This is a genomic window from Pyruvatibacter mobilis (assembly GCF_012848855.1).
Classification (GTDB): Bacteria; Pseudomonadota; Alphaproteobacteria; order CGMCC-115125; family CGMCC-115125; genus Pyruvatibacter; species Pyruvatibacter mobilis.
This window is the reverse complement of sequence record NZ_CP051630.1, coordinates 2789178-2903287: the sequence shown is the minus strand read 5'-3', so window position 1 is coordinate 2903287 and position 114110 is coordinate 2789178. Positions and strand designations below refer to the sequence as shown.

109 protein-coding genes and 1 pseudogene (2 of these 110 cut by a window edge) are annotated in these 114110 nt (G+C 64.3%); 78 read left to right on the top strand and 32 right to left on the bottom strand.

All coding sequences use genetic code 11. The features are described 5' to 3' along the window. The 3 genes from hslU to HG718_RS13455 all read right to left on the bottom strand — a co-directional run. Nucleotides 1–98: the 5' end (the start) of an ATP-dependent protease ATPase subunit HslU gene (hslU, locus tag HG718_RS13465; RefSeq protein ID WP_027840381.1), read on the bottom strand. 1213 nt of this gene lie to the left of the window's left edge; only the first 98 of its 1311 coding nucleotides appear in the window; the start codon lies at nt 96–98; the stop codon falls past the left edge of the window. 57 nt (nt 99–155) lie between these two features. Further along, nucleotides 156–713 (bottom strand): ATP-dependent protease subunit HslV, encoded by a 558-nt coding sequence (gene hslV, locus HG718_RS13460; RefSeq protein WP_027840380.1) that lies wholly within the window; start codon nt 711–713, stop codon nt 156–158. Nucleotides 714–875: 162 nt separating this feature from the next. Further along, entirely contained in the window at nt 876–1379 is a 504-nt protein-coding gene (locus tag HG718_RS13455; RefSeq protein ID WP_036263862.1) for a pyridoxamine 5'-phosphate oxidase family protein, read from the bottom strand. 177 nt (nt 1380–1556) lie between these two features. Between HG718_RS13455 and hisB the strand changes: the two genes are divergently transcribed. From hisB to hisA, 3 genes are read left to right on the top strand one after another with little or no spacing between them, the layout of a single operon-like run. After that, nucleotides 1557–2168: an imidazoleglycerol-phosphate dehydratase HisB gene (gene hisB / locus HG718_RS13450; protein ID WP_160587129.1), complete on the top strand. Its 612-nt coding sequence runs from the start codon at nt 1557–1559 to the stop codon at nt 2166–2168. A gap of 24 nt (nt 2169–2192) precedes the next feature. Next, nucleotides 2193–2846 carry an imidazole glycerol phosphate synthase subunit HisH gene (gene hisH / locus HG718_RS13445; protein WP_160587128.1) on the top strand — a complete coding sequence of 218 codons (654 nt, stop codon included), beginning with the start codon at nt 2193–2195 and terminating at the stop codon, nt 2844–2846. Nucleotides 2847–2851: 5 nt separating this feature from the next. Beyond that, nucleotides 2852–3598, top strand: a complete 747-nt coding sequence (gene hisA, locus HG718_RS13440) for a 1-(5-phosphoribosyl)-5-[(5-phosphoribosylamino)methylideneamino]imidazole-4-carboxamide isomerase (RefSeq protein ID WP_160587127.1) — start codon at nt 2852–2854, stop codon at nt 3596–3598. Between the two features lie 101 nt (nt 3599–3699). Here the strand turns inward: hisA and HG718_RS13435 are convergent, their stop codons facing one another. Beyond that, complete coding sequence (locus HG718_RS13435; RefSeq protein ID WP_160587126.1) at nt 3700–4440, bottom strand: DUF3800 domain-containing protein; 741 nt, start codon at nt 4438–4440, stop codon at nt 3700–3702. Between the two features lie 31 nt (nt 4441–4471). Here HG718_RS13435 and hisF point away from each other — a divergent pair, with 31 nt between their 5' ends. From hisF to HG718_RS13415, 4 genes are all read left to right on the top strand, one after another. Continuing rightward, on the top strand, nt 4472–5245 hold the full coding sequence (hisF, locus tag HG718_RS13430; RefSeq protein WP_160587125.1) for an imidazole glycerol phosphate synthase subunit HisF: 774 nt from the start codon (nt 4472–4474) through the stop codon (nt 5243–5245). A 95-nt stretch (nt 5246–5340) separates the two neighbouring features. Continuing rightward, nucleotides 5341–7005: a CYTH and CHAD domain-containing protein gene (locus HG718_RS13425; RefSeq protein WP_160587124.1), complete on the top strand. Its 1665-nt coding sequence runs from the start codon at nt 5341–5343 to the stop codon at nt 7003–7005. Nucleotides 7006–7090: 85 nt separating this feature from the next. Next, the gene (locus tag HG718_RS13420; protein WP_160587123.1) at nt 7091–7435 is read left to right on the top strand and encodes a phosphoribosyl-ATP diphosphatase; all 345 of its coding nucleotides are present in this window, start codon (nt 7091–7093) and stop codon (nt 7433–7435) included. A gap of 45 nt (nt 7436–7480) precedes the next feature. Continuing rightward, nucleotides 7481–7858 (top strand): histidine triad nucleotide-binding protein, encoded by a 378-nt coding sequence (locus HG718_RS13415; RefSeq protein ID WP_160587122.1) that lies wholly within the window; start codon nt 7481–7483, stop codon nt 7856–7858. Between the two features lie 188 nt (nt 7859–8046). Here the strand turns inward: HG718_RS13415 and HG718_RS13410 are convergent, their stop codons facing one another. Beyond that, entirely contained in the window at nt 8047–9039 is a 993-nt protein-coding gene (locus tag HG718_RS13410; protein ID WP_160587121.1) for an adenosine kinase, read from the bottom strand. A gap of 179 nt (nt 9040–9218) precedes the next feature. Here HG718_RS13410 and HG718_RS13405 point away from each other — a divergent pair, with 179 nt between their 5' ends. Continuing rightward, a complete protein-coding gene (locus HG718_RS13405) occupies nt 9219–9908 on the top strand; it encodes an EI24 domain-containing protein (protein WP_160587120.1) in 690 nt (229 codons plus the stop codon). 19 nt (nt 9909–9927) lie between these two features. Further along, the gene (locus tag HG718_RS13400; protein ID WP_160587119.1) at nt 9928–10344 is read left to right on the top strand and encodes a hypothetical protein; all 417 of its coding nucleotides are present in this window, start codon (nt 9928–9930) and stop codon (nt 10342–10344) included. Between the two features lie 26 nt (nt 10345–10370). Here HG718_RS13400 and nth read toward each other — a convergent pair whose 3' ends face one another. Further along, nucleotides 10371–11099 carry an endonuclease III gene (nth, locus tag HG718_RS13395; RefSeq protein ID WP_244617634.1) on the bottom strand — a complete coding sequence of 243 codons (729 nt, stop codon included), beginning with the start codon at nt 11097–11099 and terminating at the stop codon, nt 10371–10373. Nucleotides 11100–11237: 138 nt separating this feature from the next. Here nth and HG718_RS13390 point away from each other — a divergent pair, with 138 nt between their 5' ends. Then, a complete protein-coding gene (locus HG718_RS13390) occupies nt 11238–11741 on the top strand; it encodes a DUF2244 domain-containing protein (RefSeq protein ID WP_160587118.1) in 504 nt (167 codons plus the stop codon). 3 nt (nt 11742–11744) lie between these two features. Here HG718_RS13390 and HG718_RS13385 read toward each other — a convergent pair whose 3' ends face one another. Further along, nucleotides 11745–12377, bottom strand: coding sequence for a 2,3-bisphosphoglycerate-dependent phosphoglycerate mutase (locus HG718_RS13385; RefSeq protein WP_160587117.1), 633 nt, complete (start codon nt 12375–12377; stop codon nt 11745–11747). 30 nt (nt 12378–12407) lie between these two features. After that, nucleotides 12408–13223: a 4-hydroxy-tetrahydrodipicolinate reductase gene (gene dapB / locus HG718_RS13380; RefSeq protein ID WP_160587116.1), complete on the bottom strand. Its 816-nt coding sequence runs from the start codon at nt 13221–13223 to the stop codon at nt 12408–12410. Between the two features lie 239 nt (nt 13224–13462). Between dapB and HG718_RS13375 the strand changes: the two genes are divergently transcribed. Then, nucleotides 13463–14563 carry a sensor histidine kinase gene (locus tag HG718_RS13375; RefSeq protein ID WP_160587115.1) on the top strand — a complete coding sequence of 367 codons (1101 nt, stop codon included), beginning with the start codon at nt 13463–13465 and terminating at the stop codon, nt 14561–14563. Here HG718_RS13375 and dnaJ read toward each other — a convergent pair. Next, on the bottom strand, nt 14560–15720 hold the full coding sequence (gene dnaJ / locus HG718_RS13370; protein ID WP_160587114.1) for a molecular chaperone DnaJ: 1161 nt from the start codon (nt 15718–15720) through the stop codon (nt 14560–14562). The genes HG718_RS13375 and dnaJ overlap by 4 nt on opposite strands. A gap of 119 nt (nt 15721–15839) precedes the next feature. Then, nucleotides 15840–17771 carry a molecular chaperone DnaK gene (gene dnaK, locus HG718_RS13365; protein ID WP_027840368.1) on the bottom strand — a complete coding sequence of 644 codons (1932 nt, stop codon included), beginning with the start codon at nt 17769–17771 and terminating at the stop codon, nt 15840–15842. Between the two features lie 253 nt (nt 17772–18024). Here dnaK and HG718_RS13360 point away from each other — a divergent pair, with 253 nt between their 5' ends. Further along, nucleotides 18025–18744, top strand: a complete 720-nt coding sequence (locus HG718_RS13360; RefSeq protein WP_160587113.1) for an alpha-ketoglutarate-dependent dioxygenase AlkB — start codon at nt 18025–18027, stop codon at nt 18742–18744. Here the strand turns inward: HG718_RS13360 and HG718_RS13355 are convergent. Next, nucleotides 18728–20812, bottom strand: a complete 2085-nt coding sequence (locus HG718_RS13355) for a hypothetical protein (RefSeq protein WP_160587112.1) — start codon at nt 20810–20812, stop codon at nt 18728–18730. The genes HG718_RS13360 and HG718_RS13355 overlap by 17 nt on opposite strands. Before the next feature lie 148 nt (nt 20813–20960). Between HG718_RS13355 and HG718_RS13350 the strand changes: the two genes are divergently transcribed. Continuing rightward, nucleotides 20961–22175, top strand: coding sequence for a DUF3047 domain-containing protein (locus HG718_RS13350; RefSeq protein ID WP_160587111.1), 1215 nt, complete (start codon nt 20961–20963; stop codon nt 22173–22175). A 105-nt stretch (nt 22176–22280) separates the two neighbouring features. Here the strand turns inward: HG718_RS13350 and grpE are convergent. Both grpE and hrcA read right to left on the bottom strand, forming a co-directional pair. After that, nucleotides 22281–22952, bottom strand: a pseudogene (grpE, locus tag HG718_RS13345) (nucleotide exchange factor GrpE); the annotation flags it as partial. A gap of 169 nt (nt 22953–23121) precedes the next feature. Next, nucleotides 23122–24210 carry a heat-inducible transcriptional repressor HrcA gene (gene hrcA, locus HG718_RS13340; protein ID WP_160587109.1) on the bottom strand — a complete coding sequence of 363 codons (1089 nt, stop codon included), beginning with the start codon at nt 24208–24210 and terminating at the stop codon, nt 23122–23124. A gap of 314 nt (nt 24211–24524) precedes the next feature. Here hrcA and rph point away from each other — a divergent pair, with 314 nt between their 5' ends. The 3 genes from rph to hemW are packed head-to-tail and all read left to right on the top strand — an operon-like array spanning nt 24525 to nt 27062. After that, nucleotides 24525–25244 (top strand): ribonuclease PH, encoded by a 720-nt coding sequence (gene rph / locus HG718_RS13335; RefSeq protein WP_160587108.1) that lies wholly within the window; start codon nt 24525–24527, stop codon nt 25242–25244. Continuing rightward, nucleotides 25241–25879 carry an RdgB/HAM1 family non-canonical purine NTP pyrophosphatase gene (rdgB, locus tag HG718_RS13330; protein WP_160587107.1) on the top strand — a complete coding sequence of 213 codons (639 nt, stop codon included), beginning with the start codon at nt 25241–25243 and terminating at the stop codon, nt 25877–25879. The genes rph and rdgB overlap by 4 nt, the downstream gene beginning before the upstream one ends. 7 nt (nt 25880–25886) lie before the next feature. After that, nucleotides 25887–27062 (top strand): radical SAM family heme chaperone HemW, encoded by a 1176-nt coding sequence (gene hemW, locus HG718_RS13325; RefSeq protein WP_160587106.1) that lies wholly within the window; start codon nt 25887–25889, stop codon nt 27060–27062. A 32-nt stretch (nt 27063–27094) separates the two neighbouring features. Here the strand turns inward: hemW and HG718_RS13320 are convergent, their stop codons facing one another. Next, nucleotides 27095–28360, bottom strand: coding sequence for a penicillin-binding protein activator (locus HG718_RS13320; protein WP_160587105.1), 1266 nt, complete (start codon nt 28358–28360; stop codon nt 27095–27097). 173 nt (nt 28361–28533) lie between these two features. Between HG718_RS13320 and rsmI the strand changes: the two genes are divergently transcribed. The 8 genes from rsmI (at nt 28534) to olsB (ending at nt 39093) form a co-directional block, all read left to right on the top strand. After that, a complete protein-coding gene (rsmI, locus tag HG718_RS13315; RefSeq protein WP_160587104.1) occupies nt 28534–29505 on the top strand; it encodes a 16S rRNA (cytidine(1402)-2'-O)-methyltransferase in 972 nt (323 codons plus the stop codon). After that, nucleotides 29505–29918 carry a YraN family protein gene (locus tag HG718_RS13310; RefSeq protein ID WP_160587103.1) on the top strand — a complete coding sequence of 138 codons (414 nt, stop codon included), beginning with the start codon at nt 29505–29507 and terminating at the stop codon, nt 29916–29918. The genes rsmI and HG718_RS13310 overlap by 1 nt, the downstream gene beginning before the upstream one ends. A gap of 420 nt (nt 29919–30338) precedes the next feature. Beyond that, a complete protein-coding gene (locus tag HG718_RS13305) occupies nt 30339–31277 on the top strand; it encodes a BON domain-containing protein (protein WP_160587102.1) in 939 nt (312 codons plus the stop codon). Between the two features lie 71 nt (nt 31278–31348). After that, entirely contained in the window at nt 31349–32263 is a 915-nt protein-coding gene (locus HG718_RS13300) for a SirB1 family protein (RefSeq protein ID WP_160587101.1), read from the top strand. Nucleotides 32264–32412: 149 nt separating this feature from the next. Further along, entirely contained in the window at nt 32413–33357 is a 945-nt protein-coding gene (gene gshB / locus HG718_RS13295) for a glutathione synthase (RefSeq protein WP_160587100.1), read from the top strand. Between the two features lie 310 nt (nt 33358–33667). After that, on the top strand, nt 33668–35203 hold the full coding sequence (locus tag HG718_RS13290) for a YifB family Mg chelatase-like AAA ATPase (RefSeq protein ID WP_160587099.1): 1536 nt from the start codon (nt 33668–33670) through the stop codon (nt 35201–35203). A 201-nt stretch (nt 35204–35404) separates the two neighbouring features. Next, complete coding sequence (locus HG718_RS13285) at nt 35405–37564, top strand: PAS domain-containing hybrid sensor histidine kinase/response regulator (RefSeq protein WP_160587098.1); 2160 nt, start codon at nt 35405–35407, stop codon at nt 37562–37564. Between the two features lie 347 nt (nt 37565–37911). Continuing rightward, nucleotides 37912–39093 (top strand): l-ornithine N(alpha)-acyltransferase, encoded by a 1182-nt coding sequence (gene olsB, locus HG718_RS13280; RefSeq protein ID WP_244617633.1) that lies wholly within the window; start codon nt 37912–37914, stop codon nt 39091–39093. 63 nt (nt 39094–39156) lie between these two features. Here olsB and HG718_RS13275 read toward each other — a convergent pair whose 3' ends face one another. After that, nucleotides 39157–41451 carry an NADP-dependent malic enzyme gene (locus HG718_RS13275; protein ID WP_027844813.1) on the bottom strand — a complete coding sequence of 765 codons (2295 nt, stop codon included), beginning with the start codon at nt 41449–41451 and terminating at the stop codon, nt 39157–39159. Between the two features lie 303 nt (nt 41452–41754). Here HG718_RS13275 and mutS point away from each other — a divergent pair, with 303 nt between their 5' ends. Then, on the top strand, nt 41755–44559 hold the full coding sequence (mutS, locus tag HG718_RS13270) for a DNA mismatch repair protein MutS (protein WP_244617632.1): 2805 nt from the start codon (nt 41755–41757) through the stop codon (nt 44557–44559). 159 nt (nt 44560–44718) lie between these two features. Here mutS and HG718_RS13265 read toward each other — a convergent pair whose 3' ends face one another. Then, nucleotides 44719–45207, bottom strand: a complete 489-nt coding sequence (locus HG718_RS13265; RefSeq protein ID WP_160587097.1) for a hypothetical protein — start codon at nt 45205–45207, stop codon at nt 44719–44721. 134 nt (nt 45208–45341) lie between these two features. Here HG718_RS13265 and HG718_RS13260 point away from each other — a divergent pair, with 134 nt between their 5' ends. The 4 genes from HG718_RS13260 (at nt 45342) to murJ (ending at nt 50550) form a co-directional block, all read left to right on the top strand. Further along, nucleotides 45342–48326: a [protein-PII] uridylyltransferase gene (locus HG718_RS13260; RefSeq protein ID WP_170080212.1), complete on the top strand. Its 2985-nt coding sequence runs from the start codon at nt 45342–45344 to the stop codon at nt 48324–48326. Nucleotides 48327–48377: 51 nt separating this feature from the next. Beyond that, the gene (locus HG718_RS13255; protein ID WP_160587096.1) at nt 48378–48653 is read left to right on the top strand and encodes a BrnT family toxin; all 276 of its coding nucleotides are present in this window, start codon (nt 48378–48380) and stop codon (nt 48651–48653) included. After that, nucleotides 48631–48924: a BrnA antitoxin family protein gene (locus HG718_RS13250; RefSeq protein ID WP_160587095.1), complete on the top strand. Its 294-nt coding sequence runs from the start codon at nt 48631–48633 to the stop codon at nt 48922–48924. The genes HG718_RS13255 and HG718_RS13250 overlap by 23 nt, the downstream gene beginning before the upstream one ends. 66 nt (nt 48925–48990) lie before the next feature. Next, nucleotides 48991–50550, top strand: coding sequence for a murein biosynthesis integral membrane protein MurJ (gene murJ, locus HG718_RS13245; RefSeq protein ID WP_160587094.1), 1560 nt, complete (start codon nt 48991–48993; stop codon nt 50548–50550). A gap of 1 nt (nt 50551) precedes the next feature. On the opposite strand, the gene HG718_RS13240 is transcribed toward murJ, so the two are convergent. Next, nucleotides 50552–50926, bottom strand: coding sequence for a type VI secretion system-associated protein TagO (locus tag HG718_RS13240; protein WP_244617653.1), 375 nt, complete (start codon nt 50924–50926; stop codon nt 50552–50554). Nucleotides 50927–51173: 247 nt separating this feature from the next. Here HG718_RS13240 and trpS point away from each other — a divergent pair, with 247 nt between their 5' ends. The 32 genes from trpS to HG718_RS13080 all read left to right on the top strand — a co-directional run bounded on the left by trpS (nt 51174) and on the right by HG718_RS13080 (nt 82275). After that, nucleotides 51174–52304: a tryptophan--tRNA ligase gene (gene trpS / locus HG718_RS13235; RefSeq protein ID WP_205345640.1), complete on the top strand. Its 1131-nt coding sequence runs from the start codon at nt 51174–51176 to the stop codon at nt 52302–52304. A gap of 130 nt (nt 52305–52434) precedes the next feature. Further along, nucleotides 52435–53469 carry a DUF2333 family protein gene (locus tag HG718_RS13230; RefSeq protein ID WP_160587092.1) on the top strand — a complete coding sequence of 345 codons (1035 nt, stop codon included), beginning with the start codon at nt 52435–52437 and terminating at the stop codon, nt 53467–53469. A 53-nt stretch (nt 53470–53522) separates the two neighbouring features. Continuing rightward, nucleotides 53523–54071 carry a universal stress protein gene (locus HG718_RS13225; protein ID WP_308936420.1) on the top strand — a complete coding sequence of 183 codons (549 nt, stop codon included), beginning with the start codon at nt 53523–53525 and terminating at the stop codon, nt 54069–54071. Nucleotides 54072–54216: 145 nt separating this feature from the next. Continuing rightward, nucleotides 54217–54774 (top strand): NifU family protein, encoded by a 558-nt coding sequence (locus HG718_RS13220; RefSeq protein ID WP_160587091.1) that lies wholly within the window; start codon nt 54217–54219, stop codon nt 54772–54774. Between the two features lie 13 nt (nt 54775–54787). Further along, nucleotides 54788–55321 (top strand): dihydrofolate reductase family protein, encoded by a 534-nt coding sequence (locus HG718_RS13215; RefSeq protein WP_160587090.1) that lies wholly within the window; start codon nt 54788–54790, stop codon nt 55319–55321. 69 nt (nt 55322–55390) lie between these two features. After that, nucleotides 55391–55984, top strand: coding sequence for a malonic semialdehyde reductase (locus HG718_RS13210; RefSeq protein ID WP_160587089.1), 594 nt, complete (start codon nt 55391–55393; stop codon nt 55982–55984). Nucleotides 55985–56023: 39 nt separating this feature from the next. Further along, nucleotides 56024–56761, top strand: a complete 738-nt coding sequence (gene tsaB, locus HG718_RS13205) for a tRNA (adenosine(37)-N6)-threonylcarbamoyltransferase complex dimerization subunit type 1 TsaB (RefSeq protein WP_160587088.1) — start codon at nt 56024–56026, stop codon at nt 56759–56761. Beyond that, the gene (rimI, locus tag HG718_RS13200) at nt 56754–57284 is read left to right on the top strand and encodes a ribosomal protein S18-alanine N-acetyltransferase (RefSeq protein ID WP_205345639.1); all 531 of its coding nucleotides are present in this window, start codon (nt 56754–56756) and stop codon (nt 57282–57284) included. Before tsaB ends, rimI begins: the two co-directional genes overlap by 8 nt. A gap of 127 nt (nt 57285–57411) precedes the next feature. Then, nucleotides 57412–57846 carry a Fur family transcriptional regulator gene (locus tag HG718_RS13195; protein ID WP_027838278.1) on the top strand — a complete coding sequence of 145 codons (435 nt, stop codon included), beginning with the start codon at nt 57412–57414 and terminating at the stop codon, nt 57844–57846. 28 nt (nt 57847–57874) lie between these two features. Continuing rightward, nucleotides 57875–58693, top strand: coding sequence for a lyso-ornithine lipid O-acyltransferase (gene olsA / locus HG718_RS13190; RefSeq protein WP_160587087.1), 819 nt, complete (start codon nt 57875–57877; stop codon nt 58691–58693). A gap of 218 nt (nt 58694–58911) precedes the next feature. Further along, nucleotides 58912–60342, top strand: a complete 1431-nt coding sequence (gene miaB, locus HG718_RS13185; RefSeq protein ID WP_280179157.1) for a tRNA (N6-isopentenyl adenosine(37)-C2)-methylthiotransferase MiaB — start codon at nt 58912–58914, stop codon at nt 60340–60342. A 112-nt stretch (nt 60343–60454) separates the two neighbouring features. Next, nucleotides 60455–61486 carry a PhoH family protein gene (locus HG718_RS13180; RefSeq protein ID WP_244624808.1) on the top strand — a complete coding sequence of 344 codons (1032 nt, stop codon included), beginning with the start codon at nt 60455–60457 and terminating at the stop codon, nt 61484–61486. Between the two features lie 12 nt (nt 61487–61498). Further along, nucleotides 61499–62023: an rRNA maturation RNase YbeY gene (gene ybeY / locus HG718_RS13175; protein ID WP_160587085.1), complete on the top strand. Its 525-nt coding sequence runs from the start codon at nt 61499–61501 to the stop codon at nt 62021–62023. A gap of 109 nt (nt 62024–62132) precedes the next feature. Further along, nucleotides 62133–63182 (top strand): hemolysin family protein, encoded by a 1050-nt coding sequence (locus tag HG718_RS13170; protein WP_160587084.1) that lies wholly within the window; start codon nt 62133–62135, stop codon nt 63180–63182. 30 nt (nt 63183–63212) lie between these two features. Next, nucleotides 63213–64862 (top strand): apolipoprotein N-acyltransferase, encoded by a 1650-nt coding sequence (lnt, locus tag HG718_RS13165; RefSeq protein WP_160587083.1) that lies wholly within the window; start codon nt 63213–63215, stop codon nt 64860–64862. A 155-nt stretch (nt 64863–65017) separates the two neighbouring features. Then, the gene (locus HG718_RS13160) at nt 65018–65443 is read left to right on the top strand and encodes a helix-turn-helix domain-containing protein (RefSeq protein WP_036261786.1); all 426 of its coding nucleotides are present in this window, start codon (nt 65018–65020) and stop codon (nt 65441–65443) included. A gap of 197 nt (nt 65444–65640) precedes the next feature. Beyond that, entirely contained in the window at nt 65641–66915 is a 1275-nt protein-coding gene (gene metK, locus HG718_RS13155) for a methionine adenosyltransferase (RefSeq protein WP_192928085.1), read from the top strand. 20 nt (nt 66916–66935) lie between these two features. Then, complete coding sequence (trmB, locus tag HG718_RS13150; RefSeq protein WP_160587082.1) at nt 66936–67658, top strand: tRNA (guanosine(46)-N7)-methyltransferase TrmB; 723 nt, start codon at nt 66936–66938, stop codon at nt 67656–67658. A 129-nt stretch (nt 67659–67787) separates the two neighbouring features. Then, nucleotides 67788–68288, top strand: coding sequence for a hypothetical protein (locus HG718_RS13145; RefSeq protein ID WP_160587081.1), 501 nt, complete (start codon nt 67788–67790; stop codon nt 68286–68288). Nucleotides 68289–68320: 32 nt separating this feature from the next. Continuing rightward, nucleotides 68321–69229, top strand: a complete 909-nt coding sequence (locus HG718_RS13140; RefSeq protein WP_160587080.1) for a LysR family transcriptional regulator — start codon at nt 68321–68323, stop codon at nt 69227–69229. Nucleotides 69230–69368: 139 nt separating this feature from the next. Continuing rightward, nucleotides 69369–69980, top strand: coding sequence for a ribosome maturation factor RimP (gene rimP, locus HG718_RS13135; protein WP_036261789.1), 612 nt, complete (start codon nt 69369–69371; stop codon nt 69978–69980). A gap of 7 nt (nt 69981–69987) precedes the next feature. After that, entirely contained in the window at nt 69988–71655 is a 1668-nt protein-coding gene (nusA, locus tag HG718_RS13130; protein ID WP_160587078.1) for a transcription termination factor NusA, read from the top strand. Next, entirely contained in the window at nt 71652–72371 is a 720-nt protein-coding gene (locus HG718_RS13125) for an RNA-binding protein (protein ID WP_160587077.1), read from the top strand. Before nusA ends, HG718_RS13125 begins: the two co-directional genes overlap by 4 nt. Before the next feature lie 121 nt (nt 72372–72492). After that, nucleotides 72493–75180, top strand: coding sequence for a translation initiation factor IF-2 (gene infB, locus HG718_RS13120; protein WP_160587076.1), 2688 nt, complete (start codon nt 72493–72495; stop codon nt 75178–75180). Between the two features lie 43 nt (nt 75181–75223). Next, nucleotides 75224–75664, top strand: coding sequence for a 30S ribosome-binding factor RbfA (gene rbfA / locus HG718_RS13115; RefSeq protein WP_160587075.1), 441 nt, complete (start codon nt 75224–75226; stop codon nt 75662–75664). A gap of 4 nt (nt 75665–75668) precedes the next feature. Next, nucleotides 75669–76640, top strand: a complete 972-nt coding sequence (gene truB / locus HG718_RS13110) for a tRNA pseudouridine(55) synthase TruB (protein ID WP_160587074.1) — start codon at nt 75669–75671, stop codon at nt 76638–76640. A 28-nt stretch (nt 76641–76668) separates the two neighbouring features. Continuing rightward, nucleotides 76669–76938, top strand: a complete 270-nt coding sequence (gene rpsO, locus HG718_RS13105) for a 30S ribosomal protein S15 (protein WP_160587073.1) — start codon at nt 76669–76671, stop codon at nt 76936–76938. Between the two features lie 198 nt (nt 76939–77136). Next, nucleotides 77137–79266, top strand: coding sequence for a polyribonucleotide nucleotidyltransferase (pnp, locus tag HG718_RS13100; protein WP_160587072.1), 2130 nt, complete (start codon nt 77137–77139; stop codon nt 79264–79266). Between the two features lie 115 nt (nt 79267–79381). Further along, entirely contained in the window at nt 79382–79636 is a 255-nt protein-coding gene (locus HG718_RS13095) for a hypothetical protein (protein ID WP_160587071.1), read from the top strand. A 34-nt stretch (nt 79637–79670) separates the two neighbouring features. Next, nucleotides 79671–80303, top strand: a complete 633-nt coding sequence (locus HG718_RS13090; protein ID WP_244617631.1) for a DUF4893 domain-containing protein — start codon at nt 79671–79673, stop codon at nt 80301–80303. A gap of 77 nt (nt 80304–80380) precedes the next feature. After that, nucleotides 80381–80833, top strand: a complete 453-nt coding sequence (locus tag HG718_RS13085; RefSeq protein ID WP_160587070.1) for a MarR family winged helix-turn-helix transcriptional regulator — start codon at nt 80381–80383, stop codon at nt 80831–80833. Between the two features lie 41 nt (nt 80834–80874). Then, entirely contained in the window at nt 80875–82275 is a 1401-nt protein-coding gene (locus HG718_RS13080) for a 4Fe-4S binding protein (protein WP_160587069.1), read from the top strand. A gap of 6 nt (nt 82276–82281) precedes the next feature. On the opposite strand, the gene fabI is transcribed toward HG718_RS13080, so the two are convergent. From fabI to fabA, 3 genes are read right to left on the bottom strand one after another with little or no spacing between them, the layout of a single operon-like run. Further along, the gene (gene fabI / locus HG718_RS13075) at nt 82282–83205 is read right to left on the bottom strand and encodes an enoyl-ACP reductase FabI (RefSeq protein ID WP_244617630.1); all 924 of its coding nucleotides are present in this window, start codon (nt 83203–83205) and stop codon (nt 82282–82284) included. Between the two features lie 42 nt (nt 83206–83247). Next, on the bottom strand, nt 83248–84465 hold the full coding sequence (gene fabB, locus HG718_RS13070; RefSeq protein WP_027838295.1) for a beta-ketoacyl-ACP synthase I: 1218 nt from the start codon (nt 84463–84465) through the stop codon (nt 83248–83250). Between the two features lie 51 nt (nt 84466–84516). After that, on the bottom strand, nt 84517–85029 hold the full coding sequence (fabA, locus tag HG718_RS13065) for a bifunctional 3-hydroxydecanoyl-ACP dehydratase/trans-2-decenoyl-ACP isomerase (RefSeq protein WP_027838296.1): 513 nt from the start codon (nt 85027–85029) through the stop codon (nt 84517–84519). A 165-nt stretch (nt 85030–85194) separates the two neighbouring features. On the opposite strand from fabA, the gene HG718_RS13060 reads away from it, so the two are divergent. The 6 genes from HG718_RS13060 (at nt 85195) to HG718_RS13035 (ending at nt 89721) form a co-directional block, all read left to right on the top strand. Then, complete coding sequence (locus HG718_RS13060; protein ID WP_160587068.1) at nt 85195–85830, top strand: glutathione S-transferase family protein; 636 nt, start codon at nt 85195–85197, stop codon at nt 85828–85830. Continuing rightward, nucleotides 85830–86297, top strand: coding sequence for an NUDIX domain-containing protein (locus HG718_RS13055; RefSeq protein WP_160587067.1), 468 nt, complete (start codon nt 85830–85832; stop codon nt 86295–86297). The genes HG718_RS13060 and HG718_RS13055 overlap by 1 nt, the downstream gene beginning before the upstream one ends. 91 nt (nt 86298–86388) lie before the next feature. Then, nucleotides 86389–86850 carry an iron response transcriptional regulator IrrA gene (gene irrA / locus HG718_RS13050; RefSeq protein ID WP_027838298.1) on the top strand — a complete coding sequence of 154 codons (462 nt, stop codon included), beginning with the start codon at nt 86389–86391 and terminating at the stop codon, nt 86848–86850. 333 nt (nt 86851–87183) lie between these two features. Further along, nucleotides 87184–87603, top strand: a complete 420-nt coding sequence (locus HG718_RS13045; RefSeq protein ID WP_160587066.1) for a rubrerythrin family protein — start codon at nt 87184–87186, stop codon at nt 87601–87603. 109 nt (nt 87604–87712) lie between these two features. After that, nucleotides 87713–89068, top strand: a complete 1356-nt coding sequence (locus HG718_RS13040; protein ID WP_160587065.1) for a (Fe-S)-binding protein — start codon at nt 87713–87715, stop codon at nt 89066–89068. Nucleotides 89069–89121: 53 nt separating this feature from the next. After that, nucleotides 89122–89721 (top strand): DUF3501 family protein, encoded by a 600-nt coding sequence (locus tag HG718_RS13035; protein WP_308936419.1) that lies wholly within the window; start codon nt 89122–89124, stop codon nt 89719–89721. A gap of 48 nt (nt 89722–89769) precedes the next feature. On the opposite strand, the gene HG718_RS13030 is transcribed toward HG718_RS13035, so the two are convergent. Beyond that, nucleotides 89770–90444 (bottom strand): SH3 domain-containing protein, encoded by a 675-nt coding sequence (locus HG718_RS13030; RefSeq protein ID WP_160587064.1) that lies wholly within the window; start codon nt 90442–90444, stop codon nt 89770–89772. A gap of 350 nt (nt 90445–90794) precedes the next feature. Here HG718_RS13030 and HG718_RS13025 point away from each other — a divergent pair, with 350 nt between their 5' ends. After that, nucleotides 90795–91721, top strand: coding sequence for a 2-hydroxyacid dehydrogenase (locus HG718_RS13025; protein ID WP_205345651.1), 927 nt, complete (start codon nt 90795–90797; stop codon nt 91719–91721). Between the two features lie 4 nt (nt 91722–91725). Here HG718_RS13025 and HG718_RS13020 read toward each other — a convergent pair whose 3' ends face one another. From HG718_RS13020 to ubiE, 8 genes are all read right to left on the bottom strand, one after another. Continuing rightward, nucleotides 91726–92340, bottom strand: coding sequence for a PAS domain-containing protein (locus tag HG718_RS13020; protein WP_160587062.1), 615 nt, complete (start codon nt 92338–92340; stop codon nt 91726–91728). 150 nt (nt 92341–92490) lie between these two features. Beyond that, nucleotides 92491–93249, bottom strand: a complete 759-nt coding sequence (locus HG718_RS13015) for a HesA/MoeB/ThiF family protein (protein ID WP_160587061.1) — start codon at nt 93247–93249, stop codon at nt 92491–92493. Between the two features lie 12 nt (nt 93250–93261). Continuing rightward, nucleotides 93262–94209, bottom strand: a complete 948-nt coding sequence (gene cysK, locus HG718_RS13010; RefSeq protein WP_160587060.1) for a cysteine synthase A — start codon at nt 94207–94209, stop codon at nt 93262–93264. Nucleotides 94210–94274: 65 nt separating this feature from the next. Then, nucleotides 94275–94856, bottom strand: coding sequence for an RrF2 family transcriptional regulator (locus tag HG718_RS15590; protein ID WP_205345638.1), 582 nt, complete (start codon nt 94854–94856; stop codon nt 94275–94277). A 4-nt stretch (nt 94857–94860) separates the two neighbouring features. After that, on the bottom strand, nt 94861–95349 hold the full coding sequence (gene dut, locus HG718_RS13000) for a dUTP diphosphatase (RefSeq protein WP_160587059.1): 489 nt from the start codon (nt 95347–95349) through the stop codon (nt 94861–94863). Nucleotides 95350–95395: 46 nt separating this feature from the next. Continuing rightward, nucleotides 95396–96604 (bottom strand): bifunctional phosphopantothenoylcysteine decarboxylase/phosphopantothenate--cysteine ligase CoaBC, encoded by a 1209-nt coding sequence (coaBC, locus tag HG718_RS12995; protein ID WP_160587058.1) that lies wholly within the window; start codon nt 96602–96604, stop codon nt 95396–95398. A gap of 102 nt (nt 96605–96706) precedes the next feature. After that, nucleotides 96707–98311, bottom strand: coding sequence for a 2-polyprenylphenol 6-hydroxylase (gene ubiB, locus HG718_RS12990; RefSeq protein WP_160587057.1), 1605 nt, complete (start codon nt 98309–98311; stop codon nt 96707–96709). Between the two features lie 34 nt (nt 98312–98345). Then, nucleotides 98346–99152 (bottom strand): bifunctional demethylmenaquinone methyltransferase/2-methoxy-6-polyprenyl-1,4-benzoquinol methylase UbiE, encoded by an 807-nt coding sequence (gene ubiE / locus HG718_RS12985; protein ID WP_160587250.1) that lies wholly within the window; start codon nt 99150–99152, stop codon nt 98346–98348. A gap of 91 nt (nt 99153–99243) precedes the next feature. Here ubiE and mutM point away from each other — a divergent pair, with 91 nt between their 5' ends. Beyond that, the gene (mutM, locus tag HG718_RS12980; protein WP_160587056.1) at nt 99244–100143 is read left to right on the top strand and encodes a bifunctional DNA-formamidopyrimidine glycosylase/DNA-(apurinic or apyrimidinic site) lyase; all 900 of its coding nucleotides are present in this window, start codon (nt 99244–99246) and stop codon (nt 100141–100143) included. A gap of 56 nt (nt 100144–100199) precedes the next feature. Continuing rightward, a complete protein-coding gene (locus HG718_RS12975; protein WP_160587055.1) occupies nt 100200–100973 on the top strand; it encodes an enoyl-CoA hydratase in 774 nt (257 codons plus the stop codon). 14 nt (nt 100974–100987) lie between these two features. Here HG718_RS12975 and HG718_RS12970 read toward each other — a convergent pair whose 3' ends face one another. Beyond that, nucleotides 100988–101731, bottom strand: a complete 744-nt coding sequence (locus HG718_RS12970; RefSeq protein ID WP_160587054.1) for a flavodoxin family protein — start codon at nt 101729–101731, stop codon at nt 100988–100990. 337 nt (nt 101732–102068) lie between these two features. Here HG718_RS12970 and rpsT point away from each other — a divergent pair, with 337 nt between their 5' ends. From rpsT to dnaA, 3 genes are all read left to right on the top strand, one after another. Next, a complete protein-coding gene (gene rpsT, locus HG718_RS12965) occupies nt 102069–102338 on the top strand; it encodes a 30S ribosomal protein S20 (protein WP_027838315.1) in 270 nt (89 codons plus the stop codon). Nucleotides 102339–103067: 729 nt separating this feature from the next. Next, nucleotides 103068–103502: a rhodanese-like domain-containing protein gene (locus HG718_RS12960; RefSeq protein WP_160587053.1), complete on the top strand. Its 435-nt coding sequence runs from the start codon at nt 103068–103070 to the stop codon at nt 103500–103502. A 117-nt stretch (nt 103503–103619) separates the two neighbouring features. After that, complete coding sequence (gene dnaA, locus HG718_RS12955; protein ID WP_244617628.1) at nt 103620–105272, top strand: chromosomal replication initiator protein DnaA; 1653 nt, start codon at nt 103620–103622, stop codon at nt 105270–105272. A gap of 99 nt (nt 105273–105371) precedes the next feature. Here the strand turns inward: dnaA and HG718_RS12950 are convergent, their stop codons facing one another. Then, on the bottom strand, nt 105372–105890 hold the full coding sequence (locus HG718_RS12950) for a glyoxalase superfamily protein (protein ID WP_244617627.1): 519 nt from the start codon (nt 105888–105890) through the stop codon (nt 105372–105374). A 592-nt stretch (nt 105891–106482) separates the two neighbouring features. On the opposite strand from HG718_RS12950, the gene dnaN reads away from it, so the two are divergent. The 4 genes from dnaN (at nt 106483) to gyrB (ending at nt 112078) form a co-directional block, all read left to right on the top strand. Further along, entirely contained in the window at nt 106483–107589 is a 1107-nt protein-coding gene (dnaN, locus tag HG718_RS12945) for a DNA polymerase III subunit beta (RefSeq protein WP_027838319.1), read from the top strand. Nucleotides 107590–107721: 132 nt separating this feature from the next. After that, the gene (recF, locus tag HG718_RS12940; protein WP_160587247.1) at nt 107722–108915 is read left to right on the top strand and encodes a DNA replication/repair protein RecF; all 1194 of its coding nucleotides are present in this window, start codon (nt 107722–107724) and stop codon (nt 108913–108915) included. Between the two features lie 83 nt (nt 108916–108998). Continuing rightward, on the top strand, nt 108999–109583 hold the full coding sequence (locus tag HG718_RS12935; protein WP_160587246.1) for an ATP-dependent Clp protease proteolytic subunit: 585 nt from the start codon (nt 108999–109001) through the stop codon (nt 109581–109583). A 50-nt stretch (nt 109584–109633) separates the two neighbouring features. Further along, complete coding sequence (gene gyrB / locus HG718_RS12930) at nt 109634–112078, top strand: DNA topoisomerase (ATP-hydrolyzing) subunit B (protein ID WP_205345637.1); 2445 nt, start codon at nt 109634–109636, stop codon at nt 112076–112078. Here gyrB and HG718_RS12925 read toward each other — a convergent pair. Next, entirely contained in the window at nt 112075–112671 is a 597-nt protein-coding gene (locus tag HG718_RS12925; RefSeq protein ID WP_160587051.1) for a hypothetical protein, read from the bottom strand. The genes gyrB and HG718_RS12925 overlap by 4 nt on opposite strands. Before the next feature lie 123 nt (nt 112672–112794). On the opposite strand from HG718_RS12925, the gene HG718_RS12920 reads away from it, so the two are divergent. After that, nucleotides 112795–114110 carry the 5' portion of a transglycosylase domain-containing protein gene (locus HG718_RS12920; protein WP_160587050.1) on the top strand. 1174 nt of this gene lie beyond the right edge of the window, so 1316 of the gene's 2490 nt are visible here — the first part of the coding sequence; it begins with the start codon at nt 112795–112797; its stop codon lies beyond the right edge, outside the window.

Sequence of the window (114110 nt, the reverse complement as noted above, 5' to 3'; positions counted from 1 at the left end):
TTGCGCAGCGCAATTGCCACGGCGCGCTTGGCGTCCTTCTGGCCGACAATATGCCGGTCGAGTTCAGCAACGATCTGGCGGGGAGACAGGGTGGTCATGGATTACTCGGGTCTGATGTGAGGAAGCTGGGACGGTGAAACGGTGAGGCGGGGCCCTCAGGCCTGGGCGTCAAGCACTTCGACAACAATATTGTCATTTGTATAGACGCAGATATCCGAGGCAATCTTCATCGCCTTGCGGGCGATCTCTTCGGCGTCGAGATCTGTTTCCGAAAGCCCCCGCGCGGCGGCGAGCGCGTAATTGCCGCCTGAGCCGATGCCGGCAATGCCATTTTCCGGCTCCAGCACATCGCCATTGCCGGTGAGGATGAAGCTCTCGGATTTGTCGGCCACCAGCATCATCGCTTCCAGCTTGCGCAGATAGCGGTCCGTCCGCCAGTCCTTGGCAAGCTCCACGCAGGCGCGTGCGAGCTGGCCGGGATATTGCTCAAGCTTGGCTTCCAGCCGCTCGAACAGGGTGAAGGCGTCGGCCGTCGCCCCGGCAAACCCCGAGATGACGGTGCCGCCCGCCAGCCGCCGCACCTTGCGCGCGGTGGCCTTGATCACCGTATCGCCCATCGAGACCTGCCCGTCGCCCGCGATCACCACCTTGCCGCCCTTGCGGACCGTGACGATGGTGGTGGCGTGCCAGTTGGGAAAGTCGGAAGAAGCCATGGGGGCGAAGGATCCTGTGCGTGCGGGTCCGGTGTGACGGACAGATGAAATCTGGCGCAACAGGTGGCCCGCCGCGTCGCCGGGGTCAAGGCCGGGCCACACAATGCCGCGAAATCACCCTATTCCTGCCGCCGCCCAAAACGGAGAGAGGTGCCCCAAAGCTCAGTCAGTCGGCAGGCCCGCCGCCTCAAGCCGTTCTTCCAGCCGCTTCATGCGCTCAAGCACCGGTGCCACGGCCCGGTCCACATCCGCCTGGGTGAACCGCTGGGAGATATGCGCGTTGCAATTGGTCTCCCAATACTCCACGTCGATGATGATCGCCCGTTCGACAACCGCATCATAATTGGGGTCCGCCACCGAGCGGATCACATCCGGGTCCGTCACGATGCCGGCCCGCCCGCGGATCTTCACCCGGCGCTGGGCTGGATAATCCATCAGGAACAGGAACACATTGTCGTTCTCGCCGAGATTGCCGACCGTGATGTAGCGCATGTTGCCGAGGAAATCGGCAAAGCCCAGTGTCTTCGGCCCCAGCACCTTCAGAAAGCCCGCCGGTCCGCCGCGATGCTGCACATAGGGCTGGCCCTTGGCATTCGCCGTCGCCATGTAGAAATGCGTCTGCCGGGCGATGAACTGGGCAACCGGTTCTGTGATCTCTGCGGGCATGGGTGCCTCGGAAACAAAGCGCCGCCCATGCAGGCGGCCTTAAGGAAAAGCTGTCATGAAACAGCGCATATGGCACCTTGTGCGCGAAGCTGCTAGACCGCGCGGGCACACAATGACTTGAAACGCCTCCCCGGCGAAGGCAGGACGGGCCGCAGGGCCCCAATGGACGTCACACGAATGAGCAACGATCGCGATAGCCGCACGGCAATTGTCGAGCGCAAGACCAAGGAGACAGAAGTCTTCGTCTCCCTCGATCTCGACGGCACCGGTGAATATGACGTGGATACCGGCATCGGTTTCCTCGACCACATGCTCGAGCAGCTGTCCCGCCATTCGCTGATCGACCTCAAGGTGCGTGCCGAAGGCGATCTGCATATCGACTTCCACCACACGACCGAGGACAGCGGCATCGTCATCGGCGAGGCCGTGCTGCAGGCGCTCGGCGACCTCAAGGGCATCACCCGCTATGGCAACGCGATCATCCCCATGGATGAGACCTGCACGCGGGTGACGCTGGATGTCTCGCAGCGGCCTTATCTGATCTGGAAGGTGAACTTCACCAAGCCGAAGCTGGGCGACATGGACACCGAGCTGTTCAAGGAATGGTTCCAGGCCTTCGCCCAGGCCGCCGGCATCACGCTGCATATCGAAAACATGTATGGCGAGAACAACCACCACATCGTGGAAAGCTGCTTCAAGGGCCTCGCCCGCGCTTTGCGCCAGGCGATCGAGATCGACCCGCGCAAGGCCGACGCCATTCCGTCCACCAAGGGCGTGCTCGGCAGCTAGCCACGAAACCAGGACAAGTCAGACGTGACCGTCGCCATCATTGATTACGGCTCCGGCAATCTGCGCTCGGCGGAGAAATCCTTCGAGCGCGCCGCCCGCGAGACCGGCGCCGACACCACGATCCGCGTCACCAGCGATCCGGATGTGGTGGCGAGCGCCGACCGCATCGTGCTGCCCGGCGTCGGCGCCTTCGGCGATTGCCGCCGTGGGCTCTATGCGGCCGACGGCATGGTCGACGCCCTGCGCGAGGCAGTCGAAAAGCGCGCCGTTCCCTTTTTCGGGATCTGCGTCGGCATGCAGCTGATGGCCACCCGCGGGCTGGAGCATGGCAGCCATGAGGGGCTCGGCTGGATCCCCGGTGACGTCGCCGAGATCACCCCCGATGACCCCGGCCTCAAGATCCCGCATATGGGCTGGAACGCGCTGGAACCGGTGGATGTGGCGGGCCAGCCGCACCCGGTGTTTGACGGGCTCGAACATGGCGAGCACGCCTATTTCGTGCATTCCTATGCCATCACCCCGATCGATCCCGGCCACGTGCTGGCGAAGGTGCATTATGGCGGCGAGATCATCGCTGCCATCGGACGTGACAACATGGTTGGCACACAGTTCCACCCGGAAAAAAGCCAGCTTGTCGGCCTGCGCCTGATCGCAAACTTCCTTAACTGGACGCCTTAACACTTATGATCCTCTTTCCCGCCATCGACCTCAAGGACGGCCAGTGCGTGCGCCTCGTGCAGGGCGACATGGACCGCGCCACGGTTTTCTCCGATACCCCTGCCGAACAGGCCAAGGTTTTCGAAAACCAGGGCTTTGAATGGCTGCATCTGGTCGACCTCAACGGCGCCTTCGAGGGCAAGCCGGTCAATGGCGACGCGGTGGAAGCGATCCTCAAGACCGTGTCGCTGCCGGCCCAGCTTGGCGGCGGCATCCGGTCCATGCAGCAGATCGAAGCCTGGCTCGACAAGGGCATCGCCCGCGTCATTCTCGGCACGGCAGCCCTGCGCGACCCGCAGCTGGTGATCGAGGCCTGCAAGACCTGGCCCGGCAAGATCGCCGTCGGCGTCGACGCCAAGGACGGCTATGTGGCGGTGGAAGGCTGGGCGGAAGTCTCCGACATTCAGGCCCTCGACCTTGCCAAGCGCTTCGAGGATGCAGGCGTTGCCGCCCTCATCTACACCGACATCTCGCGCGACGGTGCCATGCGGGGCATGAATGTCGCCGGCACGGCAGAGCTTGCAAACTCAGTTGGCATTCCGGTCATCGCGTCGGGCGGCGTCACGAATCTCGACGATCTCCACGCGCTGAAGGCCGCCAACGCGCCGGGCATCATCGGCGTCATCTCCGGCCGTGCCATCTATGACGGCCGCCTCGACCCCGCCGAGGCGCTGGCTGTCCTGAAGGGCAATGATTTTGTTCTTGACTCATAAGCCTGTTGATGATCTCCGGAGAATCGACTATTTTAGTTGTATGGATTGGGGTTATTTCCCGGTCGGCGTGGGGTCTCAGCACTTGAGCTGGGGCCCTTCGTTTATGGAAAGTGCTTCAGGCCCCACCCCATAATTTTCCCACTTTCAGATGCCCTAATTCTCGGTTTGATGATCTCAAACGCTCTATTGGGTTGTTTGGGGCGGATAGCATTGAGGCCAATCGGGCGGGCGACCAGATCTGCCATCTGAAGCCCGGTTGAGTTTGCCTTTTTATCAACGAAGCAAATCTCAAGATTGCCCCAAGCTTTATCTGTTCTTGATTTGGTATCGCAAATTCTTCGGAATTCAAGCTCAAGGTCGGCATCCTCTCTGCGACCTCTTCTCTCAAATATTATATGAGCTTGCTTCCCTGATTCGCCTCTTTCCTGGAGAAATCGAACGAGACGCTCCATGCAAAACAGCAATGCAAGTTCATAAGGGTTGGCAGGGGATGAGTAGTTCTTTTTGAGATGGTCTTTTCTAATAACAGATGAGATAATAGTCATTTGGGTTTCGCCAAATATTTTGTTCAGTTCTTCCAAAAATTGATCTCTCACAATTTGCGGCTTTAAAAAATTGAATGGCGGTTTTTGCTTTCGAATCTCATGTTCATGCAAAATTATTGAATCGTGACCAAACCAACGAAACTTAAAAGCCTGCAGTTTTGGTGCAATTTCGTGTGCATAGTTGTTTTTCTCAAAAATGCAGAATGCCAAAACAAAAACAGGATAGTTTGGATCGATTGACTTCAGTCCATGATCCCCACTCTCATCGACATAGATGATATATTCCCCGAAGTTCATCGCCTGCTACCTCCTGCAACTGGAGCATACCATGAGCCTCAAGGCACGCGTCATTCCCTGCCTGGACGTGAAGGACGGCCGCGTTGTGAAGGGCGTCAATTTCGTTGATCTGCGCGATGCGGGCGACCCGGTAGAGGCCGCCACCGCCTATGACGCGGCGGGCGCCGACGAACTGTGCTTCCTCGACATCACGGCCAGCCACGAAAAGCGCGGCACGCTCATTGATGTGGTGCGCCGCACGGCGGAGCGCTGCTTCATGCCGCTGACCGTCGGCGGCGGTGTGCGCACGGTGGAAGATGTGCGCCAGCTGCTGCTGGCCGGTGCCGACAAGGTGGCGATCAACACCGCCGCCGTCACCAACCCGGATTTCGTGCGCGAGGCGTCTGAGAAATTCGGCGCCCAGTGCATCGTCGTCGCCATCGACGCCAAGCGCGTGTCGAAGGACGGCGAGCCCGCCAAATGGGAGATCTTCACCCATGGCGGCCGCACCGAAACGGGCATCGACGCGATCGAATTTGCGAAGAAGGTTGTCGATCTGGGGGCCGGTGAACTGCTCATCACCTCCATGGACCGCGACGGCACGCGCGCGGGGTTCGATACGGACCTGACCCGCACCATTGCGGACGCGGTCCGTGTGCCGGTGATTGCCTCTGGCGGCGTCGGCACGCTGGACCACTTGGTGGACGGCGTCCGCGACGGGCACGCCACCGCTGTGCTGGCGGCGTCGATCTTCCATTTCGGCGATCACACCATCGGTGAAGCCAAGGCGCATATGGCCGCCAACGGGGTCGATGTGCGGCCCTGACCGGCGACGGCATGCCCAGGCACACCTTCCCTCCCGTCACGGAGTGCGGGTAAGCTGAGGCCATGCCAACGGCCTCTCAGAAAACGACATCTAGATTGTCAACAAAGCCGGCGCCGCGGGAGCTCGAACTCAAGCTCTCGGTCACGCCAGAAACGCTGGCGCGCATCCGCAAGGGCGGGGCGCTGGCGCGTCTGGCCTCGCTCACACCTTTGGGCCGCGCCACCACAAAGAGGCTGCACTCCGTCTACTGGGACACGTCTGCCCATGACCTTGCGGCTGAGGGTCTCGGCCTGCGCATCCGGGATGCAGGCGGCACCCTGATCCAGACCCTCAAGACAGAAGATGAAGGCGCGGGGCTGGCCTCGGACCGGGCGGAAGACGAAACCGTGATTTCCGATGCCCCGCGCGGCACATCGCCCGCAGGCTGGACGCCTGATCTGCGCCTCATCGCCGACAAGGCCCTGCGCCGCCGCGCCCGCAAGGCGATCGGCAAGCAGCCATTGCAGCCGCTCTTCGAGAGCGTGGTGCAGCGCACGGAGCGTCTCTACGCGACCCCGGACGGGGACCGCTTCGCGGTGGTGTTCGATGATGGCCATGTGGCGCTGGTGGCAGACCGGACGGTCCGCGAGGTCCTGTGCGAGATCGAACTGGAGCTTGTGGCGGGTGCGCCTGCCGCCCTTATCCGCACAGCCCGGACACTGGCGCAGCGCTATCCGCTGTCGCTCGGCACCCGCTCCAAGGCCGCCCGCGGTTACGCACTTTCGGCCATACGGAATGGCGGCGCGGTGCCGGTCACACCGGCCGAGGCGATTGAAAAAGCCGGTAGCTCAGCCGTGCTACCCGGTATGACCCTGGCCCAAGCCTATGCCCTCACCCTCACGCGCTGTGCCGGGCAGATCGCAGGCAACATAGACGCGGTGGTGGACCACCGCTTTCCCGAGGGAATCCACCAGATGCGCGTGGCCATGCGGCGGCTGAGAGCGGCCCATGCCGCCTTTCACAAGGCCATATCCGTGTCCGGAGCCCGTGAGCACATCGCCCGGGTCAAAACCCTGTTCTCCCTGCTGGGTGAGGCGCGGGATCTGGATATTTTCTGTACCGAAACATTACCGGCCATGGTTTCCGCGAGCGCCGAGGCCGGTCCGGGCGCAGCCCCTGACGTGACCCCCCTCGCCGCGGCGGCGGAAGAGCTGCGGGCGGAGGTCTGGACGCGGGTCCTGGCAGCAATCAAGGCCCCGGCCTTCACCGAAGTACTGCTGCAGGCCGGTGACCTGGCTGCCCAGGCGGAATCCAATGGCGGTGTGACAGGGGATGGCCGTCCCGGTGACGCGGGTATGCCCCTTGCCGACTTCGCCCGCGCCCGCCTCGACAAGCAATGGGACAGGGCGGTGATCGCCCACCACGTCCTGACCGGTCTGAGCAATGAAGCACGTCATGACCTGCGCAAGGACCTGAAGGGCCTGCGCTATGAAGCAGAGTTCTTCGCCCCGCTCTGGCCCGCGTCCGGCGTCAAGCCGTTCATGAAGCAGCTTAAGGGCCTGCAGGACGAGTTCGGCGCCATAAACGACGCGGTCACGGCCTTCCACATGGCGGACATGGCGGCGGCCCGCATCGGCGGAGACAGCGCGGCCCGGGCGGCGGGCTATGTGGGTGGCTGGTACGGCGCGCGGGCCGAGGCGGCCTTTGCCCATGTCTGCGCCCTCTGGCCCGCCTTTGAAGCGTCCAGCCCTTTCTGGCACGCCCCACCGCTTGACGCCTAGGCGCTGCAGCCCCTAGCGGCCTTCGCTGAATATCTGCTACGCCACCGGGATCCAAATCCGCAGATCGAGCCGAGACGTTCCGTTTATGAGCAGCCAGACCGAAAATCCGGGCCCCGAAGTCCTTGCCCGCCTCGCAGCCTCCATTGTCGCGCGCAGGGGGACCGACCCGTCCGAGAGCTACACGGCCAAGCTGCTTGGCAAGGGAGTGGAGAAATGCGCCCAGAAGCTGGGTGAGGAAGCGGTGGAAACCGCCATTTCGGCAGCCTCGCGCGACAAGGCCGGCGTCGTCTCCGAAAGCGCCGACGTGCTCTATCACTTGCTGGTCCTGTGGGCGGCCATGGATGTGGACCCGTCGGACGTCTATGGCGAACTGGCCCGCCGCGAGGGCGTGTCAGGCATCGCCGAAAAAGCGTCGCGCAAACAATCCTGACTGTGAGTGCCGGACATTGTGTGACGGCCGGATATGGAGGCCGAAATGGCTGATCCTTACGACCACGAAAACATCTTCGCAAAGATCCTGCGCGGCGAGATCCCCGCAAGGAAGGTTTATGAGGACGCGCACGCCCTCGCCTTCCACGACATCAACCCGCAGGCACCGGTGCATGTCCTGGTGATCCCCAAGGGGCCCTATGTGAGTCTGGATGATTTTTTGGCCGAGGCGCCGGATGAGCTGGTCACGGGCTTTTTCCGTGCTGTGGGCAAAGTCACCCGCGAGTTGGGACTCGCCGAAAGCGAAGGCGGCACAGGCTTCCGGGCGCTGGCCAATGCGGGCGGGGATGCCGGGCAGGAGGTGCCGCACCTGCATGTGCATCTGTTCGGCGGCAAGCCACTCGGCCCGATGCTCGCCGGCTGAGCTGTGGCAACGGCTGTTCAGCCTCCGAATCTGTCCAGGGACTCGCTCTTGGCGAAGCCGCGCCCGGCTCGCGGATTCACTGAGTAGAGAATTCCGGTACCGGAACAATATAGGATTCGCTGACAGCAATGAAAAAGGCCGGCGGCGGATTCACCGCGCCGGCCTTTCTTTCCCTGGGATGATGGGACCTAGAGACCCTTAGACGCCACCAGCTGCCCGAGATTTACTTCCGGACGCGGTCCCATATGCGAGATCACTTCGGACGCACAGATGGAGCCGAGGCGGCCGCACTCGACCGGCCCGCGGCCGGTCGCCCAGCCATACAGGAAGCCCGCGGCGAACTGGTCGCCCGCGCCGGTGGTGTCCACAAGGGCGGTCGGCGTCTCCGCATCCACCACATGCACCTTGCCGTCGACCACCACGACCGACCCGGCTTCCGACCGCGTCAGCGCGGCCACCTTGGTGTCGCCGCGCACGGCCTGCAGCGCCTCGTCGAAGGTCTCGGTCTGGTAGAGCGACATGATCTCCGCCTCGTTGGCGAAGAGAATGTCCACATCCCCGCGCACCAGCTTCAGGAACTCGTCCCGGTAGCGGTCGACGCAGAACGAGTCAGACAGGGTCAGCGCCACCATGCGGTTGGCGTCGTGGGCAATGGCGGCAGCCTTGAGAAACGCCTCCTTGGCGGCGGGCGGATCCCACAGATAGCCCTCGAGATAGGTGATCGCCGAGCGGGAGATGATCTCCTCGTCCACGTCCGCGGCGGTCAGGTCCTGGGCCGCGCCCAGATAGGTGCTCATGGAGCGCTGGGCGTCCGGGCTGACAACAATCAGGCAGCGCGCGGTAGCCGGCCCGCGGTCCGCGGGCGCGGTCTCGAAGACAACGCCGAGCGAGCGGATGTCATGGGTGAAGGCGGTGCCGAGCTGGTCGTTGCGCACCTTGCCGATGAAGGCCGCCTTGCCGCCAAGCGAGGCGATGCCCGCAATGGTATTGGCGGCGGATCCGCCGGAGACCTGCACCGTCTGGCCCAGGGCGTCATACAGGGTCTGTGCCCGGTCCTCGTCGATCAGCGTCATGCCGCCTTTTTCGATGCCATGGGCGATGAGGAAAGTGTCGTCCGCATGGGCCAGCACATCGACAATTGCGTTGCCAAGTCCGGCCACGTGAAATTCAGGCGCGCTCATCAGGTGTCTTTCCGCTTGGGTCTGTCGAAGGGGCGGGCTGCGGGGTCGATTGCCCGGCGTCCGGGTCCCGCCCTCGGGATGGATCCCCATCACTAAAGCACCGGCTTCAAAAGTCCAGTTTCACGCCCGGAATGCGGGCCTTTTACCTGCCGCAAATCTGCGGCACTCTCCCCGCCATCATGATTGGCGCATTCACCAAGACCCTCTCCCAGATCTTCTCCGGCCCGTTCCGCTCCATCCTGTGGCGGTCCCTGGGCATGACCCTGCTGCTGCTGGTCACCATCGGCGCGGCCGGCCTTTGGGGCACACAGTTCATCCCCGATGTCGGCATCGGCTGGGCCGATACAATCATCGATATTCTGGTCGATGCCGCGGTGGTGGTCGGGCTGATCTTTCTGGTGGTCCCCGTCACCGCCATCTTCATCCCCCTGTTTCAGGACGAGGTGGCCGAGGCGGTGGAAGACAGGCACTTCCCCGCGCGCAAGGGGCCGCGCGAGCAGGGCGTGCTCGAGGGTATCGGCCTGGGCCTCAGGGCGCTGGTGATCCTTCTGGCTGTCAACCTGGCAGCCCTGCCGCTGGTCTTCCTGCTGCCGGGCTTCGGCTTCGTGATTTTTCTGGTGGTCAACGGCTTCCTGCTCGGGCGCGAATTCTTCGAGGCTGCTGCCGTCCGTCATTTCGCCCCCGGCGACATCAAGGCCCTGCGTCAGCGCCATTCCGGCCGCATCTTCCTCGCGGGCCTCGTGGTCGCCGGCGTCTTGGCCATCCCCTTCATCAATATCCTGGTGCCGCTGTTCGGCACAGCCTTCATGGTCCACATTCTGCACGGCATCATGCAGCGCGACGACAAGAGGGCGATGACCCGTGGCTGAGCCAACCCGGACACAACAGATGCGCCGTTCCGGCACCCGTATTCTGGGACCGTCCTTGACCATCGCGCTTGCAGCTCTCGGCCTTGCCGCCTGCGCCCAACCGGGCCAAGGGCCAGCCTCGGCACCGGTTGCCCAGCTGACGGCACCCGCTCCCAAGCAGACCGCCATTCTCCGCCCGGCACCCAGTCCGGAAAGCCTCGTGGGCAAGTCGCCGGCGGCGATCGAACGCGCGCTCGGCACCCCCGCCTTTGAAGGCCGGGATGGGGATGCGCGCATCTGGCGGTACTCTGCGGAGACGTGCAGCCTGCTTGTCATTTTTTATGAGGACGAGGCAGGCGAGCCGAAATCGGCCTATCTGGACGCCCGCAAACCCCAAGGCGGTGAAGCCCAGATGGGGGCGTGCCTGTCAGACGTGGTGAACACCCCGCCCGCCTGAGCCACAGGTCATGCGGTCATTTGGCCCTACGCCTTCGAAGCGGTTTTCGCTTTCGATTTTGCCCTGGCCTTCGGCTTTGCTTTTGCTTTCGATTTCGTCTTTGGCGCGGGCGCAGCCTCGGCGGTGGTCTTTGCCTTGAACTTGCACAGATCCGAGACGAAGCAACGGGGGCAATCAGGCTTGCGCGCCTTGCAGATATAGCGACCGTGCAGGATCAGCCAGTGATGGGCGTCGCGCATATAGGGCTTGGGAATGCGCTTCAGCAGCTTCAGTTCCACCTCGAGCGGCGTCTTGCCCGGTGCCAGCCCCAGCCGGTTCGACAGGCGGAAGATATGCGTATCCACCGCCATCGTTTCCTCGCCAAAGGCCACGTTGAGCACCACATTGGCCGTCTTGCGCCCGACACCCGGTAACGCCTCCAGCGCCTCCCGGTCGCGGGGGATCTCCCCGCCATGCTTCTCCAACAGGATGCGCGACAGGGCGATCACGTTCTTCGCCTTGTTGCGGTAAAGGCCGATGGTCTTGATGTAGTCGCGAACCTTTTCTTCCCCCAGCGCCACAATCTTGGCCGGGGTGTCAGCCACCGCGAAGAGCGGCCCCGTGGCCTTGTTCACGCCCACATCGGTGGCCTGCGCCGACAGCACGACGGCGACCAGCAACGTATAGGGGCTGGAAAATTCAAGCTCGGTCTGGGGGCTCGGGCTCTTTTCCTGGAAACGGCGAAAGAGCTCTTCACGCTCGGCGAGGGTCATCATGGGGCGGGACTTTAGCGAAGCCCCGCCACCCTGCCACCCGAAAAGTGCGGTGCAATCTCCAAGGACCCGCCACCTCGTAAAAAGGTGCGACCGCGCGGCCCTTTGCCTCCCCGCCCCTGCAGCACTAGCTTTAGGCCCATGAGCCACGAGCTGCCCGAAACGCTGTATCTGGACGCCGTCCTGCATCCGCACAGATCCCTGCCGCCGAAAGGCTTCCTGGCGGTGATGCTGGGCGTAGGCGCGGTCAGCTTCTGCGCGGGCCTCGCCTTTCTGCTGATGGGGGCATGGCCCGTCTTCGGGTTTTTCGGCCTGGATGTGGCCCTGATTTACTGGGCGTTCCGCATGAACTACCGCGCCGGCCGGATGATCGAGCATGTGCGGCTGACCGATCAGGTCCTCGACATCCGCCGTGTCCACCCGTCCGGGAAGGTGGAAAGCTGGCAGCTCGAGCCGACCTGGGCCCAGGCACGCATGGTGACGACGGCGCGCGGGCGCAGCCTGCGGCTCCGGTCACGGGAGCGCTGGGTGGAACTCGGCCGCTTCATGACGGAAGACGAGCGGGAGAGCTTTGCCACCGCTTTCGCCGCCGCCCAGCACCGCCGGCGTGACGGCATGGTGGCGGCGGCGAAGCTGGGCGGCTGAGCCTCAGGAGTAGTCGCGCTCGACCAGCACCTTCTTGGAGATGACATTTCCATTGTCATCAAGCTCATAGGCGATGGGCACGCCGGTCGCGATGTTCACTTCCACGATCTCGTCCGGCCCCAGCTTGTCGAGCTGCATCACGAGCGCCCGCAGGGAATTGCCGTGGGCAGCCACAAGCACGCGCTTGCCGGCAAGCACCTTCGGCAGGATCTCGGCCTCGAAATAAGGCAGCACCCGCTCGGCGGTCATCTTCAGGCTTTCGCCGCCCGGCGGCGGCACGTCGAAGGACCGGCGCCAGATATGCACCTGTTCCTCGCCCCACTTCTCGCGCGCGTCGTCCTTGTTGAGGCCCGCAAGGTCGCCATAGTCGCGCTCATTGAGCGCCTCGTTTTCGACAACCGGAATACCGCTCTGGCCGAGGGCGTCCAGCGCCAGACGATTGGTCTCCTGCGCCCGCTTGAGCGCGGAGGTGAACGCCATGTCGAATTCAAGCCCTGCGGCCTTCATCAGCTCACCGGCTTCGCGGGCCTCGGTGCGGCCCTGCTCGGTCAGCTCGACATCGCGCCAGCCGGTGAAAAGGTTCTTCTTGTTCCATTCGCTCTGGCCATGACGGACCAGAACCAGCGTGTGAGCCACGGTTGCGTCTCCTGATCTTGAAGAGAAAAACTAGAAATCCGAAAGGCCGAGCACGTCGAGCATCGAGAAGCTGCCCGGGCCCTTGCCCTGTCCCCATTGCGCGGCCTTCACGGCCCCGCGTGCGAAAATCGACCGGTCCTCGGCGATGTGCGACAGCACGATGCGCTCTTTCTCGGCAGCGAAGATCGCTGAGTGTTCGCCCACCACCGACCCGCCGCGCAGGGCGGCAAAACCGATATCCCCCCGCTTGCGGGCACCGGTCTGGCCGTCGCGGCCGCGGTCGGCCACGTCATCCAGCAACACACCGCGGCCCTGCGCGGCGGCATCGCCCAGCATCAGGGCCGTGCCCGAGGGTGCGTCCACCTTGTGGCGGTGGTGCATTTCAACGATCTCGATATCCCAATCCGCGTCGAGCGCCTGTGCGACCCGCCGGGTGAGGGCGGTAAGCAGGTTGACGCCAAGCGACATGTTGCCTGCGCGCACAAGCGTCGCGTGGCGGGCGGCGGCTTCAAGCCGCGCTTCGTGATCGGACGTAAAACCGGTGGTGCCGATCACGTGCACGATGCGGGCCTGGGCAGCCAGGTCGGCAAACTCGACGGTGGCCGCCGGCGCCGTGAAATCAAGCACCGCATCGACCGCAGCAAAAACATCCAGCGCCTGGTCCGTCACCTGAACATCCAGCCGGCCGACCCCGGCAAGCTCGCCCGCATCCTTGCCAAGCGCCTCATGGCCTGCGCGCTCAATGGCGCCGGCAACAACGCAGCCATCCGTGGCGGTGATCGCCTCGATGAGGGCCTGGCCCATGCGGCCGGCGGCGCCGGTCACGGCAATGCGAAGGGCTTCCATTGGATCTGTCCATGAATGGGCGGCCAGCGGCACCCGGAGGGGTCAGGGTGCACTGGCCTGTCTGTCGGAGCGAGGCGTTGTAACAGGCCCGGACCGCGACCGCAAAACCTGCCGCGTGCCGCAGGCGCTGCGCCGTGCGGCACCTGAGACGGCTTTGGTTCGATGCTTAATGGTTTATTTGGCCGCGCTCTCTAAGACAGACCCTGAACAGACACATCAAGTCTCTTGGGGGACCGTGCGTGGCGCAGAGCGGAGACGAGGAAAAGCGGGACGACTTCGCGACCCCCGGCGCGCGCGCCTATGCCGACGCCGCCCTTGCGCTTGCCATCGGCATACTGGGCTTCATCGTCTCCGCCTTTCTCAACCTCGAGCATCGCTGGCACGAATTCGTCGGCCACGAGGATGTGGGCATGCACCTGGAAGAGCTGCCTATCGCCATGTTCGTGGCGGGGCTCGGCTTTGCCTGGTTTGCCTGGCGCCGCTGGATCGAATCTGAGGCAGCGGCACGGGAAAGCCGCCGGGCCAACAAGGAGCTGCAGAGCCAGCTTCAGCGCAACCGGCAGATGATCACCGAATTGCAGGAGGCCCGCTGCCGGGCCGAGGACCTGGACCGTGCCAAGACGCGGTTTCTTGCCCATATGAGCCATGAGCTGCGCACGCCGCTCAACGCCATCATCGGCTTCTCCGAGCTGATGCAGCTTGAAACCTACGGGCCGCTGGGTGACCGGCACTATGATGATTACACCGCCAGCATCCACCAGTCCGGCCAGCATCTGCTGGAACTCATCAACGATCTGCTGGACCTGACCCGTATCGAGTCGGGCGATCTCACGCCCCATTACACCGAAGAGGTGATGGGCGACATCGGTCAGGCCGCCTGCCGCATGCTTCAGGACCGCGCCGGGGCCGCCGGGGTGCATCTCATCTATCAGCCGGGAAGTGCTGCGGACACGGACGTGCAGATCGACAGCCGGATGATCCGCCAGGTGCTGATCAACCTCATTGCCAATTCCATCCGCCACACACCCAGCGGCGGCGTGGTGGATGTCACGACCTTTGAAGGTGACCACGGCTGTGCGGGATATGTCGTCGCGGATACGGGCGAGGGGATGGACGCAGCGGCCCTGCGCCGGGTGCAGTCAGGCTTCGCTGAGGTAAAAAGCGCGCTCCAGCGCGACCACAACGGGGCCGGCATCGGCCTGCCGCTGTCGCGGGCCATCATGGAAGCCCATGGCGGCAGCCTGGACATCGCGAGCCGTCCCGGCGAAGGCACGCGGGTGACCGTGACCCTGCCGCCGGAGCGGGTGATCACGGCCTCCGCCGCGGCGTTCATGACCTAGGCGCTGTTGGCGCCGTTGAGGAAATCCTTCACCCGGGCGAAGAAGCCTGTTGATTCAGGGCTGGTCTCGTCGGTGCATTCGCCGTGGAACTCCTCCAGCAGCTTGCGCTGTTTCTTGGTCAGGTTCATCGGCGTTTCCACCGTCACCTGGATGTAAAGATCGCCGTGCTGTGACGAGCGCAGCACCGGCATGCCCTTGCCTTTGAGGCGGAACTGTTTGCCGCTCTGGGTGCCTTCGGGAACCTTTACCTTTACCCGCGCCCCCTTGAGCGACGGCACCTCGATCTCACCGCCGAGCGCTGCCGTCGGCATGGAGATCGGCACGCGGCAGAACAGGTCCGCCCCGTCGCGCTGGAAGAACGGGTGCGGCTTGATCGACAGGAAGATGTAAAGGTCACCCGCGGGCCCGCCGCGCGCGCCTGCTTCGCCTTCACCGGCCAGCCGGATTCGCGTGCCGTCCTCGACGCCGGACGGGATGTTGACCTGGAGCGTCCGCTCCTTTTCCACCCGGCCAGCACCGTGACAATCCGGACACGGATCCTGGATCACCTCGCCGCGGCCGCCGCATGTGGGGCAGGTGCGCTCGACGGTGAAAAAGCCCTGGCTCGCCCGCACCTTGCCCGTGCCATGACACATGCCGCAGGTGGTGGGCTGGGTGCCCGGCTTGGCGCCGGAGCCCGAGCAGGTTTCGCAGGTGACGGCTGTCGGCACACGGATCTGCGCCGTCTTGCCCTCATAGGCTTCGTTGAGGCTGATCTCCATGTTGTAGCGGAGATCAGCACCGCGGGTGCGGCCGCCGCCGCGCCTGCCACCGCCCCGGGGGCCGCCCTGGCCGCCCATGAACTCGCCGAACAGATCATCGAAGATATCCGACATGGAGGACGCAAAGTCTTGCCCGAAGCCGGGACCGCCCGGCCCGCCGGGGCTGCCGTTCTCGAATGCCTGGTGGCCGAACCGGTCATAGGCAGAGCGCGTCTGCGGGTCCTTCAGGGCGTCATAGGCTTCGTTCAGCTCCTTGAACTTGGCCTCGGCCTCCGGGTCGCCCTGGTTCTGGTCCGGGTGAAACTTCTTGGCAAGCTTGCGATAGGCGGACTTCAGCTCCGCGTCATCGGCAGAGCGCGGCACGCCCAGAACTTCGTAGTAATCGCGCTTAGACATTTTTGGATTTCCGCGTGATTTTCCGGATACGGAACACGTGGCCGTCCCTACAAACAGGCCCGGTGCGGCAAGTCATGCTGCACCGGGCCGCTGCTCGTCTGTAAGGGCCGGCCGGCGCGTTACGCCGTGCCGTCCTTCTTGTCGTCATCGACCTCGGTGAAGTCGGCGTCCACCACGTCGTCACCGTCAGCTGCGCGGTCTTCGGCTGCGGCGTCAGCCGCGGCATCCGCATTGGCCTGCTCGGCCTGGCTGGCAGCGTACATGGCTTCGCCCAGCTTCATGCTGGCCTGGGCGAGCTCTTCCGACTTGGCCTTGATGGCCTCCGGGTCGTCGCCTTCCAGCGCGGTCTTGAGGTCGGCGATGGCGGTTTCGATCGCGGCCTTGGTCTCCGCGTCCACCTTGTCGCCGTTCTCTTCCAGCGCCTTTTCGGTCGAGTGCACCAGAGCCTCGGCCCCGTTGCGGGCCTCCACAAGCTCGCGGCGCTTCTTGTCTTCCTCGGCGTGGCTTTCGGCGTCCTTCACCATCTGGTCGATATCGGCATCCGACAGGCCGGACGAGGCCTGGATGCGGATCGCCTGTTCCTTGCCGGTGGCCTTGTCCTTGGCCGACACATTGACGATGCCGTTGGCGTCGATGTCGAAGGCGACCTCGATCTGCGGCACGCCGCGCGGCGCCGGCGGAATGCCCACCAGGTCGAACTGGCCGAGGATCTTGTTGTCGGCCGCCATCTCGCGCTCACCCTGGAACACGCGGATCGTCACCGCGTTCTGATTGTCCTCGGCGGTCGAGAAGGTCTGTGCCTTTTTGGTCGGGATCGTCGTGTTGCGGTCGATCAGGCGGGTGAACACGCCACCCAGCGTCTCGATGCCCAGCGACAGCGGCGTCACGTCGAGCAGCAGCACGTCCTTGACGTCGCCCTGCAGCACGCCGGCCTGAATGGCAGCACCCATGGCCACCACTTCGTCCGGGTTCACGCCCTTATGCGGCTCCTTGCCGAAGAATTTCTGCACGGTCTCCTGGATCTTCGGCATGCGCGTCATGCCGCCGACCAGAACCACCTCGCTGATGTCCGACGCGGACAGGCCCGCATCCGCCAGCGCCTTCTTGCACGGCTCGATCGTCCGCTGCACGAGCTTGTCCACCAGCTGTTCCAGCTTGGCGCGGGTCAGCTTCATGGTCAGGTGCTTCGGGCCGGACTGATCGGCGGTGATGAACGGCAGGTTGACTTCGGTCTGCGTCGCCGAGGAGAGCTCGATCTTCGCCTTTTCGGCGGCTTCCTTCAGGCGCTGCAGGGCCAGCTTGTCATTCTTGAGGTCAATGCCGTTGTCCTTCTTGAATTCCTCGGCGAGGAAATCAACCAGGATCATGTCGAAGTCTTCACCACCCAGGAAGGTGTCACCATTGGTGGACTTCACCTCAAAGACGCCGTCGCCGATCTCGAGGATCGACACGTCGAACGTACCGCCGCCAAGGTCATAGACGGCAATCGTCTGACCGTCGGCCTTGTCCAGGCCATAGGCGAGCGCTGCCGCAGTCGGCTCGTTGATGATGCGCAGCACTTCGAGGCCAGCGATCTTGCCCGCGTCCTTGGTGGCCTGACGCTGGGCGTCGTCGAAATAGGCCGGCACGGTGATCACCGCCTGCTCGACCGTCTCGCCGAGATAGCTCTCGGCGGTTTCCTTCATCTTCTGCAGGATGAAGGCAGAGATCTGCTGCGGCGAATATTTCTCGCCTCGCGCTTCCACCCAGGCTGCGCCGTTCTCGGCCTCGACGATGGAATAGGGCACCATGCCCTTGTCCTTCTGCACCGTCGGGTCAGAGATGCGGCGGCCGATGAGGCGCTTGATCGCAAACAGGGTGTTTTCGGGGTTGGTGACCGCCTGGCGCTTGGCCGGCTGACCGGTCAGGCGTTCGCCGTCCTCGGTAAATGCCACCATGGACGGCGTCGTGCGCGCGCCCTCGGAATTCTCGATGACTTTCGGGTTGGACCCGTCCATGACCGCGATACACGAGTTGGTCGTGCCAAGGTCAATGCCAATGACTTTCGCCATTTAATGCGTCTCCACGTTTCTATAGGCGGACCAGGATGAACCGGCCTTGAAGCCCAAGCACCGGGTCGCATCCTTCAGTTGCGGGCACCTATACGCGCTTTGTGACCAAAGCGTTAGGCCCCGATTGGTCCCCTCGTGATGAACCAGGGTTTGGCGTGTCCATAAGGACCCGCCGGATACGCGAGTTATATATGTAGGGCGGTACCGCACCGCAACACTGCGGCAGCGGATTTTCCATAATTTAAGTGTGCTAATGACCCGCGAAACCGGCGCCAATTCCCCGACATCCAGTGACCCGACGTCCAGAGACCCGGAATCAGGGAACGCTGCTTCGGGGCCTGCCCCCGTCACGGCCACGACGGTCGACATCGCGCCCGGTGTGACCCTGCTGCCGCAGCGCCTGCCGGCGGAGGCCCAACAGGCACTGCTGGCGGACATACGCCGGATCGCCGACGAAGCCCCCCTCTATACGCCCACCATGCCACGCACCGGCAAGGAATGGACCGTGCGGATGACCAATTGCGGGCCCCTGGGCTGGGTGTCGGACAGGGACGGCTACCGCTATGAGACAACCCACCCGGTCACGGGCAGGCCCTGGCCGCAGATCCCCGAAACCCTGCTCGCCCTGTGGGACGAGGTCACGGCCTATCCCGCCCCGCCGGAGTGCTGCCTGGTGAATTACTACGCGGACAAGGCCCGCATGGGCCTGCACCGGGATGAGGACGAGGAGGCCCGCGACGCCCCCGTCCTCTCGGTCTCCCTCGGCGACACGGCGACGTTCCGCCTGGGCGGCCTTGAGCGCTGCGACAGGACCAAGAGCTTTCGCCTCCATTCCGGCGACGTGCTGCTGCTGGGTGGTGACAACCGCCTTGCCTATCACGGCATCGACCGCATCCTGCCGGGCACCTCGACCCTGCTGAGAGATGGCGGAAGGCTGAACCTGACCCTGAGGCGGGTCAATCCTGCCGGATGAGCCCGGCCAGACCGGCAACGAGCAGGGATGCAAATCCCCAGCCTAGAATGATGTGAAGGATGTGAAGAAACCGCACTGTGCCACCAGTGAGCCAAGCCGGACCTTTCGAAAACTCGCCGATATTGCCCGCTGGTTGCCAGAAAGGTTCCTGGTAGAGATCAATTAGAGGTAGGGCGACATCAAAAGAGTAAGCGAGGCTGTGAAACTCGGGATAGCCGTCCGGCAACTTTGGGTCATCGGCGTTGTAAGCCTTGCTCATCAGCACAATTGGCTGGCTTGGGACCATGATCCGATTGGCATGGGCCAATTCATATAGTGGCCACCCCAGAAGGACGAGCCCGAGAAACCAGACCACCGGCAGTCCGCGCCGGAATCCAAAGGATGTCGTTAGTCCGAGTATCAGATGCCAGAGCCACCGTCCAAAGAGTCGGGTTGCGGGCCAGTTACGACGTATACGGATCAAGCTATTGAGAGAGGCCCTTGGGTTGGAAGAGAGAAAGGTTTGCCAGAGTTCTGTTACAAGATCGAACGTCCTCAGTTCTGCGAGCCGTTTTTCCTGCAACTTGCGCTGCTTGTCGATCAGAATGCGGCTCGCATCGATCGGGTGACCCATTGCCCTCAGCACCGAGGCACATTGCTCAAAAGGTTGTGGCCGAAGGTCATAACGTCCGCCAGAGTTGGGCCGTTGCCCTAGGTGTTCCGGCACCTGTTGGCCAATCCAGTGCTTGCGAAAGCCGTATTCGCAATTTGCGAACCGTCGATACACAAGACCATCAAGCCTGAGTGATTTGCCGTTCGGCCAGCCGTCTCTTTGGTCAGCAAGTTCATGGACATGAGCGCCGGTAAGATCGACGCAACCATCTTCTCCAGAAAATCGGTTAGATCGTGCGATGAACGGTCCGGATAAGTGGGTGTCTGAAAGGTCAAGCCATTTGCCTTTTGTCGTGGTGAGATTGGCACCAACTAATCCAAATTGGCCTGCGATGGTGGCGCCCTGCAGTCGGACCGCGTTCCGCCCCTCTGCCTCAAAGCATGTGCCGTCAGGCGCGTGGGCGAGAAAGACATCTCCCTTGACAGTCAGCCCGTCGGCAGTGAGCCCGCCTTCCGCATTTTGCCCGCCGAGTCGGGCACCCTGCAAGGTAAGCTGCCTTTCAATAGTGGCCCCCGGCAGACGGACCGCTTCTCGTCCCTCTGCCTCAAAGCGCACACCGTCAGATGAGGTATTGAGAAAGACACTTCCCTTAACGATCAGCCGATCGGCAATAAGTCCGACCTGGGCCATTGGCCCGCCAAGCCGCGCGCCCTGGCATTCAAGACTACCGTCGATGGTGGCTCCGACCAGACATACTGCTTCTCGCCCCTCTGCCTCAAAGCGCGTGCCGTCAGACGAGGTCTTGAGAAAGACATCCCCCCCGACGGCCAGTCTGGCGGCATTGAGCGCCCGATCCGCATTAGGTCTGCCAATGCGCGCGCTCTGTAAATCAAGAACGCCACCAATGCTAGCCCCCAGCAGACGAATTGCCTCCCATCCGTCTGCTTCAAAACGGCGGCCCACAGGCGAAGTGGTAAGTAAGACACTTCCTTTGACGGTCAGCCCGTCCGCGCGCAAACCGTGGAGGGCACTGGGGGCGCCGAGCCGCGTTCCATACATCATCAACGACCCGTCTATGCAGGCGTCTACCAAATTTACGCCGGTCGCAATGGTGCAAGTATCAAGGCTTAAATCCCCGTGGATACGCGCGCTGTCCGCATACAGCTCATGGATTTCACAGTCCGTCAGCTCAATCGGTGCAACCAGGGCCATGAGGGCAATATCAAGCCCGCCGGGCAGGGCAATACCCACGGCGCGCAGCCCCCGTGGGTGGGGACAGATCGGCGCTGCGCCTGAAAGGCATAAATCGCCCCGCAGCAGGGTCGCGATGACGGCGCCGTCCACCGACCTGGCCGCGTCCCGCGCCTGCCCGGTGAGGCCTTCCCCGTCAGCCCAATGCTCAAAAGAGAAAATCTCCCCTTCCCGGGTACAGCGGACGAGTTCTTTTTCGCAGTCGGTGAGGTTTCCAAGGGGCATGGGACGATTCGCGGTAGAAGGGCGCAAGGTTGAGCGCCAATCCTGTCCGAATTCGCATAAAAAGCCGAGTCGGGCTCGCCACATAAGTGCAAAGGGCCAGACTGTCCGTTAGCCTCGGTCCCAAATGTGATTTTCATGGGAGGCCTCAATGGGCATCGCGCATGAGCTGGCGGTGGCGTTAAAACGTTGGCGCTATGTGCAACAGCACGGCAAGGCGGCACCGCCTCTATCCGCGGATGATTTCCGGGCAGGCGCGCAGTCGTTGATCGATGCAGCGGCAGCGCATATCGCGGAGGCCGCGTTCATCGACCTGCCGCCCAGCCGCATGCCCTGGACCTCGACAGACATGGTGCTGGCGGACGGCGACGAGGTGACGCTTCTGTCCGTTGGCCGCCTGTGGCTGAGCCGCGGGCTTGATATCTGGGTGGGGCCGCAATTCCAGGTCTGGGGCCGGATCGGCGAAACGGGCGAGGTGTTCAACGGCACCCGCGAGACGATGACCGTGACGGCGCACGGCACGGATGCGACCGGCGGCAGGCTGTATCTCGGCGGGCAGTTCCCCGGCCAGTTCTCCGACAGGCAGGGAAGGATGATGCCGGACCTCAACGCCTATGCAGGCGCGGACGGCGACTTCACCGTGCTGGCAATCCGCTGGCGCAAGGATGCAGCCTCAGGGCTGGCCGCCATGGCCGCCGCCGGTGACGTCAATGGACTGGTGGCTTTGGAGCGTGACAGGCTGGAAAATCCGGATGTGCCGCCCGAAGGCTGGAAGCCCCTGTGGTTCCTCGGACAGAATAATATCTATACGGAGCAGTTTGGCACGTCTGGTGCGAGTGATGGGACTGGTGTGGCCGGTGCGGCTGGCGGGGAAGGCCATGCCTGCATCCACTGCCACACGGATCAGAATGTCGGCATTCTGCAGAAGGAAACGCCCTTTGCGCTGACGCCCGACACGGAAATCAGCTGGGACTGGAAAGTGGATGCCATCCCCTCCGCCCTGCCGGAGGATACGGCGGCCAGCCACGACTACATCTCGATTGCGGTGGAGTTCGAGAACGGCCGCGACATCACCTATTACTGGAGCCGTGAACTGCCGGTGGGCACCGCCTATTGGTGCCCGCTGCCCACCTGGAAGGACCGCGAGTTCCATGTGGTGATCCGTTCAGGCGAGCAGGATCTGAAGACCTGGCTATCCGAGCGCCGCAATCTGCACGCGGATTATGCTCGCTATATGGGCGAGCCGCCGGAACGCATCGTCCGCGTCTGGTTCATCGCCAACAGCCTGTTCCAGCGCATCCCCGGCACAGCCGACTTCCGCAACATAACGCTTGCGAATGCCGGGGAGCGTCTTCAGGTGCTGTAGGGCTCAGGCCTTGGTGTCGATGGTGGCGCCGGGATTGGGCTTGCCACCGTCGCTTGCACCGCCACCCGAGCTGTCGCCCGTGCCGCCTTCGGTGCCGCCGGCTTCGCCATTTGCCTCGGAAGCGGATGCGGCGTCAGCAGCGGGCGCTGCGGCGGCGGCCGGGCCGCCCTTGGAGACGCCGACCATGGCCGGGCGCAGCAGGCGGTCGCCGATGATGTAGCCGGTGGCGACCACTTCCATCACCGTGCCGGAGGGCTTGGAGGGGTCCGGCACCTCGAACATGGCCTGGTGCAGATTGGGGTCGAATTTTTCCCCATGCGGGTTGATCGGCTTCACCCCGTGGCGCTCCATCACCGAGAGGAATTCCCGCTCGGTCATTTCAACGCCCTCGATGAGATTGCGGACAGGCTCGGGTACGCCCTGGCGGTCCTCGTCCGACAGGGTGTCGATGGCGCGGCGCATGTTGTCGCCCACCGAGAGGATGTCGCGGGCAAAGCTCGTCATGGCGTATTTGCCCGCATCCTGCTTGTCGCGTTCAGCGCGCTTGCGGGTGTTCTCCGCATCCGCCACCGCGCGCAGCAGACGGTCCTTGAGGTCGGCCACTTCGGCTTCCAGCTCGGCAATGCGGGCCTCGGGGCCTGTGGCCGCGTCGGTGACCTCTCCCGCATCGGCGCCATCGGCCGGTGCGTCCCAGGGAGTGCCCTCGGCAGCAGCGTCCTGCGCGGCACCCTCGTCAGCGGGGGTTTCGGGCTGGGCCTGGTCTTTCGGATCACTCATTTGAACATCACCATGCAAAAGATCGGGAAGGGGCGGAGGCAGCCTGCCTGATGGCGGCGCCTCCGGTCTGCGCCGCTTGTACGCCAGCGGCAGGCGGCTGTGAACCATTTAGGCAGCCCTGTTCCGCACGCAACCCGTGCGCCGGGAGGCAGCGGACGGACATGTTGCGTTAGCTGACGAGCTGGGTCACCAGCCGGGCCGTGTAATCCACCATGGGTATGACGCGGGCATAATTGAGGCGCGTGGGGCCGACAACGCCAAGGACGCCGACAATCTGGTTGTCCGCATTGGTGTAGGGCGAGACGATGACCGAGGAGCCCGACAGCGAGAACAACTTGGTTTCCGAGCCGATGAAGATGCGCACGCCGTCGGCGTTCTCTGCCAGCGACAGCAGCTCCAGCAGTTCCTGCTTGGTTTCAAGGTCGTCGAACAGCCGCCGCACCCGTTCAAGGTCCTCCAGCGCCTGCACATCCTCCAGCAGATTGCCGCGCCCGCGCACGATCAGCGACCGGCCGGCAGCTCCGCTCCCGGTCCCGGCGGAGGTCTTCCCCTGCCCGGTCCCCGACCACACCGCAAGGCCTGCCTCGACGATCTGCGTGGTGAGTTCATCAAGCTCCGCCTTGCGGGCGGCGATTTCCTCGCGCACCTGGCGCTGCGCGTCGCTGAAGCTTTTTCCCTTGAGGCGCGCATTGAGGTAGTTGGCGGCGATGGTCAGCGAGGAGACCGGCATGTCCGGCGGCGTGTCGATGATGCGGTTTTCCACCATGCCGTCCTCAAAGACGACGACGGCCAGCGTCCGCCCCGGCGACACCGGCACGAATTCAAGCTGCTTCAGCCGTGCCTCGCGCTTCGGTGCCACCACGAGGCCTGCGCAATGGGACAGGCCGGAGAGCGTCTGCGACACATGGGCGAGCGCGTCGTCCACCGGCTGGTTGGAGCCCGACAGCTGCGCCTCGATGCCCGCCCGCTCTTCCTCGGTGAGATCGCCCACCTGCAGCAGCGCGTCGACGAACAGCCGCAGGCCGGCTTCCGTCGGCATGCGCCCGGCGGAGGTGTGCGGCGAGGTCAGCAGGCCCAGCTCCTCCAGATCCGCCATCACATTGCGGATCGAGGCCGGCGACAGGGAGACCGTCGCCGCTTTGGACAGGGTCCGCGACCCCACCGGGTCGCCGGTCTCAAGATAGGTTTCCACCAGCTGCCGGAACACGTCCCGAGACCGCTGGTTCAGTTCCAGCAATGTGTTGGGGCCATCAGCCATGCGTGGTGCCGTCTCCGAAACGAAAACCGGTTGCCCGCAGCCGGAAGGGCCCGGGCGGGGCGGAAAGGCGGCGCGGTTTCGCGCCATGCGGGAATCTAGGAACGCCCGGCGCTCCCGTCAATTTGGCCGGCGCGAGAGCAGCCCGGGAGACCGGGGACAGATCATCTCTTGCAGGCGCTGGCGCACGCGGATAGGAAGTCAGCCGAACCCCGACACAGGCGGCGATATATATCGGGATATATTTCCGACACGAGACATATATCCGAAATATATGTTGCGCCGCACATAAGCGTCCCAACCGAATTGGAGTGTCCATGCGCCCGTCCGGCCGCCGTCCCGATCAGATGCGTTCCGTTTCCTTCGAACCCGGCTTTTCCAAGCACGCCGAAGGCTCCTGCCTGGTCCGGTTCGGCGACACCCATGTGCTGGTGACCGCCAGCCTCGAGGAGCGCGTGCCGCCCTTCCTGCGCAATTCCGGCCGCGGCTGGGTGACCGCCGAATACGGCATGCTGCCGCGCGCCACCGGCGACCGCATGCGCCGCGAGGCGTCCGCCGGCAAGCAGTCCGGCCGCACCCAGGAAATCCAGCGCCTCATCGGCCGCTCCCTGCGGGCGGTGGTGGATCTCGGCGCCATGGGCGAGCGCCAGGTCTCCGTCGACTGCGACGTGATCCAGGCCGATGGCGGCACCCGCACCGCCTCGATCACCGGCGCCTGGGTGGCGCTGCACCAGTGCTTCTCCTGGATGAAGGAGCGCGACATGATCAAGGAGATCCCCCTGCGCGACCACGTCGCCGCGATCTCCTGCGGCATCTATAACGGCACCCCGGTTGCCGATCTCGACTATGCCGAGGATTCCACCGCCGGCACCGACGCCAATTTCGTCATGACCGGCTCCGGCGGCATCGTCGAAATCCAGGGCACCGCCGAAGGCGACCCCTTCTCCGAGCAGGAATTCAACGACCTGATGGGGCTCGCCAAGGCGTCGATCCGTGATCTCGTGACCATGCAGAAGCAGGCGGCGGGCCTGTCGTGAGCAGCCACCGCCGCTTCACCGGGCCGAAAATCATCGTGGCCAGCCACAATGAGGGCAAGGTGCGCGAGATACGTGACCTCCTGGCACCCTTCGGGGTCGAAACCGTCTCCGCTGCGGAGCTTGACCTGCCCGAGCCGGAGGAGACCGGCACCACCTTCCGCGCCAATGCGGAGCTGAAGGCGCTGGCCGCTGCCACCGCTGCGGGCCTGCCCGCCCTGTCGGACGATTCAGGCCTCGCCGTGGACGGCCTCGATGGCGCACCGGGCATCTACTCCGCCAGATGGGCCGAGACCGGTGAGGGCCGCGATTTCGCCGCCGCCATGCAGCGGGTGGAAAAGGACCTCTGCGCCGTCAATGGCGGGCCCAATGGCAACCGGGCTGCCAAATTTGTCTGCGCCCTGACCCTGGCCTGGCCCGACAGCCATGTGGAAACCTTCCAGGGCGAAGTCACCGGCACCCTGGTCTGGCCCGGCCGCGGCACGCAGGGCTTCGGTTATGATCCGATCTTCGAGCCGGACGGCCACCGGCTGACCTTCGGCGAAATGGACCCGGCTGCAAAACATGCCATCTCCCACCGCGCAGACGCCTTTGCCCAGCTCATCGAGGCCTGCTTCGGCGACCCCGCAGCATCCTGACGCCCCCATGAGTTCCCCCGCGGGCACCCGCGCGGGCGCGCCCAACAGCCGCCCCTTCGGCATCTATGTGCACTGGCCCTTCTGCCAGGCCAAATGCCCCTATTGCGATTTCAACAGCCATGTGCGGCCGCAGGTGAATCAGGCCCGCCACGCCGCAGCGCTGGTGCGCGAGCTTGAAACCATGGCTGCCCGCATGCCGGGCGAAACCGTCACCAGCATCTTCTTCGGCGGCGGCACCCCGTCGCTGATGCAGGGCGCAACCGTCGACGCCTTGCTCAACGCCATCGCCCGTCTCTGGCCTGTGGCCGCAGATGCCGAGATCACGCTGGAAGCCAACCCCACCAGCGTCGAGGCCGACCGTTTCCGCGCCTACCGCAACGCAGGTGTCAATCGCGTCTCCCTTGGTGTCCAGGCGCTCGATGATCGAAGCCTCAAGGCCCTCGGCCGCCTGCACTCCGCCGATGAAGCCCTGCGCGCCGTCACCCTGGCGCGCGACACCTTCCCGCGCGTGTCCTTCGATCTCATCTATGCCCGCCCGCAGCAGACGGTCGAGGCCTGGGACGCAGAACTCACCCGCGCGCTCGCCTTCGGCCCGGATCATCTGTCGCTCTATCAGCTCACCATCGAGGAGGGCACACCCTTCGCAGCGCTTCACGCGGCAGGCAGATTGTCAGTCCCCGACGAGGACACGGGCGCAGCCCTCTATGAAACCACCCAGGCCCTGTGCGAGGCAGCGGGCCTGCCCGCCTATGAAGTGTCGAACCACGCCCGCCCCGGCGAGGAGAGCCGGCACAATCTCGTCTACTGGCAGGGAGACGCCTATGTGGGCATCGGCCCCGGCGCCCATGGCCGGCTGCTGACACCGTCAGGCTGGCAGGCCACCAGCACCCTGACCGATCCCGCAGCCTGGCTTCAGGCCGTAGAGGCCACAGGCCATGGCCTGGTTGTGGATGAGTATGTGGATAACTGCGACCGGGCGGTCGAAATGCTGCTGATGGGCCTCCGTCTCCGCGAAGGAATCCAGCTTTCCCGGCTTTCCGCGCCCTTTGGCGATCTTGTTGACAACCAGGCTGTCGAAAAGTGCATCGCCAATGATCTCTTGGTGATGCATGGGGATAAGCTACAGGTCACCCAAGCGGGCCGCCCTGTGCTCAACGCCCTGCTGCGCGAAATCCTGCTCTAGGGTCAGGCCCGCCAGGGCCTGTGCGGATCGTCCTAGAACACCGCCCCGCCGGTGAGCGACTGCGGGGCCGGGCTCACCACCACGAAGCCGCCCGGGCGCACTTCCTTCACTGTCAGCGCCCGTTCGTTGAGGCCCTGCGGGGTGAAGCGGAACACGCCGTCAATGCCGGCAAAGCCGTCTTCGGCGGTCAGCTCCGCCACCGTGTAGCGCTGGCCGGGCGTGCCGCTGGACAACGCGATTGCCAGGCTCATGGCGTCATAGGCAAGGCTCGCAATCCGGTGCGGTTTGGTGCCGAACACCTGCTCGAACCGTCCCTGGAAAGAGGTCCGCGCCTCGGTCGGCGGCGCAGCAAACCAGCCACCCACAAGAGACGGCTCCCGCAGCACCGACGGGTCGTCCCACAGCCCGGTGCCGATGAACTTCACCTCGCGCGGGTCCACATCGTAATAGGGCAGGAGCGGCGCCAGCGCCTGCAGCTCGGTGCCACCCGCTGGCAGCAGCACGATGTCGTAATTCTCTTTCTGCTTCGCCAGCCGTTCCGCCGGAGCCAGCATGCCGTCGGTCGAGCCCGCATAGGTCTCGGTCGCCGTCAGCTGCGCGCCGCGCGCGGTGATCGCCTGGCTCAGCTGGGTGCGCACCCGCTGGCCATATTCGTTCTGCGGCAGCAGCGCGGCAAAGCGCTGATGACCCTCCAGCACGGCGAAGTCGACGATCCGCTCGATGTCGTCTTCCGGCAGGAAGCTCAGCAGATAGACACCGCCGCCGGCCACGTTGCGGTCAGTGGAAAAGGCGATCACCGGCACCTGCGCCTGCTGCGCGGGAATGGAGACCGCTGCCACGGAGGACGCAAACAGCGGCCCCAGAATGATGTCCGCCCCCTCGGCAATGGCCTCCCGCGCGGCGGTCGCGGCGGTGGCCGGGTTGCCGGCCGTGTCCTTCGGCATCAGCAGGATGTTGGGATCATCGAATTCAAACAGCGCCAGCTGCGCGGCATCCATCATCGCCTTGCCCACCGGCGCGGCCTGACCGCTCATCGGCACAAGGATCGCCACCCGCACCGGCTCGGCCACCGACAGGTGGCGCGGCTTCAGAAAGCCCGTGGTGTCCCGCGCCGGGCCGTCCTGCGGCGGTGGTGTCACTTTCACCTGCGGCGGCGGGGTCTGTGTCGGCGGCGTCTTGTCCGCGCCGTCAGTGGTGGAGCAGGCGGCCAGCATCAGGCCCGTCATCAGCGCCGCAGCACCCAGCTTCAGATGCCGCCCCATGCGCGAGCTAGTCGCCGCCGTCGATACCGCCGTCATGTTCCGTGACCTCTCCAAACTGTCGCTCTCCCGTCTCAGTCTCCAGGCCGGGGCCGGTGGCCTCAACCCGGAGCTGCCGCATCGCACGGGAGATGGAAAGCAAAGCTATATCGCCCCCGCCCGCCTGAGAACAGGTGTGTTGCGCCCTGCCCCTGCATCCCCTATTGGGCAGTATGGCATCCGCACAACAGCATCCCCAGGCATCGGGCGAAAACAAGGCGTCAGGCAGCCGCCTGCGCTCGCCCCTGGGCCCGGGTCTGCACATTGCCGCAACACCCATCGGCAACGCGCAGGATGTCAGCCTGCGCCTGCTCGACGCCTTTGCGTCGGCTGATCTCGTGCTCTGCGAAGACACCCGAGAGACTGGCAAGCTGCTTGCGATCCACGGCCTGTCCGCCCGGCTCGAGAGCTATCACGAGCACAATGCTGAGCGCATGCGCCCGCGCGTGCTGGCGCGGCTGGCGGACGGCGCGGCCATTCTCCTCGTCAGCGATGCGGGCACGCCGCTTGTGTCCGACCCGGGCTACAAGCTGGTGCGCGACGTGATTGCCGAAGGCCATGCGGTGACGGCCCTGCCCGGCCCTTCCTCTGTCCTCGCCGCGTTGTGCATCGCAGGCCTGCCGACAGACCGCTTTTTCTTCCAGGGCTTCCTGCCCCCAAAATCCGGCGCGCGCGACAAGGCCATCGCCGCCCTTGCCGAAATTCCCGCAACCCTCGTCATCCTCGAGACCGCCAAGCGCCTGCCGCAAACCCTGCGCGCGCTTGCCTCCGGCCTCGGCGCGCGGGAGGCCGCTGTCACCCGCGAACTCACCAAGAAGTTCGAGGAAGCCCGCCGCGGCCCCCTGCCTGACCTCGCCGCCCATTACGAAGCCGAAGGCCCGCCACGCGGTGAAATCGTGCTGGTGGTCGGCCCGGCAACAGCCGGCGGTGACACGGACGAAGACGCCGATGCCCTGCTGGACAGGGCACTGACCGAAGCCATGCGCCACGACAGCGCCAGCCGTGCCGCCGCCGAAGTGGCACGCACCCTGGGCATCCCCCGCAAGCGCGCCTATGCCCGGGCGCTGGAGCTGGCCGACGCAGGCCCCTCCGCCAGCGAGGAGCGCGGCAGCGAAGAGTCCGCCAGCGAGGAGCGCGGCAACTGATGGCGTCCCCGGCCCCGCGTCGCGGCAACGGCCCCGCCAAAGGGTCCGGGACCAGGGCCGGAAAACGGGCAGCCGAGCGGCGCGGCCGCCATGCGGAAACTGCAGCCGCCTTTCTGCTCAGGGCCAAGGGCTATCGCATTCTCGCCCGCCGCCTGCGCACGCCGTCAGGCGAGATCGACATCCTGGCGCGTAAAGGCAATTTGCTTGTCATCGTTGAGGTCAAGGCCCGCGCCCGCCGGGAGGATGCGGGCATTGCCCTGACGCCGCGCCAGCAGCAGCGCCTCACTGCCGCGGCGTCCTGGCTGCCGCGCTGGCGGCCCGGCCTTGCCGGGTGCGACATGAGGTTTGACCTCATCGCCGTCAGCCCGTGGCGCTGGCCCCGGCACACACCCAACGCATGGATGGCCATGTAACGTTTCGTCACCGGCTTGATGGTCCGGCGGTGGGCGACCCCGCCCATTCCCCCTCGGCCCGGCGCGCCGTTTGTGGTATGAAATGCCTGTCCTCGGCGAATCACTTGCATGAAGCTGCAAGCGCAAAGCGCCAGCCCCTCAATGAACCGGAAACCGGTCGCGTGGGGTCTCCGGGACAGCGCCGCAGAAGCAGCGCGCACGGCCTGCACAGCAGGCCATGGATGCCACGAAGGCGTTCAACAGGGACAAGTCGAACCGGGCAAACCGCTACCCGCATGGGTCTCCGGCAGGAGACGGCTCCATGCGGGCGCCGCCGCTCATCCGCAGCTGTCACCGGGCCTCCGCCCGCCGCAGCGCGGATGGCCGGTGTGGTCGTGACCCGGCGTGCCCGATGGCCCGCCGCAATGCAGGTGGTGTCCCATGGCTATCAAGATGGCCCTCAAATCGTCGTCCCTTCTCGCGCTGGCAGCGGCGGGCAGTCTGGCCCTTGCGGCCTGCACCCCGGTCGGCATGGCGGTGGGCGCAGGTGCCACGGCAGGCATCGCCGCCTTCCAGGAGCGCCCCGTCGGCGAAGCGCTGACCGACACTGAAATCAAGCTCGGCCTCACCGACCGCCTGCTCAAGAGCGATGACGGTCTTTATTCCAAGGTCTCGAGCAAGGTCATGGAAGGCCGCGTGATGATGACCGGCCTCGTCCAGCGCGACGAGGAGCGGGCGGCAGCCACCCGCATCGCCTGGACCGTGCCGGGCGTGCGCGAGGTCATCAACGAGATCGAGATTTCCGAGACGTCCTCGCTGGAAACCCTGCCGTCGGATGAATGGATCGACGCCAAGCTGAGCGCCCGGCTGCTCACCGACTTCTCCATTTCCGACATCAACTACGCCACGGACGTCACCAACGGCTCTGTCTATGTCCTCGGCATCGGGCAGGACGAAGGGGAGATCGACCGGGTTGCAGCCCATGCGCGCGACATTTCCGGCGTCCGCCGCGTGGTCATGCACGCCATCACCGTCAACGACCCGCGCCGCATGGCCGAGCGCCCCGCAGGCGTCCCTGCCGAACAGCCCTTCGAGCGGCAGCCGGCGGGCGAGCGCCAGGGCCATGTGCTGGCAGAAGCCCAGGAGCGCGAAGACATCCTGACCGGACAGCCGCCCCTGCGCACCGATATGTCGGCCTATGACGATGCCGTCGCCATCGAAACGGCCAGCACCTCTACCGCCTATCAGCCCACCTATCAGCCCGCATATGAACCGGCCTACCAGCCCGCTCCGGCTTATGACACAGGCACCGGCGGGCCGCGCAGCCTGTCGCCGGGTGCCTCGGCCATCGAGAGCAGGGACTTAGCACCAGTGCGATGAGAGCGTTATCCTTCACCCGCCGGGGCGACGCTGACGCCCGGCGCCGTCAGCCACCAGCGGGAGCCATGAGCATGACCCCCGAGCTCGACCGCGTTCTGCGCGCCGCCGGAGAGGCCGCCGACGACGCGATTGATCTGGCCGAAACCGCCCTGGCGCTCGGCGCCTCGGACATGCCTGATCTGGTGCTTGATCCCTACCGCGCCCATCTGGCCCGCATCGCCGAAGACGTGGCGGCCCGTGCTGCAGCCCTTGCCGGCCCCGATGCCCAGTCCGCGGATCCCGCCCGCCGCGAGGCCGGCATCACCCGCGCCCGTGCCCAGGCCCTGGCCGACGTCATCGCCGGTGACTTCGGCTATGACGGCGACCGGGTGACCTATGACGACATGGCCAATGCCAATCTGGTGCGCGTCATCGACCGCAAGCGCGGCCTGCCGGTCGCCCTCGGGCTCATCTACATTCACGCCGGCCGCGCCAATGGCTGGGCTGTCTCCGGCGTCAACTTCCCCGGCCATTTCCTCGTCCGCCTCAACGGCATGGTGCAGGGCGGCCCGCCGCCGGTGATGATCGATCCGTTCTCCGGCGGCCAGGTGCTCGACGAGGACGAAGTGGTCGGCCTCCTCGCCCGCGTGCGCGGCCTTGATGAGGACAGCGACGGCTCCCCCAGCCAGGCTGACCTTGATCAGGCCCTGGCGCCGGTCACCGCCCGTGCGGTTCTGTTACGGCTGCAGAACAATATCTACACCCGCGCCCTGCAGGCCCGCGATACCGCCCGCGCCCACGCGATCCTCGCCCGCATGACCGCCATTGCCCCGCGCGACGCGTCCCTGTGGCTTGAGCGGGGCCGCCTCGACGGCGAGCTGGGCAACCTCATGTCTGCCCGCCAGGCCTTTGCCCGCGCTGCCGAACTGGCTCTCGCCGATGGCCGCAGTCATATTGTCCGCGAGGCCCGGGCCGCCTCCGACAGCCTCCGCATGCGCCTCCACTAGGCTGCAGCCTTGTGTGCCGGTCTAACGGCCTGCCTGCGCCGGATGTGCCCGCGCGTGCCTGGCACTTTGCCCATTGACCTTGCCGGACCCCGCACCGACATTCCGCCGGAACCGGACACACCGATACCAAGACGTGAAAGAGGCGGACAATGGCGCTCAAGATTGCAATCCAGATGGACCCGGTCGCGGCCATCGACATCAAGGGCGATTCCACCTTCCGCCTGGCACTTGAAGCACAGGCCCGCGGCCATGCGCTCTGCTACTACCTGCCGCGCGACCTTTCCCTCAGCAATGGCGAGGTGCTGGCCCGCACCCGCAGCCTTGAGGTGCGCGACGCGGAGGGCGATCATTTCACTGAAGGCAACGAGGTTGTCACAAACCTGCGTGACGTGGACGTGGTGCTGATGCGCCAGGATCCGCCCTTCGACATGAGCTACATCACCGCCACCCACATCCTCGATCACATCCACCCCCACACCCTGGTGGTCAATGATCCGTCCCATGTGCGCAACGCGCCTGAAAAGCTGTTCGTCACCGAGTTCGACGGCGTCATGCCGCCGACGCTGATCTCCTCCAGCGAGCAGGACATCCGCGCCTTCCGCGCCGAGCACAAGGACATCATCCTCAAGCCGCTTTACGGCAATGGCGGCGCCGGCGTCTTCCGCGTCCGCCCGGATGACGAAAACCTCGCATCCCTGCTCGAGATGTTCACCCAGATGTACCGCGAGCCGCTGATCGCCCAGGCCTATCTCCCGGACGTCCGCGCCGGCGACAAGCGCATCATCCTGGTCGACGGCGAGATCGCCGGAGCCATCAACCGCGTCCCGGCCGAGGGCGAAAGCCGCTCCAACATGCATGTGGGTGGCCGCCCGGAAGCAACCCGGTTGACAGACCGGGAGCGCGAAATCTGCGCCATCATCGGCCCGGAACTTAAAAAGCGCGGCCTCATCTTCGTCGGCATCGACGTCATCGGCGACTACCTCACCGAAATCAACGTCACCTCGCCGACCGGCCTGCGGGAGATCGAGCGGTTCGACGGCACCAATATCGCCGCCATGATCTGGGATGTGATCGAAGCCAAGCGCGCGTCCTGACCCGCTCGGGGCAACAGCGCCTGCCCGCCGGTCTGGCACTCTCCGGCCCTGGTGAGTGATAGTTCACCTGTCCCCAGAAAAAGAACGTGCGTTCATTTAATGTTCTTGCTATGGTCTCAAGTGTTAAGGCGGATTGGGGATAATTGTGCTCAGTTGTCAATTTGACGCAAGCGGGCGGAACATTTGTAGGCCAAAGCTGAAGCCTGTGCGTCGCCCGGCAATTTGCGTTTCGAGCACCCGCAGACTTTCCGTCAACTGATAATCGGCCATTCGGCGCAAGTCCGGATGGTCCGGCGTGATGGGGGTGGGCATGGTTGCACGCGTCAACACGGTTGCGTTCGAAGGTGTCGAGGCACGCGATGTCAGCGTGCAGGTCCAGCTTTCCCCTGGCGTTCCGGCTTTTGCCGTCGTCGGCCTGGGTGACAAGGCAGTTGCTGAAAGCCGCGAACGCGTCCGGTCCGCGCTGACTGCCATCGGTCTCGCCCTGCCGCCCAAGCGCATCACCGTCAATCTCGCCCCCGCCGACCTGCCCAAGGAAGGCAGCCATTACGATCTTCCCATCGCCCTGGCCCTGATGACCGCCCTGGGCGTTCTGCCCCAGGATGCGATGGACGGTTTCTGTGTATTGGGCGAACTGGGTCTTGATGGCTCGATCGCCCCGGTCACCGGCACCCTGCCCGCAGCCATCGCCGCCAATGGCGCAGATCGCGGGCTCATCTGCCCCGAAGCCTGCGGGCCCGAGGCCGCCTGGGCGGGGGAGATGCAGATCATCGCCGCCCGCTCGCTCCTTGAGGTGGTGAACCACGTCAAGGGCACCCAGACCCTGCCGGCCCCGCGCCCGGCCCCCCGCGCAGCGGGCGGCACCATCCCCGATATGGCCGACATCAAGGGCCAGGAAACCGCCAAGCGGGCGCTGGAGATCGCTGCCGCCGGCGGCCACAACCTCCTCTTTGTCGGCCCGCCGGGGGCAGGCAAATCCATGTTGGCAAGCAGGTTGCCGGGCATTCTGCCGCCCATGTCGACCCGCGAAATGCTGGATGTCGCCATGGTTGCGTCCATCGCCGGCACGCTGGAAGGCGGTGCCCTGAGCCCTGCCCGGCCGTTCCGCGCGCCGCATCATTCGGCCTCCATGGCAGCCCTGGTCGGCGGCGGCATCAAGGCCAAACCCGGCGAGATCTCCCTGGCCCACAACGGTGTGTTGTTTCTCGATGAACTGCCTGAGTTCGCGCGCCCCGTGCTTGATGCCCTGCGTCAGCCGCTTGAGACCGGCCAGGCGGTGATCGCCCGCGCCAACCACCATGTCAGCTACCCGGCCCGCGTCCAGCTTGTCGCTGCAATGAATCCGTGCCGCTGCGGCTATGCCACCGAGCCCGGCCTGGCCTGCGGCCGCCTGCCCCGCTGCGCTCAGGATTATCAGACCCGCGTCTCCGGCCCGCTGATGGACCGCATCGACATCCAGCTCGACGTCCCCCCGGTCTCCGCCGCTGATCTGCGTCACGGGGTGCCCGGTGAGCCGTCTGCCGCCATCGCCGCCCGCGTCGCCGCCGCCCGTACCCGTCAGGAAGCGCGCTACACATCCCTCGCCGACGGCAGCACTCTGCCCCGCACCAATGCCGAAGCGGACGGCCAGCTTCTCGACCAGGTGGTGCAGCTCGACACTGAAGGCCACGACCTGATGGATCAGGCCGCCGAGCGCCTGCGCCTGTCGGCCCGCGGTTTTGTCCGCGTCCTGCGCGTCGCCCGCACCATCGCCGATCTCGAGGCCAGTGACCGCGTCACCCGCGCCCACCTTGCAGAAGCCCTGAGCTTCCGCCGCGCCCCGGCCACCGCCCACGCGGCAGCCTGACGGCGGTCTCAAATCGCGGCCAATTTCGTTCCGGTCCGGCAACAACCACAGCGGAGTGGGCGCAGCACCCGCCGATCCGCATTCCGGTTAACGTGATCTTCAGCCACACGGGGCAGGGTAGGCCCATCGGCATCTGCCCGAAGGGGCCGGTGTCCGGTCACCTGCGCTGCAGCCGTCCCCCGTACCGGAGACCCGTGCCCCATGGCTCCCGCCTTCCTGTCCGCCATTCGCGCTGCGAGCGCCACGGCCTTGCGCCGCCTCGCCGATGGTCTGGCGCGTGACGGCGGCGAGGCGGCCCCGGTCCATGCGGAGCTTGATCGCCTGCGTGGGCTGATCGACGGCCAGGCCGACATCATCTTCCGCCGCGACGTCGCCGGACGTCTCACCTTCGTCAACGATGTCTTCTGCCAGACCTTCGGCACCTCGCAGGAGGAGGCCCTGGGCCGGCCCTTCCGCCCGGAAGTGGATCTCACCGCCGGGGAGGGTCTTGTCGGCAAGCCGCCATCTGCGTCCCTTGGCGCTGCCCCCGGCCAGCCGCTCATCATCCGTACCGATCAGCGTCTGCGCACCCAGCTGGGCTGGCGCTGGATCAGCTGGGAGGAATCTCCCATTCGCGGGGCCGATGGCCGCCTGCATGAAATCCAGTGCGCCGGCCGCGACATCACCGAGCGCAAGGACGCCGAGCGCGAACTGGCCCGCGCCCGCGACGAGGCAGAGCAGGCCAACCAGGCCAAATCCGCCTTCCTCGCCACCATCAGCCACGAAATCCGCACGCCGATGAACGGCATCATCGGCATTTCGGCCCTCTTGGCCGAAACCGATCTGACGCCGGAACAGGCCAATTACGTCCAGGCCGTCCGCCGCTCCGGCCATGCGCTGCTGCGGCTCATCGACGACATTCTGGATTTCTCCAAGATCGAGGCCGGTCGCCTCGAGCTGGAAGACCAGCCCTTCTCTCTGGAAGACATGGCCCAGGGCCTGGCCGAGTTGCTCGCCCCCCGCGCCGTCCAGCGCGGCATTTCCCTGGCCGTCGTGGTGGACCCGTCCCTGCCGGAACAGGTTCTGGGAGACCAGGGCCGCCTGCACCAGGTCTTTGCCAATCTGGTTGGCAACGCCATCAAGTTCACCGACAAGGGCGGCGTCACCCTGCGCCTTCTCCGCGCTCATGCTGAGCAAGACGGCCAGCACGTTACCTCCGATGAACGAAATGCGACCGTAACGCTGGAAGCCCGCATCGAAGACACCGGCATCGGCATGGGCGAAGACGATCAGCGCATTGTTTTCGAGGAATTCCAGCAGGCCCGCGCCCGCGCCGCCCAGAAACGCGGCGGCACCGGCCTCGGTCTCGCCATCTCCCGCAAGCTCATTTCCGCCATGGGCGGCACCATCGCGCTGGAAAGTGACGTGGGGAAGGGCACCGTCTTCACCCTCACCGTGCCCTTGCCGGTCACGTCTGACGTGCCCCTCGGCGACGCGGCCTCCCTCGCAGACACCCACGCCCTTGTCGCGCTGGAGCCGGTGGATGCCGAAGCACTGGCCGCCACGGTCCGCCTTCATGGGGGCAGGGCCCACGTGCCCGAAAGCGCGGCGACAGCCTTCGACGGCTTCACCTTCCACGGCACCCCGGCACTCATCGCCTATGCGGATGATTTGACCGCGCCCATGGTGATGGAGATCCGTCACCGCTATCCGGGCATCCGCATCCTCGCGGCCGCAGCCGCCGACAACCGCCAGCAGGCCCGCGATGCCTCTGGCCGCGAGCAGGCCCCTGCCGATGCCTACATCCTGCTTCCGTTCCGCCGTCATTCCGCCGTCGCGGCCCTCATCGGCGGTGAGGAAGCCTTCGCTGAGCCGTCCCAGGGTATGTCCGCGGCACCATCGGCTCTTTCGTCCCCTGCGCCGGATACCGCGTCGCCGACGGCCCCCGCACCCGCAGGCGGGCGCGTGCTCCTGGCCGAGGACAATGACGTCAACGCCCTTCTGACCGTCAGCGTGCTCGAGCGCGACGGCCACGAAGTGGTGCGCGTGCACAATGGCCGCGAAGCGGTTGAGGCACTGGAGACCCAGGCCCGCTTCGATCTGGTGCTGATGGACATGCACATGCCGGAAATGGACGGCATCGAAGCCACCCGGGAATTACGCGGCAACGGCCATGATGTCTTCGTGGTGGCACTCACCGCCAATGCCTATTCTGAAGATCGCCAGCGCTGCCTGGACGCGGGCATGAACGACTATCTCTCCAAGCCCGTCGAGCCGGACGCCCTGCGCGCCATTCTCGGCCAACGGGTGCGGGCAGGCGCAGAGCCCGCCACGCCATCCGTGGACAAGGCACCCCGACCGGCCCGCGCCGCCCACGCCTGAGGGCAGGCCAGGTACAAGCCGCAACGGGCAAAACTGTAATTAATTCAATCGATTAGGGTTGAGGCTGCGATCCCTTGCAGCCGGTGGCCATTCTGCGCGCCGTCAGGGATGACAACTTTGTTGCATTGATGCGCGCAGCAACCCACTTGTCTGTATCCGGCGCAACCGGACCGCTGCGGAAAGAGGTATTAACGCGCAGCCGAATGGGTTAAGACCGAACCGGCCCGTCCCGGCATGGTCACGACATCGTGGCACATCCGCTGTCACACCCTCCTGTCACATTGGGGACATCATGTGACATATGCTGGGCACGCGGCAGGGGCCAAAGGTGAGAGGGAGACACCGGTTTGTTCAAGCAGCTTGCAGTTGCCGGTCTGCGTCGGGGGTTCGGCGCGGTCATGGCGCTTCGCCTGCGCTACGCCCGGCGGCGTCCGCGCCGCGGCCGGCGTAATCTCATGCGCCTCACCCGTGGCTTCGTCGCCCCGCAGGCTTTCATTGGCACCAGCCGCCGCTTCCGCCGGGCCGCCACCCACCCGCATCTTCACACGCCCAAGACGCGGCGCGTCTTCTGGGGGCTTGAGCCGCGCACCATGGGCGCTGCCGGTTACCGCGCTGCGGCCCGCCGCCGGGTCAACCGGGCAGCCCGCTTCTCCGGCAAGTTCGGCCCGCCGCCGCGCCCGCTGGCCCGCCGCAAGTCGCTCGAAGTCCGGGTGGCGGAAACCGAGGCCGAAGTCCGCGCCGCCCAGCGCCTGCGCTACGAAGTCTTCTATGAAGAGATGTCCGCTCAGGCGAGCCCCCGCATGGCGGCAGAGCGCCGCGATTTCGACCGCTTCGACGCCTTCGCCGATCATCTGCTGGTCATCGACCATTCCCGCATTCCGGCTGACTACACCGGCCGCGACGTGCCCCAGGAGGCCGTTGTCGGCACCTACCGCCTGATGCGTCAGGAAGTGGCGGAAGCCCGGGGCGGTTTCTATACTGCGAACGAGTTCGACATCGATCACTGGGTCAAGGCCTCCGGTCCCGATACCCGCTTCCTTGAGCTTGGCCGCTCCTGCGTCCACAAGGACCACCGCTCGCGGCCGACGCTGGAGCTGATGTGGCATGCCATCGTCAGCTATCTCGTCCATTACGAGCTGGACGTGATGTTCGGCTGCGCCAGCCTTGAAGGTACGGACCCGGACGAACTGGCCCTGCCGCTTTCCTTCATGCACCACTTCTGCCAGGGCGATGGGTCCACCCCCAATGTGCGGGCACGTGACGAGCTCTATGTGAACATGAACCGCATCCCGCGTGATGAGGTGGACGCCAAGAAGGGCCTGCGCGCCCTGCCGCCACTCATCAAGGGCTATCTGCGTGCCGGTGCCACCATCGGCGACGGCGCGGTGGTGGATCACCAGTTCGGCACCACCGACGTGCTCATCATCTTCCCCGCCAGCCAGATCAATGACCGCTACCGCGACAAGTTCGGCAAGGGCGACATGAAGGGCGACAAGCCGGCTGAAACAAAAACGGAGACGGTGGCCTAGGCCATCCGTCTCCGCTGTCATGTCGTTCAGGCTGGCAGCCTGTCGGGCCGCCGGAATGGCCGCTCAGGCATCAAGCCCATAGGCCGCGATCGCCGCGAGGTTCACAAGGTCCGACACGGTGGCACCCAGCGGGGCGATCTGCACCGACTTCTCCAGACCCACCAGCAGCGGGCCAATCATTGAGGCCCCGCCCAGTTCGCCCAGCAGCTTGGTTGAGATCGACGCCGAGTGAATGGCCGGCATCACCAGCACATTGGCAGGCTCCGACAGGCGGCAGAACGGATACATGCTCATCGCATCACGGTTGAGCGCCACATCCGCGGCCATCTCGCCGTCATACTCAAAGTCCCGCTGCTGCCGGTCGAGGATCTCCACCGCCTCGCGCACGCGCTCGGAGCGTTCACCCATCGGGTGGCCGAAGGTGGAATAGGCCAGCAGCGCCACGCGCGGCTCATAGCCCAGGCGGCGCGCCACGGCGGCGGCCTGAATGGAGATGTCCGCCAGCTCCTGCGAGGTCGGCATGTCGTGCACGTTTGTATCCGCCACCAGCACCGTGCGGCCGCGCGCGAGGATCATGGAAATGCCCATGGCGCGCTTGCCCGGGGCATCGTCGATCACCCTGCGCACATCACCCAGCGCCACGGAATAGGAGCGGGTCACACCCGTCACCAGCGCGTCCGCGTCACCCGCCGCCACCATGGAAGCGGCGAAGATGTTGCGGTCATTGAACACCATGCGCGTGCAGTCGCGGGCGAGATAGCCGCGCCGCTGCAGCTTGGCATAAAGCGCGTCCGCGTAGTCCGGGCCCGCATCTGACACCCGCTGGTTGATGATCTCGATGCCCTCGGCGTCTTCCGCCAGGCCCGCATCCTTCATCTGTGCGCGGACGATGTCCTCGCGCCCCAGCAGAATCGGCGTGCCCAGTCCCTGGTCGCGGAAGGCGATCGCGGCGCGCACCACCTTGCTCTCCTCGCCCTCGGCGAACACCACGCGCTTCGGCTCGCGACGCACGCGCTCGACAATGAATCCCAGCGACGCAGCCGTCGGGTCAAGGCGGGCAGTCAGCTCCTGCTGATAACCCTCCATGTCGATGATCGGCCGCTGCGCCACGCCTGTTTCCATCGCAGCCTTGGCAACAGCCGGCGGCACGGTGGTGATCAGGCGCGGGTCAAATGGCACGGGAATGATGTAGTCCTTGCCGTAACGCGGGCGCATGCCGTGATAGGCGGCAGCCACTTCGTCGGGCACGTCTTCGCGCGCAAGCGACGCCAGCGCTTCGGCGGCGGCGATTTTCATCGCGTCATTGATGGTCGTCGCCCGCACATCCAGCGCCCCGCGGAAGATGTAGGGGAAGCCCAGCACATTGTTGACCTGGTTCGGATAGTCAGACCGGCCCGTCGCCATGATCACGTCCTGGCGCACCTCGTGGGCTTCCTCCGGCGTGATCTCCGGGTCCGGGTTTGCCATCGCGAAGATAATCGGGTTGTCGGCCATTGACGCCACCATCTCGGGCGTCAGCGCGCCCTTCACCGACACGCCGAAAAACGCGTCGGCCCCGTCCATCGCCTCAGCAAGTGTGCGCTTGTCGGTCGGTGCCGCATGCGCCGACTTCCACTGGTTCATGCCTTCCTGGCGGCCCTGGTAGATCACGCCCTTGGTGTCGCACAGAAGCGCGTTCTCGCTCTTCACGCCCATGGCCTTCACCAGCTCGAGGCAGGCGATGCCCGCCGAGCCCGCGCCGTTCACCACCAGCTTCATGTCCTCGAACTTGCGGCCCGTCAGGTGGCAGGCGTTGATCAGCCCGGCGGCGGCAATGATCGCGGTGCCGTGCTGATCGTCATGGAACACCGGAATGTCCATGAGCTCGCGCAGCCGCTCCTCGATCATGAAGCACTCCGGTGCCTTGATGTCCTCGAGGTTGATGCCGCCGAAGGACGGGCCGAGATAGCGCACGGAATTGATGAATTCGTCAGCGTCCTCGGTGCCAACCTCAAGGTCGATCGAGTCAACGTCGGCGAAGCGCTTGAACAGCACCGCCTTGCCTTCCATCACCGGCTTGGAGGCCAGCGCGCCGAGATTGCCGAGACCCAGGATCGCCGTGCCGTTCGAGATAACGGCAACCAAGTTGCCCTTGGCCGTATAATCATAGGCCGAGGTCGGGTTCTCCGCGATGGCGCGTACCGGTGCCGCCACGCCGGGCGAATAGGCCAGCGACAGGTCGCGCTGGCTCGCCATCGGCTTGGTCGGCGTGATCTCCAGCTTGCCCGGGCGGCCCTCTGCATGAAACAGCAGGGCTTCTTCGTCGGTGTAGCGGCGGCGGCTGCCGGAACCTTCAGTCATCGGGTGGTCGACCTTCATGATCATGTGGCGGGAACACCGGGCCGGCGGCGCGGGAGGCGGGCGGATAACGCAGCGTCCTCAAGGGCGCGCCAGGCGACCGGCGTCAGGCGGGGCTGGTGTAGCGGTGGCGCAAGCTATAGGCAAGTCCCGCCCGCAGCGCCACCCCGCCGGCGCCTGCCCGGCGCAACCCGGCTGTGCACCTGTTGCAGGCCTGCCGATCCTGTCCGCGGCCCGGACCTGGTCGCGCAACCTCGGGCGGCCTGATAGTCTCCCTGTCGCCTGCCACCCGCCTTGCTGTCCCATCCGGTAACTCCGCCCCCCATGACGCCTCCCATCCTCAAAGACACCAAGCCCGCAGCCCCCCTGACCGGGGACGCGCTGCCCGCCAAACCCGCGCCCACACCGATGATGGCGCAATATCTCGAGATCAAGGCAGCGCATGAGGACTGCCTGCTGTTCTACCGCATGGGCGATTTCTACGAGCTGTTCTTCGATGATGCGGCCCAGGCCGCCCAGGCGCTCGACATCGCGCTCACCAAGCGCGGCAAGCATCTGGGCGAAGACATCCCCATGTGCGGCGTCCCCGTCCATGCCGCTGACGCCTATCTCTCCCGCCTCATCCGCAAGGGCTTCCGTGTTGCCGTCTGCGAGCAGACCGAGGACCCGGCAGAGGCCAAGAAGCGTGGCTCCAAATCCGTCGTCCAGCGGGCTGTGGTGCGCATCGTCACCCCCGGCACCCTCACGGAAGACGCCCTTCTGGACGCCCGCGACGCCAACATCCTCGCAGCCCTCGCCCGTGTCCGCGCCGACGGCAGCCAGACCCTCGGCCTCGCCTATGCAGATGTCTCCACCGGCGCCTTCCAGGTCGAGGCGGTCGACGCCCCGGCCCTGGCCGCCGCCCTGGCGCGCCTCGCCCCCAGCGAACTCGTGCTGCATGAGGGCCTGCTCGCCGATGAGATGATCGGTGATGCCGTCCAGCAATCCGGTGTTCCGCTTACCCCGCTCAGGGCGTCCGCCTTCGACAGTGACGCCGCCCGCAGCCGGCTTGAAGGCCTGTTCGGCGTCAGGGCACTCGATGCATTCGGTGATTTCACCCGCGCGCAGATCGCCGCCGCCGGGGCGCTGGTCGACTACGTGACCCTCACCCAGGCCGGCACGGCGCCGGTGCTCGAGCCGCCGCGCGGCGCCAGCGACCGCGGCCTGATGGCAATCGACGCGGCCACCCGCACAAGCCTTGAACTCACCCGCGGGCCGGATGGCGCCCGCGACGGCAGCCTGCTTGCCGTCATGGACATGACCGTCACCGCCGCAGGGGCGCGCGAGCTCAAGGCAAGGGTCGCAGCTCCCCTGGCCGACCCCGCGCCGATCAACCGCCGCCTGGCCGCCGTTACCCTGTTTGCCGAACACGGCACCCTGCGCCACGACATGCGCGACTGCCTGCGCCAGATGCCGGATCTCGAGCGCGCCCTGTCGCGTCTCGCCCTCGGCCGCGGCGGCCCTCGCGACCTTGCGGCGATCGGGGCCGCTGTTGCCGCCGCCGCCCGCGCGGCTGCGTTGCTGGACCCGGCCCGCGGCGCGCCCGATTTCCCGCCCCTGCCGGAAGATGTGGCGGAGGCAGCCGCGGCCCTTGAGGGCGCCCGCACCGGCGCGCCCGCCGCGCTCGCCACCTTGCTGGGCCGCGCCCTTGTTGAGGAGCCGCCGCTCTCCGCCCGCGATGGCGGATACATTGCACCGGGCTATGACGCGGATCTCGATGAGCTGGTGTCCCTGCGCGACGGCAGCCGCAAGGTCATCGCAGGTCTTGAGGCCAGGTACCGCGACCAGACCGGCATCAAGACCCTCAAGGTGCGCCACAACAATGTGCTCGGCTACTTCATCGAAGTCACCGCCACCAATGCCGACAGGCTGATGTCCGGCGATCTCGCGGAAACCTTCCGCCACCGCCAGACGCTTGCCAGCGCCATGCGTTTCACCACCGTCGAACTGTCCGAGCTGGACGCCAAGGTGGCGCGGGCAGGGGAGGGCGCCACGGCGCGGGAAAAGGAGCTGTTCGAGGCGCTGGTCGCCCAGGTCACCGAGATCGCCGAACTCGCCCCCATCGCGCGTGCCCTTGCAGGGCTCGACGTCGCCGCAGCCCTGGCCGAAGCAGCTCAGGCCCACGCATGGGCACGGCCGCGGATAGACAACTCACTTGCTTTTAAAGTGGACGCAGGCCGGCACCCGGTAGTGGAAGCCGCCCTGAAGGCGCAAGGGGCAGGGGGCTTCGTGCCCAATGACTGTGACCTAACCGCGGATGCGGCACCGGCCGAGGCGGAAGGGGAAGAAAGCAGTACCAGCCGCCCCGTCTGGCTTCTCACCGGCCCCAACATGGCCGGTAAGTCAACTTTCCTGCGCCAGAATGCGCTGATCGCCGTCATGGCCCAGGCTGGCAGCTTTGTGCCCGCTTCGTCCGCCCATATCGGGGTTGTCGACCGTCTGTTCTCCCGCGTCGGCGCGTCTGACGATTTGGCGCGCGGCCGCTCCACCTTCATGGTGGAAATGGTGGAAACCGCCGCCATCCTCAATCGCGCAACGGACAGGTCACTTGTCATTCTGGATGAGATCGGCCGCGGCACCGCCACCTATGATGGCCTGTCCATCGCCTGGGCGACCCTCGAGCATCTGCATGAGGTCAACCGCGCCCGCACCCTGTTCGCCACCCATTATCATGAGCTGACGGGCCTCACCGCCACCCTGCCGCGCCTGGCCAACGCCACCATGCGCGTGGCCGAGCACGGCGAAGATGTCGTTTTCCTCCACGAGGTCGCTCCCGGCGCGGCCGACCGCTCCTACGGCATTCACGTTGCCCGGCTCGCGGGCCTGCCCGCCCAGGCATTGACCCGCGCCGAAGAAGTGCTCAAGGCTCTGGAAGAGGGCGACACCGCTGCCGGCACCCGGCAGGATCTCGCCCGGGACCTGCCCCTCTTCGCCGCTGCCCCGCGCCCCCGCTCGTCCGGCCACACGGCTGCGGCGCCCGACCCGGTGCGCCAGACCCTCGCAGACGCCAACCCCGACGACATGACCCCCCGCGAAGCTTTGGATTTCCTGTACCAGCTTCGCCGCAAGCTCGGGGATGGCGCAACCTAGCCAGGCATCGCGGGGCGCCCTTCCTTGGCACGCCTCTGCGGCTCAATCCTGCGCAACAAAAAACCCCCGGCCCGGTACCGGCGGCACGCCGACATCGGACCGGGGGCTGTGTCGATTATGCGGGCAGGCCCGCAATCATGCCCGGCGGGCAGGACGCCGCTAGCTCACCGGATCAGGGATCGGCTCCATCTTGATCGGCTCGTTGGCGCTCGGCTCTGACTTCACCGGCGCGTCCTCGGCCTGCGTTGCCACCTCCGCACTGTCGTCCTTGTCCAGGGACACGGAAATCGAGCTGTCATATTTGGCATTGGCACCGGAAGCGGCATCAATAGCCACGCCGACCAGGCCGCCAATCAGCACATTGCCGAAAGTTGCCGCCGCAATTTCGGAGTTCACGATACCGGTGGTCTCGCGATAGCCCTCCTTGTTGCAACGCACCACAAGATCAGTGTTGGATTTCTCAACATGCACCGTCTGCGGCGTCTTGGGCACATTGGCAACCACATTGCCGTTGCGCTCCACCTGGCAGTTTGCTCCCGTCGGATAGGAAGAAATCAGAATGTCCTGCGACGTCCCCTCAACGATCGTTGAACAGCCGGCAGCGCCGAGCGCGACGAGCGCGACAGCGAACCCCATACGAATGGCCATCTGGCCCCCCTCTTTTGTTTTCTCACGCGTTGCGCGAATAAGGCGTGCAAGGTTGAATCTTTCATCCGGCTTGGCAACAAACTTTGTCCCGCCAGGGCAGGCATTGGGGCAGCAAACACGCTATATGTGATGTCATGAGCACAGCATCCGAGACAGACGCCACTCCCGCCAAGCCAGTGACGGCCTCACGGCTGGCCGTCACCCTGTCCCCGGAGGAAATCGTCGATGGCGAGGCGTTGCGCGTGGCGCTCACAGCCTCCTTCCGAGAGCATGCGGGTGACGAGGTAGCCCAGCGCACCGCCGTGCTGGACCTTCTGAAAAAGACCATGGCCGAGGGCCGCGCCCGCATCCGCGACGCGCTGGAACGCGGCATGAAGGGCGTCAAGACGGCGCAGAACCTCTCCTACCTGCAGGATGTGGTGATCCAGGCGTTGTATGACTATTGCCGGGTGCATGCATTCCCATCCGCTCATCACACCGAGGCGGAGAACATCTGCATCGTCGCCGTCGGCGGCTATGGCCGCGGCACCCTGGCACCGCAATCGGATATCGACCTGCTTTTTGTGCTGCCCCACAAGCAGACCCCTTGGGGCGAGAGCGTGGTCGAATACATGCTCTACATGCTGTGGGATCTCGGCCTCAAGGTCGGTCACGCCACCCGCTCGGTGGCCGATTGCATCCGCCTCGCGCGCGAAGACGTGACGATCCGCACCACCATTCTCGAAGCGCGCTATCTCTGGGGCCACCAGCCCCTGTTCGACGAACTGACCGACGCTTTCTGGAACGAGCTTGTGCCCGGCACCGGCCGCGAATTCGTCAAGCTCAAGCTCGCCGAGCGGGATGACCGCCACGCCCGCGCCGGCAAGTCCCGCTACCTTGTCGAGCCCAACATCAAGGAAAGCAAGGGCGGCCTGCGCGACCTGCACACCCTGTTCTGGATCGGCAAATATCTCTACGGCGTGCACGACCCGCGCGAGCTGGTGGAAAAGGGCGTCTTCCGCCAGAGCGAGATGCGCACCTTCATGCGCGCCGAAGAGTTCCTCTGGGCCGTCCGCTGCCACCTGCATTTTGTCACCGGCCGTGCCGAAGACCGCCTGTCCTTCGACATCCAGATCGAGATGGCGCGCCGCCTCGGCTATGTCAGCCATGGCGGCATGAAGGACGTGGAACGCTTCATGAAGCACTACTTCCTCGTCGCCAAGGATGTGGGCGATCTCACCCGCATCTTCTGCGCCACCCTGGAAGACCAGCAGCGCAAGGCCGGCCCCGCCGCCAGCGCTGCCGACCGTCTGCGCAGCCGTCTTGAGCCCTTCATGCAGGCTGTGGGCCTTGGTGCCCGCATGCGCAAGGGGGCAGACCCGCTGCCGCCAGGCTTCGTGCTGGATGGCTCCCGCATCAATGCAGGCGACGAGGACCTGTTCCGCAAGGACCCGGTCAACATCGTCCGCCTGTTCCACACCGCTGAAATGACGGGTACGGACATTCACCCGGACGCCCTGCGTCTCGTCCGCCGCTCCCTGAAGCTGGTGGATGCCGCCCTGCGCAAGGACGAGGAAGCCAACCGCCTGTTCTGCGAAATCCTGATTTCGCCGCACACCCCGGACATCGCGCTCAGGCGCATGAACGAGGCCGGCGTGCTCGGCCGCTTCGTGCTGGATTTCGGCCGCATCGTCGCCCTGATGCAGTTCAACATGTATCACCACTACACGGCTGATGAGCACCTGATCCACGCCATCCACATCCTCTCGCAGATCGAAAAAGGGGCGGATGCGGACGAACACCCCCTGGCCAACGAGCTGATGCAGAAGGTGCAGTCGCGCAAGATCATCTATCTGGCCATGTTCCTCCACGACATCGCCAAGGGCCGCAAGGAGGATCACTCCATCGCCGGGGCCAAGATCGCCCGCAAGCTCGGCCCGCGCCTCGGCCTCACCCCGGCCGAAACAGATACGGTCGCCTGGCTGGTGCTTGAGCACCTCATCATGTCTGACGTGGCCCAGACCCGCGACATCTCCGACCCGCGCACCGTCAAGGACTTTGCCGACAAGGTGCAGAGCCCCGAGCGCCTCAAGCTGCTCACCATCCTCACGACGGCGGACATCAAGGCCGTCGGCCCCGGCGTGTGGAACGGCTGGAAGGCCCAGCTCATCCAGCAGCTCTATGACGAAACACTGCCGCTCCTGTCAGGTGATCATGAGGCCCCCAGCCGCGCCGCCCGCGTCGGGGTTGCGCGCGATGCCCTCAAGCAGCGCATCTCCGATCTCGGCACTGCCACCGTCGAAAGCTTCGCCGGCCGCATGACCGACAGCTACTGGCTGGTGGTGGACCCGGACACCCAGGAACGCCATGCCCGCCTCATGGCCGGCGCGGACACGTCCCATGGCGACGAAGCCGTGCTGGAAATCGACGTCACCCCGCTGCCCGACGATGATGCGACGGAAATCTCCGTCTACGCGCTCGACCACCCGGGCATCTTCTCGCGCATCGCCGGTGCCGTCGCCATGACCGGCGCCAATATCGTGGACGCCAAGATCTTCACCACCAATGACGGCATGGCGCTCGATACCTTCTGGGTACAGAGCGACAATTCCGAGGTGCTGGATGATGCCCGCCGCGTGCAGCGCCTGCGCGAGCTCATTGACAAGACCCTGCGCGGCGAGGCCAAGCCCAAGGAAGCCATCGCCCGCGAGCGCAAGCGCACCCGCCGCCAGCAGGCTTTCGAGATCGAGCCCCAGGTCCTGATCGACAATTCAGTGTCCGACCGTTTCACGGTCATCGAGGTCAACGCGCTGGACCGCCCGGGCCTGCTCTATGACCTCACCCGCGCCCTGTTCCACCTGGGCCTCACCATCACCTCCGCCCACATCGCCACCTATGGGGAGCGCATCGTCGACGTGTTCTATGTAAAGGATGTCGCCGGCGGCAAGGTGGTGCAGGACGGCAAGAAGGAAGCCGTGGAAGACGGCCTCCTCGCCGCCATCAACTCAGCCTTGAGCCCCCGCCCCAAGGACGTCGAAGAACGCGTCCAGAAACGCACCGAACGCCGCGAAGCCGCCCGCGAAACCGGCCAGAAGGCAAGAGATGCAAGGACGAAGCGGCTGAAGGGGGCGGCGGAGTAGGGCTTGGCACCCAATCAAATCGTAACTACAATATAATAATCAGGCGTTACGATGGAATTCGAATGGGATGACGCAAAAGCCGCCGCCAATCTGGCTAAACACGGCGTTGCTTTTGACGAAATCCTCGATTTCCAATGGGATCGGGCCATTGTGCTTGAGGACACGCGCCGCGATTACGGCGAGCCACGCTATATCGCGCTCGGCCCTATAGGCTCGCGCATCTATGTGGTTGTGTTTACACGGCGCAGCCCGGCGGTCCGCCTGATCAGTTTGCGTAAGGCCAATCGGCGAGAGGTGGCTAGTTATGAGCGGGAAGAAAAAGCCTGACGCGATATCCCAAGAGGATTGGGATGCTGTCGACAGTCCTGAGCTCACCGATGATCAACTCGCAGCCATGCGCCCGGCCGACGACGTCCTGCCGGACGTGGTGGACGCGTATCGGAAAACCCGCGGCCAGCAGAAGGCGCCGACGAAGCAGCAGGTGACCCTTCGGCTGGATCAGGACGTCGTCCAGCACTTCAAACAGGATGGTGCCGGTTGGCAAACCCGCATCAACGCCGCATTGCGCACAATGATCACGGTAGACGAAAAAAGATAGGCTGAGCGCACAGGCCACGTCCCTCGGCCTTGCTTTCGCCCCCAAACACCCGCATCCCTTTCGCCCATGAACCTCCTGCGCGCCTTCGCCACGGTCGGTGGCATGACCATGATGAGCCGTGTGCTGGGCTTCGTGCGCGATATCCTGATCGCCGCGGTGCTGGGCACTGGGCCCATGGCCGACGCGTTCTTCGTGGCGTTCAAGTTCCCCAATCTGTTCCGGCGCCTGTTTGCCGAAGGCGCGTTCAACTCGGCCTTCGTGCCGCTCTTCGCCAAGCGGCTGGAAGGCGAGGGCGAAAAATCCGCCCGCCAATTCGCCGAAGAAGCATTTGCGGTCCTCCTCACAACGCTGGTGATCGTCACCGTCGCAGCCCAGCTCGCCATGCCGTGGCTGATGTATGTGATCGCCCCGGGCTTTGCCGACACGCCGGCCAAGTTCGACATGGCGGTGGTCTTCACCCAGATCGCCTTCCCTTATCTTCTGTTCATGTCGCTGGTGGCGCTGCTGTCGGGCGTGCTCAACTCGCTGGGCAAGTTCGCCGCCGCGGCCTTCGCGCCGGTGCTGCTCAACGTCATCCTCATCGCCACCCTCACCATCACAGCGCCCTGGTTCGCCAATCCCGGCCTCGCGCTCGTCTGGGGCGTCGCGGCGGCAGGGCTGGCGCAATTCCTCATGCTGGCCTGGGCTGCCCGCCGCGCCGGCATGCTGCCGCGCCTGCGCCTCCCCCGGCTCACCACCGGCGTCAAACGCCTCGTGGTCCTCGGCATTCCGGGCGTCATCGCCGGCGGCATCGCGCAGATCAACCTTCTGATCGGCACCATCATCGCCTCGCTGCAGGACGGCGCGGTGTCGTGGCTCTATTACGCCGACCGGGTCTACCAGCTGCCCCTGGGCGTCATCGGCATCGCCATCGGTGTCGTGCTGCTGCCCGATCTCGCCCGCCGCCTGCGCGCGGAGGATGCGGGCGGCGCCCTGTGGTCGCAGAACCGCGCGCTCGAGTTTTCCATGCTGCTGACCCTGCCCGCCACGGCAGCGCTCATCGCCATCCCCGGCCCCATCGTCGAGACCCTGTTCGAGCGCGGTGCCTTCGACGCGGCGGATACGCTGAACACGCAAATGGCGCTCGCAGCCTTCGCCCTCGGCTTGCCCGCCTTCGTGCTCATCAAGGTCTTCTCGCCCGGCTTCTTCGCCCGCGAGAACACCGCCACCCCCATGCGCTTTGCCGCCGCCGGCATCGCCGTCAACATCACGGGCTCGCTGATCCTGTTCTACCAGGTGGGCTTTATCGGTATCGCCATCGCCACCTCAATGGCCGCCTGGGTCAATGCCGGGCTCCTGTGGCTGCGCCTGCGCTCCCTCGGCCATTACACGGCTGATGAGCGCCTCATCGCCCGCCTGCCGAAAATCATCCTCGCAAGCGCGCTGATGGGTGCAGCCCTCTGGGCCGCCGCCACCTATGCCGGGCCTTACGCGGCGGACCTCGTCTCCAATGGCTGGACGGCCGAAGCCCTGGGCATCCTCGCCCTTGCAATTCTGGTCGCTGGGGGCGCGGCAACTTATGCACTACTGTGCCAGCTCACCGGCGCGGCGACGGTCGCTGATATCAAGAAGGTCTTGCAGAGATAGCCTAAGGCTTCCATCCACAGCGATTTGCGATCTGTTCAACCACTTGATTGATGCCCTTGATGTCAAAACGAGCTCGAACGGTGTTGTCTCCATATGGCGTTGTCTCAAGCAAGAAACTGCTAGCTCCCTTCAGCCGTTTAATGAGACTGATTCCGCTGCCACGCCATTTGCCAGTTGCTTCGTAATCGGTCGACATCGACCATTTTTCTGTTCTTGGACTGTTTTTATCAATTCTATATCGAACGCTATGATTGTTGTAGATTCCTCCAGTCGTAATGTATCTCCGCCAATTAACATAAATATTCGTTCTATTCTCAATGCACGAAATTGTTAGTTTTGCGTACTGTCCCCCAAAACCAAACTGACTAGGTACCATCTCTTGGGAGTCGACAGAAAAAGACAGATTCCTGAAGTCGTTCATTTCAGATGTCCAGTCACCTTTCTGCCAGTTCCCAGGACTCGCAAGAGTCACATTGCCCATCATGACAAAAGCGAATGTGGGCAAACCTAAACTTATGCATCGACTTAGATATGAGATCATTTGGCACCCCCTTTGCTCAATCAGGCTTAGTTTCCTGCGAAATGCAACCCAGAGCAACTAATTCTGGTGACTTGCGGGTCTGATGCCAGCGCGCCATAAGACGCGCCATCTGTTCTGGCCACCCCGGTTTCCACCACCGGGGTTTTTTGGAGAAGTGCCACTCATGTCCTCACCTGCTTTCCCTGATCGCGTCTTTTCCGGTGTCCAGCCCACGGGCACCCTCACCCTCGGCAATTACCTTGGCGCCATCCGCCGCTTCGCCGATTACCAGGACCGCTACGAGTGCCTCTACTGCGTGGTGGACATGCACGCGATCACCCTCTGGCAGGACCCCGCCGAGCTTCACGCCAACACCCTCGGCGTCACCGCGGCCTATCTCGCAGCCGGTCTCGACCCTGAAAAGAACATCATCTTCAACCAGAGCCAGGTGCCCCAGCACGCGGAGCTGGCCTGGGTGTTCAACTGCGTCACCCGCATCGGCTGGCTCAACCGCATGACCCAGTTCAAGGAAAAGGCCGGCAAGCACCGCGAGAACGCGTCTGCCGGGCTGTACGTCTATCCAAGCCTCATGGCGGCGGACATCCTCGTCTATCGGGCCACCCATGTGCCCGTCGGCGATGACCAGAAGCAGCACCTTGAGCTCGCCCGCGACATCGCGCAGAAGTTTAATCACGATTACGGCGATATCATCCGTGAGCGGACGAACCAGGACGAGTTCTTCCCGCAGCCCGAACCGCTGATCGAGGGCCCGGCCATGCGCGTCATGAGCCTGCGCGACGCCACCAAGAAGATGTCGAAGTCCGACCCGTCGGACATGTCGCGCATCAACATGGATGACGACGCCGACACCATCGCCCAGAAGATCCGCAAGGCGAAGACCGACCCTGAGCCCCTGCCGGGAGAGGAAGCCGGCTTCGAAGGCCGTCCGGAGGCGGAAAATCTGATCGGCATCTATGCCGCCCTGGCGCAGGAACCGAAGCTGGCTGTGGTCGATCGTTACGCCGGTGCCCAGTTCTCGGAGTTCAAGAAGGAGCTCACCGAACTGGCCGTCACCACGCTTGCGCCTGTGTCCGACGAGCTGCGCCGCCTCAAGGCGGATCCGGGCTACCTCGAAGGTGTGCTCAAGTCAGGTGCTGAGAAAGCCGCCGGGCTGGCCGAGCCCGTCATGCGCGAGACCAAGGCCATTGTCGGGTTCGTAGGTGCCCGCAGCTGACCTGTGGTCTGCAGACAAGAGCGCGGGAGAGGGCGTCACTTGATCCATTTCCCGCGCTTCTTATGTAAAAGCCGAACCACGACAGACCCGCTATAGTCCCTGAAGCTGAAAGAGAGGCCGGGCCACATCCATGGGCATGCTCGATAAGGTGCGCGACAGCGCCCGTTCCCTGCGCAACAAATGGGCCTATCGCGATACATCGGGCACGGTGGGCCGCCCGGCCGCCTCCCGCAGCTGGGTGCCCAGCCTCGAAGGTGTGTGGCTGCGCCGCCTGGCCATAGCACTCGCTGTCTTCCTGCTGCTTTATTACCCCATCGGCGCCTTCATCACCCACAAGGTGGATGACACGCTGGCCTATGAAATCCAGGGCGAGGTGCTCCCCGGCCAAAGCCGTGCGGTCGCCATCACCGCCGACCTGATCGACCGCGAGGTCAATCAGAATGGCTGGGTCGCCAATGATCCCTTCTTCGTCCCCGCCGCCATCCTCGACAACATGCCCAATTTCCAGAAGGGCGTTGTCGCCGCGCTGGCGCGCTTCTCCTTCGAGCTGACCGACCAATTGGGCCGCACCCGTGGCTCCAGTGAGGCGGATGCCGACCTGCAGGCCGCAGCGGGCCTGCTGCAATATCCCGGCGATGTCTGGGTGTGGGACCCCACTACGTCCCTCGTCCCCACTGCCACATCCGAGGCGCAGTACCGCAAGGCCATGCGTGCCCTGCGCAACTACAATTCACGCCTCGCCGCGGGCGACGCCACCTTTCAGCGCCGCGCCGACAATCTTCAGGCAACGCTTGATCGTATCGCGCTCGACCTTGGTTCCACCTCCGCCGTGCTTGACCGGCACGTGGTGGAGGAATCCGGTTTCCCCATCGATACGTCTGCGGATGATCTGTTCTATTTTACCAAGGGTCAGGTCTACGGCTACTACATGATCCTGCGGGAGCTGCGCCGTGATTTCGACCAGCTCCTCGTCGAACGTGAACTGGCCCAGCCCTGGGACGAACTGATGGCCTCCATGCAGCAGACCGTCGATCTCAACCCGTGGGTGGTGATCGACGGGGCACCGGACGCCCAGTTCTTCCCCAGCCACCTCGCAACGCAGGGCTTCTACCTGTTGCGGGCCCGCACACAGCTGCGCGAGATCACCAATATTCTCTTGAAATAGTCATTAATCTTGCCGCTTGCGTTTTGCCCGTGCGCGCGGGCAGTCTCATCGGCATGACCGACAAGAGTACCAGCCCCCAGACCGCGACCCAGTGGTCGGAGCCGATGCCGGACAACCCGGCACCCAAGGCGCCGCCCGCGCGCAAGCGCAAGTTCCTGGTCATTGCGGATGGCTCGGAAGAATCCAGCAAGGCCCTGCGCTTTGCCTCCCTCCGCGCGGCCCACACTGAAGGGGCGGTGACGCTTCTGGCGGTCATCGGCCCGGCCGATTTCCAGCACTGGCTGGGGGTGGAAAACCTCATGCGCGAAGAGGCCATGGATGAGGCGGAGCGCGTGCTGCACCGGCTTGCCGCCGAGGCCTACGACAATTTCGGCGTCCGGCCAGAGCTGGTGGTTAAGGAAGGCAAGCTGCGTGAAAAGATCGCAAGCCTGATCGAGAAAGACCCAGACATCGCCGTGCTCGTCCTCGCCGCTGCCACCGGCAAGGAAGGCCCGGGCCCGCTCGTCTCCTCCATCGCAGGCGATGCCGCCGGCGGCTTCGGCATCCCCGTCACCATCGTGCCGGGCGACCTCACCGACGAGCAGATCAGCCTCCTCGCCTGAGCCTGCACCCTGGCGCCATCCGCAAAACCCTGATGTCCCCATGGTTGAAGTGGTGGCCCCCATGGGCCATTTAGGGGATAACCAACGTCACAGGTCGGGTATTTCCGGCCCCGGAAAATGTCCGGACCTGCCCCGGAGCACGCATATGTTCATTCAGACAGAATCGACCCCCAATCCGGCCACCATGAAGTTCCTGCCCGGCCAGACCGTAATGGGCGAAGGCACGGCGGATTTCACCGATGCCGACGCAGCCAAGGCGTCGCCCCTGGCGGACCGCCTGTTCGCCCTCGGCAATGTGGAGGGCGTGTTCTTCGGCTCGGATTTCATCACCGTTACCAAGGCTGATGATGTGGACTGGATGCACATCCGCCCGGCCGTGCTCGGCGCGATCATGGACCATTTCACCACCGGCGCCCCGCTGATGGCCGATGGCGCGGAGACATCCTCCGGTCATGCGCCCTCTGACGGCGACGACAGCGAACTGGTCACCCAGATCAAGGACATTCTCGACACCCGCGTGCGCCCTGCCGTCGCGCAGGATGGCGGCGACATCGTCTTCCACGGCTTCGAGGAAGGCGTCGTCTATCTCAACATGATCGGTGCCTGCGCCGGCTGCCCGGCCTCGACCGCCACGCTGAAGAACGGCGTCGAGAACCTGCTCAAGCATTTCGTCCCCGAAGTGCAGGAAGTCCGCGCCGTCTAGGCAGCAGAGTAGTATGCCGCTTACCCGATACTACATTGCCGCCAGTGCGGATGGCTTCGTCGCCGAGGCAGATGGCGGCGTCGCATGGCTCGAGCGTTTCACCGATGACAGCGGCTATGGCTATGCGCCCTTCTATGAAGCAGTCGGTACACTGATCATGGGCCGCGCAACCTATGACCAGGTGCGTGAGTTCGGTGATTGGCCCTATGACGATAAACCGGCACTGATTGTAACCGGGCGACCGGTTGAAGATGCTCCACATGCTGGGGTTCGTGCCATAAGGCCGGATGAGTTAGTCGCGCGCGTCAGGGATATGCGCCAGGAGGATGAAGCCGGCGACATCTGGATTGTCGGTGGCCCGGCTTCGACCGCCCCGCTCCTGGCAGCCGGCCTGGTGGACCAGCTTGAGATATCCGTCATGCCGCAGCTACTGGGCAACGGAATCCGGCTGTTTCCTGAGGGGGGTCCGGCAGCGCCGTTGAAACTTCTTTCTCATCAGGCCTATGCGGATGGCGTTATATCGCTAACTTATGCCACCGGAGCATAAGTTCCCGCTCCTTGCCTTTGCCAGAATTCCGCCTGCAAGCCCGTACATCCAATAGAAAGCCAGGGATCCATGTCCGACAAGCTCTCCGCCCAGGCCCTCGACCAGCTTTTCTACGAGGCGCGCACGCACAATTTCTGGCTCGATAAGCCGGTAAGCGAGGAGACGCTGCAGGAGCTTTATGGCCTCATGCGCATGGGCCCCACCTCCGCGAATTGCTCGCCCGCCCGCATCATCTTCGTGAAATCCGACGAGGCGAAAGCCCGCCTGAAACCGCTTCTGATGGAGGGCAATCAGGAAAAGACCATGGCCGCCCCCGTCTGCGCGATCATCGGTCATGATGTGGAGTTCTACGAGCGCATCCCGGAACTGTTCCCGCACAATCCGGATGCCAAGAACTGGTTCAACGGGTCTGCCGAATTCGCAGAACAGACCGCCTTCCGCAACGGCTCTCTCCAAGGGGCGTACTTCATCATGGCTGCCCGCGCACTCGGCCTTGATTGCGGTCCCATGTCCGGCTTCGACAATGCCGGGGTGGACGAGGCTTTCTTCAAGGGCACCACGGTCAAGTCCAACTTCCTGTGCAATATCGGCTATGGCGATGCCGCGAAGCTTGATCCGCGCTCGCCGCGTCTGCCCTTCGATGACGCCTGCACGGTGCTGTGATCCGGTTGGCCGACAGTTGATTTCTATACGGATTAAGTTGTGACCTCATCTTCGAATACCGGGCCGGACGACGTCTTCGTCCTTGGCTTCGATACCGCCATGGATGCCTGCCAGGCTGCCATCGTGTCGCGCAGCGGTGCCATCGTGGCCAAGGCACATGAACCCATGAAGCGCGGCCATGCCGAGTATCTGATCCCGATGATCGGCGGCGTGCTCGAAGCCGCAGGCCTTGAGCTAAAGGATCTCACGCGCATCGGCGTCACGGTCGGGCCCGGTACCTTTGCGGGTTTGCGTGTCGGCCTGTCGGCGGCCCGCAGTTTCGGCCTGTCCCATGATATCCCCATTGTCGGTGTCACCACGCTGGAGGCTGTGGCCGTCACCCTGCCGGAACCGGAAGCCGGTCAGCCCCTGCGCGCCGGTGTCATCGCCTTTGATGCGCGCAATGACGAAGTCTACCTGCAGGTCGTCGACCCGCTCGGCACGCTCGTCGTCGCGCCGTCCGTGGTGGACCTGGCAACAGCAGCCGACGCCGTGCCCGAGGGGCTTGTGAATCTGTCCGGCTCGGGCGCACCCAAGCTGGCTGACGCGCTCGCCGCCCGGTCCCGCGCAGCCGACGTCAATGTCGTGGATGAAAGCCTGTGGGCGCCGCAGGCCGAGTGGATTGCCCGCCTCGCGCTCGTCGCCCCAGATGACAGGGTCGGCCCGCCATCCCCGCTCTACCTGCGTCCGCCGGATGCCAAGGAGCCCGAAAACGGCGGAGCGCTGCCCCATGCCTGAGACAGCTCAGTCCGCGGCGGCTGCCACATCTTCCATGCGCCCGCATGTCCGCCCCGCCCGGCCCGGTGAGCTCGACACCGTCGCCGATCTGCATGCCGCAGCCTTTCCGCCCCACGCGGTCTGGACCAGACAGGCCTTCGCCGACTTGCTGGCAACCCCGGGCACCTTTGCCCTCGTCTGCGGCCCCCAGGGTGAAGATGATGTGCTGGCCGGTTTCATCCTCATGCGGGTGGCCGGCACCGAGGCCGAGGTGCTGACCATCGCTGTTGATCCCGCCGGCCGCCGTCAGGGCGCCGGGCGCGGTCTTGTTCTGGGGGGCATCACCGCCTGCCTGGCTGCCGGATGTACGTCGGTCTTCCTCGAAGTCGCTGCCGACAATGACGCCGCCCGCGCCCTCTACGCATCCCTCGGCTTCGAGACGGCCGGCACCCGCAAGGCTTACTACCGACGCCCGGAGGGTGGGGCGGTGGACGGCATCGTCATGTGCTGGTCCGCCGATGCGGATCAGTCGCAAAACCTTTGATTTCATGAGGCTTTTGCCTCAAAAGGATGACGCCGGAGGCCGGAAGGTCTAGATTGTTTCCAAACTGGTGCAGGCCGTCCGCCGGCACCGGAACGACCGCGTTCGAAGATCAGGACGGATAAGCGAGATGGACAGGCTAGAGACACTTTGCGTCGAAAAAGGCATGCGCATGACCGAGCAGCGCCGCGTCATTGCCCGCGTGCTGTCAGCCTCCGATGACCACCCGGATGTGGAAGAGCTGTATCGCCGCGCCTCGGAGGTGGACCCCAACATCTCCATTGCCACGGTCTACCGCACCGTGCGCCTCTTCGAGGAAGCCGGCATTCTGGAGCGCCACGATTTCCGTGACGGCCGCTCCCGCTACGAGCCCGCCACCGACGATCACCACGATCATCTGATCAACGTGCAGACGGGCGAAGTGGTGGAATTCAACAACGAGGAAATCGAGCGGCTGCAGGAAATCGTTGCCCGCGAGCTGGGCTACGAGCTTGTGGACCATCGTCTCGAGCTCTATGGCGTGCCTCTTTCCGACAAGAACAAGTCAAAGGCCTCCGCCGGCTGACACCGGCCGGGGTAGGGGGGACACGCTCATGGGCACCTGGCGCGCCGGTCTTCGGGTAGCAGGCTTTCTCGGCATGACGGTCGCCATCATGCCTGTGCAGTGGCTTCTCATCCGTTTCGGTCTTGCCGGCGCGCGCAGCCTGCCGGTGCGCTATCACCGCCTGTTGTGCAAGCTCATCGGCATCAAGGTCACCGTCAAGGGCACGCCGGTCACTGACAGGCCGGTGCTCATCTGCGCCAACCATACCTCCTATCTCGATATCCCGGTGATGAGCACGGTCTTCCCGGTCTCCTTCATCGCCAAGAGCGAAGTGGCCACCTGGCCCTTCTTCGGGCAGATGTCCAAACTCCAGCGCACGGTCTTCGTCGAGCGCGAGCGCCGCACCAAGACCCGCGAGCACCGCAACGAAATCCACGCCCGCATCGTCAATGGCGACACGCTGATCCTGTTTCCGGAAGGTACCTCCAATGACGGCAACCGGGTGCTGCCCTTCAAGAGCGCCCTCATGTCCGTCGCCCAGATGAGCGTCGTCGGCGAGGACGGCACCCTGGACGACATGGTGATGGTGCAGCCCGTCTCGCTTGCCTATACGCGCCTGCACGGCATTCCCATGGGCCGCCACTACCGGCCCTTCTTTGCCTGGTATGGCGACATGGATCTCGTCCCGCATCTGTGGGACGTGTTCAAACTCGGGCCATTTGACGTGGTGCTGGAGTTCCATGAACCGGTTTCCATCACCGAGGCCGGCACCCGCAAGGCCCTGGCGCGCTATTGTGAGGACAAGGTGGCAGAAGGCGTATCCCGGGCCATCTCCGGCCGGGATGACGCCGGCCGCAAGGCCGCCTGAGCACCGTCCCGCCCGGCCTCACACACTGTCATCCGCCTGCCATCTGCCGCCCCCATTGTTTGGACAGGGCGAGTCGGGCTCAGGGTCCGCTTTCTCCCGCCCACTCCCGTCCGCATGGCAGGCCATTAACGGTGTCAGTTGAGCGCAAGGCCAATCAGGCGCATATAGGATGATAAATCAGTACGTTGCGCCTGTTCCCACGGAGTGAAATCCAAGTCTTGACGTCCCGACACCCATCCGCCCCCGCCGACAGCAACACGCCGAAGCTCTTCATCAAGACCTATGGCTGCCAGATGAATGTCTATGACAGCGACCGCATGTCGGACGCGCTGGCGCCCAAGGGCTTCGAAGCAAGCACGACGCCGGACGGCGCGGATCTCATCATCCTCAACACCTGCCACATCCGCGAGAAAGCCGCCGAGAAGGTCTATTCGGAGCTCGGCCGGCTGCGCGCCCTCAAGGAGGAGCGCCTGAAGGCAGGCCGCCCGCTGACCATCGGCGTTGCCGGCTGCGTTGCCCAGGCGGAAGGCGAAGAGATGTTGTCCCGCGCCCCGGTGGTTGATTTCGTCGTCGGCCCCCAGGCCTATCACCGCCTGCCGCAGCTGGTTGAGCGCGCCCGCGACGGGGAGCGCCCGGTGGAGACCGACTTCCCCACCGAGGACAAGTTCGAGCATCTGCCCCAGGCCACAAAACAGGTCACCCTGAAGCGCGGCCCTGCCGCCTTCCTCACCGTTCAGGAAGGATGCGACAAGTTCTGCACCTTCTGCGTGGTGCCCTATACCCGCGGGGCGGAAACATCGCGCCCGATGGCGCACCTGCTGGATGAGGCCCGCGCCCTCGTGGATGCAGGCGTCCGCGAGATCACGCTTCTCGGCCAGAACGTCAATGCCTGGCATGGCGAGGATGCGGGCGGCACAGCCTCCAATCTCGGCAAGCTGCTGTTTGCGCTGGCGGAGATCGATGGTGTCGACCGCCTGCGCTATACCACCAGCCACCCCCGCGACATGCACGGTGAGCTGTTCGCCGCCCATCGCGATCTCGACAAGGTCATGCCCTATCTGCACCTGCCCGTGCAGGCAGGCTCGGACCGCATCCTGAAGGCGATGAACCGTCAGCATACGGCGGATGAGTATCGCGCCCTTGTCGACAAGCTGCGCGACGCCCGGCCCGACATCGCCCTGTCAGGGGATTTCATCGTCGGTTTCCCCGGCGAAACCGACGAAGACTTCGAGGCCACACTGCAGCTGGTGCGCGATGTCGGCTATGCGCAGGCTTACTCCTTCAAATACTCCCAGCGCCCCGGCACCCCCGCCGCCACCCATGACGTGCAGGTCGAAGAAGACGTGAAGGCCGAGCGCCTTGCCCGCCTGCAGGCGCTGCTCAACGATCAGGCGCGCGCCTTCAACGCCACGATGGTCGGCCGCACCATGGATGTGCTGCTTGACCGCAAGGGCAAGCGCGCGGGCCAGCTCGCCGGGCGCTCGCCCTATCTGCAGGCCGTGCATCTGGATGCGCCTGATGCCCTGCAGGGACATATCGTGCCCGTCCGCATTGATGCCGCCCACGCCAACAGCTTGTCCGGCAGCCTGCTGCACGGGGATGCTGCCGCAACGCCTGCCACCGCCGTACCCGAACTGCCTGTTGCCTGACCCATCCTTGAGAAGGAGCCGCTGCTTGCCAGTCGAAAACAGCACCTCGCCCATCCCGTCCGGAACAGAGGACGGTTCCGCGGATCAGCCGCCTGCCGGCGGTCAGCCGGGCATCCGCTCCCAGGGCGGTGCGCGGCCCGATGTTGTGGTGCTGGATTTCGACGACAACCAGTTGGTAAGCGCGCTGGCTGGGGTAGCCGATTGCAATCTTGCCCGTATCGAGCAGCTCCTCGGCGTCACCCTCACCCCCCGTGGCAACCGCGTGGCCATCCGGGGCGATGAGGACACCCGAGGTCAGGCGGCCCGTGCCCTGGGGGATCTCTATGGAAAGCTCAAGCGCGGTCAGGACGTGGTGATGGCTGATGTGGACGGTGCCGTGCGCATGGCCACCAGCGCCATGCCGGAAGCAAGGCGTGGCTCGGCCAGCGTGCAGTTCGTCACCAAGCGCCGGGTGATCGAGCCGCGCTCTGCCAACCAGGCGCAATACATGCAGTCGCTGCAGACCAACGAGCTTGTCTTCGGCATCGGTCCTGCGGGCACCGGCAAGACCTATCTCGCCGTCGCAGCTGCCGTCTCCCTGTTCATCAAGGGCCAGGTGGACCGCATCATCCTGTCGCGCCCGGCCGTGGAAGCAGGCGAGCGCCTCGGCTTCCTCCCCGGGGATCTGCGCGACAAGATCGACCCCTATCTGCGCCCGCTCTATGACGCGCTCTACGACACGCTGCCCGCCGAGCAGGTGGCCCGCAGCCTTGAATCCGGGGAAATCGAAGTCGCGCCGCTTGCCTTCATGCGCGGTCGCACGCTCTCCAATTCCTACGTCATTCTCGATGAAGCGCAGAACTGCACATCGGTGCAGATGCGGATGTTCCTGACCCGTCTGGGCGAGAATTCACGCATGGCGATCACCGGCGATCCCACCCAGGTCGATTTGCCCATGGGTGCCAAGTCCGGCCTGCGCGAGGCGCGCGACGTGCTGCGTAACGTACCCGGCGTCGCCGTCACCGAATTCGCCAATGTGGACGTGGTACGCCACCCCCTCGTCACCCGCATCGTCGACGCCTACTCCAAGGCCGATGGCAAACGCCTGCCGAACCTGCAGGACAGCGGCGGCGACAAGGCGGGCGATACGGGACCGAAGGCCTGAGGCCGCTTTCCCATGGACGATGATTCCCCGAACGATGTTTCCCTGCATATAGAGTTTCGATGCGAGGACGACAGCTGGCAGGCAGTGCCCGATGCCGAAACGCTGATCGGGCAGGCCCTGCGTCTCGCCTGGTCCGGGGGCACAGATGGCGCAGGTGACACCGGCGGTGCCCCCCGCGCCGAAGTCTGTGTGCTTCTCGCCGGTGACACCACCCTGCAGGCCCTGAACCGCGAATGGCGCGGCAAGGACCGCCCGACCAACGTCCTCTCCTTCCCCGGGCCCGACATGCCGGTCCCCTCTGAAGACGGCACGCTGGTGTGCCATCTGGGGGATCTCGCCATGAGCTATCAGACCCTGGCCCGGGAGGCCGACAAGGAAGACAAGCCCCTTGCGCACCATCTCCAGCACCTTGCCGTGCACGGCATGCTGCATTTGCAGGGTCACGATCACGAGACCGAGGAAGAGGCCGAAGAGATGGAAGCGCTGGAACGCACGCTTCTGGCCCGCCTCGGCATTCCCGACCCCTATGCGGCCTGACCGGCAATTGGTGGCGCGACGGCCCATGCTTCTGTAATGATTGGGCCGCACACTTGCATCATGCCCATCCGGCGGGCTTTCGGTTGCCGGATACGAGGAGCCCTACGTCATGGCCTTGGCCGGCGATCCGTCGCATCGCGACCCTGCAGCCGATAAATCCGACCCCAGCAGTACGCAGGCGGACGTTGCGCAGACAACGCCCGCGCAGCCGCTCACCCAGCGCCTCGCCCGCGCATGGCGCTATGTTGTCGGAGGATCCGAACCCGGATCACTCGAAGCCTCCCTTGATGCCGTACTGGGCGAGGACCGTGAAGGCGGTCTGCAGCTGTCCAAGGCCGAGCAGGACATGTTCGTCAATCTGCTGGGCTTCAACGAACTGCGGACCGAGGACGTGATGGTGCCCCGCCCGGACATTGTGGCGGTGGAAGAAGGCGCGACCCTCGATGAACTCATCGCGACCTTCCAGGAAGCCAACCATTCGCGCCTGCCGGTCTACCGCGAAACCCTCGATGACCCGCGCGGCATGGTCCACATCAAGGATCTGTTGGGCTGGATCGCCGCCCATCACGGCCTCAGCAGCACGCCCGATGGCGAAACCAAGGCCGGAGAAGGCGATGCTGCAGCCAGTGAGGTTGACCAGTCCCGCAGCTTTGCCGTCAGCACCATCCGCCGTGATCTCATCTATGTGCCGCCCTCCATGCCGGCCATCGACCTGCTGCTCAAGATGCAGGCCAGCCGCCAGCACATGGCGCTGGTGATCGATGAGTATGGCGGCACCGACGGTCTCGTCACCATCGAAGACCTGGTCGAGGAAATCGTCGGCGAAATCGAGGACGAGCACGACGAAGAAGAACGCCCTGACCTTGAGCGCCTGGAGGATGGCCGCATCGATGCCATTGCCCGGGCCGAGATCGAGGAACTTGAGCAGATGCTCGGCATAGGACTGCTGTCTGAAGACAGCGAGGATCCGCCGGATACACTCGGCGGCCTTATCTTCGAACTGCTTGGCCGGGTGCCGCAGCGCGGCGAAGTCGTCGTGCATGACAGCGGGATCGAGTTCGAGATCACCGACGCCGATCCGCGCCGCATCAAGCGCTTGATGGTGCATCCGGCGTCAGCCGCCATTCTTCCGTCCCCGGAAGATGAGGCGGTCGAGTAGCAACGCAGGTCAGTTACGGGGTTTCAGCACATGCAGGGGTTCTTGGGGGGAGTAGCCGGCCTGGCTGCCTGGCTTGGCGCGCGCCCGGCCGCGCAGCGCATGGGGCTGGCGGCCGTGCTTGGCGGTGCAACGGTCCTGGCGATGCCGCCATTCGGCCTCTGGCCGCTGCTCTTCATTACCTATCCGGGCCTTGTCTGGCTGCTCGACGGTATCGCGCCTGATGCGTCCCCCGCGCCCCAAGCGCCAGATGTGTCGTCGCGCTTCGCCGGCTGGCCCGCCACGGCGGCCACGGCCTGGGCCTTCGGCTTCGGCTTTTTCATTTCAGGTCTCTACTGGATCGGCTCCGCCTTTCTGGTGGAAGCCGATGCCTTTGCCTGGATGATCCCTTTCGTGGCGATGATCCTGCCCGGCGGCCTCGCCCTGTTCTTCGCCCTTGCCGCTGTTGCCGCCCGTGCTGTGGCGCGGCGCGGTCCTGCGCGCGTCATTGCCTATGTGTTGGCTTTCGCCCTTGCTGAATGGCTCCGCGGGCATGTTCTCACCGGCTTCCCGTGGAATGCCGCAGGCTATGCCCTGTCCGTCTCCGACTGGCTGGTTCAGGCCACCGCTCTCTGGGGTCTCTATGGCCACACGGTCATAACGCTGCTCATTGCGCTGGCCCCCGCATTGCTGGCCGGGCCGGGCATTGCGCCCGGCAGGCGGCACGTGGCGGCAGTCCTGTGTCTCGCCCTGGGTATGCCCGTGCTTCTTTACGGCTTCGGGGCCTGGCGGCTGTCTGGCCCCGAACCTGTGGACGTAGCGGATGTGCGGCTGCGCATCGTCCAGCCCAACATTGCCCAGAAGGACAAATGGCGGCCGGAGCTTCGCGCCGCCAATTTCTCGCGCCTGCTGCGGTTGAGCCGGGCGGAGGATGATGCCGCCGGCATAACCCACGTGATCTGGCCGGAAAGTGCGCCGCCCTTCCTTCTCGCCGACAATGCGGACGCGCGGGCGCTGATCGCGCACATGCTGCCGCCGGGTGCGCATCTCATCACCGGGGCCGTGCGGGCCGAACCCCTCCCGCGCGCGCGGCCCGATGGACGTTGGGCCCGCTTCTTCAATTCGGTGATGGTGCTCGACAGTGACGCACGCATTCTCGACGTCTACGACAAGGCCCATCTCGTGCCGTTCGGCGAGTATCTGCCGGCCCAGGGGCTGCTCGAAGCAATCGGCCTGCAGCAGCTCACCCGGCAGCGCGGGGGCTATGCCAGCGGGCCCGGTCCACGTCCCATGAGTGTACCCGGCGCCCCGTCGGTCGGGCCCCTTGTGTGCTACGAGGTCATATTTCCGGGTAGTGTCGTGAGCGACCAAAGGCCGCAGTGGTTGTTGAATACAACCAATGATGCGTGGTTCGGAAATTCAATCGGCCCGCGACAGCACTTTTACCAGGCAAGAATGCGTGCAGTGGAAGAAGGTCTACCCGTCATCCGTGCGGCAAATACTGGTATTTCCGCCGTGATTGGTCCCAAAGGCCAGGTCCGCGCCATATTGGAGCTAGGACAGGCAGGTGTCCTTGACCAACCTCTACCTGCACAAATCGACAAGACGGTCTACAGCCGGAATGGCGATACAATATTCCTCATAATGATTGCAGTTTGTGTGTTAACTATACTGTATTTCAAGGCCTCGAAATCAAAGGTTTGATTGCACCACTTTAAAACAACCATAGGTTGCAATTCTAAATATTCAGTCATCTTTTGACAATTGACGTATTGACGTGGTGGACGCCGAGTTGCACTCATAGGTTATTGTATAAAGCAAATTACCACCGTACTCGTGTGGAATTTGGAGGGTGCTGGGTGGCTAGGAAAGAACCGAATCCGATCGACGTCCACGTCGGCAGCCGCGTGCGGCTGCGGCGCCTTCTTGTTGGCATGAGCCAGGAAAAGCTCGGCGAGCAGTTGGGACTTACATTTCAGCAGGTCCAGAAATACGAAAAGGGCACCAACCGTATCGGCGCCAGCCGCCTTTACGAAGTGTCGCGCATTCTCAATGTTCCCGTTCAGTATTTCTATGAAGAGATGGCCGAGGGCGACGTGCCGGCCCGCAACGGCGAAATGGCTTTCGCCGAGGGCGACGGCACACCTTACGTGATGGATTTCGTGTCCAGCTCGGAAGGGTTGCAGCTCAATCGCGCCTTTTTCGACATCAAGGACCCGACCGTGCGCCGCTCGGTCATCGACCTGCTCAAGAACCTGTCCAAGGCGCAGCGCGAGGCTGAATAGCCGCGCGGGCGAATTGCATGGCCGGGCTGCGGCGGCCTGCTTGACGCATGGCGGCAAACCCGGCAAGAACGCCGCGGGTATTCACCTGCTGGCGGTGTCCTTCCGTCCGGCAAACTGCATGGCAAGGCAGGCTGACACTGCGCCCCTGACGGTGTGCAGGCACTCAGTATGAATTGCTGCGTCTGAAAACGGCCCGGATGGCCGCGTCACGGTTCCGCCCTGGCGCGCCCCTGTTGCCGGGTCAGGGGAGAAAGACAACCGTGGCACGTTCCAGCTACCTCTTTACAAGTGAATCCGTTTCCGAAGGCCATCCGGACAAGGTCTGCGACCGTATTTCCGATGAGATCGTGGACCTCATCTTCCGCACCGCGGCGTCGGAAGGCATGGACGCCTCACAGGTGCGCGTTGCTGCGGAAACCCTCACCACCACCAACAAGGTTGTCATTGCCGGCGAAGTCCGCGCGCCGGAAAGCCTGCTGGGCGATGGGGATCGCGTGAAGCAGGCGCCCTTCGAGGAAGTTGCCCGTGCCGCCATCAAGGACATCGGCTACGAGCAGGACGGCTTCCACTGGAAAAACGCCGACGTCGATGTGGTGCTGCACGGCCAGTCTGCCGACATCGCCCAGGGCGTGGACGCTGCCGGCAACAAGGATGAAGGCGCCGGCGACCAGGGCATCATGTTCGGCTATGCCTGCCGCGAGACCGACGTGCTGATGCCCGCCCCGATCGTGTTCTCCCACCGCATTCTCAAATCACTGGCAGATGCCCGCCACGCCGACGCCAAGTCGGGCCTTGGCCCGGACTCCAAGAGCCAGGTCACTCTGCGCTACGAAAACGGCAAGCCGGTCGCAGCCACCTCCGTCGTCGTCTCCACCCAGCATGATGAAGGCCTGACCACCGAGCAGGTGCGCGAGATCGTGCGCCCGCATGTGCTCAAGGTGCTGCCGGAAGGCTGGATGTGCCCTGAAGAGGAGTTCTACGTGAACCCCACCGGCAAGTTCGTGATCGGCGGCCCGGATGGCGACGCGGGCCTCACCGGCCGCAAGATCATCGTCGACACCTATGGCGGCGCAGCCCCCCATGGCGGTGGTGCCTTCTCCGGCAAGGATCCCACCAAGGTCGACCGCTCGGCCGCCTATGCCGCCCGCTACGTGGCCAAGAACGTGGTCGCCGCAGGCTTTGCCGACAAGTGCACCCTGCAGCTGTCCTATGCCATCGGCGTGTCCAAGCCCCTGTCCGTCTATGTGGACCTGCACGGCACCGGCAATGTGGATGAAGCCAAGCTCGAGGGCGCGATCCAGGAAGCCATGAACCTGAGCCCGCGTGGCATTCGCGAGCATCTCGGCCTCAACAAGGCGATCTATGCCCGCTCGGCGGCCTATGGCCATTTCGGCCGCGAGGCGGATGCCGACGGCGGCTTCTCCTGGGAGAAGACCGACCTCGTCGAGGCCCTCAAGGGCGCCATGAGCTGAGGCGAGACGGCGCAAGCCACATGACCGACAAGACCAAACGTGAGGGGCAGCCGTTTGAACGGCGGCCCCTCATTTATGGCCGGGCCAAGGGCAAGGCCCTGTCCCGGCGCCAGCAGCAGCTGTTCGAGACCTTGCTGCCGCAGGTGGCATTCCCCCTGCGCACCAGTGCGTCTGACCCGGCAATTGATCCGCACACGGTATTTCCTGGGCTGGAGGCGATCCATCTCGAGGTCGGTTTCGGCGGCGGCGAGCATCTTGTCGCGCGCGCCCGCGCCAATCCCCGCACAGGCTTCATCGGCTGCGAACCCTTCATGAACGGGGTGGCCAAGGTCCTCGCCGCCATCGACGAGGAAGACCTGCCGAATATCCGCGTCCATCACGGCGACGCCCGCGATGTGCTCGACAGCCTTACCGACGCCAGCCTCGACCGGGCCTATGTGCTCTACCCCGATCCCTGGCCTAAGGCGCGCCACAACAAGCGCCGCTTCATCGGCCCGGACACACTGGCCTCCCTGGCCCGCGTCATCCGCCCCGGCGGCATCTTGGAAGTCGCCAGCGACATCCCCGACTACATCCGCTGGACCCTGGCCGAAACCCGCCGGGATGGTCATTTTCTGTGGACGGCCAACAGCAAGGCCGAGTGGGAAACCGCGCCGCAGGACTGGCCCGGCACCCGCTACGAGGCCAAGGCCATCCGCGAAGGCCGCACCCCCTGCTATCTCGAATTCATCCGCGCCGCCTGAGCACGTCCCATAACCTCAGGTTATGCGCATCATTGCCAAATGCCATTTCCGTTCTTCCTGGCCGGCCCCTAGCTATGGCTCCCCGCACTTCTTGCGACCCCCGCATTTTTTGCGACACGGAGCCCTGCCATGCAGCCGGATTGGATTGCCCCTGAAGACGAAGCTCGCACCATTGCCCTCTACAAGCGGGTCAATGGCACCACGGGCCCCATCGCCCGGACCCGCGCCCATTGGCTCACCCGCCTGATCGCGCGCCTCCTCGCCGCCTCCACCTGGCGCCGCCGCAACGGCAGGCCGCAGCGGGATGTGGCTGCCATGGCGGAGCACTGGCGGCGCATCTTCGGGCTGGAAAAATACTGGACGCTGGAGCGGGTCGAGGACGACACCGCCTATGCGGAAATCCGCTTTCCCTGCTCGCTGGAAGGCACCGGCGATGTCCGCGCCTGCCACCGCCTGATGGAGTATGACCGTGCCCTGCTGCGCAAGATGGGCGGCGACCTGGTGGTGCTCCGGTCGCGCGCCGACCCGTCGGTCACCGGTGGCTGCAAGGTGGCGATCCGCATGAAGGGAGATGCGCGTACCGATCTCGTGCCGGCCCACGAAAATCCCGGTCCGGCCACAGGCGCTTGAATTGCCCGGGCTGCCGCCTGACATTCACTCCCATGATCCGTATCGAGCGCAAGCATCTGGCCATGGTGACCACCATCGCACAGGCGGGCACCATGACCGCCGCCGCCGATGCGCTCGCCATCACTCAGCCCGCCCTGAGCAAGCAACTGGCCCAGCTCGAAGCCATGCTCGGGGTCAAGCTGTTCGAACGCACCGCCAAGAGCAGTGCCACCGCGCAGATGACCATGCGGCTGACCCGCGCCGGCCGACGCTTCGAGACACGCGCCCGCAAGCTGCTGGCTGACTTGACTGATTTTGACAATGAACTTGCCGATCAGGCAGGCGCCGCTGCCGGGCGCCTGCGCATTGCAACCGATGTGATTCACGACGATCTGCGCCTGGCCCGCGCCATGCGGAGCTTCGCAGCCGCCCATGGCAATATGGAGCTGGACGCCCATCCGGTCGCCGACCCTCTTGAGGCGCTGGCTGACGGCCATGTCGACATCGCGGTGGTGGGAGAGGCGCCCCGCCGCGCAGGCATCCGCTTTGCCCCCATCGGCGAAGACGAACTGGTGGTGGTAATGGCTGAGGCTCACCCGCTCACCGCACGAAAGACCATCGCCGCGGTGGATTTCAGCGGCCAGGAACTCGTCTATCACCTGGATCTTGAGCGCTCGATCCTGTTCCGGCGCTACCTCCGCCCGGCAAACATCCGTGTCGGCGGTTTCCACCGCATCGAAAGCCCCGCCGCAATCCTTGCAAGCCTCGCCGAAAGCGACGCGATCACCCTTCTGCCCCGCCGCATCGTGGACGCCGTGCCGCAGGCCACGAGCCTTGAAACCCGGCCGCTTGCCCCGGACGGCTACCGCTTCACCTGGTACGCGGCCACCCGCAGCGACGATGTGAGGCCCGAGACGCACGCCTTCGTCACCTGTCTCAGCGAGGCAGGCCCCGCGCAATAAGCCATTGCCTTTTCAGCGGAAAGGAGTAAGGTTCCGGCCAAGTTGAGACCCCGGTTGTTTTGCTGGTATCGGCAAGATGGCTGCGACGGTAGGTTCTGGGGCCCCTGCGGGCCCCTTTTTTGTTGCTGGAGACCAAGGTTTGAGCCTCAAGGCAAAAACCCCTGCAGAAGAGCGCATCGAGGCCATGATCACCCCGCTGGTGGAGAGCATGGGCTACGAGATCGTGCGCGTTCGCATCATCGGTTCCGGCAGCCCGACCCTGCAGATCATGGCCGAGCGCCCGGACGGCACCATGCCCATTGAGGGCTGCGAGGAAGTGTCCCGCGCCATCTCCGCAGCGCTTGATGTGGAAGACCCGATCTCCGGCAAATACACGCTGGAAGTGTCGTCCCCCGGCATCGACCGCCCGCTCACCCGGGAAAAGGATTTCGAGACCTGGTCAGGGCACCTCGCCAAGGTCGAGATGCAGATGCCCATCGACGGACGCAAGCGTTTCCGCGGCATTATTGACGGCTTCGAGGACGGTGAAATCCGCATCGCTGTCGAGATTGAAGGCTTTTCCGAATTGCAGGTCGTCGGCCTGCCCTTCGCAGACCTGCACGACGCCAAGCTCGTGCTCACCGACGAATTGATCAAGCAGGCCGAGAAGATTTCTGCGGCCAATGGTGCCGGCCCGGCTGCGGCGAACACGAACACGCCCACCGAGCTGGTAACGAAAAAAGACCCTCTGGAAGAAGAGACCACGGAGTAAGGAACCCATGGCACAGGCTGTTAGCGCCAACCGGCTCGAGCTTCTGCAGATTGCCGACGCGGTCGCCCGCGAGAAGTCCATCGACAAGGCAATCGTCATCGAAGCGCTGGAAGACGCCATTCAGAAGGCTGCCCGCTCCCGCTACGGCGCGGAAAACGAAATCCGTGCGCGGATCGATCCGAAGACCGGCGAGATCCAGCTCAACCGCCTGCAGGAGGTGGTCGAGACCGTCGAGAACGACGCTACCGAGATTTCCCTGGAAGACGCCCGCGTCCGTAACCCGGCCGCCGTCGTCGGCGATTTCCTGACCGAGCCGCTGCCGCCGATCGATTTTGGCCGCATCGCCGCCCAGACCGCCAAGCAGGTCATCGTGCAGAAGGTGCGCGATGCCGAGCGTGACCGTCAGTATGACGAGTTCAAGGACCGCGTCGGCGAGATCGTGCATGGCCTCGTCAAGCGCGTGGAATATGGCCACGTGATCGTTGATCTGGGCCGCGCCGAGGCCATCGTCCGCCGCGACGAGCAGATCCCGCGCGAGGCCTTCCGCACCGGCGATCGCATCCGCGCCTATGTGTTCGACGTGCGCCGCGAGCCGCGCGGGCCGCAGATCTTCCTGTCGCGCACGCATCCGCAGTTCATGGCCAAGCTGTTCGAGCAGGAAGTGCCGGAAATCTACGACGGCATCATCGAAATCCGCTCCGTGGCCCGCGATCCCGGCTCCCGCGCCAAGATCGCCGTGCTCTCCAATGACGGCTCCATTGATCCCGTCGGTGCCTGCGTCGGTATGCGCGGCAGCCGCGTTCAGGCCGTGGTCAACGAACTTCAGGGCGAAAAGATCGACATCATCCAGTGGTCGCCCGATCCGGCCACCTTCATCGTCAATGGCCTCGCCCCGGCGGAAGTGGTCAAGGTCGTGCTCGACGAAGATGCAGAGCGCATTGAAGTGGTGGTGCCGGATGATCAGCTGTCGCTGGCCATCGGTCGCCGCGGCCAGAATGTGCGCCTTGCCTCCCAGCTGTCGGGCTGGACCATCGACATCCTGACCGAGGCCGAGGAAAGCGAACGCCGTCAGGCCGAGTTCACCGAGCGCTCCAAGCTGTTCGAGGAAGCCCTCGACGTGGACGAGGTGATCGCCCAGCTGCTGGCATCCGAAGGCTTCGCCACGGTCGAGGAAATCGCCTATGTGGAGCCGGAAGAAGTCTCCGAGATCGAAGGCTTTGACGAGGACACCGCCGCCGAGATCCAGGCCCGCGCGGTCGAGTATCTCGAAAAGCTGGACCAGGAGCGCGACGCCAAGCGCAAGGAACTTGGTGTGGAAGACGACGTGGCCGATGTGCCCGGCGTCACCAACGCCATGCTGGTCGCCTTCGGCGAGAACGACGTGAAGTCCGTTGAGGATCTGGCCGGCTGCGCCACCGATGACCTCACCGGCTATTACGAGAATGTGGACGGCGAGCGCCGCCGCGAGCCCGGGTTCCTCGACGGCCATGACGTCTCCCCGCAGGAAGCCGAAGACATCATCATGGCTGCCCGTGTGAAGGCCGGCTGGATCACCGAAGAGGATCTGGCCGCCATGCGTGCGGAAGCCGAGGCGGACGAAGACGGCGAGTTCGATGGTGAGGGCGCCGAAGAAGGCGAAGCCACCGCCGAGGCAGAGGAGACGCCGGCCGAGTGACACCGGAGCACACACGGTCCGACAGCCGGGCGTCCGGGAAGAAATCCCCCGAACGCACCTGCATCGCGACCGGGGAGACGGGTACACCGGCCAGCCTCATCCGTTTTGCCATCGGCCCCGAGGGCGAGGTGGTGGCGGATCTGGAAGGCAAGCTGCCGGGGCGGGGCATTTGGGTCTCCGCGCGGCGCGAGGCGATAGAAAAGGCGGTGGCGAAGGGGCTCTTTGCCCGTGCCGCCCGCCGCAGCGTGAAGGCCCCGGCCGACCTGGCAGACCAGGTGGAGGCCGGGTTGAGGCGCCGGGTGCTGGCTTTGCTGGGTCTGGCGCGCAAGGCAGGCCAGTTGATGGCGGGTCTTGCGAAGGTTGAAGACACGGCCGCTAAGGCCCATGTGGTGGCGCTGTTTCTCGCGTCAGACGCAGGGGCTGAAGGCCAGCGGAATGCAGGTGCCCTGTCGGCGCGCACCAATGCCCCGGTTGTAACCGCTTTTTCGGCGGAACAATTGGGTTTGGCATTGGGACGGCCAAATGTGGTACATGCTGCCCTGACTGCAGGCGGCGCCGCCCGAAAGGGGCCGGCGCGGCAGATGTCGCAGCCAGGCGCGCAAGAGCGCGGCAACGCCGAGGGCGGTTTGGCCTCCGGCGCGCCGGTACGTGACAAGCTCTCCCGTCTCATTCTGGATGAGGTGGGACGTCTGCAGGGGTTCCTGGGCGGAGCTTGAAGGGGGAGTTGTCCCCGTAAGGGTTGGCGCATGATCTGCTGCCGACCGGACGAGAAGGTTTTAGGAGCCGTCGGGCGGTTTGATCACCCGCCTGCGGTTTCAGTGAGTTTGAAGGGGTCTCATGAGCGAGACAAAAGATACGGACACTCAGGACGGCGACACCGGCGCATCCGGCGGCAACACCCGCCAGCCACGCGCAGGCGGCGGCAAGCTGACGCTTGGCCGCACGGTCGAGTCCGGCCATGTCCGGCAGAACTTCTCCCATGGCCGCTCCAAGGCAGTGCTGGTCGAGAAGAAGCGCCGCCGCGTGGCGCCTGGCAAGGACAAGGCCGAAGGCCCTGCCGTTGAGAAGAAGGCTGCGCCCAAGACGGCGGCAAAAACCGCTGCCAAGGCCGCGCCGAAGACCGCTGCAAAAACAGCCGCCAAGACCGCATCCAAGGCGCCCGCCGACGCAGGCAGCGAGGCCAAGAAGGCACCCGCCCGCGCCGCGCGCCCCGAGCGTGAAGCACGTGAACGCGGGAACATGGTGCTGCGCACCCTGACGGCCGAGGAAAAGGAAGCTCGCGACCGCGCCCTCGTGGAGGCCCGTGAGCGCGAGAAGATCGAGCGTCAGAAGGCGAAGGAAGACGCCGAGCGCCGCAAGATCGCCGAGGAAGCCGCGCGTGTCGCCGCCGCCGAGGAAGCCGAACGCGCCGCTCAGGAAGAAGAGCGCGCCCGCCGTGAGGCTGAAGCCAAGGCCAAGGCTGACAAGGAAGCCGCTCTGCGCGCCAAGGAAGAGGCGGAAGCCGACGCCGGGGCCGATGAGCCTGCCGACAAGAAGGCCGCTGCCAAGACCAAGGCCGCGCCGACGCCGATCGTGCGCAAGCGCGAAGACGAGGCCGCCAAAACACCGCCCAAGCGCACGCCGGGCGCAGGCAATGAGCGCCGCCGCGGCCGCCTGACCATTTCAAACGCCTTGGACGACGAGCCGCGCCAGCGTTCGCTTGCTGCCATGCGCCGCCGCCAGCAGCGCGAGAAGCGCGCCCGCTCCGGCCCTGCCGAGCAGGTGAAGGTGCATCGCGAGGTGACCATTCCCGACACAATCACTGTGCAGGAACTGGCCAACCGTATGTCCGAGCGCGCGGTGGACGTGATCCGTCTGCTGATGCAGCAGGGCCAGATGATGAAGATCAACGACGTGCTGGACGCCGATACCGCCCAGCTCGTCGCCGAGGATATGGGCCACACGGTCAAGCGTGTGTCTGAGTCCGACGTGGAAGTGGGCCTTGAAGGCGAGGCGGACAATGCCGCCGATCTCAAGCCCCGTGCCCCGGTTGTTACCGTCATGGGTCACGTTGACCACGGCAAGACGTCGCTGCTCGACGCTCTGCGCCAGACCGACGTGGTCGCGGGTGAAGCCGGCGGCATCACCCAGCATATCGGCGCCTATCAGGTGCGCATGGCGGGCGGTGAGCGCATCACCTTCCTTGATACGCCGGGCCATGAGGCTTTCACCACCATGCGCGCCCGCGGTGCCAAGGCGACGGATATCGTCATCCTCGTGGTGGCCGGTGATGACGGCGTCATGCCGCAGACCATCGAAGCCATCAACCACGCCAAGGCGGCGGAAGTGCCGATCATCGTGGCCATCAACAAGATGGATAAGCCCGATGTGGATCCCAACCGTGTCCGCACCGAGCTGCTGCAGCACGAGGTAATCGTCGAAAGCATGTCCGGTGACGTGCAGGACGTGGAAGTGTCCGCCACCCAGAAGATGAATCTCGACAAGCTGGAAGAAGCCATTCTTCTGCAGTCGGAGCTTCTGGAGCTGAAGGCCAACCCGGACCGCAGCGCCGACGGTATCGTCATCGAAGCCCAGCTCGACAAGGGTCGCGGCCCCGTGGCCACCGTGCTCGTGCAGCGCGGCACCCTGCGCGTCGGCGACGTGCTGGTTGCCGGTACCGAGTGGGGCAAGGTGCGTGCCTTGGTCAATGACCGTGGCGAACAGGTCAAGGAGGCTGGTCCCTCCGAGCCGGTCGAGGTCCTTGGCCTCAACGGCACGCCGGAAGCCGGTGATGTGTTCTCGGTCGTCGAGGACGAAGCCCGTGCCCGCGAGATCACCGATTACCGCCAGCGTGTGCTGCGCGACAAGCGCGCTGCCGGTGCCGCGCGCGGCTCGCTGGAGCAGATGTTCAGCCAGCTGAAGGAAAGCGACAAGAAGGAGCTTCCGCTGCTGGTCAAGGGCGACGTGCAGGGTTCCGTCGAAGCCATCATCGGTGCGCTCGACAAGGCCGGCACCGACGACATCATCGCCCGCGTGCTGCATGCAGGCGTCGGCGGCATCACCGAAAGCGACGTGACGCTGGCGGCCGCCTCCAACGCGGCCATCCTCGGCTTCAATGTGCGCGCCAATGCCCCGGCCCGCGATGCGGCCCGTCAGCAGGGCGTGGACATTCGCTACTACTCGGTCATCTACGACCTGGTGGACGACGTGAAGGCCGCCATGGCCGGTGTCCTTGGTCCGGAGCTGCGCGAAACCTTCCTCGGCAATGCGGAGATCCTCGAGGTCTTCAACGTGTCGAAGGTCGGCAAGGTGGCCGGTTGCCGTATCTCCGAAGGCACCGTCAAGCGCGGCGCCAAGGTGCGTCTGCTGCGCGACGACGTGGTGATCCACGAAGGCACGCTCTCGACCCTCAAGCGCTTCAAGGACGAAGTGAAGGAGGTTCAGTCGGGCCAGGAATGCGGCATGTCCTTCGAGAATTACCAGGACATCCGCCCCGGCGACGTCATCGAATGCTTCGACGTGACGGAAGTGGAGCGCGTGCTCTAGCCGCCAGCCGGCAGGGCACCATCCGCCAAGAGGTCAGTTGCTCATGGTCAGGTCCAGTCATGCGTCCGGCGCGGGCTCGCGCGGGCCATCCCAGCGTCAGTTGCGGGTGGGCGAACTCGTGCGCCATGTGCTGAGCGAGCTGCTGGCCCGCGGTGATGTGCACGACCCGGTTCTTGAGACCACCATCGTCACCGTCACGGAAGTCCGCACCTCGCCCGATCTGCGTCATGCCCGCGTGGCGATCGAGCCCCTTGGCGGCCAGAATGAAAAAGAGGTGCTGGCAGCGCTCAACCGCAACCGCAAATATCTGCGCGGTGAGCTGGGCAAGCGCATGACGTCCAAATACACCCCCGATCTCGCCTTCGAGATCGATGAGAGCTTTGCGGAAGGGTCGCGCATCGACGCGATCCTGCGCTCGCCCACAGTCGCCCGCGACACCGGTGTCGAAACCGCTGACACCCAAGACCCCGCCGACGAGGACTGAGCCCATGGGACGCCGCAAGAAGGGCCTGCCCGTCTCCGGATGGGTGGTGGTCGACAAGCCCATTGGCCCGACCTCGACCCATGTGGTCTCCAAGGTCCGGCGCGCCTTCAATGCGCAGAAGGCGGGCCACGCCGGCACGCTCGACCCTCTGGGCTCCGGCATTCTGCCCGTGGCCCTGGGCGAAGCGACCAAGACCGTTCCCTATCTGGTGGATGCCACCAAGGAATACCGGTTTACCGTGCGCTGGGGCGAGGCGCGCGATACCGACGACAGGGAAGGGGAGGTGACCGCCACCAGCGATGTCCGCCCCGCCCGCGAGGCCATTCTCAACGCCATTCCTGCCTATATCGGCCATATCGAACAGGTTCCCCCGCGCTTTTCGGCCATCAAGGTCAATGGAGAGCGCGCCTATGACCTTGCCCGGGACGGCGAGACGGTGGAACTCAAGGCACGGACCGTGGAAATCCACGATATCCGCCTCATCGACATGCCGTCGGACGACGAAGCCACTTTCGAAATGACCTGTGGCAAGGGCACCTATGTGCGCTCCCTGGCCCGCGACCTGGCCCTTGATCTGGGCACGGTCGGCCATGTGGCCATGCTGCGCCGCCTGCGCGTTGGCCCCTTCAGCGAAGCTGACGCCGTGGCGCTGGAAATGCTTACCGCGCCAGGCGGCGATAAACCGCTGGAAAAATTGGACAAAGTGGAAAAATTGGACAATAGTCCGCCCGCGCCAGACCCCAAGGCGCCTTTTTTGTTGCCGCTTGAGACCGCGCTGGACGACATCCCGGCGCTGGCCGTGAGCGGAAATGATGCGGCGCGATTGAAGCAAGGTCAGGCGATCCTGTCGCGTGGACGGGATGCCCCCATCGTCAAAGGCACGGTTTGCGCCATGCTGCACGGGCAACCCATCGCCCTGTGTGAAGCAGCGCAGGGGGAGCTTCGGCCCACGCGTGTTTTCAACCTCCCGCACTGACTGGGACGTTTTATCGAAAGGATACCCGATGTCGATTACGCCCGAGCGCAAAGCCGAGCTGATCAAGGATTTTGCCACCAAGGACGGTGACACAGGGTCACCCGAAGTTCAGGTGGCCATCCTCACCGAGCGGATTTCCAACCTGACCGACCACTTCAAGGGTCACGCGAAGGACAATCACTCCCGCCGCGGCCTTCTGAAGCTGGTGAGCCAGCGCCGCCGGCTTCTGGACTATGTGAAGGCAAAGGACGAGCCGCGCTACAAGGATTTGATCCAGCGCCTCGGCATCCGCCGCTAACGAGACAACAGGACGCCCGCCCCGGACAACTCGGGCGGGCGTTCTTGCTAATCCGTGTACGGAAATCCGGGAAGGCCCGGGAAGCCGTGCATGGTCCGGACGGACGGGAGGGCCCGCATCGTCCGGCATACCGGCGGTCCCAGGCAAACGAATGCCACCGCCCTGCCGCATACGGCGGCAGTCGAATAGGAAAAGATGATGTTCGATATCCACAAAGAAGAGATTGAATGGGGCGGGCGCACGCTCACCCTCGAAACCGGCCGCATGGCCCGTCAGGCCGACGGCGCCGTGCTGGCGACCTATGGTGAGACCACGGTTCTCGCCACCGTCGTGGCGGACCGCCAGCCCAAGCCGGGCCTGGACTTCTTCCCGCTGACGGTGAACTACCAGGAAAAATACTACGCTGCCGGCAAGATCCCCGGCGGCTTCTTCAAGCGCGAAGGCCGCCCGACCGAAAAAGAGACGCTGACCTCGCGCCTGATCGACCGTCCGATCCGCCCGCTCTTCGTCAAGGGCTTCAAGAACGAGACCCAGGTCATCGCCAATGTCCTGAGCCATGACCTCGAAAACGATCCGGACATCGTGGCCATGGTCGCCGTGTCTGCCGCGCTCACCATCTCCGGCGTGCCGTTCCTCGGCCCCATTGGCGGCGCCCGCGTCGGCTACAAGGACGGCGCCTACACCCTCAACCCCACCGTTGAAGAGATGGAAGACAGCGAGCTCGATCTCGTTGTCGCCGGCACGGCTGATGCCGTCCTGATGGTGGAATCCGAAGCCAGCGAGCTCTCCGAAGAGGTCATGCTCGGCGCCGTCATGCATGGCCACAAGGAAATGCAGCCGGTTCTCGACATGATCATCAAGCTGGCCGAAAAGGCCGCCAAGGAGCCGCGCGACTTCACCCCGCCGGACACCTCCGACCTGGAAGGCAAGGTGCGCGGCCTCGTTGAGGATGACCTCCGCGCCGCTTACGCGATCGCCAACAAGGCCGAGCGTCAGGAAGCCGTTGCCACTGCCAAGGACAAGGCCATCGAGGCCCTGTGCACCGGCGAAGAGGGTGCGCCTGAAGCAAATGCGGTCGGCGGTGTGTTCAAGAACATCGAAGCCGACATTGTCCGCAACTCGATCCTCGACACCGGCAAGCGCATCGACGGCCGCGGCCTCTCCGATGTGCGTCCGATCGTGTCGGAAGTCTCCGTGCTGCCCCGCACCCACGGTTCCTCGCTCTTCACCCGTGGTGAGACGCAGGCTCTCGTGGTTACCACGCTGGGCACCGGCGACGACGAGCAGATGATCGACGCGCTGTCGGGCACCTACAAGGAAGGCTTCATGCTCCACTACAACTTCCCGCCGTTCTCGGTGGGTGAGACGGGGCGTGTTGGCTTTACCGGCCGCCGTGAAATCGGCCACGGCAAGCTCGCCTGGCGTGCCCTGCGCGCGCTGCTGCCGGCCAAGGAAGAGTTCCCCTACACGATCCGCATCGTGTCGGAGATCACCGAGTCCAATGGCTCCTCCTCCATGGCCACGGTCTGCGGCTCGTCGCTCGCTATGATGGATGCGGGCGTGCCGCTCAAGCGTCCGTGCTCGGGCATCGCCATGGGCCTCATCAAGGAAGGCGACCGCTTCGCCGTCCTGTCCGACATCCTGGGTGATGAAGATCACCTCGGCGACATGGACTTCAAGGTGGCGGGCTCCGAAGCCGGCATCACCTCCCTCCAGATGGACATCAAGATCACCGGTATCACCGAAGAGATCATGAAGACCGCGCTGGAGCAGGCCAAGGGCGGCCGCATGCACATCCTCGGTGAAATGGCCAAGGCGCTGACCTCCGGCCGCGAGGAAGTGGGTGAATTCGCCCCGCGCATCGAAGTCATTACCGTGCCCAAGGACAAGATCCGCGACGTGATCGGCACCGGCGGCAAGGTCGTGCGCCAGATCGTCGAAGAGACGGGCGCCAAGGTGAACATCGAGGACGACGGCACCATCTCCGTCGCCTCCAGCGATGCGGCCTCCATCAAGGCGGCGCTGGACTGGATCCGCGGCATCACCGCCGAGCCGGAAGTGGGTGAGATCTACGAAGGCAAGGTCGTGAAGGTCATGGACTTCGGTGCCTTCGTGAACTTCTTCGGTCCGAAGGACGGTCTCGTCCACATCTCCCAGCTCGCCGCCAACCGCGTCGAGAAGGTCACCGATGTGGTGAATGAGGGCGACACCGTGAAGGTGAAGCTTCTGGGCTTCGATGACCGCGGCAAAGTTCGCCTGTCCATGAAGGTCGTCGACCAGGAAACCGGCGAAGACCTGGAAGCCAAAGACAAGGCCGACGACGCCTAAGCGTCTGTCAGCCTCACCACACAACGACGAAACGAGGGCGCCCCCATGGGGGCGCCCTTTTTCATGGCGGAACTCTCACGCCCCTTGCCGGTTTTACGGTCGGGAAGGAGGCCCCATGACTATCTTTCTGGCCTATTTCGACTGTGCCGGCGCTGACATTGAAGGCGTCGAAACAGCCGCACCTACATGCCGCCTCCGCGACGGGCTTTACCTGGTACAGACCGATGAGACCCGCTCGAAGATCTATCACCGTATCAAGCGCCACCTCGCCCCGGATGCCGGGCTCCTGATGGCCCCGCTGGCGGACGCGCCCAAATTCAAGGGCATGGAGCCCGGTGCTTTGAAATGGGTGCGTGCTGTGTTTGAGTGACGCGTCTCCAGCGTCCCCAACGGAAAGCCGCGCCATGCCCGCCCGCCCTCTTGCCGCCCGCGCTCTTGCCACCTGTCTCGCATTCGCCATGGCGATACCAGCGGCCACCATGGCAATGGCGGCCGAATGGCGGGAGACAGCCCATGCCTATGACGTGGAACGGATTGAAACACTCGGCGCTGCCATTGCTCAGGGCAATGACGAGGCGGAAGGCCATGGGTCGGGCTACGAGCAGGCGGTCGCCATCCAGTTCATCAATGCCCCGGTCGGGACTTTCGATGATCAAGCCGCCATCGGGGCCTGGCAATGCCGCACCATCAAGGTCGGCGGCAGCCTGGCGCGGCTTGTGGTCTATGACTGGTTCAAATGCCGCATCACCCGTGACAGCGGCGGACTGGTGGTCGAGAAACTGACGGGATCACAGAACTTCAAGGGCCGTCTGTATACGGATGGCCCCAACCGCCGCATCCTTCTTGCAGGGGGCTTCCATGGCTACGAAAAGCCGCGCCCCTACCAGGCACCGGACAGCGCCGACGGCATGTCGCCGGACAACCGCGACAAGGTGGCCGTCGCCGAGATGCTGGGCCCCGACTGGCTGCGCTTCACCTTCCCCTGGCCGGCCCGCGAAAGCACCTACGACATCATCGAGTTCCGGCGCGACAGGTAACCGGCTGATCGAAGCCTGCAGGGCGCGCCTTGACTTTAAATATGCATATACATATTTAATGAAGGCAGGAGGCGTTCATGACGCAGAAAACAGCGACGCGCAAAGATCTGATCGACATCGGCAGCAACTGCGCTGCCTTGCGGACGCGTATGGCCGCGCGCGGCGTGACGCGGGCCTATGACAACGCCCTGCGCCCGCTGGGCATCAAGATCACCCAGTTCACCCTTCTGGTCTCCGCCAAATATGACGGCAGCCGGTCGATTGGCGACATGGCGGATTTTCTGGCCATGGAGCGCTCGACGCTGACGCGTAATCTCAAGCTGCTGGCTGAAATGGGGCTCATCGAGATGAAGAAGGGCAAGGAGCCGCGCACCAAGGTGCCGGTACTGACAGACAGGGGCGAGGACATCCTGGCCAGTGCCATTCCCATCTGGCGCGACGCCCAGGCCCGCGTGACGGCCCATCTCGGCAAGGCCCGCTGGCAGGAGGCGCGCAGCCTCCTGACCGATCTGTCGGCTCTGCCGGCCTGATTTTTTGCAATCAAATATGTAGATACAAAAGAGGTGCGACCATGGCTCTTGAGGATCAGCAGGCGGTCATCCGCTTCCGTGAAAAGCAGGCGCAGCGCCCCGCCCGGACAGGCCCGGTCGACTCCGCATGGCTGCGCGAGCTGGCGCTTGAATGCGGCGCCGATGATGTGGGCTTCGTCGCCATCACCCGGGAGGAGCTGCAGCCGCAGATCCTCAAGCTCACCAAGCTGATGCCCAAGGTGCAGACGGTCATAAGCCTTGTCTGCCGCATGAACCGGTCCGCCGTGCAGAGCACCACGCGCTCCGTCGTCAATCACGAGTTCCATGAGACCTATGACGAGGTGAACCACGTGGCCCGCAGGCTTGTCCGCAAGCTGAGTGACGCGGGCTACAGCGCCATGAACGCCGTCGCGGCCTTCCCCATGGAAATGCAGAATTTCCCCGGCGACACGATCCCCATCCATCACAAGCCCATCGCCGAGGCGGCAGGGCTTGGCAAGATGGGGCTGCACCGCAACGTGATCCATCCGAAGTTCGGCAATTTTGTCCTGCTCGACAGCGTTCTCATTGCCCATGAGGTGACGGAGCAGAGCCAGGCTCTGGATTACAGCCCCTGCCTGGATTGCAAGCTGTGTGTCTCCGTTTGCCCGGTCGAGGCCATCGGCATGGATGGGACCTTCAATTTTTCCGCCTGCTACACCCACAATTACCGCGACTTCATGGGCGGCTTCGTCGATTGGGTGGATCAGATCGTCGAAGCCAAGGACCGCGATGATTTCCGTAGCCGCGTGCATGAATCGGAAACAGCCTCCGTCTGGCAGAGCCTGTCCTATAAACCCAACTACAAGGCGGCCTATTGCGTCTCCGTCTGCCCGGCGGGCGAAGATGTCATGGGCGAGTTCCTCGACGACCGCATTGCCTTCAACAAGGAATATGTCGCCCCCTACAAGGACATCCGCGAACGGGTCTATGTGCTGCCGGGGTCGGATGCCGAAGACTCGGTGCCCAAGCGGTACCCGTCAAAGACGGCGATCCGTGTCGGCTGGGCGCTCAACCCGCGTGACATCTTCAGCTTCCTGGTCAACCTCACGCTCACCTTCCAGCGCCGCCAGGCCAAGGGCATGAACGTGACCGTCAATCTGGTGATGGCCGGCGCGGACAGCGACACGGCCCCCATGGAAGCGAGCCTCCGCATTGCCGACGGGCGTTTCGAAGCCCTGTTCTGGCACGCTCCGGAAGCGGACATGACCGTTACCTGTTCCCAGGCCGACTTCATGGCCATGTTCCGTCAGGACTTCGATCTGGAGGCAGCCCTTGGCGATGGGCGGGTATCCGCGTCAGCGGACGCACAAACCCTCCGCAGGCTGATCAAATGCTTCCCGCGTTACGGGCATTACGTGCCGGAAGTGGTGCGTGCTGAAGCGGCGGTTGCCGCCGAGTAGGCAATCCTACTCGGCAGCATCCGAAGCGCTGGCCGGCGCGGCAGCGGCGCGGGTGTCGTTGTCCGCGGCGGGTTTCCCCTTGCCGTTGCGGGACTTGGCGACCTTCGCATAGCCCTTGCCGACCAGGTCCTTGTCCAGGTCACGGGCCTGCGGCATGCCGATTACGTTGTAGCCGGCGTCCACGTGATGCACTTCGCCCGTCACGCTGCGCGACAGATCGGAAAGCAGGTAAAGCCCGGCGCCGCCCACATCATCAAGCTCAATCGCCTGCTTCAGCGGGGCATGGGTCAGGTTCCAGTTGAACACGGTCTTGGCGTCGGCAATGGCAGAGCCCGCCAGCGTGCGCATGGGACCTGCGGAAATCGCGTTGACGCGAATGCCGTCACGGCCGAGATCAACCGCCATGTAGCGCACCGAGGCTTCAAGCGCCGCCTTGGCCACGCCCATCACATTGTAGTTGGGCATCACCCGTTCCGCGCCCGCATAGGTCAGCGTCACCATGGAGCCGCCCGGCCGCATCAGCGGTGCCGCACGGCGCGCAATGTCCACGAAGGAGAAGCAGGAAATATCCATCGTGCGCGCAAAATTGGCGCGCGTCGTATCCAGGTAGCGGCCCTTGAGCTCGCTCTTGTCCGAATAGGCGATGGCATGCACGAGGAAATCGAAGCTGCCCCAGGCGTCTTCCAGCGACTTGAAGACGGCATCCAGCGATGCCTCGTCTTCCACATCCGCCGGCAGCACCAGCTTCGAGCCGACGCTCTCCGCCAGCGGGGTCACCCGCCGGCCGAACGCCTCGCCCTGATAGGTAAAGGCCAGATCCGCGCCCTGTGCGGCGCAGGCCTTGGCAATGCCCCAGGCGATCGAGTGATCATTGGCGACGCCCATCACGAGGCCGCGCTTGCCTTGCATTAGAGTACCGGTTGCCGACATCAGCGGGTGTCCCCCATCCCCAATAGGCGGGCCATTGGCCCGTTAACCGTTATACCGCTTGAAAACAAGCGAACCATTTGTGCCGCCAAAACCAAAGCTGTTTGAGAGGACACAGTTAAGTTCCACGTCATCGATCCGCTGGCGCACGATATTCGCGTCCGCCAGTTCCGGGTCGATTTCGTCGATATTGATGCTTTCGCAGATGAAACCCTGGTCCATCATGATCAGGGAATAGATCGCTTCATGGACGCCCGCTGCGCCCTGCGCATGGCCGGTCATCGACTTTGTGGCTGAGATCGGCGGCATGTCCGCGCCGAACACATTCTGGATCGCTTTCACTTCCGGAATGTCGCCCACCGGCGTCGAGGTCGCGTGCGGATTGATGTAGTCGATCTTCTCGCCCACGGTTTCCAGCGCCAGCCGCATGGCACGCTCGCCGCCTTCACCGGACGGTGCCACCATGTCGGCACCATCGGAGGTCGCGCCATAGCCTGCGACTTCCGCATAGATCTTTGCGCCACGGGCCTTGGCCACTTCGAGTTCTTCCAGCACGACAACACCGCCGCCGCCGGTGATCACGAAGCCGTCGCGATTGGCGTCATAGGCGCGCGAGGCCTTGGCGGGTGTGTCATTGTACTTGGACGACATGGCACCCATGGCGTCGAACAGGTTCGACAGCGACCATGCCAGCTCCTCGCCGCCGCCGGCGAACATCCGGTCCTGCTTGCCCCACTGGATCTGCTCGGCAGCGTTGCCGATGCAATGCGTTGAGGTCGTGCAGGCGGATGCGATCGAGTAGCTCGGGCCCTTGATCTTGAACAGGGTCGAGAGATTGGCGGAGATCGTCGACGACATCGCCTTGGGCACGCTCGTCGGGCCGATCTTGCGCGGACCCTTCTCGCGAGTCACGTCAGCGGCTGCCACGATGGCCTGCGTCGTCGGCCCGCCGGACCCCAGGATGGCGCCGGTGCGCTCATTGGAAATCTCGGCGTCTTCCAGCCCCGCATCGGCAATCGCCTGCTGCATGGCGAGATAGGCATAGGCCGCCCCGTCGCCCATGAAGCGGCGGGTCTTGCGGTCGAGCGCTTCCTCGAGGTCGATCTTCAGCGTGCCGGCCACCTGGCTGCGGAAGCCCATCTCGGCATAGGTGGGCTCCGCCACGATGCCGGACTTGCCCGCGCGCAGGGAGGCGGTCACCTCTTCGACATTGTTGCCGATCGAGGACACGATACCCATGCCGGTTACGACCACTCGCCTCATTCACTTACCTCGTCGTCTGTTCGAATTGCCTGAAGCCGTGCGGCGGCGTGACTAGGCGGTGGACAGGCCCACCCGCAGGTCCTTGGCCGAGAAGATCTCTTCCCCGTCCGCCTTGACGATACCGTCCGCGATGCCGAGCACCAGCCGGCGGTTGACCACGCGCTTGAACTTCACGTGATACTCGACGAGCTTGGTGGTGGGGATGATCTTGCCGCGGAATTTCACTTCGCCGACCCCCAGCGCGAACCCCGCGCCCTTGGCGCCGGTCCAGCCCAGATAGAAGCCGACCATCTGCCACAGGGCATCAAGGCCCAGGCAGCCGGGCATCACCGGGTTGCCTTCGAAATGGCATTTGAAGAACCACATGTCCGGCTTGATGTCCTGCTCGGCCACCATTTCGCCCTTGCCGTGGTCGCCGCCATCCTCGTTGATGCGCGTGACGCGGTCGAACATCAGCATCGGCGGCAGCGGCAGCTGCGCATTGCCGGGGCCAAAGAGGCGGGAGTGACCGCACTCAATAAGGTCTTCGTAGCTGAAGCTCGACTTCTTTTCGTTTGTTTCCATGGTCCTGACGCTTACCTCGATCTTTAGCCCGCGTTGGTAGCACACGCCGCCCATTATCAAAAGCGAGCAAAATCAGCGTGAACATGGCCATATTGGGGCCGACAGACACATCAACCAGAGGCGGCGGCAGACCGGTTTTGACGCCGCAATCGGGAGGCACATCCAGTGATCATCATCCACCATCTCAACAATTCGCGCTCCCAGCGCATTCTCTGGCTGCTGGAGGAGCTCGGCGCCGACTACGAGATCAAGTTCTATCAGCGCAACGAGATCAACCGCGCCCCGCCTGAGCTGAAGCAAGCCCATCCGCTCGGCAAGTCGCCGATCATCGAGGACGGCAACTTCAAGATCGCCGAATCCGGCGCGGCTGTTGACTACCTGATCCGGACCTATGGCGGCGGCAAGTTTATGCCTGCCATCGGGACCGACAGCTATGAGCGCTACAATGAGTGGATGCACTATGCGGAAGGCTCCGCCATGGTGCCGCTGCTCATGAAGCTTTTCACCTCGCTGCTGGGCGAGGGCGGCGAGCCCATCCAGCCCATCATCGACGCCGAGATCGACCTGCATTTGGGCTACATGGAAAGCCAGCTCGGCGACAATCTGTTCTTCGTCGGCGACGACCTTACCGGTGCCGACATCATGCTGACCTTCATCGTAGAAGCCGCTGAAAGCCGCATCGGCCTCAAGAACTACCCCAAGCTCGAGGCATACGCCGCGCGCATGCACGACCGCCCCGCCTATCAGCGCGGTCTTGAGAAGGGCGGCCCGTACGAACTGATCCGCACCCGCAAGGACTGATGCAGGACGGCGGCGCAGCAGACGGACCGGTCCCCCGCCGCTCGGCGCGGGTCATCCTGCTCGACCCTGCGGGCCGGGTCCTGCTGCTGCGCTTCCGCCTCACCCGGGGCGGCAGGCCGTTCGAATTCTGGGCAACCCCGGGCGGCGGCGTCGAGCCGGGCGAAGGCGACCAGGACGCAGCCCTCCGCGAGCTCGACGAGGAACTTGGGCTCGCCGTGCCCCTGACGGGCCCCGTCCACTACTTCGAAAGCACCTTCGAGGTAGATGGCCGCCATTGGTTTGGTCAGGACGTGTTCTTTTCAGCCTCCTGCGCATCGGACGCACCGAGATTCATCGGCGGAACAGAGCCCGAAGAGCGTGCGGCCCTGCAGGAAATGCGCTGGTGGACGGTGCCGGCGCTCGAAAAAACCGCAGATTCAGTTTATCCGCCTGATCTCGCGCGCGTGGTTCGACGGCTGACTTCTTGACAAGTCCTTGTCACACACCACATTTTAGGTGTTGTTGTAACAGTTCCAAAGAGATGGCCAGCGCTTTTCGGGCGCAAGCCTTGGAAACGCCATGACCGACACGAGCAATTCAGCTGCCGCCGAACGTGGTTCGGCCAGCCCCTCGGACCGCCCCTATGCGCAAACGCTTCAGGCCCTGCGCGACAAAGGCCTGCGCCCGACGCGTCAGCGCCTGGCGCTTGGCCGGCTGCTGTTTGACGGCGGCGATCGCCATGTGACGGCCGAAGCCCTGCACGGCGAAGCGGCCCGTGCCGGCGTCAAGGTATCCCTCGCAACGGTCTACAACACCCTGCATCAGTTCACCGATGCTGGCCTGCTGCGGCAGGTCGTGGTCGATGGCGGCTGCACCTATTTCGATACCAACCTCGAGGACCATCACCACTTCTACCACGTGGGGGATGCGCGCCTTGAGGACATCCCCGGCCACGGCATCTCCGTGACCGGCCTGCCGGACGTGCCGGAAGGCACGGCGCTGGAACGTGTCGAGGTCATCGTCCGGGTCGACAAGGCCTGACGGCAGGTTCCGGTCTCCGGGCCTGCACATGCGCTGAGTTGGCTGAGAGAAAGCGTTTGCGATCAGCCACTTGCCGGAAACCACGCCCAGGGGCACGGCATCCGGCCAGTCGTGATTGAGAACCAGTCTCAAAAAGTCCTGCAAAAACAAAGACTTTTGCATCACTTTAGATGCGTTCCAGTCTTGACAGCCCTTGCCCCCTCATTACGTTAATCGCGTGGTGTGCGTCCGCATTTTCCGGATGGGCACCGACGGATTAGCGGAGGGGAAGGCGCTGTCCAGCGATCCCCCCAGATGCGTATCCAGTCACGTCGTTTCAGGAGGATCCCCTAAATGTCTCTCGCCGAATCCAAGACACTCGAAAATCTGAAGGCCGCTTTCTCCGGTGAAAGCCAGGCCAACCGCCGTTACCTCTATTTCGCCCAGAAGGCCGACGTGGAAGGCTACAATGATGTGGCTGCCGTGTTCCGCTCCACCGCGGAAGGCGAAACCGGCCACGCCCATGGCCATCTGGAATTCATGGAAGAGGTCGGCGACCCGGCCACCGGTGAGCCCATCGGTTCCACTTCCGAGAACCTGAAGGCCGCCATCGCCGGTGAAACCCACGAATACACCGACATGTATCCGGGCATGGCCCGCACGGCGCGCGAAGAAGGCTTCGACGAAATCGCCGACTGGTTCGAGACTCTGGCGAAGGCTGAAAAGAGCCACGCCGGCCGTTTCCAGAAGGCGCTCGACAATCTCGACGCCTAACGACTGCTGACGCGAAGGGCCGGGCTGCAATGTCCCGGCCCTTCTGCCGTCCGCCGCCGGACATCCGGCGCCTTTCGTCAACGAGACCCCGAAAGAGGCAGGCATCCCCATGGCAGAAGGCAGCCTTGAAGCGCCCATCCGTCACCCGCTCGACTGGCACAGCGACGATTTCTATGACGAGGCAAAGCTCGATGAAGAGCTGAGGCGCGTCTTCGACATCTGCCACGGCTGCCGCCGCTGCTTCAATCTGTGCGACTCCTTCCCGCGCCTGTTCGACATGATCGACGAAAGCGATACGGGAGAGCTCGATAGCGTCTCGTCTGATCAGTTCCCGCCGGTGGAAGAGGCCTGCACCCTCTGCGACATGTGCTTCATGACGAAGTGCCCCTATGTGCCGCCGCACGAATTCAATCTCGACTTCCCTCATCTCATGCTGCGCTACCGCATGGTCCGCAAGAAGAACGGCCACAGCGACTTCACAGCCGGCCAGCTCGCCGAGATGGATCGCAACGGCAAGATGATCCGGCCGGTCGCCGGGCTCGCCAACTGGGCCTCCAGGAAGGACAACAAGGTCACCCGCCCGGTGATGGAAAAGGTCGCCGGCATCGATGCGACGGCGGAGCTGCCGACATTCGCCGGTAAGACGCTGATGATGCGGGCAAAGCAGGCCGAAAAGCAGGGGACCCTGACGCCCGCCGCTGATGGCAAGGCCACCGGCCGCAAGGCGGCACTCTTTGCCACCTGCAACGGCAATTACAACAATCCGCAAATGGGCGAAGCCGCCCTCAAGGTACTGGCCCGCCAGGGCGTGACGGCCAAGCCCGTCTATCCCGGCTGTTGCGGGATGCCCTTCCTTGAGCAGGCTGATCTTGAGCGCGTTGCCGAGCAGGCTCGCAAGGTGTCAAAAGACCTTCGCCCGCTGGTGGATGAGGGCTGGGACATCGTCACCCTCATCGCCTCCTGCGGCCTGATGATGAAATTCGAATGGCCGCTGATCCTGCCGGACGACGAAAACGTGCAGGCCCTGTCGAAGGCGGTGAAGGACATCGATGAATACATCGTCGATATCGCCAGGAACGAAGGCCTGGCCGAGGGCATGAAGCCGCTCTCCGGCGACGTGGCCGTGCACCTGGCCTGCCACGCCCGCGCCCAGAATATGGGGGCCAAGGCGGTGGAGCTTCTGCGTCTCATCCCGGAGGCCAAGGTCACCCCGGTCGAGCGCTGCGCCGGCCATGGCGGCACCTTCGGTGTGCTCAAGAGCACGCACGATGTGGCCATGAAGGTTGGCAAGACGGCCGCGCGCAATATCTCAAAGGCAAAGCCGGAGCATGTGGTCAGTGAATGCCCGCTGGCTCTCAAGCACCTGATGCAGGAAATCGAGGAACTGGGCCTAGTCGAAGAAGGCAAGCAGCCCCCAGCCTCGGCCCATCCCATCGAGTTGATCGCCCAGGCCTATGGTCTCTAGCCGGTCGCGACCGGCACTCCGGGCCGGGCGGCCCAGTTGAGTTGAGAACGGAAATGACAGCAATGCCGAACCCGACCGAGATTACCCGCGCCGACATCATGCCGCTGGATGAGTACGTCAAGATACGTGCCCAGCGCCGCAAGGACATGATGCCGGTCAAGCGAGAGCGCCGCATTGAAGTGGGCCCGCACGCCACGTTCTATTTCGAGTCCTTCGATACCATGTGGCACCAGATCCACGAGATGCTCTACATCGAAAAGGGTGGTGAAGAGCAGATCGAGGATGAACTGTCGGCCTACAACCCGTTGATCCCCAAGGGGCGTGAGCTGGTGGCGACTATCATGTTCGAGATCGACGACGAGGTCCGCCGCAAGAACGTGCTCTACAAGCTTGCGGGCATTGAGGAGACGGCCTTCATCGAGATCGATGGTGAGCGCGTCATGTCCAATCCCGAACACGATGTGGACCGGACGTCGGAAGACGGCAAGTCATCCTCCGTCCACTTCCTGCATTTTCCGTTCACGGAGGATCAGGTGGCGAAGTTCAAGAAGCCGGGCGCGAAGATCATGGTGGGCTTTGCTCACGAAAACTATCAGCACCTGGCCGTGATGTCGGACGCCATGGCGCAGCGTCTTGCTGGTGACTTCGCCTGATGGATACAGACTGGAAGCGCTGAGAAAGCGCGTGCCTGAATCCGCGCCTCAGCCTGCTTCCCGCTCATAGATGCCGTATAGCGATGTGGCCCGCATGAAACCTTCATGCGGGCCCATGCGTACGGCGCACCAGCCTTGCCCGCAATTGACCAGAGTGCCGATCACCCCCGGCTCAACCAGCGCCACCACATCGCTGGCGCCGTCGGGAGCAAAGTGCAGCTTGGCAAGGTCTCCCTCGCGCGGTGCCGCCTTGTCCGGCCCCACCACCATAACCATCCGCTCACCGTCGATCAGGGTGTGAAACACCCAGCCCTGATCGCCATCCACGTCGCGGATGCGCCGCCAGTTCTCGAACTCGGCCGTCACTTCCACCGGCACGCCCCGGCGCACGAACACCCAGGCCACCTGGTGATTGGTCGAGGGCCCGCCGCGCACATTCACAGGGCTCGACTTGATCGAGACAAAACGGGGCATCGGCAGGCCTGTGACCGGGCCAAGCTGCGCCCCGCCCAGCACGCTGCGTGCCGACTGCGCAAGGCTGGAGGGCCCGGCTGTCGCTGTCAGGGCCACCGCAAGCACAATGCCTGTCGCGCGAATGCCCATCGCGTAAATGCCGGCCCCGCGTGCTGACCATGTCCGGCCGGCGGTCACGGCAATAGCCGTCCGGCAGATGGTCAGGGAGGCGGCGATGAACTTGAACAGGCGGGCAGGGAGACTGGGCAAACCGGGTTTCTTGTTCTTTGCAGCCCAGGGCGGAAGAGCTCCGCTGCGGGGGCACGTTAAGCATGATTTGATCCACCCTTATGGCAAGGCGGTCAAAGCCCGGTCAAGCCGCGCTGCGGTACATGGGTCTGTGGTGCGAGGCGGCAGGAGAGCGCCGTTTTCAGCCCGCATCAGGCGCTTGGACGCGCGCCCGCAGGGGTGCTAGGAATGAGACACCGCATGCAGAATTGTCCGCAGAATATGTCCGTCGGGCCGTCCGCCGGGACCATCAGACAGGGTCTTCCTTCGTGCCCCACGCCAAGCCGCTTGTCACCGTAACCCGCAAACTGCCCGACATCGTCGAGACGCGCATGCGCGAGCTCTTCAATGCGCGTCTCAACATCGAGGACGCGCCCCTGAGCCGGGAGCAGCTGGAAAAGGCGGTGGCGGAAAGCGATGTGCTGGTCCCCACCGTGACCGATCGGATCGATGCGGACCTCATCGGCAAGGCCGGGCCAAAGCTGAAGCTGATCGCCAATTTCGGTGCCGGTGTCGACAATATCGATGTGGATGCGGCTCACCAGCGCGGCATCATGGTCACAAATACGCCCAATGTGCTCACCGAGGACACGGCGGATCTGGCCATGGCACTGATCCTCGCGGTGCCCCGGCGTCTCACAGAGGGCGCCACAATCATCAGTGAAGACAATCAGTGGCAGGGCTGGGCCCCCACCTGGATGATGGGGCGCCGCATCCACGGCAAGCGTCTTGGCATCATCGGCATGGGCCGCATCGGCCAGGCGGTTGCACACCGCGCCAAGGCATTTGGCTTGTCGATCCACTATCACAACCGCAAGCCGGTCAATCCGGGCATCGAGGAAGAGCTTGAGGCTACCTATTGGGACAGCCTCGACCAGATGCTTGCACGCATGGACATCGTGTCGGTCAACTGCCCGCACACGCCCGCCACCTTCCACCTGCTCAACGCCCGCCGCCTCAACCTGATGAAGCCTGAGGCCTATATCGTGAATACCGCGCGCGGTGAGATCATTGATGAGGCAGCACTGGCCAAGGTGATCGAGGAGGGCGGCATTGCCGGAGCAGGGCTCGACGTGTTCGAGAACGAACCCGCGGTAAACCCCAAGCTGCTCAACCGCCCCAACGTCGTGCTGCTGCCGCATATGGGCTCGGCCACCATCGAAAGCCGCACCGAGATGGGCGAGAAGGTGGTGATCAATATCCGCAGCTTCATCGACGGCAATCCGCCGCCGGACCGTGTCCTGCCCGGCGACGTCTGAGCCGCTAGACCGGCAGGCTGAGGGCCGTGGCCGCGGTCCTGAGCGCCCGCGTCGCAAACCGCGCGTCCTTCTGCTCCGGGCAGTTCCGGCCACAGCCGTCGCACGGATCCGTCACCATGAAATCCGACAGTGTCAGCAACCGGGCCACCCGGCCGGAGGCATCCTTGTAGGGCAACATCAGCGTGCGCTGCTGCATATGCGCCTTGCGGGCCCAGGGGATGCTGCCGCCGCCGCAGGCCGGCTGCCCCCGTTCCACCACCCAGTTGAGCTTGGCAACCGCTGTGTCGAACCGGCTGGTGCCGATCTCATTTGCCCTGAAATGGCGCGGCAGGGCGGACAGCGAGCCGATTTCCCAATTGGTGAACTCGACCCCGGTTGCGTCCAGCACCCGTGATCCCGCGAGCCGGACCACCAGCCGGTCGGGTTCATGGTCCACGCCGATGATTGCCGTGGAGGGCAGAAGATGCGGTGGCAAAGCGGTCGGAACGAGGCGGCTCACATCCGGCATGTCCTGGCTGCCGCGGGCGGCGTTCCACTGCGCGTAGAAGGCCGAAAAGGCTTTCGACGGCAGATTGGCGCCGCTTTCAAGCGGGCACAGGCGCGTTGGCGTCTCAAGCATGGCGACCCCCTAACGATCGTTGGTGCTTGTGAATGAATGCGCGTCAGGGGAGAAGTCTGCGCCTGATCCGTAAACAGGACCTTGCTGAAAGGCCCTCAATCAAAACTTTGACGTGTATCAAGCGCGTATAAAGGGAGGTTGTCCCCGCGATTACCCGCGATGCGGGTCGCGACGCAGCTTCACCCGCCGAATACGGGTATCCAGCGCATCGTAAAGCAGCAGGCTGCCCGCCATGCTGGTGCCGGCGCCGGTGATTTCCTTGATCGCTTCCATTGCCATCATCGATCCGATGACGCCGGTAAGCGCGCCCACCACACCGGCTTCCTCACAGGTGGGCACGCTGCCCGGCGGCGGCATCTCCGGCACCAGGTCGCGATAGCCCGGTCCCGGTGTGCCATCCGCGTCGGTCTCCCACGGATGGAAGACCGCGAGCTGCCCATCGAACCGGCCGACGGCGCCGGACACCAGCGGTATCTGCGCGCGCTCGCAGGCATCACTCACCAGAAACCGCGTTTCGAAATTGTCGCAGCCGTCCAGCACCATGTCATAGCCCGAGACAAGCGCGTCCACATTGCCTGACGTCAGGCGTTCCGTATGCTGATTGATTCTGGTGTCCGGGTTGAGGGCGGTCAGCGTGCGGGCTGCGCTTTCAGTCTTTGGTTCGCCCACCGCAGCGGTCGTATGCGCTATCTGCCGCTGCAGGTTGGACAGCGACACATGGTCATCATCCACAAGCCCGATGGTCCCCACGCCGGAAGCTGCCAGATAGAGAGCTGCCGGCGAGCCGAGCCCGCCGGCGCCGATGATGAGGACGCGGGCCGCGAGCAGCGCCTGCTGCCCCGGCCCGCCGATTTCCTTCAGGAGGATATGCCGCGCATAGCGCTCGAGCTGGTCGCCGGACAGCGCCATGGCGGAAACCCTCTAGATGCCGTCGAACAGCGCCGTCGACAGATAGCGTTCGGCGAAGCTCGGAATGATGGCAACAATGGTCTTGCCTTCCATCTCCGGCCGCTCGGCCACTTCGAGTGCCGCGGCAATGGCGGCCCCCGACGAGATGCCGCCCGCAATGCCTTCTTCGCGCGCAGCCCGGCGGGAATATTCGAACGCCGTCTCGTTGCCGATGGTGATCACTTCATCAATCAGGCTCTTGTCCATGTTGCCCGGCACGAAGCCTGCGCCGATGCCCTGGATCTTGTGCGGGCCCGGCTGGCCGCCGGAGAGAATGGGGGAGTCTTCCGGTTCGATGGCGATCATCTTCACGCTCGGCTTCTTCGCCTTGAGTACAGATCCGACACCGGTAAAGGTGCCCGCCGTGCCGACGCCGGAGATCACCACGTCCACCTTGCCGTCGGTGTCGTTCCAGATTTCTTCCGCGGTCGTCTTGCGGTGGATATCAGGGTTGGCCGGATTGTCGAACTGCTGCGGCATCACCGCATTGGGCGTGGACTGCAGCAGTTCCTCGGCACGGGCAACAGCGCCCTTCATGCCCTTGGCGGCATCCGTCAGCTCCAGTTCGGCACCCAGCAGCGCCAGCATCTTGCGCCGTTCCAGCGACATGCTTTCCGGCATCACGAGGATGAGGCGGTAGCCCTTGGCCGCGGCCACGAAGGCCAGCGCAATGCCCGTATTGCCCGAGGTCGGCTCGATCAGGACGGTGTTTTCGTTGATCTTGCCCTCGGCTTCGAGTGCTTCGATCATCGCCACGCCGATGCGGTCCTTCACGCTCGACAGCGGGTTGAAGAACTCAAGCTTCAGCAGCACGTCCGCCTTGGCGTTCTTGTTCATGCGGTTGAGGCGCACCAGCGGCGTGTTGCCGATGGTCTCGGTAATGCTGTTGTAAATGCGGCCGCGGCCGGGTTTGTCCGTCATGAAAGCCTCCCTCCTGCTGTCAGCCTTGCCCATCGTCATGCTGTCCTCGACGTGGGGTGCTGGTTCTAGATTGTAAAGTCCATGCCCACCTGCTGGGCCGGCCTGATGTTCTTTGTCTCGGCTTCCCGGCAGAGATCTTCGATGGTGATCGCCTCAAGCTTCTCCATCATCTCCGCCTGAAACGCATCCCACATGGGACGCACCACCTGCTCGCCAAGCGGCGAGCCGCCGGCGCTGCCGTTGCCGCCATTGGAAGCGGGCACGTCGCCGGAATTATGGCCGGTCCCGCTGGCGGCGCCATTTGATGCGCCATTGGCTGACATGCCGGCGGAGCGCGCCTCTCGGGCCGCCTGCTTTGCCTCATCGCGGGCATCGTCTGCCGCTTCCATGGCGCCGACGATCCGCACGATCTCACCGACCGTGATGCGCCGCCGTTCGCGCGCGAGGCGATAGCCGCCGCGCGGCCCGCGCACACCTTTCAGCACGCCTTCGCGCACAAGCTGCTGCATCACCTGTTCCAGATAGCGCTGGGGAATACCCTGCCGCTTGGTGATCTCCTTGGATTGCACAGGGTCAGGGCGGGCGTTGTAAGCAACATCCACCACGGCCTCGAGCGCCAGGAGCGTTTTCTTGGAAAGACGTAACATGCCGTTACCCGGCCTTTCTTGGTTCTGCTGTCGTATCTGTTCCGGTAGAGCCGAAGCCGCCGCTGCCGCGCGCTGTTTCATCAAGCGCGTCCACCACGGCAAAGACGCCCCGCGTCACCGGCGCAAACAGCATCTGCGCAATGCGCATGCCGCGGGTGACGGTGACAGGCTCGGCCCCGTGATTGATCAGGATGACTTTCACTTCGCCGCGATAATCAGCATCCACCGTACCTGGACTGTTGAGCACCGTGACGCCTTGCTTGGCCGCCAGGCCCGAGCGCGGCCGCACCTGCGCCTCGAACCCAACCGGCAACGCGATGGCAAGACCCGTCGGCACCATGGCGCGCTCGCCCGGTGCCAGCACAATGTCATCGCCTTCGTCGATGGCGGCCCGCAGATCCATGCCGGCTGCGTGCTGGCTTTCATAGGCCGGCAGGTCCAGGCCCTTGCCATGCGGCAGCTGCATCACTTTCACGTCGATAGAAGTCGTCACGCGTTTTCCTTCACTGCGCCGTCCGGGTTCGGTCCCGGGGCTGCTGTTATTGCTTGTCGGTCAGGGCGTCCGCCACGCGCTCGGCCAGCTTCATGGCCACCTGCGCCTTCGGCATCGGGTCCCAGTGTTCAGGGTCGCCTGCGGTGATGAGATGCACCGTATTGTCGTCACCACCCATGATGCCGGTGCCGGGCGATACGTCATTGGCCACGATCCAGTCGCAGCCCTTGCGCTGCCGCTTTGCCGTCGCATAGCCAATAACGTCGTCCGTCTCCGCCGCAAACCCCACAACAAGGCGTGGGCGCTTCGGTCCGGCAACGGAGATGGTTGCGAGAATGTCCGGGTTCTCGACAAGTCCCAGCGGCGGAATCTGTCCGGACCCGTCCTTTTTGAGCTTGGAATTGGTGGAGGTGTCCGCCCGCCAGTCGGCAACTGCCGCACAGCAGATGGCAATGTCGGCCGGCAGTGCCGCCTCGGTGGCTGCCAGCATTTCGCGCGCGGTCTCAATGCGGGTCACCTGTACGCCCGCCGGATCGGGCAGGGCGGTTGGCCCGGAAACAAGATGCGTCTCGGCTCCCAGCCGTGCCAGCGCCTCGGCAATGGCATAGCCCTGCTTGCCGGAAGAGCGGTTGGCGATATAGCGCACCGGGTCGATCGGCTCATGGGTCGGCCCGGCAGTGACAACCGCCTTGCGCCCGGCCAAAAGAGCGTGGCCGGAAAACTGCGCCTCGATGGCGTCGACGATCTCGTCCGGCTCCACCAGCCGCCCGGGCCCGAACTCGCCGCAGGCCATGTCGCCTTCGCGCGGGCCGACAACTGTGACGCCGTCTGCCTGAAGCTGCTTGAGATTCCGCTGGGTCGCCGGGTGCAGCCACATGCGCACATTCATGGCCGGCACAATCATCACCGGCTTGTCGGTCGCCAGAAGCGCGGTCGAGGCAAGGTCGTCCGCCCGGCCCTGCGCCATCTTGGCCATCAGGTCGGCGGTCGCCGGACACACCACGAGAAGGTCCGCATCTCGCGATAGCTGGATATGGCCCATGTCGGCTTCGGCGGTGAGGTCGAACAGATCTGTATAGACCTTGTCATGCGTCAGCCCGCCGACCGAGAGCGGCGTCACGAATTCCTGGCCGGCCTTGGTCAGGATGGCCCGGACAGACGCCCCGCGCCGCCGCAGCAGGCGCGACAGCTCCAGCGACTTGTAGGCGGCAATGCCGCCGCCGATAATCAAAAGAATACGCTTGCCGGTCAGCACCCAACACCGCCTTCCACGTTGGAATTCCGCGGAAAACTGCATATTCCCCGCATCCATGTCGGCGAATATAGGTATTTACGGACCGGATGTGTAGATAGCTTGTTAAATCACCGCTGAAACGGCAATTACCGTAAGCGCGATGGCCCCGATCCATAGGGCGATCCGCCCGGGGCGCTCTTGGCGGGCCTGCGCCTCGGCAATGGCCCGCGCCGTATCCGGATGCAGGCGCAATCCTTCGCCCATGCTGTTGCCGTCCGGTCCGGCGAGGCTGCGGGCGGCCCGCTCGGCGGTTTCCAGCAATTCCGGCAGGTCGCCCATCAGCCGCCCCATGCGCTCCGCGCCACGCACCGCATCCTGCAAGCGGCCTTCCGGCCCGATGCGGCTCTCAAGCCACTGGCGGAGGATCGGTTCTGCGGTGGTCCACATGTTGAAGTCCGGGTCGAGATCGCGCGCGACCCCTTCCACCACCACCATGGTCTTCTGCAGCATGATCAGTTCAGGCCGCGTCGCCATGTCGAACTGGTCCGTCACCTCAAAGAGCTGACCAAGGAGCCGCGCCATCGAGATCTCGTTCGCCTCGCGGCCCAGAATTGGTTCACCGATGGCGCGTAAGGCCTGCGCGAAGGCATCAACCGACTTGGTCTCCGGCACATAGCCCGCCTCAAAATGCACCTCCGCCACCCGGCGGTAGTCGCGCATCACAAAGCCGAACAGGATCTCGGCGAGGAACCGGCTTTCCTTCGGCGACAGGCGTCCCATGATCCCGTAATCCACAGCCACAAGCGTGCCAGCGGGTGAGCCGTCCGCCTCAACGAACAGATTGCCCGGATGCATGTCGGCGTGAAAATAGCCTTCGCGCACCGCGTGGGTGAGGAAGGTGTTGATCACATTGGCAGCCACCGCCTTGAGGTCGAGGCCGGCTGCCGCAAGCTGTGCCTTGTCGCCAATGGGAATGCCGTTGATCCATTCAAGCGTCATCACCCGCTTGGAGGTGCGCTCCCAGTCGATTGCGGGGGTGCGGAAACCCGCGTCGCCCCGCGTCCGCTCCGCCATTTCAGACATGGCGGCCGCCTCGAGCCGCAGGTCCATCTCGAGCTTGACGGAGTCAGCAAGGGTCTGAACCGTATCCACCAGCTTCAGACGGCGGGCCGAGGGCAGCGTGCGATCAACCAGCCGGGCCACCCAGAAGAAAGCGTCGAGGTCGTTGGCGAAGCGGCGCTCTACGTCCGGCCGCAGCACCTTGATCGCCACATCACGGGTGGACCCGTCGGGGGCGGGCACGGTGCCCTTGTGGACCTGCGCGATCGAAGCTGCCGCAATGGCGTCCCCCATCCCGGCGAAGAGACTGTCCGCCGGCTTGCCGAGATCATCCTCGATGATCGCTTTGGCGGTCGCCGTATCAAATGGCGGCAGCCGGTCCTGCAGCTGGGTCAGGTCCTTGGCCAGCGCCGGGTCGATGACATCCGGCCGGGTGGCGAGGAATTGGCCAAGCTTGATGTAGCTGGGCCCAAGCTCCGTCATCGCTGCTGCCAGCCGGTCACCTTCAGAGCTGTCGGCACCATGGGTCCGGCCGAAGGTCTGCCTCAGCCTGGCAACCGCACGCGCAGCGCGCACCGGTGCTGGCGGCTCGCCCGCATCAATGGCGAACAACGCGTCATAGCGCGACAGCACCCAGGCTGCGCGCATCAGCCGTCCAAGATTGCGCATGTGGCGGATCATCGTCTCAGCTGCCTCTGCGCCGTTAGATCTTGTAGCCGGAATGGATGGCCGCGATGCCGCCGGTGAAATTGCGGTGGGTCACGCGCGAGAAGCCTGCATCACGAATGCGCCCCTCAAACGCTTTCTGGTCCGGAAATTTGCGGATGCTCTCCACGAGATACTGGTAGCTGTCGCGGTCGCCCGCCACCATCTGCCCGAGCCAGGGAATGACGTCGAACGACCAGCGCTCATAGATATCGTCCAGGATAGGCACCACCACCTGGCTGAACTCCAGGCACATGAAGCGCCCGCCCGGCTTCAGCACGCGATGGGCCTCGCTGAGCGCGGCATCAAGATCCGGTACGTTGCGGATGCCGAAGGCAATCGTGTAGGCGTCGAACTGGCGCGGCTCCAGCGGCAGCTTCTCCGCGTTCATGCAGGCAAAGGACAGCCGGTCGCCCATCGGGTCGGTCGCAGCGCGCTTCTTACCTTCGCCCAGCATGGCATCATTGATGTCGGCCACCATCACCCGCGCATGGCCGCCCGAGCGATGAGCGATCCTGAGCGCGATGTCGCCGGTGCCGCCCGCCATGTCGAGGGAGGTGAACGGCGCGCCCGATTTTCGCGGCGCCAGCCACGAAACCATGGCGTCCTTCCACAGCCGGTGAACCCCCACCGACATGAAGTCGTTCATCAGGTCGTAATTGCCCGCCACATTCCGGAACACGCCATTGACCAGCCCCTGCTTTTCGTCAGGGGCCACGTCACGGAAACCGAAATGGGTGGCGTTGCTGGGCGGGGTGGTCGGGCCGGTTCCGCCTGCGGCCGCATCTGTCTTCATGTCTGTCATTGCGGCGGACAATAGCGCATCCCGCCCGCTTTGCGCTATGAGACGCGGGTCCGACCGGTAAAAATGTCGCTGCAGGAAGCCACACCCGCCCATGCCCGAACTGCCCGAGGTTGAAACCGTCCGCCGCGGCATTGCGCCCGCAATGGAAGGCCGCCGCTTCCTGCATGTGGAGGCCAAGCGCCCGGACTTGCGGTTCCCGCTGCCGGAGGGCTTTACCGGCCGGCTTGAGGGACAGGCACTCGAGAGCCTCGCGCGGCGCGGCAAATATCTGGTAGGGCGGCTGACAGACGGGGCATTGCTCATCATGCATCTGGGCATGTCCGGCCGCTTTGTGGTTGAGATGCCTGACACCCCTGACCGCGATGCAACGCGCCCCGGTGCCTTTCATCTCGATACCGGCGCCAACGCCCACGCCCTGCACGAGCACATCATCTTCCGCATGGAAGGCGGGGGCGTCGTCCGCTATTCGGACCCGCGCCGCTTCGGCTTTATGACCATCGAGGAAACTGGCGACGAAAGGCAAAACCAGTTCCTGCGCGTGCTTGGCCCCGAGCCGCTAGAGAAGACCTTCAAGCCGTCGGTGCTCGCAGCAGGTCTGCACAAGCGCAAATCCCCCATCAAGACTGCTCTGCTGGATCAGGCCGTGGTGGCGGGTCTCGGCAATATCTATGTGTGCGAGGCGCTTTTCCGGTCGGGCATATCGCCCAAGCGCGTTGCGGCCACGCTCGTCAAACAGTCAGGCGAACCGACCGACCGGCTCAAGAAGCTGCACAAGGCCATCCGCGAAGTCCTGGCTGAAGCTATTGAGGCCGGTGGCAGTTCCCTGCGCGACCACGCTCAGGCAGACGGGTCACTCGGCTATTTCCAGCACACCTTCCGGGTTTATGACCGCGAAGGCATGCCTTGCACGACGCTGGGCTGCGACACTGATATTCGCCGCATCACCCAATCAGGACGCTCGACATTCTATTGCGGGAAATGCCAAAGGTAGCGGCACGGAATTTCCGCCGGCCTTGACGGGCGGCGTGACCAGGAGACGTCCAGCACATGGCTTACGACACCATCAAGACCGAAAAACGCGGCAATGTTGCGCTCATCACCCTCAACCGGCCCGACGCGCTCAATGCCCTCAATTCTCAGCTGGTGGATGAGCTGATTGATGCGGTGCAGGCCTTCGACGCGGATGACGCCATCGGCTGCATGGTGCTGACGGGCTCCGAAAAGGCATTCGCCGCAGGTGCTGACATCAAGGAGATGCAGCCCAAGACCTATATGGATGCCTATAAGGAAGACCTGTTCGAAAAGGCCAACCGCATCGCCGAGGCCCGCAAGCCGATCATCGCTGCGGTGGGTGGCTATGCCCTTGGTGGTGGCTGCGAGCTGGCCATGATCTGCGATTTCATTTTGGCAGCAGATACCGCGAAATTCGGTCAGCCGGAAATCTCCCTGGGCGTCATGCCCGGTATCGGTGGATCTCAGCGGCTCACCCGCTTCGTCGGCAAATCGAAATCCATGGAAATGTGCCTGACCGGCCGCATGATGGATGCCGAGGAGGCTGAGCGTTCAGGCCTCGTCAGCCGCATCATCCCCGCAGCCGACCTAGTGGAAGAAGCCGTGAAGACGGCTGAAAAGATCGCCGGCATGTCACGGCCCGTCGCAGCCCTCACCAAGGAAGCGGTCAATCGGTCCTACGAAACCACCCTGTCCGAGGGCCTGCGCTTCGAGCGCCGTGTCTTCCATTCCCTGTTTGCGATGGAAGACCAGAAAGAGGGCATGGCCGCCTTCATCGACAAGCGCAAGCCCACCTTCAAGCACAAATAGACAGCTACAACCGGCTATCGATATTCCGGGTTGGGGGCGTCGAACCGGCAGCCATCTTCCCATTTGTCGCGTTGATTGCCGTGTGCGGGGATGCCGCCTGCATCCTTCAGCATCCGGGCCATGTGCATCAGGTTCCACGTCATGAAAGTGGTGTTGCGGTTGGTGAAGTCGTTCTCCGGCCCGCCTGACTCCTCATCCAGATAGCTCGGCCCGGGGCCGATCTCGCCGAGCCAGGCAGCGTCTGCCTGCGGCGGGATCGCATATCCCAGATGGCCGAGCGAATAGAGCATGTTCATAGCGCAATGCTTGGCGCCGTCCTCATTGCCCGTGATCAAGCAGCCGCCGACACGGCCATAATAGATGGACTGCCCCTGGTCATTGCGCTGGCCGGACGCTGAATAGAGCCGCTCGATCACCTGCGTACAGACGGACGACTTGTCGCCGAGCCAGATGGGCGTCGTCAGCACCAGGATGTCGGAAGCCAGCACTTTTTCCAGGATGCCCGGCCAGGCATCCTTGCTCCAGCCGTGCTCGGTCATGTCCGGGCTCACACCAAAGGCAATGGCGTGGTCCACCGGCCGCAGGACCTCAACCGACACCCCATTGCGTTCCATGATCGTGCGCGACATGTCGATAAGCCCGCAGGTGTGCGATTTCTCAGGGCTTTTCTTCAGGGTGCAGTTGAGAAACAGGGCGGACAGATCCGAAAAATCCGTCTCGTTCTCATCGCACTGCTTGGATTGAAGGTCGTTCAGCATGGGTCTGGCCCTTTTCCTGGCGTGATGGGAGCGTGGCGCCGGCAGACATCAGGCAGGTCAGGGGCGCAAAATCAGGGGCCGCGTGTGTGCAGGCCCGTAGGGGGAACCCCTCGCTGGCCATAGGTTCCCATTGCCGCTGATTGAGTGGGATAAACTCTGTGTCAGGAGTCCGGGGTCCGCGCCTCAAACACCGCCTGAAACCACGCTTGACCGGGCAGGGGCACGCGGCTATAACGCCGCCTCTTTAATTCCCAACGTCCAAGCGCTGTTGGCGCGGCCTATTCCGGTAATCCGGGCCGCCCGACCAGGCCGCTGGCAAGAAATGGTTTGAAGCCCTATGGCTAACACGTCGTCCGCCAAGAAGATGGTGCGCAAGATCGCAGCCCGCACCGAGGTCAACCGCAACCGTCGCAGCCGCATGCGCACCTTCATCCGCAAGGTTGAGGAAGCCATCGCCAGCGGTGATCAGGCTGCCTCCCAAGCCGCGCTCAAGGCTGCTCAGCCGGAAATCATGCGTGCCGCGTCCAAGGGCATCCTGCACAAGAACACCGCGTCCCGTAAGGTCTCCCGCCTTGCCAGCCGCGTGAAGGCCCTGGGCCAGGCCTGAGGCTGATCGGCCCGGCGCTTCTGCGCGGCCGACACCAAGCACCGATTTCAAAGGCGCCTTCCCGAACGCGGGGAGGCGCTTTTTCGTTGCGGCAGGCCTTCAGGACATACGCCGCAAAGAGCGGGTCGTTTCCACTGGGGAACGGTTTTATTTGCACTTGACTTAAAGGCGGCTCGTCGTTCCGCCCTTCTGTGGCGGTCTCTGCCGGCGCGCGGCAAAGGCGCTCTCTGTGCGTATTTGGCCACGATGGTTAATTTTTCCTGCCTGTGGACGAATCAGTCTTGCACCGCCCCAAACGCCTTGCTTACACTGGGTTTTCTGCGGTCAGGCAATGTGTGCCCCGAGGCGCGCCGGCAGGGCGGGTGGTGACAGTCGGATTAAAGATTCGCGACGTTCACCAAATGGTCCGGTTGATGTTTGGAGCGCAGGGGGGTTAATCTAGGCGTCTCTTGTGGTGGTGATAAGTACTTGGTGATCAAGAACAGATATCGCTCTGTACTTTCCGGTTGTGTAAAGGCCAAGGTTTGGTTGACCGGTTTTAAGTCAAGTTTTCACCCTGCTTTTAAAAGTACCGTGGTGAGTGTTTAGCGCTCACACCTCTCAAAATTTGGTGTCGCAACCAGCATCGCTTGGCCGGTCTTCGGTCTCGTGGGCGAAGAGAGGTTTTGTCTCTGCCGGACGGCGGAGCCGGGCCGCGGTCCGGGCGTGAGTGAGGGGATTAGGCTGTCCATGAGCGGCGGTTATGCAGGGGATGTTGACGTGCAGGAGGCCTGGCGCCTCCTCAACGAGAACAGCCAGAGTGTACTCATCGATGTGCGGACCGAGGCCGAGTGGGCCTTTGTGGGTCTGCCGGATATCAGCGCCACCGGGCGGCCGCTCCTGACGGAGGAGTGGCGGGGCTATCCCGGCGGCACGCCCAATCCGCGTTTCGCGGACGCTGTGGCGGCCAGGCTCGATGCGGCGGGCGTGGCAAAGGATGCGCCTATTCTGTGCCTGTGCCGGTCCGGCCAGCGCAGCATCGGTGCGGCGACGGCACTTACGGCCCTGGGCTACACCGCCTGCTTCAATGTGGCTGGCGGGTTCGAAGGGCCGCTCGATGCGGACGGGCATCGCGGCCAAGCCGGCGGATGGAAGGCGGCAGGTCTTCCCTGGCGGCAAAGCTAGTCGCACCGGCGGCAGCTTGAGCGCTTGCTGGGCATGAAGCCTGCTGCAGGCGCCGGACACGGAATTGGTTATTGACGAATTGGCCTCCCCGGGCGGCACGGGGAGCAGGGGAAACAGATGATCAACAGCAAGGCAGGCAGCCAGGGCCACGCGCAGGAGCATGCGGACTCCCACGCAGAGGCGCACGCAGTCGAGGCGGGCGATGTCCGCTCCCAGCAGATGATGCCCGGATTCGACGCGGCCGACGGCCAGTCGGATGGTCAATCCGGCGTGGCTGCCCAGTGGGCTGCTGTGCAGGCGAAGCTGCGCGGCAATCTTGGTGAGGCCCGCTTCAAGAGTTGGTTCGGCCAGGTGCAGCTTATCGGCGTCGGCGATGGCGCGGTCAGCTACGCGGTCCCGACGTCATTCGCGCGCGATTACATCCAGCGCGAGTTCGGCGACCATCTTCTCGCCCTGTGGCGGCAGGAGGATCCTTCTGTTCGCCGCATCACCCTGATTGCCGAAGGCACGGCGACTGCGGCTGAGGCGGCCCGCGCCCTGGCGGCCGATGCTGCCGCCACACCGTCTGCCGGGTCGGCGGTCAACGGTGCATCGCGCAATGACGGTCTTAATGGGCCTGCCGCGGGCCTCGACGCCGTATCCGCCCAGCCGGGGGCACCGCGCGCCGCTGCCAGCAACCCGTTCCAGACCATGGATGCGGGATCCGCAACCGGCGGGGATGTGCCGCTTGGCACGCCGCTGCTGCCGCACTTGACCTTCGACAATTTTGTTGTCGGTAAGTCCAACCAGCTCGCTTATGCCGCCGCCCGCCGTGTGGCCGAGGCCGATGGGGCTGTGCCCTTCAACCCGCTCTATCTCTACGGGCCGGTCGGTCTCGGCAAGACCCACCTGATGCATGCGATCGGCGCGGAAATTCTCCGCCGCGATCCTGGCAAGCGGGTTGTCTACCTGTCCGCCGAGCGTTTCATGTACCACTTCGTCAATGCGCTCCGGCACAAGGACACGGTGGCCTTCAAGCACGCTTACCGGTCGGTGGATGTGCTGATGGTGGATGATGTCCAGTTCATCGGCGGCAAGGATTCCACTCAGGAAGAGTTCTTCCACACCTTCAATGCGCTGGTGGACCACAACCGCCAGATCATCATTTCCGCCGACCGTTCGCCGTCGGATCTTGAAGGGATCGAGGAACGCATCCGGTCCCGCCTTGGTCACGGCCTGGCCTGCGATATCCTGCCGACCGACTATGAATTGCGTCTTGGCATCCTGCACGCCAAGGCCGAAACCATGCTGCCGAACCACCCCGGCGTGCAACTCAGCGATGACGTGATCAACTTCCTGGCCAGCTCGATCTCGTCGTCCATTCGCGAACTCGAAGGTGCGCTGACGACGCTCATCGCCCATGCTGAATTGATCGGTCGCCCGATGACCGTCGAGCACGCCCAGGACATTCTGCGCCATCTGGTGCGCGCCAACGAAAAGCGCATCACCATCGACGACATCCAGCGCAAGGTCGCGGACTACTACAATCTGCGTCTGGTCGACATGTCATCGCCGCGCCGGTCGCGGTCGGTAGCACGTCCGCGCCAGGTAGCGATGTATCTCTGCAAGCACCTCACCACCCGTTCGCTGCCTGAAATCGGCCGCAAGTTCGGCGGCCGCGATCACACCACCGTGCTGCACGGGGTCAACAAGATCGAACAGCTCCGCGCTGAGGACAAGGCGCTGGATGAGGATATCGGTCTCATCCGCCGCGCCATCGAGGAGCAGTAAGCACAGCCGCTTTCAGTCCCGATCAAACGAAAAGGCCGGGGCCGCAAGGCAGCCCCGGCCTTCTTGTTTTGTGCTGGCGGCTAGGCCGCACCTTGGTGGTCAGGATGGCAGCCGCCTTTCGATGCGCATGTGCGGCCTGCCGTCCGAGGTCCGGGCAGGAGCTGTCAGCTCTTCGTCCAGCGTGCAAGAGACACGCTGACGGAAGGCCGAAAAACTGTCGAACCTGACGACGTCAACAGGGCTGTCAAAATGCAGGGTGACCCGTACATGGCCACCACCCATCCGCTGGACAGCAAGCACTTCGCCATTAAAGGCCTGGCCCAGATAGGTTCCGGCAACCCGGTCGCCAATCTGCAGCTGCATTTGATTATGCCGCCGGACGGCTTCCGCTGCTGAAGCGGCGGAGGCCGCACTTAACGTGTTCCAGTCCCGGTAGCCGAGCTGGTGAGCAACAAGTTCCAGCGCCTTGGCGTGACTGATCTTGGTGCCTGACTTGTCCAGCTCCTGGCGCAGGCGCCGGGCCTGGTGCTTGAGCGCGTCGGGCGATGGGAGATCAGCCGCAGCGAGGGGTGTCGCGCCGGCGGCGGGCTGAGGGGGAATTGGTGTCGTATCGACCATGCGAAATGCCTCACATATCCTGGGTCATGCTGCATCCGGGCGTGGCCGGTGCGCGGCTGGCAAGGTCTGATGGGGCCCGCATTGCCACCAGGCAGCATGACGTGACATGAGCTGCATGGGGAGAAGACGCACTTTTCCGGTGCGTTTTCGCAATAATCCTCAAGGCTTCACCATGGGCTGTCTGCCCGCGGGCGGCAGGGGCCTTGTCCCTTGCCACAGGTCCTACGCCTCCGGTGGTGGATTGGCAAGCGCATCCCGGCATGGCAGGGCTGTGACGGGCTCCCGGTGCGGCTGCCGCAAGGTGGGGTTAATGGCCCTTGCGCCCGGCAGCCCGCTTCCCCGGAAAACCCAGTAACCAACAGCGGTTTTTGTACATTCGCGTATTGAAACTGCTATAAGTTTGGGGCTGATTCTGCCCTTCTGGTGAAAGGCTGCGGGGGAAGTCAAGCAGGCTGTTGCAGGCATCACCGGGGCCCGGACGGGTCCCGTGCCGCAAACGGGAGAATCCCGGCCTGTCCGCATCCCTTTCCGCCGGAAGAGACCCCGCCCGACAAGCCGTTTCCGGCTCCGCAAGAATGGATAATCCGACCCCATGAAGATCACGATCGAACGCGGCGCGCTCCTCAAGGCCCTCAATCACGTGCAGAGCGTGGTGGAGCGGCGGAATACCATTCCCATTCTCGCCAATGTGCTGCTGACGGCGGAAGACGGCCAGTTGAGCCTTACCGCTACTGACCTGGACATCGAGATCGTCGAAGGCGTGCCTGCCGATGTAGCAGTCGGCGGCGGCACCACGGCGCCCGCCCACACCATGTACGACATTGTCCGTAAGCTGCCGGACGGCGCCCAGGTGGAAGTGAACCACGATACCGAGACCGGCAAGGTCACCGTTGTGGCCGGTCGGTCCCGCTTCGCCCTGCAAAGCCTGCCGCGTGAGGACTTCCCGGCAGCAGCCGCCGGCGATCTGCCCTACAGTTTCGAGGTGTCCGCCAAGGACCTGTTCCGCCTGGTCGAAAAGACCCGCTTCGCCATCTCCACCGAGGAGACGCGCTATTACCTGAACGGCATCTACCTCCACACGGTGGACGGCAAACTGCGCGCCGTGGCCACTGACGGCCATCGCCTGGCGCGGGTGGACATGCCGCTGCCTTCCGGCGCCGACGGCATGCCCGGCATCATCGTGCCGCGCAAGACCGTGACCGAGTTGCTGAAGCTCCTCGAGGCCGGCGAGGAGAGCGTCAAGATCGCTGTCTCAGACACCAAGATCCGCTTCGATCTCGGCAATGTCACGCTGACCTCCAAGCTCATCGACGGCACGTTCCCCGATTACGGCCGGGTGATCCCGTCCGAGAACAACAAGTCCATGGAAGTGGACGGCAAGCTCTTCGCCTCCGCCGTGGATCGCGTCTCCACCATCTCCACCGAGCGCAGCCGCGCTGTGAAGCTTGATCTCGACGAAGGCAAGGTGACGCTGGCTGTCAACAATCCGGATTCCGGATCCGCCACCGAAGAGCTCGGCATCGACTACAAGGGCGATGCCCTGGAGATCGGCTTCAACGCCCGGTACCTGCTCGACATCACCCAGCAGCTCGATGGCCCGACCGCCCATTTCGAATTGTCGGATTCAGGCTCGCCCACCGTCGTGCGGGACGGGGACGATCCCGAGGCGCTCTACGTGCTGATGCCCATGCGCGTCTGACGCACCACCTGAAATCGCGTCAGGGGCAGGGGGGCGATCCCGTGTCCCCGGCGCGCCAATCCGGACATCGCTTGATTGACCTTTGCCGACACCACGCACAAGACCGATGCTCTGACCCCGGACATGGTTTCCATGTCTGAGGGGGCGCATGCGGCTGCGCGGCTTGCAGTGTTGCGGCTGGTAGTGACGGGCTTTCGGAATTACGGCCGTGCCGCGATGGCGCTGGATGCCCGCCCGGTGGTTCTTGTGGGCGAGAACGGTGCCGGCAAGACCAATATCCTCGAGGCCCTGTCCTTCCTCACCCCGGGACGTGGCCTGCGCGGCGTGCGCCTGTCGGATGTGTCCACGCGCGACATGTCGCGTGACGAAGCCGGGCAAACAACCCAGCCCTGGGGCGTCGCTGCCACCGTGATGACGCCAGATGGCACCGTCGATCTTGGCACGGGCATTGGCCGCACCAGCGATGGTGACAAGCGCGTCGTCAAGGTGGATGGGGCTGCGAAGTCAGGCTCCGGCGTGCTTGGGCAGTTCGTGCGCGGCCTGTGGCTCACCCCGCAGATGGACCGCCTGTTCATTGAGGGCGCGGGCGGACGCCGCCGCTTCCTCGACCGCATGGTGCTGGGCTTCGATGCGGGTCATTCCTCGCGCGTGTCGTCCTATGAAAAAGCCATGCGCGAGCGCACGCGGCTTTTGGCCGAGGACAACTGGAACGCCTCCTGGCTGTCGGCACTCGAAGGCCAGATGGCCGAACACGGCGTTGCCATCGCGCTCGCCCGTACCCATCTGATAGGGCAGCTCAAGGCCGCCATTGCGGAGCATGAGGGCCCGTCGGACACGGCCTTTCCCAAGGCGCAGGTGGCGCTTGCATCCGGCTTCTCCGATGAGGTCGATGCGCGTCTCGGCAGCGCGGCGTCTGTCGATGTGGAAGACGCCTATGCGGCGCGGCTCAAATCCGCGCGCGGCCGGGATGCTGCTGCGGGGCGCGCGCTGGAAGGCCCGCACCGGGCCGACATGCTGGTGCGCCACGCGCCCAAGAACATGGACGCCCAGGCCTGCTCGACCGGCGAACAAAAGGCGCTGCTGATCGGCCTCGTTCTGGCCAATGCACGGCTTCACTGTGCCAGCTTCGGCGCCCCGCCCTTGCTTCTGCTGGACGAAGTGGCTGCCCATCTGGACGCCCGCCGTCGTACCGCCCTGTTCGACGAGCTCGAGCGTCTCGGGGCCCAGGCCTGGATGACCGGAACCGACGCCAGCCTGTTTGAAAATCTGGGTGACCGCGCACAGCTTTTTAACGTCGCCCATGGAGAAATCACGCCCCAGGCCTAGGGCCTTTGAGCCAGGCCTGACGGTCCATCGAACCGACACCGACACATACCGCCCGACTTCTACCGGAGACACCGATGTCCAACATGACGCTTGATACCGACCCCGCCGATATCGCCAAGTCCTTCACCACCCCGCTGATGGAAAACGCGCTGTTCAATTCGCGCACCGTGCTGGTGGTCGGCGAGATCAACGATCGTATTGCCCGCGCCACCACCGAGCGCCTGCTGGCGATGTCTGCCGAAAGCGATGACCCGATCACCATGATCGTATCTTCCCCCGGCGGCCATGTGGAATCCGGCGACATGATCCACGACATGGTGAAGTTCATTAAGCCGGAAGTGCGCATGGTCGGCTCTGGCTGGTGCGCATCTGCCGGTGCGCTGATCTATGTGGCAGCCAAGAAGGAAAACCGCGTCTGCCTGCCCAATACGCGTTTCCTGCTGCACGAACCGCGCGGCGGCGTTGGCGGTTCCGCCTCGGACATCGACATCCAGGCCCGCGAGGTCATCAAGATGCGCGAACGTCTCAACCGCATCTTCGCCGAAGCCACCGGCCAGTCCTACGAGCAGATCGTCAAGGACACTCACCGCGACTACTGGATGAGCGCCGAGGAAGCCAAGGATTACGGGGTCGTCTCGCGCATCATCACCAACATCAGCGAGCTCTGAACAGACGCCCGCGCATTTCCTCCGTTCACGGAAGAATGAAAGACAAGACCATGAGCGACGAAACCCCTAACCCGGATGAATATGGCGCCGACAGCATCAAGGTCCTCAAGGGCCTTGATGCCGTGCGCAAGCGTCCGGGCATGTATATCGGCGACACCGATGACGGCTCGGGGCTTCACCACATGGTCTATGAGGTGGTGGACAATGCCATTGACGAAGCGCTGGCCGGCCATTGCGACACGGTCAACGTCACCCTCAATGCGGATGGGTCTGTTTCCGTGCGCGACAATGGCCGCGGCATTCCCACCCAGATGCACGCCGAGGAAGGCGTGTCCGCTGCCGAAGTCATCATGACCCAGCTGCATGCGGGCGGGAAATTCGACCAGAACTCCTACAAGGTGTCCGGTGGCCTGCATGGCGTGGGCGTGTCTGTGGTGAATGCGCTGTCCGTCCGCCTTGATCTCACCATCTGGCGTGATGGCAAGACCCACGAAATGCGTTTCGTCCATGGCGACAGCGAAGGTCCGCTGACCGTCACGGGTGACGCACCCCATGATGACGCGCGCAACAAGCCGCGCACCGGCACGCAGATCTCGTTCCTGCCGTCGACGGACACGTTCACGATGACCGAGTTCGACTTTTCGACGCTTGAGCACCGCCTGCGTGAGCTCGCCTTCCTCAATTCCGGCGTCCGCATCACTCTGGCCGACCATCGCGGCGTGGAACCGAAGGAAGTGGACCTGTTCTACGAAGGTGGCATCGAGGCATTCGTGCGTTATCTGGACCGCAGCAAGGCGGGCCTCTTTGAAGCGCCGATTGCCATCCATGCGGAGAAGGACGACATCACGGTCGACGTCGCCCTGTGGTGGAACGACAGCTTCCATGAAAACGTGCTGTGCTTCACCAACAATATTCCCCAGCGCGACGGCGGCACCCATCTGGCTGGCTTCCGCGGTGCGCTAACCCGCGTCATCAACGGCTATGCCAATGAGCACGGCCTCCTGAAGCGCGAAAAGGTATCCCTTACCGGCGACGATGCCCGCGAAGGCCTCACCTGCATCGTCTCGGTGAAGGTGCCGGACCCGAAATTCTCCTCGCAGACGAAGGACAAGCTTGTCTCGTCCGAAGTGCGGCCCGTGGTCGAGAGTGTCGTCAACGAACAGCTGTCCAGCTGGTTCGAAGAGCATCCGGCCGAAGCCAAAAACATCATCGGCAAGGTTGTTGATGCCGCCGCGGCCCGCGAAGCCGCCCGCAAGGCACGCGAGCTGACGCGCCGCAAGGGCGCGCTGGATGTGTCGTCCCTGCCGGGCAAGCTTGCGGACTGCCAGTCGCGCGACCCGGCCGTCTCCGAACTCTTCCTGGTGGAGGGCGACAGCGCCGGTGGCTCTGCCAAGCAGGCGCGTGATCGCGCCAACCAGGCCGTATTGCCCCTGCGCGGCAAGATTCTCAATGTGGAGCGCGCCCGTTTCGATAAGATGCTGTCATCCAACGAAATCGGCACGCTGATCACGGCTCTCGGCACCGGCATCGGTCGCGACGACTTCAACATCGAGAAGCTGCGCTACCACAAGATCGTCATCATGACTGACGCCGACGTGGACGGTGCACATATCCGCACCCTGCTGCTCACCTTCTTCTACCGGCAGATGCCGGAAGTGATCGAAGGCGGATACCTCTATATCGCCCAGCCGCCGCTCTACAAGATCAAGCGCGGCCAGTCTGAAACCTATGTGAAGGACGAGCGCGGACTGGAAGATTATCTCATCGCAACGGGTCTCGATGGCGCCGTGCTGACACTTGATTCAGGCGAGCAACTCGCCGGTGCCGACCTTGAGGCGGTGGTGCAGGAAGCCCGCAAGGCTAGGTCCGCCCTCGACGCCGTACGCGCCCGCTACCCGGTCTTCATCGTCGAGCAGGCTGCCATAGCAGGCGCCCTCAACACCGATCTCATGGCGGATGCGGAGAAGGCGCAGGGTGCAGCAGACTACATCGCCCGCCGCCTTGACCTCTTGTCGGAAGAAACTGAACGCGGCTGGGAAGGTCAGCCCACGGATGATGGTGGTCTCACCTTTGAGCGCGAAGTGCGTGGTGTGCGTGAAATCCACGTCATTGACGGCCGCCTCATGGGCTCCGCGGATGCCCGTCGTCTCGACGGCATGTCGACCCGCCTGCAGGACGTCTATCTCAAGGCCGCCACCTTCGAGCGCAAGGACATGAAGACCGAGATCCGCGGCCCCATGGCGTTGCTTGAGGCCATCTTCGATGCCGGCCGCAAGGGAATCGCCGTCAGCCGCTACAAGGGGCTGGGTGAGATGAACCCGGAGCAGCTTTGGGAAACCACGCTAGACCCCTCCGCCCGCACCCTGTTGCAGGTCCGTGTCGAGCACATGGACGAAGCAAACGACCTGTTCGAAAAGCTGATGGGCGACGTCGTCGAACCCCGCCGCGAATTCATCCAGGACAACGCCCTTCAGGTCGCCAATTTGGATGTCTAGGGGTTTCCCTTGCCGAATCTGACGATGGAAACCTGGCCGGACCATTCCTGACTTAGCCATTTCTGGCGGGTACCGTCATAGGATTCAGGGGCGCTTGGTTGCGGGTCGTAGCAGCCGCCGAGTTCACACGCTGCACGCCTGAGTGCCGTAATGTTTGCTTCGATGGCGGCTTTACCCTTCCTTTGTTGCTGAAAGCCGACGAACCACCCTTGCTTGACATTTGGCTTCCGACTGACGAAGTTGGAAATACGTTCCAGGTCACGTCTCCACGCAGTTTCTTGCCACACTTTTTTCACTTCAATCGGAATGCAAACACCACTTTGATAGAGGACAATGTCGGTACGCTCGTGGTCTGATCCAGATTTCTCAGTCTCTTTGGTCATGGACTGGTTAGATAACTCGTGGGGCAGATTGCTGTCGGTAACTTCGAGCATGAATGAGCAGTTCTTGGACAGTGCAAGCGACCGAGCCAGCATGCTTTGCAGGTAGAATTCTTGGAAGTCGCCGATCCAGCGTCCTTCGTTTATCCTTTTGAGTTCGTTCTGGATGCCGCTGACGGCAGTTCGGATATCACTGAAGCGCAGTTCAAGCATTCCGGTCGCCCCCAAATTGCCCCTTTGGCGCCGCACCGACGCCTTCACCTCCCGTTAAGAGATACGGTCAGACAATAAGGTCTTGTTAACCAAGGGCGAAGGGCCTTCGGGCCCGGCGGTGCCATGACGACGCGAAAATCGGCAGAAAACAGCGGTTCCCGCGGCGGCGGGCGCCGCCGCAACGGTAATGGAAAAAGCCCGCAGGCGCCCGGCGCCGACGCGTCCGCCGTGCCGCCTGCCCGCATTGCCCGGGCCGTGACCTCGCGCAACAGCTCAGGCCCCCGCATTGTTCGCCCCCGCACCACCACACCGCGTGCCATGCTGGACGACGTTGCCCGCCGCCGGGAGGCGGCTGCAGCCGCGGCGGCAGCTGAAGCTACCTCAACGCCGTCAGACAAAAAAAAGCAGGCCACTGCAAGGGCCCCCAAGGCCACGCACAAGACGCAGGGCGCAAAACCCCGGTCACGCCGCCCGGGTACCGGATCTGGCAGTGGTGGGGGCGCCGGCGGCGGCGGTGGCCGTAGAGGCGGCGGCAGTTCCAGCGGATCGCCCTTCGGGCCCTGGCTTCAATCCCTCCGTGCCCGGATCACCCCGCGCCGCGTCGGCTACTGGGCGGCGGTTATCGCCCTGTGGGGTGGTCTCGGTACCACTCTGCTGGCCTTTTCATGGGCGCTTGAGCTTCCGGACACGCGCGATCTCGCCGTGCCCGCCCGCGCGCCGACGGTCACGATCCTGGCGCATGACGGCACCGTCCTGGCCCGGCGTGGCTCGGGCTTTGCCGGTGCGGTCGATATCGACGCCTTGCCGCCCTATGTTGCCCACGCCTTCATCGCGATCGAAGACCGCCGGTTCTATGACCATGTTGGCATCGACCCCCTCGGCATTGCCCGTGCCATGGTGGCCAATCTCAAGGCCATGGACGTGGTGCAGGGCGGCTCCACCATCACCCAGCAGCTGGCTAAGAACCTGTTCCTCACGCCGGAGCGCTCCTTGAAGCGCAAGGTGCAGGAAACCATGCTCGCCCTGTGGCTGGAGAGCGAGTACGACAAGGATGAGCTGCTGACGCTCTATCTCAACCGCGTCTATTTCGGTGCCGGTGCCTATGGCCTCGAGGCCGCGTCCCAGCGCTTCTTCGACAAGCCAGCCACAGACCTGACCGTGCCGGAAGCCGCCATGCTGGCCGGTCTCGTCAAGGCGCCCTCCCGCCTGGCACCCACGAACAACCCTGAAGGGGCTCAGGCCCGCGCCAATGTGGTGATCGACGCCATGCACCGCTACGGTTTCCTCGCAGGGCCTGACGCGGATACGGCCGCTGCCTTCCCCGCCGAGCTTGCCGCCCGCGCCAGCACCGAGACCGGTTATGCCGTTGACTGGATCGAAGAGCAGCTGGCTGATTTCGTCAGCGCATCCGGCCGCGACATGACCGTCCACACGACCCT

Excerpts from the sequence above, each read along its gene's own strand:
- hslV (WP_027840380.1), bottom strand. The coding sequence starts at position 713 with ATGGCTTCTTCCGACTTTCCCAACTGGCACGCCACCACCATCGTCACG.
- HG718_RS13455 (WP_036263862.1), bottom strand. The coding sequence starts at position 1,379 with ATGCCCGCAGAGATCACAGAACCGGTTGCCCAGTTCATCGCCCGGCAG.
- hisB (WP_160587129.1), top strand. The coding sequence starts at position 1,557 with ATGAGCAACGATCGCGATAGCCGCACGGCAATTGTCGAGCGCAAGACC.
- hisA (WP_160587127.1), top strand. The coding sequence starts at position 2,852 with ATGATCCTCTTTCCCGCCATCGACCTCAAGGACGGCCAGTGCGTGCGC.
- HG718_RS13435 (WP_160587126.1), bottom strand. The coding sequence starts at position 4,440 with ATGAACTTCGGGGAATATATCATCTATGTCGATGAGAGTGGGGATCAT.
- hisF (WP_160587125.1), top strand. The coding sequence starts at position 4,472 with ATGAGCCTCAAGGCACGCGTCATTCCCTGCCTGGACGTGAAGGACGGC.
- HG718_RS13420 (WP_160587123.1), top strand. The coding sequence starts at position 7,091 with ATGAGCAGCCAGACCGAAAATCCGGGCCCCGAAGTCCTTGCCCGCCTC.
- HG718_RS13415 (WP_160587122.1), top strand. The coding sequence starts at position 7,481 with ATGGCTGATCCTTACGACCACGAAAACATCTTCGCAAAGATCCTGCGC.
- HG718_RS13410 (WP_160587121.1), bottom strand. The coding sequence starts at position 9,039 with ATGAGCGCGCCTGAATTTCACGTGGCCGGACTTGGCAACGCAATTGTC.
- HG718_RS13405 (WP_160587120.1), top strand. The coding sequence starts at position 9,219 with ATGATTGGCGCATTCACCAAGACCCTCTCCCAGATCTTCTCCGGCCCG.
- HG718_RS13400 (WP_160587119.1), top strand. The coding sequence starts at position 9,928 with ATGCGCCGTTCCGGCACCCGTATTCTGGGACCGTCCTTGACCATCGCG.
- nth (WP_244617634.1), bottom strand. The coding sequence starts at position 11,099 with ATGATGACCCTCGCCGAGCGTGAAGAGCTCTTTCGCCGTTTCCAGGAA.
- HG718_RS13390 (WP_160587118.1), top strand. The coding sequence starts at position 11,238 with ATGAGCCACGAGCTGCCCGAAACGCTGTATCTGGACGCCGTCCTGCAT.
- dapB (WP_160587116.1), bottom strand. The coding sequence starts at position 13,223 with ATGGAAGCCCTTCGCATTGCCGTGACCGGCGCCGCCGGCCGCATGGGC.
- dnaJ (WP_160587114.1), bottom strand. The coding sequence starts at position 15,720 with ATGTCTAAGCGCGATTACTACGAAGTTCTGGGCGTGCCGCGCTCTGCC.
- dnaK (WP_027840368.1), bottom strand. The coding sequence starts at position 17,771 with ATGGCGAAAGTCATTGGCATTGACCTTGGCACGACCAACTCGTGTATC.
- HG718_RS13360 (WP_160587113.1), top strand. The coding sequence starts at position 18,025 with ATGACCCGCGAAACCGGCGCCAATTCCCCGACATCCAGTGACCCGACG.
- HG718_RS13355 (WP_160587112.1), bottom strand. The coding sequence starts at position 20,812 with ATGCCCCTTGGAAACCTCACCGACTGCGAAAAAGAACTCGTCCGCTGT.
- HG718_RS13350 (WP_160587111.1), top strand. The coding sequence starts at position 20,961 with ATGGGCATCGCGCATGAGCTGGCGGTGGCGTTAAAACGTTGGCGCTAT.
- hrcA (WP_160587109.1), bottom strand. The coding sequence starts at position 24,210 with ATGGCTGATGGCCCCAACACATTGCTGGAACTGAACCAGCGGTCTCGG.
- rph (WP_160587108.1), top strand. The coding sequence starts at position 24,525 with ATGCGCCCGTCCGGCCGCCGTCCCGATCAGATGCGTTCCGTTTCCTTC.
- hemW (WP_160587106.1), top strand. The coding sequence starts at position 25,887 with ATGAGTTCCCCCGCGGGCACCCGCGCGGGCGCGCCCAACAGCCGCCCC.
- HG718_RS13320 (WP_160587105.1), bottom strand. The coding sequence starts at position 28,360 with ATGACGGCGGTATCGACGGCGGCGACTAGCTCGCGCATGGGGCGGCAT.
- rsmI (WP_160587104.1), top strand. The coding sequence starts at position 28,534 with ATGGCATCCGCACAACAGCATCCCCAGGCATCGGGCGAAAACAAGGCG.
- HG718_RS13310 (WP_160587103.1), top strand. The coding sequence starts at position 29,505 with ATGGCGTCCCCGGCCCCGCGTCGCGGCAACGGCCCCGCCAAAGGGTCC.
- HG718_RS13305 (WP_160587102.1), top strand. The coding sequence starts at position 30,339 with ATGGCTATCAAGATGGCCCTCAAATCGTCGTCCCTTCTCGCGCTGGCA.
- HG718_RS13300 (WP_160587101.1), top strand. The coding sequence starts at position 31,349 with ATGACCCCCGAGCTCGACCGCGTTCTGCGCGCCGCCGGAGAGGCCGCC.
- gshB (WP_160587100.1), top strand. The coding sequence starts at position 32,413 with ATGGCGCTCAAGATTGCAATCCAGATGGACCCGGTCGCGGCCATCGAC.
- HG718_RS13290 (WP_160587099.1), top strand. The coding sequence starts at position 33,668 with ATGGTTGCACGCGTCAACACGGTTGCGTTCGAAGGTGTCGAGGCACGC.
- HG718_RS13285 (WP_160587098.1), top strand. The coding sequence starts at position 35,405 with ATGGCTCCCGCCTTCCTGTCCGCCATTCGCGCTGCGAGCGCCACGGCC.
- HG718_RS13275 (WP_027844813.1), bottom strand. The coding sequence starts at position 41,451 with ATGAAGGTCGACCACCCGATGACTGAAGGTTCCGGCAGCCGCCGCCGC.
- mutS (WP_244617632.1), top strand. The coding sequence starts at position 41,755 with ATGACGCCTCCCATCCTCAAAGACACCAAGCCCGCAGCCCCCCTGACC.
- HG718_RS13265 (WP_160587097.1), bottom strand. The coding sequence starts at position 45,207 with ATGGCCATTCGTATGGGGTTCGCTGTCGCGCTCGTCGCGCTCGGCGCT.
- HG718_RS13260 (WP_170080212.1), top strand. The coding sequence starts at position 45,342 with ATGAGCACAGCATCCGAGACAGACGCCACTCCCGCCAAGCCAGTGACG.
- HG718_RS13255 (WP_160587096.1), top strand. The coding sequence starts at position 48,378 with ATGGAATTCGAATGGGATGACGCAAAAGCCGCCGCCAATCTGGCTAAA.
- HG718_RS13250 (WP_160587095.1), top strand. The coding sequence starts at position 48,631 with ATGAGCGGGAAGAAAAAGCCTGACGCGATATCCCAAGAGGATTGGGAT.
- murJ (WP_160587094.1), top strand. The coding sequence starts at position 48,991 with ATGAACCTCCTGCGCGCCTTCGCCACGGTCGGTGGCATGACCATGATG.
- HG718_RS13240 (WP_244617653.1), bottom strand. The coding sequence starts at position 50,926 with ATGGTACCTAGTCAGTTTGGTTTTGGGGGACAGTACGCAAAACTAACA.
- trpS (WP_205345640.1), top strand. The coding sequence starts at position 51,174 with ATGCCAGCGCGCCATAAGACGCGCCATCTGTTCTGGCCACCCCGGTTT.
- HG718_RS13230 (WP_160587092.1), top strand. The coding sequence starts at position 52,435 with ATGGGCATGCTCGATAAGGTGCGCGACAGCGCCCGTTCCCTGCGCAAC.
- HG718_RS13225 (WP_308936420.1), top strand. The coding sequence starts at position 53,523 with ATGACCGACAAGAGTACCAGCCCCCAGACCGCGACCCAGTGGTCGGAG.
- HG718_RS13220 (WP_160587091.1), top strand. The coding sequence starts at position 54,217 with ATGTTCATTCAGACAGAATCGACCCCCAATCCGGCCACCATGAAGTTC.
- HG718_RS13215 (WP_160587090.1), top strand. The coding sequence starts at position 54,788 with ATGCCGCTTACCCGATACTACATTGCCGCCAGTGCGGATGGCTTCGTC.
- HG718_RS13210 (WP_160587089.1), top strand. The coding sequence starts at position 55,391 with ATGTCCGACAAGCTCTCCGCCCAGGCCCTCGACCAGCTTTTCTACGAG.
- rimI (WP_205345639.1), top strand. The coding sequence starts at position 56,754 with ATGCCTGAGACAGCTCAGTCCGCGGCGGCTGCCACATCTTCCATGCGC.
- HG718_RS13195 (WP_027838278.1), top strand. The coding sequence starts at position 57,412 with ATGGACAGGCTAGAGACACTTTGCGTCGAAAAAGGCATGCGCATGACC.
- olsA (WP_160587087.1), top strand. The coding sequence starts at position 57,875 with ATGGGCACCTGGCGCGCCGGTCTTCGGGTAGCAGGCTTTCTCGGCATG.
- ybeY (WP_160587085.1), top strand. The coding sequence starts at position 61,499 with ATGGACGATGATTCCCCGAACGATGTTTCCCTGCATATAGAGTTTCGA.
- HG718_RS13170 (WP_160587084.1), top strand. The coding sequence starts at position 62,133 with ATGGCCTTGGCCGGCGATCCGTCGCATCGCGACCCTGCAGCCGATAAA.
- lnt (WP_160587083.1), top strand. The coding sequence starts at position 63,213 with ATGCAGGGGTTCTTGGGGGGAGTAGCCGGCCTGGCTGCCTGGCTTGGC.
- metK (WP_192928085.1), top strand. The coding sequence starts at position 65,641 with ATGGCCGCGTCACGGTTCCGCCCTGGCGCGCCCCTGTTGCCGGGTCAG.
- trmB (WP_160587082.1), top strand. The coding sequence starts at position 66,936 with ATGACCGACAAGACCAAACGTGAGGGGCAGCCGTTTGAACGGCGGCCC.
- HG718_RS13145 (WP_160587081.1), top strand. The coding sequence starts at position 67,788 with ATGCAGCCGGATTGGATTGCCCCTGAAGACGAAGCTCGCACCATTGCC.
- HG718_RS13140 (WP_160587080.1), top strand. The coding sequence starts at position 68,321 with ATGATCCGTATCGAGCGCAAGCATCTGGCCATGGTGACCACCATCGCA.
- nusA (WP_160587078.1), top strand. The coding sequence starts at position 69,988 with ATGGCACAGGCTGTTAGCGCCAACCGGCTCGAGCTTCTGCAGATTGCC.
- infB (WP_160587076.1), top strand. The coding sequence starts at position 72,493 with ATGAGCGAGACAAAAGATACGGACACTCAGGACGGCGACACCGGCGCA.
- rbfA (WP_160587075.1), top strand. The coding sequence starts at position 75,224 with ATGGTCAGGTCCAGTCATGCGTCCGGCGCGGGCTCGCGCGGGCCATCC.
- truB (WP_160587074.1), top strand. The coding sequence starts at position 75,669 with ATGGGACGCCGCAAGAAGGGCCTGCCCGTCTCCGGATGGGTGGTGGTC.
- rpsO (WP_160587073.1), top strand. The coding sequence starts at position 76,669 with ATGTCGATTACGCCCGAGCGCAAAGCCGAGCTGATCAAGGATTTTGCC.
- pnp (WP_160587072.1), top strand. The coding sequence starts at position 77,137 with ATGTTCGATATCCACAAAGAAGAGATTGAATGGGGCGGGCGCACGCTC.
- HG718_RS13095 (WP_160587071.1), top strand. The coding sequence starts at position 79,382 with ATGACTATCTTTCTGGCCTATTTCGACTGTGCCGGCGCTGACATTGAA.
- HG718_RS13090 (WP_244617631.1), top strand. The coding sequence starts at position 79,671 with ATGCCCGCCCGCCCTCTTGCCGCCCGCGCTCTTGCCACCTGTCTCGCA.
- HG718_RS13085 (WP_160587070.1), top strand. The coding sequence starts at position 80,381 with ATGACGCAGAAAACAGCGACGCGCAAAGATCTGATCGACATCGGCAGC.
- HG718_RS13080 (WP_160587069.1), top strand. The coding sequence starts at position 80,875 with ATGGCTCTTGAGGATCAGCAGGCGGTCATCCGCTTCCGTGAAAAGCAG.
- fabI (WP_244617630.1), bottom strand. The coding sequence starts at position 83,205 with ATGTCGGCAACCGGTACTCTAATGCAAGGCAAGCGCGGCCTCGTGATG.
- fabB (WP_027838295.1), bottom strand. The coding sequence starts at position 84,465 with ATGAGGCGAGTGGTCGTAACCGGCATGGGTATCGTGTCCTCGATCGGC.
- fabA (WP_027838296.1), bottom strand. The coding sequence starts at position 85,029 with ATGGAAACAAACGAAAAGAAGTCGAGCTTCAGCTACGAAGACCTTATT.
- HG718_RS13055 (WP_160587067.1), top strand. The coding sequence starts at position 85,830 with ATGCAGGACGGCGGCGCAGCAGACGGACCGGTCCCCCGCCGCTCGGCG.
- irrA (WP_027838298.1), top strand. The coding sequence starts at position 86,389 with ATGACCGACACGAGCAATTCAGCTGCCGCCGAACGTGGTTCGGCCAGC.
- HG718_RS13045 (WP_160587066.1), top strand. The coding sequence starts at position 87,184 with ATGTCTCTCGCCGAATCCAAGACACTCGAAAATCTGAAGGCCGCTTTC.
- HG718_RS13040 (WP_160587065.1), top strand. The coding sequence starts at position 87,713 with ATGGCAGAAGGCAGCCTTGAAGCGCCCATCCGTCACCCGCTCGACTGG.
- HG718_RS13035 (WP_308936419.1), top strand. The coding sequence starts at position 89,122 with ATGACAGCAATGCCGAACCCGACCGAGATTACCCGCGCCGACATCATG.
- HG718_RS13025 (WP_205345651.1), top strand. The coding sequence starts at position 90,795 with ATGCGCGAGCTCTTCAATGCGCGTCTCAACATCGAGGACGCGCCCCTG.
- HG718_RS13020 (WP_160587062.1), bottom strand. The coding sequence starts at position 92,340 with ATGCTTGAGACGCCAACGCGCCTGTGCCCGCTTGAAAGCGGCGCCAAT.
- HG718_RS13015 (WP_160587061.1), bottom strand. The coding sequence starts at position 93,249 with ATGGCGCTGTCCGGCGACCAGCTCGAGCGCTATGCGCGGCATATCCTC.
- cysK (WP_160587060.1), bottom strand. The coding sequence starts at position 94,209 with ATGACGGACAAACCCGGCCGCGGCCGCATTTACAACAGCATTACCGAG.
- HG718_RS15590 (WP_205345638.1), bottom strand. The coding sequence starts at position 94,856 with ATGTTACGTCTTTCCAAGAAAACGCTCCTGGCGCTCGAGGCCGTGGTG.
- ubiB (WP_160587057.1), bottom strand. The coding sequence starts at position 98,311 with ATGCGCAATCTTGGACGGCTGATGCGCGCAGCCTGGGTGCTGTCGCGC.
- ubiE (WP_160587250.1), bottom strand. The coding sequence starts at position 99,152 with ATGACAGACATGAAGACAGATGCGGCCGCAGGCGGAACCGGCCCGACC.
- mutM (WP_160587056.1), top strand. The coding sequence starts at position 99,244 with ATGCCCGAACTGCCCGAGGTTGAAACCGTCCGCCGCGGCATTGCGCCC.
- HG718_RS12975 (WP_160587055.1), top strand. The coding sequence starts at position 100,200 with ATGGCTTACGACACCATCAAGACCGAAAAACGCGGCAATGTTGCGCTC.
- HG718_RS12970 (WP_160587054.1), bottom strand. The coding sequence starts at position 101,731 with ATGCTGAACGACCTTCAATCCAAGCAGTGCGATGAGAACGAGACGGAT.
- rpsT (WP_027838315.1), top strand. The coding sequence starts at position 102,069 with ATGGCTAACACGTCGTCCGCCAAGAAGATGGTGCGCAAGATCGCAGCC.
- HG718_RS12960 (WP_160587053.1), top strand. The coding sequence starts at position 103,068 with ATGAGCGGCGGTTATGCAGGGGATGTTGACGTGCAGGAGGCCTGGCGC.
- dnaA (WP_244617628.1), top strand. The coding sequence starts at position 103,620 with ATGATCAACAGCAAGGCAGGCAGCCAGGGCCACGCGCAGGAGCATGCG.
- HG718_RS12950 (WP_244617627.1), bottom strand. The coding sequence starts at position 105,890 with ATGGTCGATACGACACCAATTCCCCCTCAGCCCGCCGCCGGCGCGACA.
- dnaN (WP_027838319.1), top strand. The coding sequence starts at position 106,483 with ATGAAGATCACGATCGAACGCGGCGCGCTCCTCAAGGCCCTCAATCAC.
- recF (WP_160587247.1), top strand. The coding sequence starts at position 107,722 with ATGTCTGAGGGGGCGCATGCGGCTGCGCGGCTTGCAGTGTTGCGGCTG.
- HG718_RS12935 (WP_160587246.1), top strand. The coding sequence starts at position 108,999 with ATGACGCTTGATACCGACCCCGCCGATATCGCCAAGTCCTTCACCACC.
- gyrB (WP_205345637.1), top strand. The coding sequence starts at position 109,634 with ATGAGCGACGAAACCCCTAACCCGGATGAATATGGCGCCGACAGCATC.
- HG718_RS12925 (WP_160587051.1), bottom strand. The coding sequence starts at position 112,671 with ATGCTTGAACTGCGCTTCAGTGATATCCGAACTGCCGTCAGCGGCATC.